The following is a 110842-nucleotide window of genomic DNA, read 5'->3' as shown; positions in this document are numbered from 1 at the left end:
GGTCGGGATCTTCACTTCGACACCACCGCGCAACACGGAAACTTCCTTCGCGCCAAGCTCGAGCAGGGCGCGGAGCGCAGCTCCGGCCTGACGCTTCGAGCGCTTCTCGAAGTAGCGTCCCGCGAGGATGAACATTGTCACACCCGCGCCGACCTCGAGATAGATGTTCGCCGCGCCGTCGGAAGGAGCAATCGTGAATTCAAAGGGGTGCGTCATGCCAGGCATGCCTGCGGTGCCAAAGAATAGAGCGTAGACCGACCACAGCAACGCGACCGAAGTGCCCATCGAGATGAGCGTGTCCATCGTCGCGGTGCCGTGCTTAAGGTTCGTCCAGGCGGCTTTGTGGAACGGCCACGCAGCCCAGATGATGACCGGAGCGGCCAAGGCCAGCGAGGCCCACTGCCAGTAGTTGAATTGCAAAGCAGGGATCATCGCCATCGCAATCACCGGAACGGTCAGCACGATCGATCCAATGAGTCGCTGGCGCAGCGAGATAAGCTCGTGGTCGGGCGCGTCCTCATCGTCAGAGGCCCCCGCAGCAGCCTGGCGCTTCCTGGGTTGCGGCATGGCAGCGGTGTAGCCGGTCTTCTCGACCTCGGCGATCAGCAGGGCTGGATCGTACCCCTCGGGGACGGTGACCTTTGCTTTCTCAGTGGCGTAGTTGACCGTCGCTGAGACGCCATCGAGCTTGTTCAGCTTCTTCTCGATCCGGTTCGCGCAGGAGGCGCAGGTCATCCCGCCGATCTCCAGTTCGATGTCCGGCCCGCCTGTGGGCGGTGCTGATGTGCTCATCCTCTTCCTTCTCTTTCAGCTTCCTCGTTGCGACGGCCAACCCATTAGGGTTAGTGGCCGCCTTCGTCTTCTGACGGTGACCCGTCGCCGTGGCCGGCATCAACCACGAACTCGGCGGTGTGCACCTTCCCCTCGACCTGGAAATCCAGATACAAGAGGTAGCGGCCTGCTGTCGGCGCCTCGGCCATAAACCCGATGTCAGGTCCTGCGGTCTCGCCGGCTTCAGGCTCATCACCCATGGCGTGGACATGCAGGTAGGCGAGATCTCCTTGACGCAGCGCCACCAGGTGGCCGAACGCCCCCAGATACGGTTCCAGTGTTGTCACTGGCTGGCCATCACGCTCGACTGAAATCATGAGTTCCGCTGATTCACCGGCGGTGAGATCACCATCGAGTGTGACAGTGAATCCGTCGACCTCCGCGACTCGCTGCACCTCCGGCGTTGCAGGCGAAAGATCGCCGGCGACGTCAACTGAACGAGTCAGGGTGATGCCTTCCGCACCCTCCGTACCCGGAGTGAAGTCGGCGTATACCCGGTAGGTACCCGCCTCATCCCAAGACCACGGGACTGACCATGTACCGGTTATCGCGTCCAGCGTCGGGTGCACGTGCCGGAACTCAGCACCATCTGAGCGGACAACAATCAGGTGAAGATCTTTCTCGTGGGCTTCGGTGTACTCCGTCACCGGCTCACCAGCGGCCGTGAGGATCTGGAAACTCAGTGCCCCCTGGGTGCCCACTTCGGAGGGAGCTTTCACTGGCGAAAGCACAAAACCATCAGCGTCAAGCGACAGGCCTTTAAGGTCCTGCACGTTGGACTGCGACTGGTTTCCGGGCTGGCTCTCACCATGCTCGTTCATGTCACTTCCTTCTGCCCACGCGGCAACGGTGCTGTCGGGGATGATGGCCCCGGCGACCGCAAATGCCCCGCCGAAGGCCACCACCAACCCTGCCCCGTAGAGCGCGAGCCTTGAACCCGCGTTCATCAGACGCGCACCGCCGAGTACCCGGCCTCCTCGACCGCGGCGAGCACCTTGGCGTCATCAATCTCGCCCTCGGCTGTCACGACGAGCTTGCCCGTCTGCGCGCTGACCTGGATCTCCTCGACGCCGGCGATCTCGCTGACCTCTTCACGGATCGACATCTCGCAGTGCCCGCAGGTCATGCCCGTCACCTGATACTCGTTCGCAGTCATGGAATATCCTCCTCTTAAAGGTACCCCTACCGGGTACGTGTACAAACAGTAACCCTATACCCCACCAAGGTATTCCCGCAATCCCGGTACACCCCTCCCTGCGGGCCTAACATCACCCCCTCCCGCTAGCCAGCACGGGGGCAGTCCGCGAAGCGCGCATGCCATGACCCGTCGCCCCAGCCACGCCAACGAGGCCCCAGGTACCAGCACCGGCGACCCCACATGGGCTGAACCCGCCCCGTACGCAGAGATACAGAACGAGTCGCACCCCTAACCCCAAGAGCGCACGCCCTCGCAGAAGCAGCCACGAGCCCTCCTCGGGGCGATACCCAATCCGGAACATTAGCCAAGCCGGAATGAAAGTACGATCAACTCCGTCCACCCTGCAACTACCTTCGATTTTGGCGAAGACACGCAAGTTCCTCGCCGCCCTAAAGATCTGTCCGTAGCGCCAGAGCCGCGATGAACCCAAAACGTCCTTCGCAAAAATATTGATCCCATCGATTTCTTGCGATACCATCGTCAAATGTCGATGAATGGTAGGGCTTCGAGAGGCCTAGATGGCGTCGCGGGTGAGCTGTACGCGCATCTTTTCCAGGCGTTGTCGGAGCCCGCGCGGCTGGCGATTCTGCAGCATCTTGCGTCCGGGGAGCATCGAGTGCGGGACTTGGTGGATCACATGGGCGTTGCCCAGTCCACCGTCAGCAAGCACTTGAGGTTCCTCGCCGAATGCAAGCTCGTGCGAGCCCGCCCGGACGGTCGGGCATCCTGGTACTCGCTTGCTCAGCCCGAGCAGCTGAGCACCGTCATTGTCGCCACCGAAGAACTTCTGGGAGCGACAGGCACTCATATGTCGCTGTGCGCGCATCTCAGAGACCCCCAGATCACCACAAACGGAACGAAGGAGAAATAGTAGACATGGGACTTGGACACAATCACGACCACGGGGGCAGTCACGGCGGGGTGCAGACCGCGACTGCAGGACACCGCCGCCGACTGATGATCGTACTCGGCATCTATGTGACCATCATCGTCGCGGAGTTTATTGGAGCATGGCTCACCGGTAGCCTCGCACTGATGGCTGAAGCCATGCATATGGCCATCGATGGCAGCGGCATCCTCATCGCGCTTATCGCGACGTTCCTGGCCACGCGCCGCGCGTCCAAGAAACGCACATATGGAATGATGCGCGCGGAGATCGTCGCCGTGCTGATCAACTGCCTGCTGCTATTCACCCTTGGTGGATTCATTTTGTTCGAAGCGGTGGAACGTTGGTTCAACCCGGCTGATGTCGCCGGCGGCGGCGTGATCATCTTTGCGATCGTTGGCCTGATCGGTGCATCTATCTCCCTGGTGATCCTCAGCCGCGGTGCCAAAGAAAGCCTGAACGTCAAGGCAGCTTTCCTCGAAGTCATGAGCGACGGAATTGGTGCGGCCGCGATTATTGTCTCTGGCATCCTGAACGTCACCATCGGCTGGAAGCAGGGGGACGCGATTGCCGCCGCAGCTATCGGCGTCATCATCCTGCCCCGCGCGTTCATGCTCCTCAAGCAGGCGATCAACATCATCCTGCAGGGAGTGCCTGACGGCATCGACATTGAGCAAGTTCGCAGCGAGATCGAGGCCACAAACGGAGTCGGCACAGTCCACAGCTTGCACGTATGGGCACTCACCAGTGGCGTCCCCGTCATGAGCGCACACATAGTCCTCGATGAGGACGTGGCAGCCAGCGGATCGGGCAACCGAGTCCTGGACGAACTCACGGAGCTCGTGCGTGAACACTTCAACATCGAGCATGCCACTTTCCAGATCGAAGAGGCAGGCCATATCGATCACGAAGGCGCAATGCACCGTGACCTTGCCGGCCTCACCACGACCCCATCAGTCAGTGGAGGCCAGCACGCAGGACACAGCCATTAGCATTCCACCCTCCCGCAGGATCGAAGGGGTGGAGCTCATCGAGCAACTCCACCCCTTCGACCTCGTCATGCTGCACATAGGTTTTCGCCTTGAGCCAAGGACCTCAATCCCGGGGAGACCTCTTGGCCTGCTGATACTGATGTCAGTAGTGCCCCGTAGTGTGGTGTAACCACCCGGTGGCCTACCTCGTCATGGACGTAGGCGCGGTCACCGTGTGACCCTTCGAGAAGTCTCTTACCTCCACTCGAAAGGCATCATCACGATGACCGCTCCTCATATTGTCGACCCTGTCGGCCTCCTCACCCAAGCCCTCACTGACGCGTCGCCGGATCTGATGCGTTCGCTGTTGCAGACCATGATCAACGCGCTCCTATCCGCAGACGCGGATGCCGTCTGCGGCGCGGAATGGGGCAAACCCTCCCCGGACCGCGTTACCCAGCGCGACGGCTACGGACACCGCGACCTCGATACCCGCATCGGCACCATCGACGTTCAGATCCCGAAGCTCCGTCAGGGCACATACTTCCCGGAATGGCTGCTCGAGCGTCGCAAACGCGCGGAGACCGCGCTGATCACCGTGGTCGCGGACTGCTACCTCGCCGGCGTCTCGACCCGCCGGATGGACAAGCTCGTCAAACAGCTCGGCATCCACTCGCTCTCGAAATCGCAGGTGTCCAGGATGGCCGCAGACCTCGACGAACACGTCGACCAGTTCCGTCACCGCCCCCTCGACGAAGCAGGCCCGTTCACATTCGTCGCCTGCGACGCACTCACGATGAAAGTCCGCGAAGGCGGCCGCGTCATCAATGCCGTGGTGTTGATCGCGACCGGCGTGAACGCCGACGGACGCCGTGAAGTCCTCGGCCTACGCGTCGCGACCAGCGAGACAGGGGCTGCCTGGAACAGTTTCTTCGCAGACCTCGTCGCCCGCGGTCTGGGAGGGGTGCGCCTCGTCACCTCCGACGCGCACGCGGGCCTGGTCGAGGCGATCGCCGCGAACCTGCCCGGCGCGGTCTGGCAGCGCTGCCGCACCCATTACGCCGCGAACCTCATGTCCGTGACCCCGAAGAGCATGTGGCCGGCGGTGAAAGCGATGCTGCACTCCGTCTACGACCAGCCCGACGCTGCCGCTGTTCACGCGCAGTTCGACCGGCTCCTCGACTACGTCGACGGCAAGCTCCCCGACGCGCACGAACACCTCGACACAGCACGCGCAGACATTCTCGCGTTCACCGGGTTCCCCGAAGGGCTCTGGCAACAGATCTGGTCAAACAACCCCAACGAGCGCCTCAATCGTGAGATCCGCCGCCGCACCGACTCCGTCGGGATCTTCCCCAACCGGGACGCGATCACCCGCCTCGTCGGCGCCGTGCTGGCCGAACAGACCGATGAATGGGCAGAAGGCCGCCGCTACCTCGGCCTCGAGATCCTAGCCAAGAGCAGGCTCACCCTCGTCACCGATACCAACGCCGAGGAGGTGACCGACACCGTCCTCGAACTCAGCGCCTAACCATCACAACATCGAAGGACACCGCGCTACACCACCACCCGGGACTTGACCCTGATGTCTCATGAGAACACGTAGGAAATTCGCCTTGGAGTACCGGAGCGAGGCCGCAAATCTCCTAATCCAGACCTACAGCTACCCCGCCGATCAGGATCTATGGACAGAATGACGGGGTTGGCACGAAGGTTTCTGACAAGTCCGACGGTGCGATCGCGCTCAGGTAGTCGATCTTCTCCGGCGTTACCCCTCCTTACCGTTTCAAGAGGAACAAGACCCGAAACCGGGACGAGTCACACAGTTTCTTCGCCCCGCCACCCCGCAGGGAAGGGCTGTGACTCGTGCAGACTGACACAGCGCCAAACAGGCTGCATTAAAAGCTAGGGGCGAGGAGGCAGAGCTGCTGCTTCTCGGTCACTACGCCAGTGCCATGCAGGGGGCAGAGCATAACGGCGTCAGCTGTCAGCGCGAGCAACTTTTCCGCCGCGGAAAGCAACACTACAAGACACTCTGGGTGAGCAATACACTGATGCCCAACCCTCCGGTCGCGAGCTGACGAGCCCAGTCTCTTTCAGATATGCCAGAGGCCTGGAAACTGTGCTCGGAGATAGTCCCATGCTCGATCAGGTCCACCACGCGGTACTCGCCGCGCAGCAGGTGCTGCAGGATCACCAAACGTGAGGGGTCACTGACACTATGAAAAAGCCGGGTAGCTGACGTCATTGCAACCGCTTCTTCCACCTGGGAGTTCGCGCTCGAAGCATTCGCCTTCATCGAGATAATTCGATGATACCCACCCGTTCAATAGGTCAGCATCGAGTCCACTGTCATCACACACGGACAACCACCCCGAGTATAGACAGATACGTCCGCCTGACCACTAGTCCTGCTCCCAGCCTTCGACCCTCCTGGGATTCCGTAGTAGTGGAGCTCAAGCGTGGACTCACTCGTATGAAACATGTCGTTCCCTGTCAGGTCCACTTAGAGACGGCATCATCTTCGCCGAACCGGACGGGCAGCAGGCAGGGCACCGTCAGAGGATAAGGTGCCTGTCCGCGAAGGCCCACGAACCTCATAACCCTTTTCATAGTGCTTCCCCCGAGCCTCCGGTCCGAACCGCAGCGCTCGTGTTCCAAGTCAGGATTGCCCAGACCGCTCCCCCTACCCCAATGGCAACCAGTATCAGTGCGGTGAACGGCAAACCGATCCAGGCTCCGAGCAACCCAGCAAGCGGATACGTGATCATAAAGGAGGCATGCGACAGGGAGAACTGCGCCGCGAATACCGCCGGTCGATTGGTCTCGTCGGAATTTCTCCGGAGGAGCCGTGCAGAAGGCGTGAGTATCAGGGAGTTCGCTGCCCCCATCATGAACCACGCCAGCATCAGCGCGCCCCAAGTCCAAGGAGCCTCCGGCGTAAACAGAACGATTGCTGCGCAGAGCAAGACGGTCGGTATCAAGGCCGCACCCCACAGCATGACTCTCCGATCCGGAAGCTTGTCCAAAAGCCGGGGCAATGCCAACGCAACAACCATCGACCCCGCCCCGTACTTCGCAAGCAGCAACGCCACGTCTGCCTGAGTGCGCTCAAGCTCCCCCTGCACCAAAACCACCGTATTCACGATCACCATCGCGGTCGAAGTGGCCACAACCAGATTCAATGCCAGCAAAGACCGCAGTTCTCGCCGAGCCCAAAAGACCCGCACGCCCAGAGTGAGACGGGTGAAGAACTTGGTCGCAGGACCGGGAATGGCGTTCGGGAAGGCCGTGAGCGCAACAAGCATCGTGGAGCACAAGAACCCCACCACTGTGCCAACGAATAGATTGTTGTAGCTGATCACCGTCAGCAGGATCGCGGCAATCATAGGACTCACCAGGGACTCAAGGTCATAGGCGAGACGAGACAGCGATAGCGCGCGCGTGTACTCACGCTCATCGGGCAGCACTTCGGGGATAACCGCTTGAAACGCTGGCGTGAACGTTGCTGAAGCCGATTGGAGCAGGAAGATCAGCACGTAGATCTGCCAGGCCTCAGTCACGAATGGCAGCGCCACGGCGACGCCCGCCCGCACGAGATCAGCGGAAATAAGCACCGGCTTCCGAGGAAGCCGTGCGGTGAGTGCCGCGGTAATCGGCGAGACGGCCACATAGGCGACCATCTTGATCGTCAGCGCAGTGCCCATCACCACGCCCGCGTTTCCACCCGCAATGTCGAAGGCGAGCAGGCCCAGCGCCACAGTCAAGAGCCCCGTCCCCAGCAAAGCTACAATCTGTGCCGAGAACAGCTTGGTAAATGTTGTGTTCTTGAGCACACTAAGCATCGGACGACTCTCCAAAGACATTGGCCAGGGACGGTTTGACCATGTGGTGCGCCGGTGACTCTTCGTTTGCGTGCTGGGCCTGGTAAATCGCGTCGGCAACCAATCGGGTGGAGTGCTCGTTCGCCAACCGGTAGAACACGCGCTGGCCGTCTTTCCGGGTCACGACGACACGCGCAGCACGCAGTTTCGCTAGATGTTGCGACACTGCAGCCGGTGAGCGATCCACAATGTCCGCCAAATGATTCACCGAAAGCTCGCCCTCCTGCAGGGCGATCACGATGCGCACGCGAGTCACGTCCGCCAGCAAGGCGAATACTTCAACAGCGAACTCTAGATAAGGTTCAGACTCGATGAAATTTATCCGCGTACCTGCATTCATGCTTATATATGCTAGTGATTCGATCCCTCCTCAGCAAGGAGGGCAACAGACCTAGGGCAGCCGGCGGCAGCGAACGTGTCATTCCAAAAGGCCGAGCTTCGCAACTACGACTTTGAGGACAACCCCGGCCCGGTACGCGATCGCGGGCTTGACGTATCGGCTCGCGAGCGCCCACCCCCACTTCGGCCAGGAGCGCCTACACTTAGCCCCGTTCCGGCCATGCCGTTGTCTCCGTCAAGCTTCGGCGGGCACCCGCCTTAAGGTCCACGCCTTCTCCGATTGGCTTACTGATCGCGCGACTCAGGCATCAACAGCCTCAATACCCCGGATTTTAGTTCGGAGTGCAACACCCAGTGAGTTACCCCGAGCATAACTCCTGGAATACCTCTGCCGGGGTCGCCCAACCCAGCACTTTCCTGGGCCGGTCATTGATCTCACCGATGTACTCGTCGAGTTCTTCCTGGGTGAGGTCCTCGAAGGTTGTGCCCTTGGGGAGATACTTCCGTAGCCGACCATTGAAGTGCTCGTTACTGCCCCGCTGATATGCGCTGTACGGGTCACAGAAATAGGTGGGCACCCCGATCGTGTCGGCAAGCATGTAATGGTGTGCGAACTCGCTTCCATTGTCGGCTGTGACAGATTTGACGGCGTGTGCAGGCAGCACCCGATACACGCCAAGCTGCGCCTCCAGAGTCGGGGCAGCAGCGACTCGGGAGAGCTTCACTCCCAGGTAGTAACGGCTTGTGCGTTCGACCATGGTGTGAATACCGCCGGTGCCGTGTGCGCCCAGCACACTGTCTGATTCCCAATGCCCAAACTCTTCCCGCGTCAATACCTCGGCGGGTCGTTCATGTATCGAGACCCGATATTTGATGCGTTCCGTGTGTACCTTTCGGCCCTTGATGCGGCGTCGTTTCTTCTGCCCCCGAGCAAGGTATTGGTGCAGCTGCCGATGCTGTTGGCCGGGTGAGTAAATCCAGGCATACAACGTTTCTGGGCTGACCCGCATACGGTGATCGGTGGGGTGCTCGATAGGGAGGCGTCCGCTGATCTCTTCCGGGGTCCACCCCCGCCCCAAATGTGTGATCACCCAATCAACGAGCGGGTCATGCGTCATTCGGTAGGGCTGGTGCGAGCGTGCTCGGCGTGTGTTGGCGTGGAGTTGTGCTTGACCAGCGAGATACACCCGGTCTCGCCGGTGACGGGTGTCGAGTTTGTTCCGTAGGTAGGGGCGAAGATTCGCGTGGTCGTGTTCAGGTTGCCAGGAACGCTTCTTGATCTCGCGGCCGATGGTTGAACGGTGCACGCCGATTCTTCGAGCGATCTCGGCGTGGGTGTGGCCGTGGTCGTGGAGTTTCTCGATCTCGATCCGGTCGTTCAGGGTGAGGTGGCGGTAAAGTGTGGACAAGGAAGCGCAGCCCTTCGGTGGTGGTCTAGACAACTCACACTTTAGGTGTTGCGCTTCCGTCTAGAACCCGGGTACCGCGCTAGCGCGGACAGGTGCGGACTATGCTCGATGAATAGGCCCTGTTGCCCAACACCGCATTGGGCGGGGTGCAACAGCTACCACACATCCGCTCTGTCAGCGGGATGTTTATAGGCAAATCGCTGTTCTGCCCGCAAGCCATTAGAGCCCCGAACCGAAGGCCACGCCCATCGACCAGATGACGCACCTTCATGAGTAGGCCTTCGAGAGCGCCCGACCCTACGTTCAGATGGCTCGATAAGGAATTCTTTGAAATTCTAAGAAACCCTTGTGTCTGGGACAGGTTCATCGGTGCTGCTGCACACACCCGAACGTGGAATCCGTCGTGGATATTCCAGTCGATCAATCAGGCACGTTCGGCGTCCCCGTGGAGGCGGGCCTGCACCCGATTCCAGGTATGCTCAGCGGCTATTCCCTATACACCGGGGTCTGATGCAGGAACTGGTGACAACTGATCTTTAGGGCCGGGAGGCTCTGAGGGAGGATGTCTTCATGCCCAGACCATTTCCGCGTGAGTTTCGCGATGACGTTGTCGCGGTCGCTCGCCGCCGTGAGCCGGGGGTGACGTTGAGACAGGTTGCCGAGGATTTCGGGATCTCGGAGGCGTCGCTGACGAACTGGCTGAAGCGGGCCGATATCGAGGAAGGCAGCCGCCCTGGTCAGACTCGAGACGAGGTTGCTGAGGTGCGTGATCTGCGTCGCCGGAACCGGTTGCTCGAGCAGGAGAACGAGGTCCTCAGGAAGGCGGCGGCGTATCTGTCGCAGGCGAACCTGAAGCTTGGCGGCTCCCCAAAATGATCTACCCGCTCGTGAGCGAGCTCGCCGATGACGGGGTGCCCGTCACGGTGTCGTGCCGGGTTCTCAAGCTCGCCCGTCAGCCCTACTACCGGTGGAAGCGCGACCCTGTCGCTGACGCTGAATGGTTGCGCGCTCGCCGCATGAACGTGCTGTTCGACGGCCATGTCGATGATGCGACGCTCGGCTATCGGCAGCTGGCGAACTTCGCCCGCCGGCGAGGGTTGCGGATGAGTCGCAGGACCGCGTGGTCGTTGGCGTCTCAGGTTGGCGCGGTCTCGACTTCGCAGCGCAGCCGACGCGGCAAGGGCAAGAAGGCGGGCCCGCCGGTGTTCGATGACCTCGTGAAGCGACTGTTCACCGCTGATGCGCCGAACCGGCTCTGGCTCACGGATTTGACGGAGCATTGGACGGCCGAAGGCAAGCTCTACTGCTGCATGATCAAAGACGCCTGGTCGAACCGGATCGTCGGCTACTCGATCAAATCGACGATGCATGCCGACATCGTCGTCGACGCGATCGAGCACGCCGTCGCCCGTCGCGGTGACGTCGCCGGCTGCATCCTGCATGCCCACCGCGGCAGCCAGTTTCGTTCGCAAGCGGTCGCGAGGGCGCTGCGCCGGCACGACATGGTCGGCTCGATGGGACGAGTGGCGTCAGCGGCAGACAACGCCGCGATGGAATCGTTCTGGTCGCTGCTGCAGAAGAACGTCCTCAACCAGCAACGACGATGGGAGACCCGTCAAGACCTGCGGCTGGCGATCGTGACCTGGGTCGAGCGCCGCTACCACCGGCAACGAGAACAAGACGGACTCGGCGGGTTGACCCCGATCGAGTTCGAGACCACCATGGAACCCGCCGCGATCCTCGCGGCCTAAACCGAAACTGTCACCAGTTCCTGCATCAGACCCCCGCTGCCACACTGTCTGAAACGGCCACAATATCTGAGCAGATCCGGCCACCCGTTCCCCACCGAGACCGGCACATGATCGCCTCGATGATCAGGAGAGAATCAGCGACCGGGGCGGCCCCAATTTCCTAGCGGACCGAGCATCACATCAGCGATTAACGCCCACAGATCATCGGAGAAGACTGGAGACAAGACACCACTCCGAGATCCCAACTCCTTCACGAGTCAATCAGCAGACATTCCCTAGTCGGGACACTTCTTCGGAGGAGCCAAGATACACGAGGTCGATTTTTTACCGGACCCCTCACGGGAAATAGAGCACGAGGCATAGCTAGGCAGAACTATCCAATCGCAAGGAGTACCTGGCTGCACGCAGAGAACATGCCACGGCTGGACAGGAGCACCCCGCGCTCGCACGTTTAGCCCTCGAAGATGTCGCCGAGGAACTCGAAGGGGCTCTTCTTCTTACGGTAGCGGGGGTCGCGACGGCGGTCGTCATAGTGATCGTCCCGCCGCCGATCATCGTGGTGGCCGCCCCGCCCCAGGTCGTCATAGCGCCGGTCGTCGCGGTCGTCGTACCGGGGCTGCTCACGGCGGGGCTCGGAGTACTGCGGGGCCGGTTCTGCGACGGTGTCGGCCTGCATGCGCTCGAGGATCTTGTCGAGCTCGCCCCGGTCAAGCCAGATACCTCGGCACTGCGGACAGTAGTCGACTTCGACGCCCTGTCGTTCGCTCATCAGCAGGGTGGTTCCGTCGCTCGGGCAGTTCATAATGTCAGCGTAGAGCAGACGGGTCGCTCCCTGGCTGTGAAGTTGACTGCCGCAGACTGTGAGTTCGACGCGCCCGGCCGGGTCACAGTCGGAACTCCAAGAGCCAGTCGACGGCGAGCTGCGCGACGGCGGCGACGATGACGAAGTGGAGGAGGATCGCGACCCAGGCCCAGGATGCGAACCCGGTGAGCCTGCGGATAGCCGACTCGTTTACGACGAGATCGCCGTCGGCGCCGCCTTTCGCGAGGGTGACCCACCAGAGCGGGATCATCGCCGTCCAGACGACCATGCACCAGGGGCACAGGGTGCCGAGCGAGTAGAAGCTCTGGTACTGCAGCCAGGTGATGAAGACGATGCCTCCGAGGAGGCCGAGGCAGTAGAGCCGCCAGAACCAGCGGGCGAAGTGGGCTCCGGCGAGGATCGCGGCCCCGATGAGGATCGGGATGGTGAAAGCGGTGACACCGATGATGGTGTTGGAGAACCCGAAGAGGGAGCCCTGCCAGGAGTCCATGTTCGGCCCGCAGGTGACGAGCTTCGAGATGTTGCAGTTGGGTGCGTGAGTGGGTTCCTGCAGCGTCTTGATGTACTCGGTGAGCAGCTCGAAGGAGGCGAACCAGCCGACGATACCGGCCACGATCGAGAACCACGCGAAGCCGATGCGTCGTCGGCGTAACGGTGTCTCAGCGCTCGTGGTCATGGTTCGAATCTACACAGGGCAGGCTGAGCGGATGACGGCTGCCCGAGGCCGGATGGTGGCCAGGCGCGCGCTGCGTGTGCGGGATCCTGAGCATGGGTCAGTCGGCCGTCACGTTTACGACGCCTTTCATTTCGGCGTGGATCGAGCAGTCGTATTCGTAGCTGCCGGCTTCGTCGAAGACGTGGGTGAAGCTGCCCTGCCGCATGAGCTCGCTCACGAAGCTCGCGTCCCCCGCGACGACGTCGTGCTCGTTCTGCCCTTCGAACACCCAGCGCACGGCCTCGCCCTCGGTGACGTCGACCTCTGGCATGTCGTAGGCGTTGTCGTAGGCGCGCACGGTGACGGCGGGGTCAGCGTCATCGGCGGAGGGGGTGACCTCGGGTTTCGAGGCGGCGCAGGCGGCGAGGCCCCCGAGCAGCCCGACCGTCACTACGGCTCCGAGGGCGTGCACGAGGATGCGGCGGATGTCAGTGTCCATGGTTTCTCTCTTCTCTTGATTTCTCGGGGCTAGTTCGGGTGCGCGTCCGCCAGGGTACTGGCTGGCACCAGCGCGCGTGGCACGGCCCGGTAGCCGTAGGCGTAGGCCATGCCGACCCCCGCGGCGACGACGAACAGCCCGAGCGGGATGTGCATCGCGAGCGGCATGCCCAGATAGCCGATGAAGAACTGGGCGAGTTCGAGCACCCAGACCGCGATCGAACCAGTGAAGGCGCCCTGGGGCCATCGGGCAAGTCCCCAGGCGAGGAACGTAACGACGATCTGCACGAATCCGATGGTGGGCAGGACCATGCCAATTTTCAGGTGCCAGGCTTGCGCATCAGCGCTGCGGCCATCGAGCATCGTGCCGGCGATGAAGGGCTGAGCGACGAGCAGCGCGGCGTGCACGATGAGTGTCCACCGCGCGATCGCTCCGAGCAGCCGCCGGGTTCCGCGCGGGCGGGCGGCGGGTTCGTCAGTGGCTGCCATTCATGCCTCCTGCGGGCGTGTTCGCGCGCACGGCGGGGGTGCTGATCGCGGTGGGCGGTTCCTGGGTCTCGTCGATCACGACGAACTGCCCCATCATGCCCATGTCGTGATGCATGAGCCAGTGGCAGTGGAACATGTAGGGCCAGTCGGGGTCGCTACTGCGCCCGAACTCGACGTCGATGATCACGGGTCGTCCGGGTGGCGCGTAGACGGTGTCTTTCCAGCCGCGCTCGAAGTCGCGCGGGGGTTCGCCGCCGACGCTGACGACCAGGAAGCGCGCGTTGTGGATGTGGAGGTTGTGGGGCAGGTGGTGCTGGTTATCGACGATCCAGCGTTCGCGGGCACCGACGGTGACGACCTGGTCGACGCGGCTCATGTCCATCGTGGCGCCGTTGATCCGGTTGTTGGTGAGCACCATCGACCGAATGACGTCTGGTGCCTCGAGCGGGGCGGCAGGGCGGCGGCGAGCATGTCGAGCTCCGCGATCGCGAGCTCGGGGCCGTCGAAGGCGGCCGCGGCGCGCAGTTCAAGCACGTCGAAGCGGTCGTCGGCGCCGGCCGCGCGGGAGGTGCTCTGCAGGAGCCCGAGCGAGTGCGGCACCGATTGCAGCATGGCAGTCTGGCCGGGTTCGAGTTCGACGAGCACCTCAGCCCGCTCGCCCGGGGTGAGGGTGACGCTGTTGATCGGAATAGGGTCGGGGAGCAGTCCGGTCTCGGTACCGACGAGCATCATCGGCACCCCCTGGACCACGAAGTGATAGGTGCGCGCCGAGGAACCGTTCAGCAGGCGCAGCCGAGTGAGCGCACGGGCGACCTCGAACGTCGGGGAGAGGGCGCCGTTCACGATGACCGAATCCCCGAGCAGACCGAAGGCGGTGCGCTCGCGTGCAGCGAAGGAGCCGTCGGCATTGAAGCTGCGGTCGGTGACGATGACGGGCACGTCGTCGATGCCGTAGTCGATCGGGAGGCCGCTCCACGCGCTGAGCTCGTCGTCGAGGAGGAACAGGCCCATGAGCCCCCGGCCCACCTGCGCTTCGGTGGTGCCGTGGGTGTGCGGGTGGTACCAGCAGCTTGCGGCCGGCTGCTCGATCTCCCATTCGGCCATCCATTCCTCACCAGGGGCGATAGGCTGGTGCGCGCCGCCGTCGTATTGCGCCGGGAGCTTCATGCCGTGCCAGTGCACGGTAGTCGTCTCGGGGAGCTCGTTGCGCACGACGATGCGTACCCGATCGCCCTCGGCAGCGCGCAGCGTGGGGCCTGCGAAGGCGCCGTTGTAGCCCCAGCTCGGGGTCGGCCCGCCCGGATGGATGCGGCTCTCCCCGGCCTGCGCGGTGAGGGAGAAGACGCGGGTGCCGTCGTGGGCGATCTCCGGTTCGGCGAGCGGCGGGATCGGCAGCGGGGTGCGATTCCCGGCTCCGCTGGGCGCGAGGATGAGTTTGGGCTGCGGCGTCCATCCGCTCAGCGTGACCACGGTGCCGGCGATCAGGCCGCCGGCGGCCACGGCGATCACCCCGCGACGGGTGATGCCCGGGCGCGCGGCTCCGTGCGGCGCCTCGGGGGTCGGCTCGTTCGCGTTCACCGGGTGCCCCTCTCCTGCGAAGAGGCGGGCATCTGCACGAGGTCGATGCGCTGCCTGCCGTGCCCGCCTCGGGTGAAGACGCGCAGTGTGAGCCACGCGAAGAGGGCGAGGCCGGCGATCTGGCCGATCAGCCCGGCCGGGCTGCCGTCGCCTGCGGTTTGCGCGGTCTCCCCGGTGAGGCCCGAGGCCATGATGCCGAAGGCGACGTAGTTGTTGACGATGTGGATCGCGATCGCCGCCTCGAGGCCGCCGGTGCGCCAGGTGAGCCAGGCGGAGACGGCGCCGAGGAGCCCGACGGCGAGGAGCCCCCAGATGTCGTAGATGTGGAGGGACGCGAAGCCGATCGAGGGGATGAGGATCGCGAACCAGGGGTTTCTGAGCCACGCCCCGAGCACCTGCATGAAGAGCCCGCGGAAGACGACCTCTTCGGCGGTGGATTGCAGCGGCACCAGGATGAGCACGAGCAGCATCGACAGCACGGCGGCGCGCGCGTCGAAGCCCGTCTCGCTGGGAGCAGCTGCGGCACCGGCGGCGGGATCGAGGAGCACGCCAACGCCGATGCCGACGAGGTTCATGACGGCGATCGCGAGCACGGAGACGCCGAGCAGCCTGCCGAGGAGTCCCCAGCGCATGCGGCCGGCGACCGACCAGATCCGGCCGATGGGTCGCATGCCCATGACGAGCATCGCGAGCAGCACGGCCGGGAGCATGATGATGATCGACACCATGCTCACGAGCACCGACACGGGCCGCTGGGTGTCGAGTGCGGCGGCGGTGCCTGCGGCGACCTGGGCGGGGTAGTCGGGATCCGTGAGCATCAGCACCGGGATGACGGTCACCGTGACCACCACGGTGAGGATGCCGAAGAACACGCCCGAGAGCAGGAGCAGGGCGAGCGGCTTCCACCACCGGTAGGCGGGGGCGCCGCGCAGCAGGCGATGGTAGTCGAGCGGTTCGGTCTCCACGGTGCGCAGCTGCTGCGACCCCCGTGCCCAGCCCCAGGACGGCGGCACCGCAGACGGCGGGCGCGGCTCGGGTGCGGGACTGGACATGCTGGGGTCTGCAGCTGCGGGTCAGGCGGGGGCGTTCGCCGGGTCTTGGGCGGCGCGGTAGCGGCGGGCGCGCACGAAGGAGGCGATGCCGGCACCGAGGAACACGAGGAGGACGACGAAGGTGACGGTGCTCGCGATCACCGCGTTCGGGCGTTCGGCGGTGCCGGCGAAGAGCTCCCCGAGCTTCATCACGTTCATGGCGGTTCCGGCGATGCCGAGGAGGGCGATCGCGAGGGCGGCGTGGAGCGCGTGCCGGCGGGCCTTCGGCGCGCGTGAGATGAAGGCGGCGATGAGGATGAGCACGCCGAGCGCTGCGGGGATGAGTGCGGTCAGGCTGCTCGCGTCGGAGGCGACGTAGGCGATCACGCCGGTGGCGGTGAGGATGCCGCCGACGGCGAAGGTGAGTCCGGTCATGGTCAGTGTTCCTTTCGCAGACGCCGCAGAGGGTCTGGGCCACGCCGGCGCCCGGGATGTGTCCTCCCCTGCCCCTGGTTAGGGGAACCATGGGGTGCGGGCCTCGCCCCGTACTCTACATGATGTAGTTGTAAGCTAATGGGTATGCTGACTGCCCCGTGGAATCTGATCCTCACCGTCGTCTTCGCGTTCACCGGGGTGTACTGCCTCGTGCGCCTCATCGCGCATCGGCCGCCGGCCGGGGCACCGCGCGGCCCGGTGCTCGAGTCGACGGCGATCCACCTCATGCATCTGGTGATGAGCGTCGGAATGATCGCGATGTGCTGGTTCATGATGATCCCGGCAGCACTGAACTGGGCGCAAATCGTGGTCTTCACCGTGCTCGCGCTCGCACTGACGCCGGGACTCTGGAGGGCGCCGTCGCTGGCCCGTCGCGTGGATCTCGCCGGGCACATCTGGCTCGCGGCCGCGATGGTGTGGATGATCGCGGCGATGCCGTTGCTCATGGCGAACATGGGCGGCGGGGGGCACGGTGAGGCTGCTGGCGGGTCAATGATGATGGAGATGTCGACGCCGCCCTGGGTCGACGTGCTGAACGGGGTCTTTGCAGCAGGCAGCGCGGCGATCGCACTGTGGTGGGTGCACCGTGCGGCGACGATCCGTGGCGAGCGGCTGCATGGGCTCTGCCATTGTCTAATGGCGGCGGGTATGGCGGCGATGCTGCTGCTCATGAACGGGTAGCGGCTACGGCGCGACTTACGAAGATTGCGGGCCGAGCGCCAGAAGGGACACCGTGATCAAATAGGTGCCCACGTCGCTCCCGCTCCTCACATGCAAGCAATATTGACACTTTACGCCAAAACTGATGTCATGGGAACATGCCCGCCATTTCACACGCCTTACGTAACCACGCCCGGTCACCCGGTCGCCCAACGACAGTGGACCGTGTCGAGGTCGGCGCGATCGCCCTGCAACTGTGGAGCGAGAAGGGCTTCAACCGGGTGACGTGGGCAGATATCGCGTCCGCATCTGGCATCAGCCAACGGACTATTCTGCGTCACTTCTCATCTAAGGAGGAGCTTGCCTGGGTTGCGGTGCCCCGCGCGACTGAAGTTCTCAAAGAGAGCTTTGACGCCGCCGACTCAGATGCGGCCGTGTCTGCAGTGATCTCTGCAGCGGTCGTACGGTCCCTCGCGGTCCTGCACGAGCATCGCTCGAGCGGTCCTCTCTGGTTGCGGCTCATCTCCGAAGAGCCCGCGCTACGGGCGAGCGCCGCGGCCGCGTATCAGCCGTGGGTGGACGCGATCACCGAGTACATCTCCACACGCTTCACGGGAATGCCTGCGGCGTCATGCCGTGGGATTGCGATCGCCTACCAGTCGACTGCGTTCGAGGCACTCCTGAACTGGGCAGAAACCGACCCGGCGTCCGAGCCCGCAGACGTCGTGTCGCAGGCACTGTCCTGGCTGAACTTCACCACCCCATCCGTGCAACCCGCTCATTGACCTACAGGAGACTCCCATGACCCGTTCAGTGCCTGATCCGCTCGCCCCTGCCCGACTGGGGCCGGTCGAGCTTCGCAACCGGGTGATCAAGTCGGCCACATTCGAGGGCATGACGCCAGGGGCTCTGGTCAGTGACGATCTCATCGGCTTCCACCGCAAGGTAGCCGAAGGCGGGATCGGCATGACGACCGTCGCCTACCTCGCCGTCGCCCCAGAGGGCCGCACCGAACGTGACCAGATCTATTGGCGGGAGGAAGCACTGCCCGGCCTGCAGCGACTCACGGATGCGATCCACGAGACAGGGTCGAAGATCTCCGCCCAGATCGGACACGCAGGCCCCGTCGCGAACTCACGCTCGAACAAGCTCCCTTCCCTTGCCCCGTCTGCGCGCCCGAACCCGCTGTCGATGAGCCTGGACCGTGCGGCCACAAAAGACGACATCCGCCGGGTCATCCGACAGCACGGCGAGGCCGCCAGAATGGCCGGGCAGGTCGGGTTCGACGCGATCGAGGTGCATGTCGGCCACAACTATCTTGCAAGCTCTTTCCTCAGCCCGAACATCAACCGGAGGAAAGACGAATGGGGTGGGTCGTTCGAGAAACGTGCAGCATTCCCCAGGGCGATCCTGCAGGAAGTGCGCGAGCACGCAGGTGACGGTGTTGCGGTGCTTGCGAAGATCAACATGGCCGACGGCGTAAAGGGTGGCTTGTGGCTTGACGAATCGATCCCGTTCGCGCAGCTCATTGAGCAGGACGGCACCGTGGATGCTCTCGAACTCACCGGGGGATCATCGCTTCTGAACCCCATGTTCCTCTTCCGTGGTGACGTGCCCATGAAACAGATGGCCGCCACTCAGATGTGGCTCCTGAAACTCGGCATGAACATGTTCGGAAAGTTCGTCTTCCAGAATTACCCGTATGAGCCGCTCTACTTCCTCGACTACGCGAGGCAGTTCCGCCGGGAAGTGTCCCTGCCGCTCGTCCTCCTCGGCGGTGTTACGAACCATGACCACATGACGACCGCGATGGAAGAGGGCTTCGATTTCGTCGCGATGGCGCGAGCCGTGCTACGCGAACCGAACCTCATCAACCGCATCGCACAGGATCAGGCCACGAAGTCCGCGTGCCTCCACTGCAACCTCTGCGCAGCAAGCATCTTCACCGGCACCCGCTGCCCCCTCGCAACCACCGCGGGCGTCCCGCAACCCGTACTCGCCTAAGCGCACAACAAATCAGGATAGGGAGCATCACCATGGATTACATCACCCTGCTCACGATTGTGCTCGCTCTCGCACTCCTCGCGCTCCTCGGCATCCTCCTTTCCGGGCGGAAGCAGTGGGGCCGCAAGGTCACGCAAGCCGTACGGGATGTTTCAGGGATCATCGCGGGTGCTGCCGCAGGGGCCCTGCTGCTCGGGTCGATCCCCGCGGTCATGGTTATCACCGTCGCGGGAGAAGTCGACGACCGATACACCATGTGGCTCCTCGCGATAATCGGCGCGACCGGCGGAGCGGTACTCGCGGGCCTTGGGAGCTGGCTCATCCACTACCGGGCCGGGAAAGCACAACGACGCTTAGTCGTTTCTTAGCTTTTGGAAGGAGTGCACATGTCTACACCGCTATACCAGAGCGCCTGGCTGGCGGGAGAGCGAGACATGCATGTCAGTTCCCCGCGCCGACGGCTGGTGGTGCATTGGTAGGCAGGCGGGGCGCCACTCGTTCTCGTATCCTGGATGCTGCGTGCGCCCTGATCGCTGAACGGGGAATCAGCGCACCCATCGAGGATATTTGCGCTCGTGCCGGATACTCTCGGGGAGCGTTCTACTCCAGCTTCTCCTCGAAAGAAGCCCTCTGGGAGGCGTTGTGGCAGCAGCACACTCAGAAGCAGATCTCAGCGCTCTCCCAAGTGGCGACGGAGTACGACAATGTCTCGAAACGGTCACTCGATCTGGCGGCGATCACTCAACGCATCCATCGCGCGCTCGGCGAGGACACTCAAACGATCCTGCTGCATCACGAGTTCCTGCTCCTCGCGCTCCGCTCTTCCACGTTCGCCGCACCATACCGGCAGCAATCGCAGCAAGTGCTCGACGCGGTGTCCGCGACCATTCGCAAAGCTTCCAGCACCGCTGAAAGCGAATCGAGCACAATCCCGCCGCAGCTGGCGTCCGAGGCCCTCGCAAGCTGGGAGAAAGCCGGAACCGACCGAGCCCTGAGGCGACCGCGCGGATCTGCGAGCAGCTGAACTCTGTATCGATGGATTTCGGAGCTTACGAGCAGGAAGAGCCTCGCTTTCTCTGTCCCGTGGTGGGTATCTGTTGTGGTGGCAACCGATGCCCCCCGCTCATTTCTGCGAGCAGTGCGAGCTGCGACGGGTACCGATCAGGAAGCTAGCTGCGACTGCAGATCCGCGAACTTCGATTGGATGGCTTCCTCGTTCCACGTCCAGATGTCGTCGCCGCGCAGCACGGCGTCGGCGCCGCCGTCGCAGTAGATCGTCTGGCCGCAGCAGTGGGTGTTCTCTTCAGAGGTGAGCCAGATGAGCAGATTCGCGATGGATTCCGGGCTCTGGTGGTAGTTCAGTGGCATCGGCACCATCGTGTCGACCAGGGCAGTGCCCTCCGAGGTCGCGAGCAGGTCCTGTGTCATCGGTGTCACAACGGTGCCCGGTCCGACGGCGTTGACTGGGATGCCGGCGCCGGCCCACTGCGCTTTCGGCGCTTCCCGGCGTACCCACCGGGAGATCGCGCGCTTCGAGGAAGAGTAGATCAGCCCGCCAAGCTGCGGATCCTGCTCCAGCTGTTCCGCGATCGCCAGCGCAGCGTCCTCATCGTCGGTCAGCAGCGCGTCGACCAGGGGCTCGGCGACGGGCTGCAGAGACGCCATTGAGGAGATCAGTGCTACGCGGGGAGCATTCGAGGTCGTCAGTGCCGGCTGGATCGCTTCGAGGAATTCTGTCATGCCGAAGTAGTTGACCTTCGCCGTCAGCGCCTTCGGGAGCGCGAGCCCGGCGCAGGCGATCACGGCATCCACGGTGCCGCCTGCGAGACGGCTCGCTTCTTCCGCCGCGGCCTGTCGCCCTGATCGGGTGGAGAGGTCGCCGGTCACTTCGGTGCCTTTCAGGTCGACGCCGATCACCCGGTCGCCTCGCGAGGCGAGGATCTCCGCAGTGGTCTTCCCGATCCCGGATCCGGCCCCGGTGATCACATAGGTGCGTGCCATCATTCTTCCTTTCCTGAGGGCGGCATCTCCGCCCGATTCGGTGAGACCGCGTCGGCCCCAGGCAGTGCGACTGCCGGTTCATCGACGAGCCGTTCAACAAACCCGTCGAGCAGTGCGGCGAATCGGCGACGGTCCTCCTTCGGCCATCCGGCCGTGGCCGTCCGAACCATCTGGATCCCCGCGTCGACGAGCAGAGCGAACGCGTCGCACCCCGGTCCGGTGAGGCTCACGTTCCTCACCCGCGCATCCCGTGCGCCGGGAGAGCGTCGGATCAGGCAGGCGCGTTCGAGCCGAGAGACGAGCTTCGACGCGGTCGGGCGTGTGAGGTGCAGTTCATCGGCGATCACGCTCACCTGAGCTTCGCCGAGCAGCCCGATCACATAGATGGCGCGAACAGCAGTGTCGTCGAGATCAAGTCCCACAGCCGCGACAACCCGCCGTTGGAACTCGGCCGATGACCATCGCAAATTGAGTTTCGTCAACGCCGCCAGCAGCTCCGCATCTGCATCGAGCTCTCGACCGGTCATGATTGCAGCCTACGCTCGATAGTTTCCAAAGGCAACTATCCCTTCGTGAGCAAAGTGATTTCGACCGTGTCCGTCACTCTTCCGGGCTGGCGCCGAGGTGAATCAGCGCACGATAGTGAGAGCTGTGGTTTCTGCGGCTTGTTCGAGTGAGCCGAGGTTCGTGAGGCTGGTGAACCCAGCCTGTTCCATGAGGGTGATGGCTTGGCCGGCACGGTTCCCGGATCGACAGTAGATGAGGTAGTCGGCGTCGGGGTCGAGGTTCGGGATGGCTTCAGTGACTTCACCGGCGTTGAAGTCGAGCAGTTTCGCTCCGTCGAGGTGCTCTGCCGCGTATTCCTCGGGCGTGCGGACGTCGAGAATGATGGCGCCTGTTGGAATATCGGCGTCTTCCGTGGGGGCGGGCGCGCTGGTACAGGCGGCGAGGCCGAGCGCGAGCGCTCCGGCGGCCAGGGGAAGGGCGATTTTCGTGAGTGTGTGGCGCATGAGCGGTCCTTTCATCGTGCAGGTGAGGTGGGGTGAGGGAGCGTGGTGAGTGTTGATGCGGGTGCGGTGTCGTCCGAGATTTCGCAGGTGCCGCCTGCGCAGTGCTGCGGTGGGGTTTTGGCGAGGAGGGATTGGAGTTTGCAGCCGACGCAGATGCCGAATGCGGTTTCGAGGAAGAGGAGGGTGAGGCAGATACCGCAGAGGACGAGCGTCACCCAGAGCGGGGCCTGAAGGAGGCCGGTCGCGAGACAGGCTGCGAGTCCCATGCCGTAGCCGAGCCACCAGGCGAACAGCTTCTGGGGTGCCCCGACCCATTCGGGCTGTTGTCGGGCGACGATGATGCGTGCGAGCGCGAGGGAGGGCGCGTATCGATCGCCGGCAAGGACGCGGATCAGCATGTCGAGCACGAACACGGCACCGAAGGGCTTGAGCGGTTCGGCGGTGCCTGCGTGGATGGCGGTGAAGTAGAGCACGATTCCGAGGAGGAAGAGGAGGCCTGCGGCGGCTCGGGCTTCCCGTTCGTTGATCACCGGGACCGCGTAGCCGGGGACGATCCGGCCGACGCGCGGCCACGCAGGTGCGGATGTGTGTCGGGTGGTGCGGGTCATGCGAGGCCTGCCATCAGGTTCGGAGCTTCCTGGGTGAGGACGAGTACGCCCATGGCGAGTACGAAAACGCCGAAACCGCGACGGAGGGCCTGCTCGGGGATCCGCCCGGTGAGCCGGGCGCCGAGGAGGGACCCGGCGACCGCGACGCCGGTGAAGGTGAGCACGATCGGCCAGTTGAGCGGCACGGACATGAGTGCCCCGGTGAGTCCGGAGGTGGTGTTCATGACGATCACGAGCAGGGAGGTCGCGACCGCAGCCGCCATCGGCAGCCCTCCGAGGAGGTTCAGTGCGGGCACGATCAGGAACCCGCCGCCGGCCCCCACCAGGCCGGTCGCGAGGCCCACGAGGAATCCGACGAGCAGGATCCGGGCGAGCGGGAACCTGGCCCCGTCGTTCTGCGCCTGCGCATCGTTCGCGGGTGCTCTGCGTCCGCGGATCATCGCAGTGGCGGTCGCGATCATCATGACTGCGAACAGGATCATCAGCAGCGGTCCGGGGATCCAGTCGCCCAGCCACCCGCCCGAGAACGCGCCGACCATGCCCGCGATCCCGAAGAGCAGCCCGGTCTTCCAGCGCACCCGCCCCGCTCGAGCATGCGTGATCAGCCCCACGGCACTCGTCACGCCGACGACGAACAGGGATGAGGCGATCGCAGCGCGCGGCTCCATCCCCAGCACATAGGTAAGGATCGGGACCGTGAGGATGGAACCGCCCCCGCCGAGGAGCCCGAGCGAGAGACCAACGAGCACCGTGAGCAGCAGCGCGATAACGAGCGTCAGTTCCATGCACGGACTCCTAGTGCGGAAAGGCTGCAGCCGATGAGACGGGTCAGACTGAGACCGGCGTGCTGGTCGCGGGGGTGTTGCCTGCTGCGGTCCAGGCGGCGTAGCTGCCGTCGAGCTCGGCGACGTCGTAGCCTGCCCGGCGCAGCGCGCTGGCGGCAACACTATTGCGGACTCCGCTCTGGCAGTACGACACGATCGTGCCGGCTCCGGGGTCGGGAAGCAGATCGAGATTCCAGAGCACCCGCCCGCCCGAGAGCTGATGCGCACCGGGCAGGTGCCCTTCGGCGTATTCGGTCTTGTTGCGCACATCGAGCAGCATCGCCCGCTCGACACTGTCGAGCTCTTCCGGCTGCACGAGCTTTGGAATCACCAGGTCGAGACCGTCGAGCGAAGTGACGTACCCGCCCACCGTATCGATTCCGACACGGATCAAGTGGTCCCGCATCGCCTCTGCCTCTTCGAAGTCGGCGGCAAGCAGCACGAGAGGGCGCTGCTCGACCAACGGGTCGACCACCCAGGCGCCGTAGCTTGCAGCCTTGTCGACCCCTGGGATGTTGAGCGAACGCTCCACGGTGCCCAGGTGCACTTCGCTGTTGTGGCGGGTATCGACGAGGATGACCGTATCGGCCGCAAGTTCCGCCGACAGTTGCTCAGCCGTGTACTCGACGAGCGTGGGCGTCTCTCCGATCACGGCGGGCCCGACCTTGTTCTCCATCTTCATGCGCCCGAAATAGGCGTGCGCATCGGGCTGGCCGCTGAGGAGTTCGTCGACGAAGCCCTGTTCGTCGTCGTTCTTCAGGTACTGGCTCCACCAGGAGAAGTTGCGTTCGTAGCCGACGGTCGAGGAGGGGATCGCGCCGAGCGCCTTGCCGCAGGCGCTGCCGGAGCCGTGGGCGGGGAGCACCTGCACGTAGTCGGGGAGAGTGAGGAAGCGGTGCTTGAGGCTCGCGAAGAGATCCTTCGCTCCTTGGAAGCGGGTATCGACGAAGCCTGCGGCTTCGTCGAGCAGGTCGGGGCGGCCGAGATCGCCGACGAACACGAAGTCTCCGGTGAGCATGAATCCGGGCTTGTCCGACTGCGCACCGTCGGTGACGAGGAACGACAGGTGCTCGGGGGTGTGGCCGGGGGTGTGCACGGCTTCGACGATGATGTTGCCGAGCATGATCCGGTGGCCGTGCTTCATCCGTACGGCGTCGTGGAAGTCGGTGCCGTATGTCCAGTCCGGGCCGCCTTCGTCGGAGACGTACATCTGCGCGCCGGTCCTTGCGGCGAGTTCGCGGGTGCCCGAAAGGTAGTCGGCGTGGATGTGGGTCTCGGTGACGGCGACAATCCGCATGGCGTGCTTCGCGGCAAGCTCGAGGTACGCGTTGAGGTCGCGGCGGGGGTCGACGACGATCGCCTCGCCCTTCGCCTGGCAACCGATGAAGTAGCTCGCCTGCGCGAGATCCTCGTCGTAGATGCGTTCCAGCAGCATGATCAGATCCTTCTCTGTCGTGAACGGGTGAAGAGCGTCAGCGGCAGGTGCAGCGCTCGGCTTCGGGAACCCCGGCGAGGGCTTCCTCGATGTGCTGGCCGCAACCGGTCCAGGTGGGTTTTCCGCAGGTCGAGCAGGTGATTCGAGCGCACATGTTGGGGTCCTCTCTCACGATGTGCCGGTGGGGTGGGTGGTCAGGATGCGGGCTGCGCGTCGCGTTCGGCGAGCTGTCTACGCACGTCTTCCATGTCGAGATCGCGGGCGCCTTGGATCAGCTGATCGAGCTGCGGTGCGCGAAGCGCGCCCGGCTGCGCGTAGACCATGATCCCGTCGCGGAACACCATCAGTGTCGGAATCGACGTGATGCGGAACTCGGCGGCGAGCTGCTGCTCGGCTTCGGTGTCGACTTTGCCGAACACGATGTCCGGGTGCTGCACAGCAGCCTGCTCGAACACGGGCGCGAACGCCCGGCAGGGCCCGCACCACGCCGCCCAGAAATCCACGAACACGATCCCTTCGCCGACCGTCTCAGTGAAGTCCGCGTGAGTCAGGTTCTTCGTCGCCATAATCCTGCTCCTCTTTCTCAGCGGTTCAGCGTCCGAAGAGGCGAGAGAAGAACCCGCCCCGTTCGGTCTTCGCTGCGTCGATTTGGGCCTGCGAGTGCTTACCGTTGCACCAATCGGAAGCCGGCACGCTCATCTTCACCATCGCTACGTGCTGGCCACAGCCCGCCCAGGTCGTCTTCCCACAGGTGCGGCACTTCGTCGCTCGACACATGCTGTGCTCCTCATCTCTCGAACCAGACTGAGATACCCATGGGGGTATTCTTCAATAGTCAGAACTATACCCCCTGGGGTATCCTTGTTGTCAAGTCCTACCCGGTTTGACTCTTGAAAGCAGGCAGCGATGTCAGACGCGACCGCACCCGACCTCAGCACGGCTTCGCGCGATGAGGAGGCCAAACGCAAGGTGGTGAACCGTCTCCGCCGTGCGCACGGACAGCTCGCTGCCGTGATCAGCGCAGTCGAAGACGACGCCCACTGCCGTGATGTGGTCCACCAGCTCGCGGCCGTCACGAAAGCACTCGATCGCGCGGGCTTTCTCATTATTTCCAGCGCGCTCAAGGAGTGCCTCACCGCCCCGGACGGGGAGCCGGCTGACCAGGATGAGTTGGAGAGGCTCTTCCTCAGCCTCGCCTGAGGCACGACCGGCTCAGATCTCGATGCCGTTCAATACTCAAGGCCGGAGCAGATAATCGCTTAGGTTGCGCGGCGGAAGTTTTGCAGTCGGAGGCTGTTGAACACGACGAGCACCGAGGAGAGCGCCATCGCACCGGCGGCGATCAGGGGGTTCAGGAATCCAGCGGCGGCGATCGGGATCGCGGCGAGGTTGTAGCCGAACGCCCAGCCCAGGTTCACGCGGATGGTGCGCAGGGTGCGCCGCGACAGCTCGATCGCCTCGGGGATCACGGCGAGGTCTTCCCGCACGAGGATGATGTCGGCCGACTTGAGGGCGATGTCGGTGCCGGAGACGACGGCGAGGCCGAGGTCGGCGGCGGCGAGGGCGACGGCGTCGTTGATGCCGTCCCCGACCATGGCGACCCGCTCCCCCGCGGCCTGCAGCTCGCGGATCGCATCGGCTTTCTCGGCGGGCAGCACTTCGGCACAGACGCGGTCGATGCCGAGGGCGCCGGCGATCTCCTCGGCGACGGCGCGGGAGTCGCCGGTGAGCAGTACCGTGGTGAGGCCCTGCTGCCGGAGCGCCTGGATCGCAGCTCGGGCGTTCGGTTTGATGGTGTCTGCGAGGCCGAAGCGCCCGATGAGGCGTCCCGCCTGGGCGACGAACACGGTCGATTCCGTGGGGTCGGCTTCGCTGAGGTAGACGCGGGCGGCACCGGTGGACAGGCCCTGCTCGTCCAGGTAGGCGAGGCTGCCGATCAGGACGGTGTCGCCGGCGACGGTGCCGGAGGCCCCGCGGCCGGGTACGGCGATGAAGTCTCTGACGGGGTCGAGGTCGGTGATCTGCTTCTTCGCGGCCGCGACGATGGCGCGGGCGATGAGGTGCTCAGACCCTTGCTCGACCGAGGCGGCGATGTGCAGCAGCTCGTGTTCGGCGACGCCGGGGACGGTGGCGATGCTGCGCACGCTCATCTCGCCGGTGGTGAGGGTGCCGGTCTTGTCGAGCACCACGGTGCTGATCGTGCCGCTCGCCTCGAGCGCGTCCTGCCCCTTGACGAGGATCCCGAGGCTGGCGCCCCGGCCTATGCCGACCATGAGCGCGGTCGGGGTGGCGAGCCCCAAGGCGCAGGGGCAGGCGATGATGAGGGTGGAGATGCCGATCCCGAAGGCTTCCTCGAAGGAGCGGCCGGCGAGCATCCACCCGCCGGTGACGAGGATGGCGAGGACGATCACGCCGGGCACGAAGTAGCGGGTGACACGGTCGACGAGGGTCTGCACGCGGGCTTTGCGGGCCTGGGCTTGCTCGGCGAGGGCGGCCATCTGCGCGAGCTGGGTGTGCGCACCCACGGAGCTCGTGCGTACCTCGAGGCGGCCGTTGGTGCTGATTGTGCCGCCGATCACGGTGTCGCCGCTGCCGGCTGCGACGGGGAGCGGTTCGCCGGTGAGCATGCTGGCGTCGATGTCGGCGCTGCCGGCGATCACGGTGCCGTCGGCGGGGAGGGTTTCGCCCGGCAGCACGACGAACACGTCGTCGACGCGGAGCGCTGAGGCGGGCACGATTTCCTCGGTGCCGTCGCGTTGGATGCGGACGTGCGTGGCGGCGAGCTCGCTGAGTGCGCCGAGCACGTCGCCGGCCTTGCGGCGGGAGCGGGTTTCGAAGTAGCGGCCCGCGAGCTGGAAGGTGGTCATGCCTGCGGCGACGTCGAGGTAGATGGCGTTCGCCCCCTCGGGGGTGGCGCCGATGCCGAGCCAGTACCCGGCCCCGCTCCCCTCGATGCCGAATAGCAGCGTCACGACCGACCAGCCGAATGAGGCGGTGATGCCGAGGGAGACGAGGGTGTCCATGCTGACGTCGCCGTGGCGGAGGTTTCTGAGGGTGGCCTTGTGGAACGGCCAGGCCGCCCAGGTGACGATCGGGACGGCGAGGGCGACGCAGAGCCACTCCCAGCCGGGGAAGCGCCACTCGGGGACGAGGGCGAGCACGATCGTGAGATCCATGAGCGGCACGGTGAGCACGGCGGCGAGGATGAGCCGTCTGCGCAGCGAGGTGATGCGCACCTCGGTGGCGCGCTTCGACCAGGCGTCGTCGGCGTCGTCGTGGATGCGGGCGCCGTAGCCGGCTTTCTCGACGCGCTCGAGGGCCTCGCTCGCGCGCGCGGTGCCGAGGCCGGAGACGATGGCGCGCTCGGTCGCGTAGTTCACGCTCGCGGTGACGCCGTCGATCTTATTGAGAGCGCGCTCGACGCGGCCCGCACAGGCGGCGCAGGTCATTCCTGAGACATCGAGCTGCAGCGGCTCGGCGATGTCCGTGCCCGTGCTCATTGCGGGGCCTCCTTGTCACTTTGAGGTGCGGGGCGACCGGGGCCTGGGGCCTGGCGCCTGTTGGCAAGGGTTTCGAGCATCTTGTTGTAATCGTCGAACTCCTCGTCACGGCCGGAGTCCATGTGCCGATCCTTCCGGCGGGCCTCTTTCGCGTCCTGCCTCGACCATTGGATGCCGAGCGCGATGATGACGAGCAGCAGCGGCAGTTCGCCGCCGGCCCAGGCGACGCCGCCGCCGAGGTACTGGGAGGCTTGGAGGTCTGTCCAGGGCAACCCGAAGTAGAGGTAGAAGTTCTCCGCGATCCACTCGCCGTCAGCCATCATCAGGATCACACCGAAGAAGGCGTGGAACGGCATCGCGGCGAGCACGAAGCCGAGCTTGCCGATGTGCGGGAGGGGGCGCGGCGGACGGTCGACTCCGATTACGAGCCCGTAGAACAGGTACCCAGCGATGAGGAAATGCACGTTCATGAGTTGATGGGCCCAGTGGAACCGCATCGCCTCACCAAAAATGCCGGTGAAATAGAGACCGTAGTAGGAGCCTACAAAGAGCACGAACACGATCAGTGGATTGTAAACGAAGCGGAGCACTTTCCAATGGAGCACCCAGGTGATCCATTGGCGCAGCCCTGCTGGTCGAGTGGGATCGGATTGTGACGCGCGCAATAGCAGCGTGATGATGCCCCCCATTACTAGGAGGATCGGGGCGAGCATGTTCAGGCTCATATGCACAATCATGTGGGTCCCGAAATCGGGGGCGGAGTATTTCCCGAAGCCAGAACTCGTGGCGAAGACGACTACGCACCATCCGCATATCCATGAGATGGTGCGGCCGATCGGCCATTTGTCGCCCCGCCTCCGGAGCACGCGCACGGCCAAGAGGTAGGCGGAGACGGCGACGATCGCAAGCACAATGAAGAGGAGGTTGGGCCGCCAGTGCGTGAACCAAACAAGCATCGACGGCGGCTCGTCGACGTTGAAGCCGAGGAACACCTGCGAGATCGTCGTGGGCTGGAAGTAGTGAGGCGGCGGGATCCTCGTCATCGCCGCGGTGATCCCGATCCAGCCGGTGATCGCGAGAGTGGCAATGGCGGGCGGCAAGATCGCGGCCTGTGTCGGATTCGCTCGCTGCGCCGCGCGCCAGCCGAGCAGAGCGACGATGAGAAGTACGAGGCATATCCAGCGGGCGAAGATCTGCCACCCAGTCTCGGAGTCGAGGAGACCAGATCCGGCGAGCTTGAACCAGGTCAGGAGCACGTCGGTGACGACGATCAGCGGGATGCCGACGAGAACAAACCTGGTGAGGCGGGTGACGATGACCGGGTCGAGGCTGCGGCCCTGCGCGGCGCGGATGGCGGCGATGACGCTGACGCCGAAGACCGCACCTGTGGCGAGGGTCTGGTAGGTACCAGCATCGCTGCCGATATCGTGGTCGGGACCGACGAGGATCTGCCCGACGACGACGGGGGCGAGAATGCCGAAGCAGGTCGCCCAGAGAGGAATAAGGAGTCCTGTCCAGCGGGTGACGAACTGGCAGGAAAACGAGGTGACGACGGCCGCAATCAGGGACACCGTCCAAGCACGCGGGAAGACACTCGTGGAGTATAGAAAAGCGAACGCGCCTGGCTCCGAAAGACGGGAAAGGGGCATGCCCACGCTGTCGAGAGACTCGAGAACCACCATGCCCGCCGACACGATTACCCATGAGACGGATGCGACGCGCAGCACGGTGAGTTCAGGGCTCCGCTCAATCCGCATGGCTCGCGCGCCGCGAGCGTCGCGGAAGAACAAGAGGTACAGGAGGGCGCCGAGGGTGAGCGCAGCGGCGAGATCGCCGAGCCCCTGGCCGATCGAAGTCGGTACGGCGACCTCGAACCCGGGAAAGGTGAGGTAGATCTGCTCGTAGGCTGCCGGCCCAATACCGAGCGTTGCGACGATCGGAGGGATGAGGATTGCGATGGCGCCGAGAGCTACAACTCCGAGAGCGACGGCAGTGCGACGTGATGAGCGCTCTTCCGATGTCCCGGCGGGCGTGACTGTGATCCCGCTGGTGTTCATCGTGCTCGCTCGTGGACGGCGGTGAACTCGAATCCTGCCTCGCTGACCGCTGCTGCAAGCTCGCCAGCGCTGAGAGGGTGCGCGGAGTACAGGGTTACCCGCCCGGGGGCTACGTCGACGTCAACGTTGTCGATTCCGCCGAGCGTGCTGAGCACCGTGGCCAGCGACTGGGCGCAATGGCCGCAGGTCATCCCGTTGACGGGGAGCTCCTGCTCGCTGGTAACGTCCATCCCTCGTTGTCCTCTCCTCGGAATCCTTGCACAAGACTACAAGATGTAGATGTAGGCATATGGCAGGTTCGCTCGAACGGCCCGTGCGCCGAGGTTAGCGCAGCTGAGGAGCGGCACGCAAGCCCTGCGGGAGCCTGCGACGCTGAGCTGCAGGCCAGCGCTTCTGGGTGAGGCGCTGGGCGCGGAGGGTCATGCCAACGTCCTGTGTTGCGGTCGCAAGGACAGTGAGTGCATTCGCGAGGTGCACGGCACCGACCTGCCGGGCGGCAGCATCGTCGGCGGCGAGCTCGATCTGCAAGCGCGTGGCGCGCTCGAGTGCTCGGCCGATGCGCGTACCGGGGAGAAAGAGCGCGTTGAGTTGAGCGATGCGCATCGCCAATCCGTGTCGATGGCGAAGATGCGCGAACTCGTGGGCGAGCACCGCTTGCAGCTGCGGGGCCGTTAGGAGCTGCCCCATCGCTGAGGAGACGAAGATTTCGGGGCGCCGACCGGGGACGGCATAGGCCTCTGGCATGTCCGAATGGAAGCGGACGAGAGTGAAGCCGATGTGTTCGTCTCGGGCGTACGCGATCGCCTGAGAGTGCAAGTCTGGGTGAAGCGACTGCAGCGACCCTGCACATAGGAAGACGAAAGCGGCAGCGAGTCCAGAGATTCCTGCAGCAACCCAGATCGCCTCCGTGACCGCCACTCCGGGGGTGTGCGGGTTGGCATGCCGCACCGACTCTATGGCAACGACGCCGAGTGCGAAGCCGAAGAGGGCGGCTGTGGCGCCGAGGCCGAATGATCCGAACCAGATCGTCAGTGCCGCCCGCGGGTGGAAGAGCTGCCATCGTCCCTTGGTCAGCAGATGGGGGCAGAGCAGGGCCAGGGCTACTGCAGTGCCGAGCAGCGTGAGAGCGAGTGGCAGCATGGTCGCGCTATCCTCGTGGCGTTGAGCTACCGAAGGCGTCCATGAGCACGGTGACATCGTCGTCGGCGAGGTTACCGGCGAACGCAAGGAGCGCGGCTCGGCGGTCGGCGGCATGCTCGAGTGCTGAAGTCATCGTCTCGCTGGCTTCCTCCTCACTGGATCGCAGGGCGCTGAAGCTGATCTTGCGGGGCGACTCCTCAATGCGCTGAATCCTGCCTTTGCCTTCGAGCCTGGTGAGGGTCGTCATCAGGGTCGTGTATGCCGGCACGGGTTCACTGAATCCTTGCTGCAGCTCGCGTGCGCTGATGGGCTGCTCCTGCTCATGGAGTCGCCGCATGACTTCCTCCTCGAGCCCGCCCCATTCGCGCTTGCGCACACCCGCCATGACCGTCCTCCCTCGTATGTCCCACCCTACAAGAACAGATTTCGGCAAGCGCGTTCTACGCAGTGCTGGTCGATCGCACCAACTGAGCAACTTGGAAACTTAGGCATAGCGAACTTATGATTACGGCATGACGAATAGTGTCAGCATCAAGCAGCCCGAAGCCTCGCCACGTCGCCTTGCCTGGTTGATTGGCCCCGCGCTGGTCGCGGGGGTCGCGTACCTCGATCCCGGCAATGTCGCCAGCAATATGACTGCGGGAGCCAGGTACGGGTACCTACTCGTGTGGGTGGTCGTGCTCGGCAACATCATTGCGTGGTTGATCCAATACCTCTCGGCCAAGCTGGGAGTTGTCACCGGCCAGAGCCTTCCCGAAGCGCTGGGGAGCCGCATCCGCAGGCCCTGGGCGCGGCGCGCGTACTGGCTGCAAGCCGAACTCGTCGCGATGGCCACGGACATCGCGGAGGTCATCGGCGGTGCGGTCGCACTCTATTTGCTCTTTGGGGTGCCGCTGCTGTGGGGTGGACTTATCACCGGCGCCGTTTCGATTACGCTGCTGTCGGTACAGTCTCGGGGCGGCGCGAAACCGTTCGAGTTCGTCGTGATCGGTCTCATCGTGATCATCGCGATCGGGTTCGCCTATGGCGTCTTCATTGCGCCGCCTGACGTGGCCGGGGTCGGTGAAGGGCTCATGCCCCGCTTCGAGGGCACTGACTCCGTGTTGTTAGCGGCGTCGATTCTCGGCGCGACGATCATGCCCCACGCCATCTACGCCCACAGCGCATTGGCCCGGGATCGTTTCACTCCGGCGACGGAGCAGTCGCACATCGACTCTTTGGGGAGAACGTCTCGCGGGGTGGTGCTCGAGGGTCTCCGCGGAATCTCGACGCTGCGCCTCCTACGGGCGACTCGCTGGGATGTGACCATCGCGATGCTCATCGCCGGCACGGTGAATCTGTGTATCCTGCTCCTTGCTGCTGCGAACCTCGCCGGCGTTTCCGGGACTGACACTCTCGAGGGCGCATATGCGGCGCTGCGGGAGGGGATCGGCCCGACCGTCGCCACGCTGTTCGCGGTTGGGCTGCTCGGGAGCGGCCTCGCCAGCACCTCAGTGGGTGCCTATGCTGGCGCCGAGATCATGCGCGGTCTGCTCCATATCCGGGTGCCGCTGCTGGCCCGGCGACTGGTGACCCTCGTGCCCGCGCTCGCGCTGCTCGCCTTCGGCGTCGACCCGACGCTCGCACTGGTGCTGAGCCAGGTCGTGCTGTCGTTCGGGATCCCGTTCGCCCTGATCCCGCTCGTCGCGCTGACGGCGAAGGCGGAGGTGCTTGGGCCGTTCCGTAACCGTGTGCTCACCACTGCAGCTGGTGTCGTGGCGGCCGTCTTCCTCGCGGCATTGAACGTGCTGCTGGTATGGCTCATTGTCACCGGAGCCGGATGAGCTGCGCTGAGCGAACCGACGGGCAGGGCGGTTAGGCCTCACCTACAACGGCATTGCTCGCGCCGTGATGGTGCGGGCACAGGCGCACCACGTCTCCGGTGAGTGCGAGCATTTTCTCGGCCGCTGCGAGGATCGCGACGAAGGCGTCGGGATGCGCGAGGGAGTACATCGAGGCCCGTCCCTCCGCTCGCGATACGACCATGCCGGTGTCCTTCAAGCAGGCGAGGTGCTTGGAGACGGTGCTCTGAGAAAGTCCGAGGTGCTTCACCAGGTCGACTACGCGGTGCTCGCCGAGCTGCAGGTGCTGCAGGATCACCAGGCGGGATGGGTCTCCGAGGCTGTGGAAGAGGGCCGCAGCGGAGGTGAGCGCCTCAGCTTCGGCGATCGTCGGGAGCTCCTGGGATCGTTCGGCTTGCATCGTCATATCACGATGTTATCTCCGAATCGGCAATCACCGCAGATCGGAAGGGACTGCTGCCGCTCCTCCTATATGGATAACATCGCTATATAGCAATGTTATCCATATAATGAAGTGCATTGGGTGGTATTGAACGAGAACGGAGATCCCGAATGGGTGCAGGACATGATCACGGGCCGAGCGCGGCCGAGGCGGGGCAACCCGGCGACTACCGCCGCAAGCTCTGGATCGCCTTCGGCATCACCGCGACGATTGTCGTGGCGCAGGCTGTCGGCTCAGTCATAACCGGTAGCCTCGCCCTGCTCACCGACACCGCGCATGCCATCACCGACGCCTCGGGGCTGCTGGTCGCGCTGATCGCTGCGACGCTGATGCTGCGGCCGGCGACATCGACGCGCACCTGGGGGTTCCGACGCATCGAGGTGATCGCCGCGCTCGGGTAGGCGACGCTGCTGCTCGTGGTCGGCTTCTACACGGCCATCGAGGGCATCCGGCGCCTGTTCGAGCCACCGGAGGTGCCCGCGACCGAGTTGCTGATCTTCGGTATCGTCGGCCTCGTCGCGAACATCACCGCCATCCTCATCCTCTCCTCGAGCCGCGGCGCGAACTTCAACATGCGTGCCGCGTTCCTCGAGGTGGTCAACGACGCGCTCGGCTCCCTGGGTGTGATCGTCGCTGCGATCGTGATCGCGGCGACCGGTTTCCAGCGCGCCGATGCGCTCGCAGGCCTCTTTATCGCGGCGCTCATCGTGCCCCGCGCCTTCAAACTGATGCGTGAGACGACGAGTGTGCTTATGGAGTTCACCCCCAAGGGCCTTGATCTCGACGCAGTGCGGGCACACATCCTCGAGCTCGAGCACGTCAAGGATGTGCACGATCTGCACGCATCGACGGTCGCGACCGGCCTGCCGACGATCACCGCCCATGTCGTCGTCGAGGACGAGTGCTTCACCGACGGGCACGCAGCCGAAATGCTTCAGGCGGTAAAGACGTGCGTGGCCGAGCACTTCGAGGTCTCGGTCAACCATTCGACCTTCCAGATCGAGACGGCGCACATCAGCGAAGACGAACCGGCGGGACTGAAGCACCCTTGAAACTCGCCTGTACCCGATGGCATGAGGCGGTGTCACGTCAAATCTGTCACTACGTCGCGGAGAAGCTTCGCTTCGGCTCGGCACTATTCATATGGGAGACTCGGCGCCTCAGAAAGGTGCCGAGGGCGAGATCGACGGCGAGGAACAGGATGAGCGAACCCCCGAGTGCGGGCGCGAAGAGGCCAGCCCCGACGCCCAGGAGGGCGATCACGAAGGTTGCGACGCGAGTGGGCGTCCGTCCAGCGCCGGGTGGACGCAGGTAACCTGACCGGGCGGCGCGTGTGGTCGGGCGTCGCAGCCACCACATCCTGTATCCCCAGAGGATCATGAAGATGATCCCGAACGCGATCGCCGCTAGCACGATCTGGTTGGCAGCGCCGAAGAGTAAGCCCATGTGCGCGTCGACTCCCCAGCGGGCGAGCTTTGCCGCGAGCGGCCAGTCGGCGAAGTCGACTCGGGACAACACTTCCCCGGTGGCCGGATTCACCGCAATGGAGTCCTGTTTCTCGGGCCAGCTGCGTTGCGTCTGGGATACCGTCCACGCCTCACCGCTCTCGGCTGGCACGATCTTGATGATCCCGTCGAGTCCTTCGTCGCGGGCGCTTTCCGCGGCGCGTTCGAGAGCCGCAGGAAGCTCCTGCTCCAAAATCTCGGGAACCTCGGTGTTCTCGGGGAGCGCTGCGGCGGCGGACGGGGTGGTCCAGTCGAGTGCTTCTCGAAGGTTCCCGACGTTCGTTCCGGCATACTGAGACCAGGTCAGGCCGGTGGCCGAGAGGAAGAGCATGCCGAGTGCGAGCCACACGCCGAGCGCACCGTGCCATCCCATCAACCGCCCGCGTCCCGTTACCCCGCGCGTGGGGATAACCAGAGTCCGCCGCCTGCCTTTGCGGACTCTTCGGAACACCCAGATACTGAGGCCGGATGCGGCGAGTACCCACAGCCAGCTCGCCGCGAGCTCGCTATAGAGCCTCCCGACATCACCGAGGAACAGCGTCCGATGCAGGTCATCGAACCAGGAGCGCACGGGCAGCCACTCACCGAAGGTTGGCAGCGTGTTCGTTACCTCACCACTGTATGGGTTGATGAACACGGTAAGGTCTCGGTCAGCGGGATCGGATTCGGTCGAGAAGATAACGCGGGTGACGTCATTTGGGTTCGTGGCGGGGCGCACCTCGATGAGGGTGCCGTCGACCTGGGCTTCTTGGGCCGCGCTCACCTGTTGCGCAAGCGGAAGAGGTAATCCGGAAGGTGCGACGGTGAGCGTGTCCCGATACACGATCTGCTCGATTGCGGGGGTCGCAGCGTACATGAGCCCGGTGACTGCGGCAATCAGGATAAACGGGCCCACGAATACGCCGATAAAGAAGTGCAGACGCGCAAGCAGCGGCCGGAAGCCGTCTCGCCACCATCGCGCCCGCGGGAGCGCCCGTCCCGAATCGTCCGTCGATCGTTCGTCGGCACGGCCTATCTGAGATGTGGTCATACGCACCCTCCTGGGAAATAAGAGCAGATTCAGCTGATCATGAGTGCCAACATGACCCCCATGCCGAGGGCCATGCCGATATGACACATCACATGAGCGCGGTGCGTCCGTTCACGGGAGAGACGGTATGCCCACCAGCCCATCGCAATGGCACAAAACACGACCAGAACCCAGGTCACCAGCGACACCCATGTCGGTGTTTCCGCGCTCACGGCAGCTGCATCCGGAACGGATAACGCGCCGTGCCCGTCATGCCCGCCACCGCCAGAACCCGGCCCCGTGATTCCACTCATCATGAGAGGCATAGCCGCAAGCAACCACACCATCGCGCCTGCTAGCAGCACATGGATGCCGAGATCAAAACGCACACCTGCTGGGACTGCTTTCGCGCTCGCATATGCTGCGATCACGATACTCACTACCCCGAACGCCACAATCTGCACCCAGGTACCGACCGAGCCTGTCGGGAACCAGATCATTGCGATCATCGACACGCTCATGACCGCATGCAGCACGTCGACCGCACGATCAGCCCTCATGGTGAAGCGATCCCACGAAGCGGAAAGGTGCCAAAGGCAGTAGACACCCGTCAACGCAAACAGAACAGTCAGGATCCAATCCCAGGGAGAAGCCAGCACGGAGTAAATCTACATCTTGTAGTAGCCGTCGGCAACTCCGTACCCCGTCGCAACTCGGCCACCCGTCAACGGCGTGGGGGACGTTTCCTCCGTGTTCCGCACCGCTGCCATCGGTTCTTCAGCCTGGCGGCGAAGCCGCGCACCCGGTAGCCGAGATCATCGAGCTCCTCGCGCACGGTCGGGGGTTCACTGCCATCGCGCGGAGGTGCGCCGGCACCGGCAATGACGGCGATCAGCACGGACATGATGAGAAGCTGCGTAATCCAGGAAGCGATCTCCATTCCTGCTCCTTTCCATGACCCGGGGGACGTTCGCATGCCTGTCACTGCTCGCGAATGCTAGTTGTCGAGGAGGGCGTCTTCCTCTTCGGCGTCGGTCGTCCCGCGCCGGGCTTTGCGCACAGCAGCTCGTCGATCCTGCCTCAGGACGGCTTCGCTGCCCGCGTTCAGTCCGCGATGTTCTTGCCGGGCGGCGTAGACGATGCCAAAGGCAGCGATGAGGATGAACACGTACCACTGCAGCGCGTAGGAAAGGTGAGGGCCTTCGTCGCGCTCCGGGGGCTCGGGGAGCACTCCGGTTGCGGCGTCGGGGGTTTCTCGGATGAGCATGCCGTACGCCCCGGTGTAGGCCTCGTCGAATCCTCCCACTCGAGCGAGTTCGGGCAGGTTGATACTGGCGACCGTGCTGCCATGGGAGAGGCGACCTACGACCTGCGGTTCGCTCGCACGGAGTCGTACGTCGACCTCAACCAATCCGGCAGGAGGTGGCGGGACGCGATCGAGCCAGGCATCACCCGCATTCGCTTCGTTGCCGTTGACCGGCACCCAACCGCGATCGACGATGAACACGGGCCCCTGCTCGGTGCGCAGAGCTTGGAGAAGTTGGGAACCGACCCCCTCTGGGCCGGGACGGTTGCGTGCGAGGAAGGGTTCGCCGAAGTACTCACCCCGAACGGTGGCGGTCTGCCATTTCAGTGCGTTCTCGTCGAAGCTCGTGGGGTCGGGCACGGCCTCCTCGAGCGGGATTGCCGGGGCGTCGTAGTTCTGGTCGATGCGGGCGATCTCCGCTCGAGCGTCTGCTCGCCGGTCGAACTGCCAGTCGGCGAGCCAGACGCAGACGATGCAGAAGAGAATGAGGAGGACGTAGTAGCCGAGCCACCGGCGCGAGCGCAGGAACGACCAACCCGGTTGCGTTTGGGGCGACTCATAAGGATAGTCCTCTCCGGCGAGGGAGGGGCCTTGCTCGGAAGTGACGGTCTGTGTTGTCATACTGCGCAAAACGTGGTCAGCGCACCGTGGTCGATGCGGAGCGTGAGGGCGGTAAACATCATGCCGGTCATCCTTTCCCTGAACCGCCCGAAGCTGGGCGGCAGCTGCTATGGCTGCGAGGTGAAGCCTTCGAGTGCGAGTTTCCCGACCGCCGTACCGCTCTCGATGAGACGATGGGCTTGAGCGAGGGTGGCGGCGTTGATCGCGCCGATCGTGCTGGTCAGTGTGCTGCGGATCTTCCCGGCGTCGGCGAGCTCGCCAACCTGCCGGAGGATCTCGCTCTGCTCAGCAAAATCGAGAGTCTGCAGTCGGGAGCGCATGAACACATCTTCGGGGTGCAATGAGATGCACTTCACTTGGAACGCCGGAACGTCGAGTTCGGGTCGGTCGGTGTATCCGAATCGGCCCTGCGGGGCGAGCAGCTCGACGATGTCCTTCTGCCGCTCCTCCGACCCTGCGGTGGAGAGCACGAAACCCGGATCTCCGAGGCCGAGCTCGGCCACCTGTGGGGCGAGCGGTCGGCGATGGTCGAGAACGTGGTGGGCGCCGAGGTTCGCGCACCACGCCTTCGTGACGGCGCGCGAGGCGGTGGCGATGACGGTGAGGTTGGTGAGGGCGCGCAGCAGTTGGATCGCCATCGAGCCGACCCCGCCTCCCCCGCCGATGATGACGACGGCGGATGCCGCGCCCGGGACGGGGCGCGGCACCTCGAGTCGGTCGAAGAGCAGCTCCCACGCGGTGAGTGCCGCCAGCGGCAGCACCGCCGTTTCCACATCGCTCAGCGAGGCGGGTGCGTGGGCGGCGAGGTGCGCGTCGATGAGCTGGTACTCGGCGTTGCTCCCCGGTCGGTCGATCGCTCCTGCGTAAAAGACGCGATCGTCGATCGCGAAGTGCTCGAGCAGCGGTTCGTCCTCCACGGAATCGCCGAGTCCAACGATCGTGCCGACGGCGTCGTAGCCGAGGATCCGAGGTGGGCCGCTGCGGGGCTGCTCAGTTGCACGGATGGTGCAGTCCACCGGGTTCACGGAGACGGCATGCACCTTGACGAGCAGATCATGCTCTCCGGGTGCCGGCTGGGGCAGCTCGACGTCGACGAGAGCGCCATCATCGTCGATGGCGCCAGCGCGGGTGTATCCGACGGCTTTCAAGTCCTTTCCTTTCTGTTTCAGGTAGCTGAGGGGTGTGAGGTCATCTGCGCGCTCAGCGGCGCACGGCGTCTGGTCGTGGTTGCTTGATGAGCGCGCCCGCGATCAGGAACACGCTGCCGGCGATCGGCTGTGCGAGGATCCAGAAGATGCCACTGAACCCGAAGGGGTAGACGGGGTTCCAGAGCACGGCGATCGCGAGCAAGACGGGCACCCACCACCAGTGGCGGGCCTGCACCGCGAACCAGGTGACGATGAGCGCGAGAATCGCGATGATGCAGCGGAAGACGGTGAACCAGTCGGTGCCGACGAAGGCGACGCCGACGATGAGCACGGCGAGTGCGATGAATCCTGGGAGCAGCGCGTTGCGCTGGTAGGACGGGGTCTGCTGCTTCTGGTTCATGGCTGCGTCTTCTCTGCGGGGGCTGTGACGGGATCGGGGGTCGGCGGTTCGGCGTCGTCGCCTATGGCTGGCTCGACGGCGGCTGGTGTGCGGGAGGCGGCGTGGAGCCGCCAAGCACCGAGGGCATAGAGCACGACGCCGGCCCCGATCGCGACGTCGGCGATGTTGCCGATGAACAGCTGCCCGTAGGCGAGGAAATCGGTGACCGCACCGCTGCCGAATCCCGGCGGGGCGAAGATGCGGTCGGCGAGGTTGCCGAGGGCACCGCCAAGGATCAGACCGATCGACGCGGCATAGATGCGGTACTTCGTGCGGAGGGCGGCCCGGATAAGGAGCACGGAGGCGACGATGCCGAGCAGCGTGATGAAGGGGGTGAGCTGGGCACCGATCGAGAACGCGGCCCCGGTGTTGAAGGCGAGCTGCAGCCCGAAGAGGTCGCCGAGCACGGGGATGCGGTTCTCCGTGTCGAGGAAGTGCAAGGCGAGTTGTTTGCTGATCACGTCGGCAGCGAGGGTGAGGGCGGCGATGGCGCAGCTGTAGATGAACAGCAGCCGGCGGGAGGGACGGCGGCCCCAGGGCTGCGTTCGAGGCCGGGTGTGTTCATCGGCTGGTGGGTCGTGCGGAAGTTCGTGGGTCATGATGCTTTCGTTGGGGGTTCGGCTGCTGCGCCGCCCTTTGCGGAGGCAGGCGCGGGCGGGAGGGAGGTCGTGCGGCTCCGTCGCTCGAGCAGGCCCAGTGTGAGGAGCCCGCCGAGCGCGGCGATGGGGATGAGCAGGGTGAGGGTCGGGCCGACGATGACGGCCGGGGTGAGCCCGGTGCGCAGCGGCACGGTGGTGACGGCGGCCGCGGGTGTGTCGGCGGGGGCTCCGTCGATGATGGTGCCGTCAGGGGCGATGACTTGGCTGGTGCCCACGGTCGACACGTTCACGACGGCACGACCGGTTTCGATGGCGCGCATGCGGGCGAACTCGAGCTGCTGCAGATTCTCGTCCGTGCCTCGGAAGTCCGCGTTGTTGGTTTGGAAGGCGTAGAACTGTGCTCCTCCGCGCGCCCCGTCCCAGATCACCGAGTCGTAGATGACGTCGAAGCAGATGGCGAGCCCGACCTGGATGCCGTCGACGGAGACGAGCGGCGGGTTCGTGCCCGGCGTGTATTCGCGCTGGATGAGGCCGACGAGGTCGGGCACGATGCGTTCGTAGAACCACCGGTCGGGCACATACTCGCCGAACGGCACCGGGTTGGCCTTGTCGTGCAGTTGTTCGGCGCCCCCGCCCTCCCAGAGCAGCGAGGTGTTGTAGATGTGCTCGCCCCGAGCGGTCGCCGCGTTCATGAGGAGCGGGGCATCGGTGTCAGCGACGACAGCGTCGAGGGTGCGGGCGGTGGCCGGGGTGTTCAGCGGATCGGAGTCGACGCCGCCCTCGGGCCAGACGAGTAGATCCATCGCTTCGTCGAGGATGGGGTCGCTCGCTGCGCGTTGGGCGGCGAGCACATCGCCGGGGCTGCGCGGGTCGAAGTAGCCGGCGGGCCCGTCGCCCTGCACCCAGCCGACGCGGAGGCTGCCCGCCTCGCTCGTGGGGAAGGCCGGCATGAGCAGGAGGGCGAAGATCACCGCTGCGGGGAGCAGCCCGGTGCGCGTCCGGGGCCGGATGGCCCAGTCGACGACGGTGGCGCAGAGCCAGACGATGAGGAAGGTGAGGCCGGTGACGCCGACCCAGGAGGCGGCTTCGGCGAAGGGGCCGCCCGCCTGGGACATGCCGATTCTGCCCCAGGGGAATCCGCTGTAGGGCCAGGTGCCGAGGAGGAGTTCGCGTGCGGCCCAGAGCGCCGCGATGAGCACCGGGAAGAGCAGCGTGCGGGTGGCGCGATGCCGGAGGGCCGCGCCCCAGCGGTAGGCGAGGGCGATCGGGATCGCGCCGAGGGCGAAGAGCAGCGATTCGAGCCCGGCGAGCGCGACCCACGGGATCGGGCCGAGGAACTGCACGACCCACATGAGATGCGTGAAGTAGAACGCGGCACCGTAGGCGAAGCCAACGAGGAACGCACCCCCGACGCTGCGGCCCACGAGCGCCCAAATGCCGCCGGCGATGCTCAGGAAGGCGAGCGGCCACCAGCCGACGCTCGGGAAGGCGACGTCGAGCAGTAGGCCCGAGAGGGCTGCGACCGGGATCGCCGCGCCCCATGGCAGGCCGCACGCGGCCGGAGTGCTGCGCGACGACGGCGCCGCGTGCGGTGCCGCTGCGTGGGGCGCGGCGGGGTCGTCGCGTGCCGGTCGTGTCTCCGTGGTCGTCACCGCATCCTCCTTCCTGGTGCTCGCATCTTGGGCGTGGCCTTGGGGCGGCTCAGCTGACGCCGGAGTAGGCGTGCAGGCCCTGGAAGTAGAGGTTGACGATGGTGAAGTTGAAGATCACCGTGGCGAAGCCGATGAGCGACAGCCAGGCCGACTTCGTCCCCCGCCAGCCGCGGGTGGCGCGGGCGTGGATGTAGCCCGCGTAGATCACCCAGATCACGAACGTCCAGACCTCTTTCACATCGAAGCCCCAGTAGCGACCCCAGGACTCGTTCGCCCAGATCGCCCCGGCGATGAGGGTGAACGTCCAGAAGATGAAGCCGAGGATCGCGAAGCGGTAGGCGAGCGTCTCGAGCACATCGGCCTTCGGGAGCGTGCGCAGGTAGCCACGGTCGGGGGCCACCTCGTCGCCGCCGGCGGCCTTGATCCGTTCGCGGCGTGCCTGCAACAGCTGCATCACCGAGAGGCCTGCCGCGATCGCGAGCAGCGCGGTGGCGAGTGAGGCGACGAAGACATGGATGATGAGCCAGATGCTCTTGAGCGGATCCATTAGCGGGGTCACTTCGACGTAGAAGGAGATCGTCGAGCCGCCGAGGAAGAACACCACCATGCCGACGATGAAGACGCCGAGGAATCGGAGGTCGTACCAGCGCAGGGCGATGAGGTAGACGGCGACGATCAGCAGGGTGCCGATGAGGGCGAACTCGTACATGTTCGCCCACGGCACCCGTTCGGCCGCGATCCCGCGCGTGACGGTGGCGGCCAGATGGAGGGCGAAGCCGAGCGCGGTGAACGCGATGCCCAGCCGTGCGAAGTAGCGCCGTGACCGCTCGGCGCCGGGCACGCGAAGGCTCCCCTCCCCTGCCCCATTCTCCGCTGCGGGCGTGGGGCCGCCGGCGGCTCCGACGAGCACGGCCTCTCGTTGCTTGACCGGTGCAGCCGAGGCACGCTGCGAGAGGTCGTAGGCGAAGGCGAGGAACGCGAGGACGTAGATCGTGATCGCCGACCAGACGGCGAGCACGGAGAACTCGTCGAGCGCGGCCTGCAGTTGCAGATCCATGGTTACTCCTTGCTCTCCGCGATCGCCGCGTCGAGGGCGTCGGTGATGTCGGTGACGGTCTGGGGTTGCAGCAGCTCACCGTTCAGGAAGAACGTCGGGGTGCCGCGCACGCCGAGCGACATGCCGGCGTTGTGGTCTTCTTCGACCCTCGCCTGGGTCGCAGGATCGGCGACGGCCGCATCGAAGGCGGCCATGTCAAGCCCGAGCTCCTCGGCGTAGCTGCGGATCTTGTCGGCCTGGGAGGTCTGCTGCTCCGCCCATTCGGACTGCGATTCGAAGAGCTTCTGGTACATCTCCTCGAACTTGCCCTGCTGTGACGCGGCCTCCACCGCGATGGCGGCGTTCATGGAGTTCGTGTGGTTGGTGATGAAGTAGCGGGCGACATAGGTGATCTGCCCGTCGTACTGTTTGCGGATCTCCTCGATCACCGGGTAGACGGCGCCGCAGGCTTCGCATTCGAAGTCGAGGAACTCGACGAGCACGGGTGCGCCCTCGCCGGCGTCGTCGAGGACGTGCGAGTTCTCCTGCACGAGCGGCACTTCGCTCTGCGTGGGGGTTCCGCCGCCCGTTCCGCCGCTGTTCGACGCCTCGCCGGGCGCCTGGACTTCGGGCCGGTTGAGCACCGAGATGAGGATCAGGATGAGCGCGATGAGCAGCACGGCGGGAATGGCGATGAGCGCCGCCTTCTGCGAGGTGCTCAGTTTCTTGGTCGGTTTCTGCACGGTGTGCGGGGGCCAGTTCATGGGGTTCCCTTCTTGAAAAGCGGTGACGGTAGTTGCTCGGCGATGGCCGAGAGGTGGCTGGTGCGGAACTGTTCGACGGCGCGCTCGAGGCCTGGATCCTCACCGCGGGCGAGGCCGGCGTACTCGATCTTGACCTTGCGGCCGCCGACGACTGGTCGGGTGAGGGTGGCTTTCACCCAGAGCCGGCGGCGCGGTATGAGCAGGCCGGTGATGAGGCCGACCGTGGCGAGGATGGAGAAGATGAGCACCCAGGTGGCGCCGGTGTCGCGCTGGATCTGCAGGGAGACGAAGCGCTTGATCGGCTCCTCAGCGCCTTCGGTGACGGTGAGATCCTCGAAGGTGATGGTGCCCATCCCGTTCGGGAGGTCAGCGGTGTCGCCTGGGGTGAGCTCGATCGAGTCGATACCGGTGTCGCCGCCGGTGATCTGGGTCATCGACTCGGTGTCGAGCTGGTACACCGAGCGCGGGGTGCCGTCGTCGATGCCGAGGTCTCCTGTGAACACGTTGAACGTCATCATCGGGTTGTAGAGGTCGGGGAACACCGAGTAGTAGGCGCCGGTGTCCAGCGTGCTCTGCGTCGGGTATAGGAAGCCGATGAGCCCCACCTGCTCGGGGAGCCCGTCGGGGACTTTGATGACGCCGAGCGAGGTCATTGCGGAGTCCTGCGGGAGGAACGGCTGGGGCTCCTGGTAGACGACGTCGCCGGCGGCGTTGCGGATCGTGATCATCGGCGCGTAGCCGTTGCCGAGGAGGTAGATGCGGTCGCCGTTCACCTCGATCGGTGAGTTCACCCGCACCGTCTCGGCCCGGCTGTCGTCGTCGCCGGGCTCGCGGATGGAGAGGTGTGCGGCGAAGTTGCCCGCCTGCCCTGCGCCGGGCAGCCCCGGATCGACGTACTCGACGTCGAATCCGTCGAGGCTCAGCGCGTAGGGGGTGAGCGAGCTCCGGTCGAAGTTCCGGCCTGGCGAGAATGAGGAGTAGGCGCTCTCGCTGTTCACGAAGGTGGTGCCTTGCACGATGACTCGGTCGCCGGTGTAGTTGAGGCCGGTGCTCAGGAGCACGGTGACGAGGATCCCGACGAGTGCGGAGTGGAAGACGAGGTTGCCGGTTTCGCGCAGGTAGCCGCGTTCAGCGGAGACCGACCAGGAGCTCGGGGGGTCGTAGCGTGCGGTGCGGTATCCGCGACGGCGCAGCTCGCTCTCGGCGATCGCGACGGCTTGGGCGACGTCGGCCTCGGAGGTGCGGCCTGCGACGATCTGCAGTTCACTCGAGGAATAGCCGACCATGCGCTGCAGCCGCGCCGGGGTCTTCGGCGCCGGCGCACGGAGCGCTTTCGCATGATGCTTGATCCTCGGGATGATGCAGCCGATGAGGGAGACGAACAGCAGCAGGTAGATGGCCGAGAACCAGGCCGAGCTGTAGACGTCGAACAACTGCAGCGTGTCGATGGTGGGGGCGAGCTCGGGGTTGTCATCGAAGTACTTGACGACGCCGTTGGGGTCGGCCTGGCGCTGTGGGAAGAGCGAACCGGGGATCGCAGCGATCGCCATGAGCAGGAGCAGGATGAGGGCAGTGCGCATGCTCGTTAGCTGCCGCCATGCCCAGCGCAGCCAGCCCCGCCAGCCGAGCCCGACCTCGCCTCCGCCGCGTTCGGTGGAGTCGACGTGATCGCTCGGGCGTGCAGGGAGGGTGTCGTTGTCAGAGCGGGAGTTGGACATTCGCCATCACCCCCTGCAGGGAGGACATGAGGCGTGTCCAGAGCCCGCTCACCATGAGCAGGCCGAGCAGTACGAGTACGACGCCGCCGGCGATGTTGATGGTGCGGATGTGGCGGCGCAGGAACGACATCGAGCGGGTCGCCCAGCCGAGCCCGAGGGCGAGCAGCAGGAACGGGATGCCGAGGCCGAGCGAGTAGGCGACGCCGAGCAGCCCCGCACGGATGGGATCGCCGAGGTTCCACGAGACGGAGATGATCGCGGCGAGGGTCGGCCCGATGCACGGCGTCCAGCCGATGCCAAGGGCGAGGCCGAGTAGCGGGGCTCCGGCGAGTCCCAGGCGTGCTCGGAAGTGGGGGCGGACGGTGCGCTGCATCTTGCGGAAGACGCCGACGAAGGCGAGGCCCATGACGATCACCACGACGCCGAGGATGCGGGTGGCGATGTCGGCGTAGGAGATGAAGACCTGGCCGAAGACGCCGCCGAGCACGGTGACAGTGACGAACACGACGGAGAACCCGGCGATGAACAGGAGCACACCGAGGAGCAGGCGGCGCCGCTGTGCCGTGGTGCTGCCTGCGGGTGCGGTGCTCTGTTCGACGGGGGCGACGGCGGAGCTGAGGTAGCCGAAGTAGCCGGGTACGAGTGGGAGCACGCACGGGGAGGCAAAGGAGACGAAGCCGGCGAGAGCGGCGATGAGCACCCCGGCCCAGAGTGCGCCGTCGAAGACGAGATCGCTCGGGCTCATGAGGTCTCCGCGAGTGCGTCGGCGACGAGCGTGTCGAGGATGGAGGCCGATTCGAGTTGCCCGATGATGCGGGCCGTGACCCGCCCCTCACGGTCGAGCACGAGCGTGGTGGGGGTGGCTTGGATCGGGGTGACGCCGGCGAAGGCCTGCTTGACGCGGCCGTCGTTCACGTCGATCACGCTGGGGTAGGTGATGCCGTTCTCTTCGGCGAAGGCGACGGCGGTTGCGGGCTGGTCGTAGATGTTGATGCCGAGGAATCCGACGCCCTCGTCCTGGTAGTTCTGCCAGACCTCTTCGAGCATGGGGGCTTCGATGATGCAGGGGCCGCAGGCGGCGTACCAGAAGTTGACGACGTACACCTGCCCGGCGTAGTCGTCGCTTGACACGGGGTCACCGTATTCGGTGGTGCCGCTGAAGCTCACGGCGGCGCCGCGCTCGTCGACGGGGATCTCGACGATGCGGCCGTCGGAGGTGCCGCTTCGTTCGCTGCCCTGCTGGTACTGTTCCGACATCGGCTCGGCGGCGGTGCAGCCGATCAGCCCGGTGCTGATCGCGGCGGTCGCCACGAGTGCGGTCATCAGCAGGTACGTCGGTCTGGACGTCCTCAAGTTCTCGGTTCTCCTCAATCCTCAACGCGCGGTCGCGGGCACGGCGGACGTGCCGACCCGTTCCTGCCCCAGGGGCAGCGTGAGGAGCGCTTAGATGCGCAGGAGACTGAGGTGGTGCAGGCCGAAGCGATGCCGGCCGCGATGGTCGAAGACGGCAGCTGCGGCGATCGGGGCGAGCTGGGGTCGCTGGCGCTGGAAGCGCAGCTGTCGGCAGCGGAGCAGGAACACGATCAGCGTCGCCAAGGCGAAGCCGCAGAGGATCCCGAGCAGGCAGGTGACGACGCCGATCACGATGCCGTCGCTGGCGGCGGCCTCCCCCGCTGTGTCGACGAGGTGCCCGACGGCGACGTCGACGGAGGCGGCAGCGACCGTGCTCGAGGCGGCCGCTGGCGTGGACAGGCCGACGTCATCGGCATGTGAGACACCCCACAGGCCCACGACGGTGACGATTGCGGCGAGGAGCAGCGTTGCGGCTCTCATCGTGAATCGTCGCCGCGTTGTGCGGGCGCTGCGGGAAACTGGGAACACACCCCGATTGTAACGAGCGGGTGCTCGCTGATCATGGGAGTGGACTGACTCGCACGCCATGCTGCGGCCTATTGGAGGGCGATGAGCAGGCTGAGCACACCCATCGCGAACGTGTAGGGGGCGAGCGTCATTTTCTCGTACTTGCTCTTGGAGAGCAGGCTGAGGATCACGCTGAACCCGAGGTGCGCGACGATGAGCCACATCACCCAGAAGCTGAACTCCTCGGGGAGCACGGCGATGGTGCCGCTGCGATCGAGGGCGATGAAGACGATGAAGGCGTAGCGGAGCACGGCGGAGATCGCTCCGAAGCGGAGGTTGAGCGGGAGGGTGGTGTGTTCTCTGCCCCAGGCGAACTTGCCGAGCGGCGCGCCGGCGGCCAGAGCGATCTGGAAGATGGCGAGCAGGCCGAGCATCCCGGTGAGCGCGAAGGCGAGGACGGTCGCCATCACTGCTCCTTTCCGAACTTCGAGGCGAGGTAGGCGTTGTAGGCGTCCAGCTCGGCATCCTCCTGCGCTTCGCGGCGTTTCGCTTGCCGCAGATCGCTGGTGCGCCACTTGGATATGGTGACGATGAGCACGATGATCAGCGGCAGCTCTCCGTACGACCAGATCAGGCCGCCGGCGATGGCCTGATCGAGGGCGCGGCTGATCCCCCAGGCGTCGGGGCCGGCGGCGTACCAGCGGAACATGGGCTCGGTGCTGCGCAGTAGCACGAGTCCGAAGATCGCGTGGATCTGGATTTCGAGGAGCACGTCGACGATGCGCACGACGAACGAGGGGGCGCGCGGCAGGGGGTCGAGTGACCACAGCGGGGCGGCACCGATCGTGCCGAAGACGAGGAACAGGGTGAGCAGGATGAGATGCCCGGACGGGAGCTCGAGGAACCAGCTCACGGTGTCGGTGAAGTAGAGGGTGGGGAAGGCGAGCACGGCGATGATGATCACGGTGGCCGGATGCAGGAGCACCTGGGCGGTGCGCGAGCGGTAAGCGCCGAGGGCCAGGCGCAGCACGGGGCGCCCGACCCCGCTGCGCGGGGTAGCGCGCAGCAGCAGCCGGCCCGGGGATCCCATGAGCAGGAACGGGGGCACGACGACCATGAGCGTGATCTGTTGGAAGAGCAGCACGGCGACGAGCTCCTCGGCGTAGGCGTTCGCGGGCAGGCCGGTTGCCGCGAACCAGACGACGCAGCCGAGCGTGAACAGGAGCGTCGAACCGATACCCCAGCGTTTGCCGCGCACCCACAGTGAGATCGCTCCCGCGAGGTAGAGGGCGAGACAGACGATGGCGAGCCAGGCGAGCGGCGACACGCTGAGCAGATCGAACTGGAAGAGGTCGCCGAGCTCGAGGCTGGCCTTCGCGGGGTACACGGGCAGGGGATGTCCTTACTGACGCCGACGATCGCTCGCCGGGGAGGGGCTACTTCGAGTTCGCAGCGATGAAGGGCAGCGGGTCGACGGGTTCGTCTTCGACGCGCATCACCAGGTGCAGGTGATTGCCGAAGGACATACCAGTGGTGCCTACGAGCCCGGCTTGCTCGCCGCCCTTGACGGTTTGCCCGACCTGCCAGGAGTGGGAGTTCTCCTGCATGTGGCAGTACCGGCTGAACACGTTCTGCCCGCCGACCTGGTGCTGGACTTGCAGTGAGAAGCCGCAGCCGTCGGAGGCCCACCCCGCCTCGGTGATCACGCCGTCGCCGACGATGCGGATCGGGGTGCCGCCGGCGGCGGCCATGTCCTGCGCGTCGTGGAAGCCTGCGACCGGTGCGGAGCGGTACCCGAAACCATCGGTGAGTGGCACTTCCTGGGCGAAGGGGTATTGCAGTTTCGTGTCAGCGAGGCCGCTGACGGTGACGGCCCCGCCGCTGAGTCCGATCTCGGGGGCGATGGTGACCGGGGAGATCTGGATCTCGTCAATGAGCGAGGGGGTATCGGTGGCATCCCCGGTGACGAAGGCTTGCTGTCGGTTCACGAGGGCGGGGCTGTCGGCGAGTGCGGCGGTGGTTGCCGGGAAGACGGCGCCGGCGACGAGCACGGTGACGCTGGCGAGCGCCGAGCTGCCGACGATGAAGCTGCGCAGTCGCGGACGGCGTCGCGCCGGGCTCTCCTCGGCAGTTGCCCCGCCACCTGGGGCAGTCGCGGCGCCGGTGGAGGGATCAGCGGGGGGTGGTGCCGAAGCCTGGGGTCGCGGCGCCGCTGGCGCGGCAGCGGCTGCATGCTTGGATCGGCGGGGCTGCGCCGGGGATTCGGCCGGGCTCTCGTCGAAGTCGGTGGGCTCGACCCAGGTGCTCCGCCTGGGCCCTGCCGACTGCTCGGCGTGCCGGCGCCGCCTCAAAAGACGACTCCGAGGACGAAGAACGAGGCGATGGCGGCGACGATGCTCGCGAGCACGGTGCCGAAGATGAAGAGGAAGTGCTTGGCTTTGACCGGTGAATCTGTGGAGTTCAAACTGCTATCTCCTGATCGGGGGCGCTCGTGCGCCCGTGTGAGGTTCGAGAAGGCGCGGTGCCGAACGGCTTTGTGCCGATGGCAGCGCTCACACGGGGGCCGGGGAAGCTCTCAGAGAGACTGCGGCGCCTTGTCGAGGCGCGCGTAGCTTCGCGGGCTATCCGTGTGCGGGGTTCCCGGTACCGATCAGGTGCGAGAGATCGAGTGGAGCAGCAGCAGTGGCTGCTGGCGCGCGGGGGCGCGGGGCAGGGTGACCGCCCAGTCGCGGAGCCTGCCGAGCCGCTGCTGCAGCCAGGGTCGCCGGGTGAAGAGGACGAACAGCATGAGGGTGGCGAGCATGCTCAGCATGCAGATCGCGAGAAGATCGAGGTGCCAGCTCTGCACGCTGCCGTGGGCGGCGTGCTCGCCCCCTTCGACGATCGTGTCGCCCGGGGCTGCCGAGGCGGTGGTGCTGCTCGCCGAGCTCTCCGCAATCGCGGGGACGCTGGCGAGTTCGGCGCTGTGCGCCCGCAGCCCGACCAGGCCGAGGATGACGAAGGCGCCGACCCAGACGAGGGTGAGGAGCGCACGCCGAGACAGCGGTCGTCGCGCCGTCGAGCGTGCACCCATCACTTCGTCACCTCCATAGTTATGTAACAATTTAGCATCGAAACCCTGGGGGGAGCCAGGGTCTGCTACTTCGCGAGCGTGCTTTCGGGCGTGTCGACCGGCGTCGGCGTCGCGGTCGGCGACAGGGCCTGGGGTCTCGCACTTGCTGGTCGGCGCGCGGCCCGGATGCCGTTGAGAATCACGAGCACCTCGGCCAGCTCGTGCACGAGGACGACCCCGGCGAGGCCGAGCACGCCGAAGAGCGCCAGGGGGAAGAGCACGACGATGATCGCCAGGGCGAGGCCGATGTTCCACGTCATGATGCGGCGGCCGCGGCGTGCATGCGCGAGGGCTTGCGGGATGAAGCGCAGATCGTGGCCGGTGAAGGCGACGTCGGCGGATTCGATGGCGGCGGCCGAGCCCTTCACGCCCATCGCGATGCCGACGGTTGCCGTCGCGAGCGCGGGGGCGTCGTTGATGCCGTCGCCGACCATCGCCGTCGGCGACGCAGCTACGAGTGCGCCGATGGCGCTCGCCTTGTCTGCGGGGAGCTGCTCGGCGCGAACGTCTTGGATGCCGGCCTCGGCCGCCAGTGCGCGGGCGGTGCGCTCGTTGTCACCGGTGAGCATGATGGTGGTGATGCCCAGGTCTCGCATCATGCGGATCGTCTCGGCCGACTCCGCGCGCAACTCGTCGCGGATCCCGATGAGGCCCGCGAGGTGCCCGTCGGCCTCGACCACCACGACCGTCATGCCGCGTTCGGCCAGCTGTTCGGCGGTCGCCCGGTGCTCGCCGGGGTCGAGCCAGCGAGTGTTGCCGACGCGGATGCGGCGGCCGTCGACGACGCCGGTGATGCCGTGGCCGGCTTCCTCCCCGACGTCTTGCCCGGGTTTCGCGTTCGGGGCTGCGGCGACGATGGCGGCTGCGAGCGGGTGGGTGCTCGAGGCTTCGAGCGCGGCGGCGAAGTCGAGCACCTCGTGTTCGGTGTAGCCGTAGCTGGCGACCTCGACGACCTGGGGCTCGTTGCGGGTGAGGGTGCCGGTCTTGTCGAGGGCGACGGTGCGGATCGTGCCGAGCTGTTCGAAGGCCTGCCCGGACTTGATGACGACGCCGTACTTCGACGCGGAGCCGATCGCACTGATCACCGTCACCGGGACGGCGATCGCGAGCGCGCACGGGGAGGCGGCGACGAGGACGACGAGGGCGCGCTCGATCCAGGTGGTCGGATCTCCCACGATGAAGCCGAAGACGACCACGAGCGCGGCGATGATGAGCACGGTCGGTACGAGCGGCCGGGCGATCCGATCGGCGAGCCTGGCGCGCTCCCCCTTGCGGGCGTGCGCCTGTTCGACGAGGGCGACGATCTGGGTGAGCGAGTTGTCGCGGCCGTCGGCGGTGGCTTCGATCCGCAGGGTGCCGGAGCCGTTGATCGCTCCGGCCGGGACGGTGTCGCCCGGGCGCACCGCCACGGGGATGGACTCGCCGGTGACGGCGGAGGTGTCGATGCTCGAGGCACCGTCGACGACGATGCCGTCGGTGGCGACCCGCTCCCCCGCCCCGATGATGAAGATGTCGAGCTCGCGCAGTTCCGAGACGAGGATCGTCTCCTCGCCGCGCAGACGGGAGATGCGCGCGGTGTCGGGGATGAGCGAGAGCAGGGCGCGCAGGCCTTCCTTGGCGCGATCCATGGCCCGGTCTTCGAGCGCCTCAGCGAGGGAGAAGAGGAAGGCGAGTGCGGCCGCTTCACCGACGTGCCCGAGGGCGACGGCACCGACTGCGGCGATCGTCATGAGCAGGCCCACACCGACGCGCCCGCGGATCAGGCGTCGCACGGTGCCGGGGACGAAGGTGTAGGCGCCGGCGAGCAGGGCGATCCACTGCAGCACGAGTGCGGGGATCTCCCCGCCGCCCCACTCGAATAGGTAGCCGATCGCGAGAGCGATGCCGGAGAGGGCGGAGGGCAGCAGCGCGGGGTCGCGCCACCATGGAGGCCGCACCGCATGCTCGGCTTCGCCTTGTTGCGCCTTCGTGAACACTGGGGGAAGTTCGGGACCGCAGCACGCATCGCCGTCGAGCACGGGGTTGACGGGCTGCGCGGCGGGCTTGGGCGTAATCGTCTTCGGCTCGTCGGGGCCGCAGCACTCCTCGCTCATCGGCTCGCCCCCTCGATGATCGGCTTGGCTTCGGCCTTCGCGTCGCAGCCGGGCGTGGTGCACTCGGGGTCGAGGCAAACTTCGTCTTCGTCGACGGCGAGGGTGACGTCGACGAGGGCGGTGAGGGCGACCGCAAGGTGGGGGTCGGCGATCTCGTAGCGGGTCTGGCGGCCTTCGGGTTCGGCGACGACGATGCCACATCCGCGCAGGCAGGCGAGGTGATTGGAGACGTTGGTGCGGGTGAGTTCGAGTTCGCGCGAGAGCACGGCTGGGTAGCTCGGGGCGTCGAGGAGGGCGAGCAGGATGCGCGATCGGGTCGGGTCGGCCATGGCTCGGCCGAGGCGGTTCATCGCGTCGATTCGGGAAACAACAGTCAGCATACAGTGACTATACATTCAATCCTGACCAATTGTGTTCAGATGAGCAGCCGCCATGCGAGCTGGGCTCCAACGAATGGAGCAGTACCTGACGCCGCTCCACTTCGCCTTGATCGCCTTTCGCGCGCTCGCGGAACCTCTCCCCTGGCTGAGATTGCGGAGAAGAGAGATTCAACGAGCTCGCAGATGAAGCGAGGTAGCGCTGTCCGGGGATCATGCGGCTCGGGCGCGGCTCATGTGAAAGGCTAGTGCCGTTCTTCAAATTCGATGCCGGGATCCACAGGGTGGTCTGCACGACAAACACGATCGAGTCGATCAAGGCTCCCTATCGGAGATCCGTCAGCGCCAGGGGCCACTTGCCGAGCGAAACCACCACGATCAGGTGCCTGTACATTTCATAACGCGCCCACTTGACCCGACAAGTGCCCTCAGAGCACGCAGCGCGATGAGGTGGAAGCCGCGCTGAACGCGTTCCCGGTCACCTTCGCCGGAAGGTTCGAAAGAACTCCTGGACAACGGAGACCGCCGGACCCCGCGCACCCCTTCTCAGACAGGCCACCTGTAAGATCAGCGACCAATTCGAGGCACTCAGGATTCGCGAGGTTGCGTTGCATGGCGGCGAGGAAGGCAACTCTTGCATAGAAGCCCTCTTGCGCAACGCCCCGCACAAGGTCCTTGAGTCGGCGCTCGTATTGCGGAGCAAGCGTATCGATGAGCTGTTGCCCCGCTGTGGTGATGCACAAGAAGAGCGATCGGCGATCGCTCAGGTCGGTACCGTAGAAGAGGAAGCCTACGGTGACGAGTCCGTCAGTCAGGATGGTGGTGGTCGCTCAGGTGGCACCGATACGGTCTGCGATGCGAGCGGGTGTCGATCCGAGTGTCTCAGCCACGACAAGGAGGATCACCAAGGACCCTTCTGAGCGTCCGCGCTCGTTCAAGATGACGGCACAAGTGGTGTCGATCATGCGGGCGGTTGCAAGCCGTCCGAGAACGAGATCAACGACCCCTCCTCCCCCGGTTTGTTCGCGGAGTAGTTGGCGCTTCTCCTCCAGCGCCCAACTCATAAGAAGCCATACGATCAGGAGCCCTTCCACCACGGATGCAAGAGGTGTGGGCGAGCTGGTGGGCCTCGTGAGAGGACATGCGGGAGCGACTCGGGGCTGCGCTGCGGGCTGGCTGTGCGGGGCTCTGGGTGTGGGCGCTGCGAGAGGTCATGCGTGGGGCGGTCGGTGGGTGCTGGATTCGGGTGGCGGGCTGCGTCAGAGGGCTGCCGATGCGCTGAGCGCGGCGAGAGGGGTCTCCCGGGGTCCGGCCGCCGCGCGGGGCGGCTCTGCTCCGGCGCGCGCCCACCGTCTCCCGGTTCCCCGTGATGGGGTCGGCTCAGAATCCGAGGGTGCGGTCCTCGGGGCTGCCGTGGTCGTGGGGGCGGCGGGTCGGGGTGGGGTGAGCTCCCCCGCCGGGATGCTGCGGGGCTTGCATCGGTGGCGCGTGCGTGGCGGGAGTGCCGGGCGGCGGCATCTCGCGCATGCGCTGCCGAAGATGCTCTGCGGGGTCGGTGTCGTGCAACGGGTGGACGATGTTGCGGAGGATGCGTTGCAGGGCGTCGGGCTCGAGACGGAACGCGGCGATGGTTGCATCGATGAGGACGGGTGCAGGGACTTGCGTCCAGTCGATCTGGTATCCGGCGCGCGCCGCAATGTGTTGCAGGTAGAGGCGGCTCGTGCGTCCGTTGCCCTCGAGGTGGGGGTGGATCATGAGCAACCCAGTGAAGGTCTGAGTGAGGGCATCCAAGAATTCGCCGCGCGGCACACGCTGGAAGCGTGTAGGGTCGCCGAGGTTGTCGTGCACGAGAGCGAGGAGCCGATCGATGTCTTCCGGATCCGCGAAGCGGCTGTCACCTTTGAGGGTCGTGACGATTCTCGGGCCGCCAGCCCATTCGTAGACGTCTTGGAACAGCCAGCGGTGCAGTGCGTGATAGTGGCCGGGGGTGAAGGTCTGGTCGACGTGGGCGGGGTCGTGGATGAGTTGGGCGGCGCGGATGGTGGTGAGGCGGCGTTCGATGCGTTCGAGTTCGTCGGGGTCGTGGATCTCTCGCCCGCCGGTGGTCGTGTCGTGGAGGATGTTGCGCAGGCACTCTTCGTACTGGCCGGGCCACCAGTAGTCGCCCCAGTTCTCGAACAGGGTCACCGCGTGCCGCCCGGTTCAGCGGTGCGCGGGGGCGTCCTGCTCGTGCATGAGCGTGTACGCGGTGCGAGGGTCGAGTTCTCCGGTGGCGACGCGTTCGAGGACGTCCATCTCCGTTGCGGTGACGTGCTGTCCTTCGACGGCCCAGGACGCGCGGATGTTCGCCAGCTCTGCCCGCTGCGTGGCGGTGAGCGCGATGCGCGTGGTGGTGGCCATGATCAACTCCTCGGTATCTATTCTACTGTTCGGCACTGACACTGGGAAGGTGCGCCGGGGTTCTCCGCCGATGTACGGTCAGTCCGTGGTGCGGATTGGGGTGCCCGGTTCGATGGCGTCGAGCGCGCCTGCGGTTGTTTCGAGGAGTGCGTCGACGTCGCCCGGTGACTCCCAGCGGGGGCAGTCGTCTGGGTCGGGCGTGATGCAGACGGGAAGGGTGTCGGTAGCGAGGATGCGGCCGTCTCGGGTCCAGGCGATATCGATGGGGAAGCTCATGCCTGCCATCCGCACTCGCTGCGGGCCCGCAGGGTCGAAAGGGAAGAGCATCCCGGTTCCGGGTTCGAGGCTCGCGTGCCCGGCAAGGCCGGTGCGCTGCTGCTCTGTCGTCTCCGCGAGCTCAACGGTGAGCTCGAGATCACCGTCGATCTCAAGGCGAGCCTGGTTCAAGGATGAGGCCGTACAGCCGGTGGTGACCATCACGACCCCGCAGATGACGGTGGCGGCGAGGAGCGCGGCCGGGAGGGTTTGCGGGCGAAGGCGGGCTGGGCGGGGCGAGAGGTGCATGTGCGGATCTCCTTGGGGTTGTGTGGGGAGGTGTCCTCGTCCCGCCACCGTCGCTTATTCGGTGATGTCGTGCTCGACCCATTCCTTGGTGCCGGAGCGGATGTGGCGTCCGGCGCGGTAGGTGTGGGTTTCGGCCCATAAGTCGTCGTGGAGGCCTTCTTCCTCGATGCGGACTTCATCTGGGATCAGGCGGGAGAGGATGCGGGCGAAGGTCGCGAGCCCCTCGATCTGGTAGGAGTGGTGGTAGCAGCCCAGGCGGATATCTCCCAGGGTGCCGCTGTCGTCGACCCAGACGCTGATATCGGGGTCGGGCAGGTCGAACGCTTCTGCGAGCCGGCGCAGTTGCGCGGTGATGCGTTCGGCCTCGGTGTTGCTTTCGGGCAGTCGGTCGACGGTGATGATGGTGCCCATGCTCACGGGTGTGTTCCTTTCGCGGGCGCGTGGTGGGGTGGTGGGGTTATCGTGCGGCGGGGCAGTCGTGCAGGCGGGCTTGTTCGGTGATCCAGGCGGCAACGATGGCGGGGTCGGTGTCGATGGTGAGGCCGGAGCAGATCGTCTCGCAGCCGCCGTCGATGTCGAGCCACCAGTCGAGGGGGCCGTTGTCGGGGTCGGGGTCGACGCCTGCGGTATCGGCCGGGTCGCCGGGGTCGGTGCCGCGGGTGCCGAGTTCGATGTGGAGGGCGAAGGTTCCGCCCATGTCCGCTTCGAGTTCTACGGGGAACGGGAGGAGGGCGGCGACGGCGATGGTGTGCGCGTCGACGCGGGCGATGTTGTCTTCGTGGTCGGTGGTCGTGGTCATGATTCCTCCTGGGGTTCGGTGGTGAGGGCGGTGTGGGAGAGGTCGAAGCCTTGCCAGGGGCTGCGGCCGGGAACGTGGCGGGTGCCGTACGGTTGGCGTTCGGTGATGACCGGGGCGCCGGGCAGCTGCCACTCGGCGGGATAGTGCTCGTCGATCCATGCCCGGTACTTCTTCGTCGGCCGGTTCTGGTCGTCGGTCTTCGCGATGCTGGCGGGGATGACGGGGAGGGTCCGCCAACCGGGCCAGGCGTGGTCGTGCCAGGCCTCGACGATGGTGGCTTCGTTGCCGTCGAGGTGCCAGCGGCACGGCGCACAAATCCCGCGCGTGAGGAGTCCGCCCACGCAGGAGCAGTCCTCGCGGTAGTGGGTGCAGCGCAGGTCGACGTCGAAGATACGCAGTTCGTGCCCGACGGTGGCGGTGTTAGCCTCAGCGGTCGTGTAGCCGGGATGCCACATGTGGGAGCGTTGCAGGCATCCGAAGTTCCCGTGCTCGAACACCCATCGCTCGAACGCGGCGGTGAGGTCATCGGGTGCGTAGTAGTCGGTAGTGAAGTGCAGGGGCGCGCCTTCCCAGGCGGGAGCCTGCTGCACGTCGGCCTCATGGATCATCGCGTCGAGGTCAAAGACGAGTTGCCCGCCGGGAGCTGTCCGGGCGTTCATGTTGCCGCCCCGGTCTGGGTGAGCGCGTGCCGGGCGGCGGCTTCCAGCATCGACAGCAGTTCCGAGGTGCCGGTCAGGTCTCGGATCGTCTCGACGTCATAGCGGAGCATCGTGTCTCTCGCGATCTGCGCGGCTCGCTCTTCCCGCACGGCGGCATCGGCGAGGTGGGTGAGGTAGGCGCGGATGCCGTCTTCGATGAACGCGGCGAGCTGCTCGTAGTCTTCGATGATCGGTTCGTACGCGCCGGTGTCGGGGCTGGGGTGGTCGGCGAGGTCTGCGGTCTCGGCGACCTGCCGGGCTATGGCGGTGATGCTGGTCATGGCTGCTCCTGGAACAGGTGGTCGAACAGGGTGGTCGGGGCGTTGTGGAAGTGGTCGGCGAGGTAGGTCTTCACATCGCCCCAGAGGTCGTGCCGGTCGCTGTCGTATTCGCGTTCGCACGCCCAGGTGAGGTCGGTGAGGAACTCCTGCTGGCGTGCGGGGGTGGAGAACTTCTCGTCGTAGAAGCCGTGCCGGTTGTAGTGGGCGATGAATCCGAAGTAGCCGTGGTTGTGGAGGCCTTCGTAGAGCGCCTGGGTGAACTGGTGTTCGGGGTATCCGGCGTCGATGAAGCGGATCAGGGCGTTCACGAAGCTGGCCTTCTTCTCGGGTGTGCCGGTGGGCCAGCCGGAGTCGGTGAACTGTTCCGGCTGGTAGCGGGCGGTCATCGTGCCGCCTCCGCACGACTCGCGGGGAGGATAGTGAAGTCGAACGGCATCGTGGTGGTGCTGTAGATGTCGTAGCCTTCGCTGCCTTCGGCGGACTCCCAGTGGTCGATGCTCAGTTCCCCGTCGAGGTAGAGGACAGTGACAAACAGGCCGAGTTCGCTGTAGCTCCAGGTGCGGCGCACATCGTCGCTCCCGTCCGGGGAGGGGTCAGTGGGTGCGTCGCACCAGGCCTCGATCAGCCTCTGGGCGTCGTCGTGGGCGAGGAGCCAGCCGTCAGCGAAGATGTGGTCGTCGACGTCGGCGTCGAGGGTGACAGGTTTGGGGAGCGGGTATCCGCTGATGGTGATCTGCATGGTCAGTTGTCCTCCTGTTCGGCTTCGTCGGCGGCGATGAGATCGGGTACAGAGACGGTGAGCGGGTTGACGGGCTCCCACTGCTCGGTGGCGGGGGTGAACTGGCCGAGTTCGATGCGCGGCGCGCCGTCGATGGTGTAGAAGAACAGCTGCCCGTACTCGACGCCGTCGATGCGGAGGTAGAGGTTGCCGCCGTACGAGCCGAGGTCGCCGTCGTCGAAGAATCCGACGCCGGTCTGCTCGGAAGTGTCGCCCAGGTCGAGGTCGGTGGGGCGTCCGCCGTGGTCGATGGTGAGTCGCATGAGAGGGTTCCCTTCGGAGGGGGTTAGAGGGCGGTCCACGCGCCGGTGGCGGGGTCGCGGTACTGGATGGTGACGGCTCCGGCGTTTGGGGTGCCGTAGCAGTCGAGGGGCTGGAACTCGGCCTCGCCGACGTAGGCTTCGGCGTCGCTGTCGTCGAGGAAGCGGCCGTGGTAGTAGACGTAGCCGTCGTCGTCGAGTATCCGGAACGGCTCCCCCTCCCCCGCGGTCAAGCGGGTAAGGATGCTGGGGCGTGCGGTGCGGGGGCCTTGGACGCCTGCGCCGTAGCCGTCTTCGTGCTTGCCGGTGATGAAGTCGCGGGTGATGAGGAACGCCATTGGGGGTCTCCTGTTCAGCGGGTGGTGGACTTGAGGGCGAGGATGCGGTCGGGGCGCAGGCCTGCCCAGTGGTCGATGAGCTTTCCGGTGTCGTCGGTGACGGTGACGATGGGGGCGCTCTGGTAGCCGTGCTCGGTGATGAGGTCACGGATCGGGCCGGTCTCGGGCAGTGGGGTGCTGTCGTGGGGGATGCCGGAGTGGGTGAGGAACTGCTCGGTTCGCTCGCAGTTCACACAGTCCGGGAGGGTGTGGATCGTGACGGTGAGGTTCATGGTGGGCTCCTGTGTTCCTTTCACTGCTTCTCGGATTCGAGGGGGCGGGGGTGACTTGTCAAGGCCGAAGAACGAAAAGTCTCCGAACCACGGCCACGCCCGCTCGTGATCTGCTCAGCGGAGAGTTTTCGTGTGCCTTGACAAGGTGCGCCCGGCCCCGCACACTCCCCTCCGTTGGGTGCCGGCGGAGCCGGTGCCCTGATTCGTCCGTGGCCGCGAAGCGGCCTCCGCTTGATCCGCCACGCTTCCCGGATGCGGCTCCTCGCCCGCGCGAACCCTGGGGTGGTCGCCGTGCTGCGCAGCGACCACCCTGCGGCTCAGGTGTCTGCGCTGTGGCGGGTGAGCAGCGTCTGGGTGGTGTCGCTGCGGACGGTGTCGAAGAGGGAGTAGAAGGTGTCCTGGACGGTGCGCGCCGCCTGGGTGAGGGCGTCCTGGGTTTCCTCGTCGCTGAGCGCGTGCAGGGTGCGCCGCTGCGCGGGGGTGAGGTGCGGGTCGTCTTCCCAGTCCGCTTTGAGCGCGGTCAGGCTGTTCAGCGCCGGGTAGTCGCTGCGCTCCGAGGTCACAGTGTTCGTGTGCTCGAGGGCGATCACGTCGGCGGGGCCGGTGACGAGGGTCGCGCCGTGGTCGCGGATCAGCATGTGGCATCCGGTGGAGGCGGCGCTGGTGACTGGGCCGGGAACGACGCCGAGGGGAGTGCCGAGTTCGGCGGCGTACTCGGCGAGGCGCAGGGTTCCGGAGCGGGCACCGGCTTCGACGATCACGATGTGGTGCGTGAGGACGGCGAGCAGGCGCGAGCGGCGCTGGAACCGCCACCGGGTCGGTGCGAGGGTCGGCGGGGCTTCGGAGAGAAGGAGGCCTCCGGCTCGCACGATCCGGTCGAACAGGTCGTGATGCCCGGACGGGTAGGGGCGGTCGAGGCCTCCGGCGAGTACCGCGATCGTCTTTCCGCCTGCGGTGAGGGCGGCACGGTGGGCGTCGGCGGCGATGCCGTAGCTGCCGGAGGCGACGATCACATCCCCGTGAGCTACAAGACCTTCCGTGAGTTCCGTGGCGACGTACGCCCCGTAGCCGGTGGCGGCACGGGCACCGCAGATGCCGGTGAGCCCGGGCTCGGTGAGGAGCTCGCGGTCGCCGCGCGCGAACAGGACGATCGGGGCGGCGTCTCCGAGATCATTCACCTGGTGCGGCCAGCAGTGGTCTGAGGGGGTGATGACGGTGAGGTCGGCGTCGCGTATCGCCTGGAGGATGCCGGTGGTGTGCTCGGTCGTGAGCAGGGGCACGGCGCGGTCTCTGAGGCGGGTGAGGGCGGCGAAGTCCGTGTGCGGGAGGCTTGCGGCGTCGGTGAAGAGGAGGCGCAGCAGGGTGATGGCACCGTGGGTGCGGATGAGCCTGCCCAGGTCGATGTTGCCGGGTTCGATAGCGGCCGCGAGCAGTATGCGGGCGGTTCGCTCGGGGTCGACGCTGAACGGGATGCTGGCCGGGTCGGGTGCGGGTGTGGTGGTCATGACGGTTCCTGTCTGTCGGAGTGCTGGTGGGGTGGGCCGGGGCGGTGTCGCCCCGGCCCGGAATGGTGCGGGGTTAGTCGCGGGCGGCGGCGCAGTCAGCGGCCCACGACGTCCACTCGGCGGCGGCTGCGGTGACCTCCTCGACCACGCGGGTGTGGAGGTCGGCGAGGACGTTCCGGTTGAAGCGTGCGGTGGGTGCCGGGGCACCGTCGATGGCGGGGAGGGTGCGGGTGTCGCTGTCGGCTCCGAAGCTGAGCGACATGCGGCGGGTGTAGCCGTCGGCGTGCTGCCGGGTCGCGGTGGCTCGGTAGCCTCGGCCCTTCCAGTGGCTGGTGGAGATTTCCAGCTCGACCCGGGAGCCGTCCTCCCGCTCCACGGCAGTCGTGGTGCTGTGAAGGGTGCGGCCGTCTGCGGAGGGGGCCGGGCGGGTGAACGCGATCGTGGTCATGGTGGTTCCTTCGATTCCGGAGTGGGGCCGGGCGGCTGGTTCCGCCTCGTGGTGCCCCTTCCTGCTTTTCCGGGCTCGTGGGCGGGGGTGCTGTGTCAAGGCCGAAGAACGAAAAGTCCTCGTTCAACGGCCACGCCTGTGTGGTGAGACTCGGGGAGGAGTTTTCGTGTGCCTTGACACGGTGCCCACGGCCGCGAATCATCCCGTCCCGCCCCTACGGCACTCGATAAGATGGGCGGATGACGCTGCCGTTCCTCTATGACGGGCCGACTGGGCCGCTGCCGCGTCGCGCCTCCGACGCCGCCCGCGGCCACCTACGGCTGTCTGGTCAACGTCCTCGGTCACGGTGCCCCTCCGCTTCCTGACGGAGCAGCATGTCTCAGCGCATAGCCGCAGACTGGGTCGGGTCGTCACTGTGGTTCTGGTGGAACGCGGCGCCGGAGTGTTGACGAACCAGCACGGACGGCACCAGGTGCGCAGTGGAGACATGGTGGTGTTCGAGCCCGAGGCGGAGTTCCACTACACCCCGGCCCGCCCGCTACGGATCAGCATGATGACGATCGACCCGGAACTGCTGCTAGACGCGATCGGCTGGCTACACGCCCGCAGCTCACTCGCGGGCCGCGCCCGGGTGCGGGCAATCGCGGTAGCGCTGAGCCGCCCGGTAATGGTGCTACATCCCGCGCCTGGTGAGGCGGCGCGGATACGGCGAATTCTGCATGCAGCGATGCGGCTGCAAGGCGAGGACGGACGGAGCCTGGATCGCAATCCGTTCCCGCGCATGATGACGCTCGCGTCGCAGCTGATGGAGGTCTTGGATCCGCTGGTGGTGCGGGATCATCCGCACCGTCTTTTCGCGGAGCAGCTGCGGGCGGCAGCGACCCTGGAGCTGCCGGTGGTGCAGCATCCCGGGGTGCGGCGCGCGTTGGAGTTCGTTGCGGCGAGGCCACCGGGGGCATGGACGCTGCAGAGTCTCGCGGAGGCGGCGCTGCTGTCGCCGGGTCACTTCGCCCGCGTCTTCGCAGCGGAGGTCGGTTCGTCTCCCAGACAGTTCCTATCGGAGCGTCGCCTGACCGAGTTCATCGTCCTCATCCATACCTCGACTCTCACCGTGAGTCAGGCCGCGCGGAGGGTGGGGTGGGCGTCGGTGAGTCACGCGATCAACGCGTACCGGAAGCACACCGGAACGACCCCGGCGAAGGCTCGCGTCGGACAGGCTGCGAGTATCGCTGATGCGGTGATTGTGCCCGGTGAGCGGATGATTCCACCGCCCAGCATTGAGTTGATTCAGCGCTGACTGGTAGGGCTGGGATTCTCTACCCTCTGGGGCGTTGCAAGCGTTCGCCGCTGTTCCGTAGCGGGTGGAGGCGCCGGCGCACCTGACGAGACAGGGAGGACACGGAAGATCGTGCTCCGGCCTACCGGAAGGACGATGCTATGAACCTCACACTGGAACCGCCGCCGATCGCACGGTCCACTGTCGTGTGTGGAGAGGGCAAGGAGCGGGTCGAGCATCGCCTTCATCCTGGCACGGGCCCCACTGTTCGGAGCAGCCGTGAGTGAGCAGGCGCGGGGACCGGATCTCTTGGGCGCGGCTCTCGACTACGCGCGTGCCGGGGTTCCCGTGTTCCCGTGCGTGCCGTTGGGGAAAGCGCCGTTGACCCATCAAGGGTTCAAGGATGCCAGCACGAATCCGGCGCAGATCCACCGTTGGTGGCAGTGGCAGCCTGAGGCGAACATCGCCCTGGTCACCGGGGCGGCACGCTCCCGTATCGACATCCTCGACATCGACGTGCATCCCGGCGGTGACGGCTTCGCGGCGCTCGAGCAGGTGGAGCAGGCGGGGCTGATCGACTCGTGGCAGCGGATCGTGCGCTCCCCGTCTGGCGGCCTGCACGTCGTTTTCCCCTCGAACCCGTCGCCTGAGCAGCGCAGTTGGGCGGTGCCGACCGCGCACGTCGATTTCCTCGCCAACGGCAGCTACGTCCTCGCTCCGCCGTCCCGGGTGCGCACCCGCGACGGGTCGGTGCGCTCCTATGAGGTGGTCGCCACCGGAGCGCGTCCGGCCCCGGTGGAGGGGTGGCGGCTGGAATCGGTGCTCCGGCCCGCCCGCACGGTGCAGCTCGAGGCGACAGCTGGGCCGCAACGCTCAGGTCCGGGCCCGCGCTGGGATGCGGAACGGCTGGCAGACTGGATGGCAGGGCGGCCGGAAGGGAATCGGAACCGCTCGCTGTTCTGGGCCGCGTGCCGCCTCGCAGAGACGGGGACGGTGTCGACACAGCAGTGGGAGACCCTCGCTCAGGGTGCCGTGCGGGCGGGGCTGCAGGAGCTTGAGGCGGTGCGCACGATCCAGTCTGCGCAGCGCTCCGCCCGACTCGTAGCCCCCGCCGCCGGTGGCGGGGTGGGTGCCGGAGAGCAACGGATCGCGTTATGACCGCGGTGGTGCAGCGGCAGCAACCATCTGGGAGGTGGGCGGTCGGTGTCGCCCGGGCTGGCACCGCGCTGATCGACGTGTGTGCGTTCTGGCTGTCGGCGACCACGCTCACCGATCTCGCCCGGCGCGCGGGCATCGACCCGGTGCAGGCATGGATGTGGCCGGTGATCGTCGACGGCATGATCGTCGTCGCCACGGTCGCAATCGTCGCCCTGGCACGGCACGGCCCCCGCGCGACCGTGTACCCGTGGGCGCTGTTGATCTCCGGAGCTGCGGTGTCGGTGACCGCGAACTGCATGCACGCACTGGTCGCCACCGATTCCGATCTTCCGCCGATACTGGCCGCATCGGTCGCCGCGGTGCCACCGCTGGTACTGCTGGCGGCCACGCACCTCACGGTGCAGCTCGGCCGCCGCCTCACAACCGCACCGTCTCCCATCACACACGACCACCCGGTACCGCCGACAGGTGCGGGTGCCCTGTCTATCGAGAGCACGAGCAAGGTGGAACCTCCCGTGAACGCCTCGGTAGCAGTGAGCGCTGACGCCCGCGGAGCGAGGACCGATCACCCGGTGTCTGCGGCTGCAGCAATGACTCCGTCCGCATCCGACCCAGGCGCTGACCCGCCCGTGGCGACCGCGCCTGCTACCGACCACGAGAGCCCCGAGACGACAACATCGGCGCGGGTAGCGCCTGCCGACGCGACGCGCCCCGGCGGCGGGTCGGGCTCGGATGCAAGAGACCAGGCGGTGGAACAGGCGATCCGATGGTCTCGGGAGGGGATCTCCAACCGGACGATCGCCTCCCGGCTCGGTGTGCATCCCTCCACCGTCGGCCGATGGTTCGCCACCGCCCCCGATCCGGCCGAGGAACAACACCCCGACCCCGATCCGCCCGACCCGACCCAGGAGGAACCATGACCGACCCCGACATCACCGACCCCCACGCGACCCCGCCCGCGGAGACAGCAACCGCTCCCCCTGCCGCAGGCGAGAAGCCGGAGCAGGATGCGGAGAGCTCGTGGCTGCTGCGACGCCACCTCGATCCATCGCTGAACCCGGACGATCCGCTCGACGAGACGGTCTCCGCGCATGCGGGAGAGGATCCGCGCGCCCGCATCGAGTGGGTGCGCCCCACCGACCTGTGCGCACGAGTCTCCGCCAGGGCGAGCGAGCGCGGGGTGGAGTGGAACAAGCGCGCGCACGAGTGGGCGCGGGAGAACGCCCGCGCCGCCATCGCCGACTCTCGCGCAGCCGGTGCGCGGCTTGGCCATTCGATCACCGCGCGTCTGACCCGCACCGGGGCAGAACCTGCAGCACCGGAAACGGTTCGCCTGTGAACGGCACCTGACCCCGCCCCTCCCTGACCCGGCACTGCCGCCGGGCCGGGTCAGGGAGCACCGGGGCACCTCCCCGCAAGGGAGGAGCGAAACGATGACCACGACACAGCACCCACTGCACCTGGAGCCGCACCCGCCGGAGTTCACCACCTCGGAGGGGCTCCGACGCCTGCTGCTGCGGCTCCACGAGGCCGGCCCCCACGCGTGGCAGCAGGATCGTGAGGCGGCGGCACTGCTGGAGTATGTGATCGAGAAGTACGGGCGGCTGGCACGCAAATGGCACCGTGACCCCGCCGATGCCGGGTACGCGGCATTCGTGGCGATGCGCTCTCGCGGCGTGACCACCGCGACCGACCCGTGGGGTGTCATCACCCGGGCGGTGCAGCGCAGCATCGTGTCCGAGACTATGGGCGACCGGCTGCTGATCTCGGCCGCACGCGCCCGCAAGGGCGGCACCTTCGTCGACGCGCCCACCCGTGCCGGTGACCGCGACTGGCTCTACGACCGCACCCCGATCCTTGACGAGGAAGACCTCGAGAAGTCCTGCGACGAGGAGGTGCTGCGGCTCCGGGAGGTGATCGCCGACATCGTCGACCTCCTGATCGGTCTGGGCTGGCCGGGCGAAGCAACCGACATCGCCGTCGACTACATCCTGTCCCGCACCGGAGACGCAGGCAGCCTCAAAAACGCCCGCGAGATCCTCCGCAAAGAAACCGACATGCCCGCCCGATTCGGGCTCCCCGCTACATGCTGGCCAGGACTCCTCCGCGTCCTCCTAGGAGGAAAGACGCAGCCCGGACGACCCACCCGCAAAGGAGTCCTCATCCGGCTCCTCAACTACGACACCATCGACACCCTCCTCGAAGACGATGACCTCATCGTCGAGATCGCCCTCGCCGCCCCCGGAGCAGAGGGCCGAGATGGGTGAGAACTACTTCCAGACCGCCCGCGACATCAATGATCTCGTGCTGGGGCACCGTATCCGCAGTGACTACGGCGACCTGCATGCGCTGACCGAGTCGATCCGGCTGATCGGGTTCGTGCAGCCCATCACGATCACCCCCACCGGCGCGGTCGTCTCCGGAGGTCGCCGCCTGCAAGCCGCTCGCGCCCTGGGTCTCCGCACCGTGGATGTGTGGGTGCGCACCGACATCACCAGCGAGCTCGAGCTGCTGCTGGCCGAACAGCAGGAGAACGAGAACCGCAAGCCCTACACCCGCATCGAGCAGGCCCGGTTCTTCGACCAGTTACGGCGGATCTTCGCCGAGGACGCGGCACTACGGCAGCGGGCGACCCGCTTCGGCGCACCACCTGGTGCACCAGAATCTGGTGCACCAGCACCATCCGCTTCCGGGCGACGCACGCACGCGTCCGAGCGGGCGGCGATGGTGGTCACGGGCCGCCGCTCCGACTACACCCTCGGGCATATCGTGGAGCTGCTGCAGCTGCAGGCCGACCCGCACCAGTCGGAGCGCGTGCGGCGAGCCGTCGAGGAGGCGATCTCCCGCATCGACCCGCAGGGACCGGTGGAACCGAACTATCTGCGGGTGAAGACCGTGCAGGACACCGAGCAGCTGCAGCTCATCGCGGGTGACGACTCGCTCCCCGCAGCGACACGGGATCTCGCGCATCGAGAGCTGCAAGCTCTGCCCATCACCGGGAAGCCGTCACAAGTGCGAGAAGCAGCCCGACAAGCCCTCCGCCGGGTCACCGCCACTGAGCAGTCGCCACCTAGCGGATCAACGAAGGTAATCGATGGGCGCCGCCAGGCGACGATCCGTATCTACTCGCCTCGCGCGCTGACGGGGATGGTCGCCGAGCTGGACTCTTGGTGGCTGCACTACGACCCGTCCGAGGTGGCGCAGACCCTCACTGACGAGCAATGGGAGCAGTTCACCGACTGGGTGCAGCACACCGTCCGCTTCCTCGAGGAAGCCACACGGCTGCGCAGCGCCGCCGCCTGACGCGTCCGCCGCTCGCCGGGTGGGAGTGGCCGGGCACCTGCGGGTATGGAACCCTCAGCTCGACGCCGCTTCATGATCGTCGTCATCGCCGCAGCCACGATCGGCGTCCTGCTGATCGGCGTCGGCATCTACGGGCTCATCCGCGGCCCCAGCACCTCCGCTGACCCTGCCGACCCTTCCGCGACGTCCGCACATGGAAGCACCGACCCGACCAGGGGCTCAGATGCGCTCCCCACGGTGAGAGGGTCTGCGGATCCGGTCGACTACGCACGGGAGATCGCTCAGGCCTTGTTCACCTGGGATACCACCTCCGGCCTCGACCGCTCCGACTACCTCCAAGTGCTCGCCGACGAAGCCGCACCAGCCGGAGAAGAGGGCAATGGGCTGGTCGCTGACCTGGGCAACTACTACCCCACCCAGGAGCAGTGGCGGCAGCTGCTCGGCTACGAGACCCGGCAGCAGCTCACCATCGACAGCGCCGAAGTACCGGGATCGTGGGCGCAGATCCTCGAGGACGCCTCCGGCCAGCTGGCCGAGGGGACGGTCGCGGTGACCATCCGTGGCGAACGGCACCGCTTCGGGCTGTGGAACGGGGAAGACGCTTCCACGAGTCACGAGGTGGCGTTCACCGTGTTCCTGCTCTGCCCGCCCGATGCCGACCGCTGCCACCTGCTGCGCCTGTCCGGCCTGGGCACACCGTTGGAGTGAGGCGATGAAGAAGCTCGCGCTCCTGCTCGCTGGTGTCCTGTTCGCGGGCCCGGTGACGGTGCTGGTCGCTCCCGCGCTGATCGCGAACCCTGCCGTGCTGCAGGCCGCGGCCTGCAGCGTGTCGTCGCTGACCGTGGTGGCGGAGGTGCCCGACGAGCTGGTGGCGACGACCCGTGACGGTGTCCAGGTCGTGCTGAACAAGACGCAGCTCACCCACGCGCGTACCGTGATCCAGATCGGCGCGAGCATCGACGAGGTGGGACGAGAGGGCGTGATCATCGCGCTGATGGCGGGGCTGACGGAGTCGCGGATGCGGATGCTCGCCAATACCGTCTACCCGGAATCGGCCGACTACCCGAACGACGGGGTGGGGGCGGATCATGACAGCCTTGGGATCTTCCAGATGCGTCCGCAGGCCGGGTGGGGCACTGTCGCGGAGCTGATGAGTGTCACCTATCAGGCGCAGGCGTTCTACGGCGGACCGAACGGCCCGAACTATCCCTCACCGCGGGGGCTGCTCGACATCCCGAACTGGCAGCAGCTCACCCGGGGCGAGGTCGCGCAAGCGGTGGAGGTGAGTGCGTTCCCGGATCGGTACGCGAACTGGGAGCCGGTCGCCGAAGCGATCCTCACAGCCCTCACGGTTCCCTCTTCCGGCGGTGGCGGGGATGCTCCAGCGTCCGGGGATATCGCACCCACGACACGGATCGTGGTGCCGATGCCCGAGGGCAGCTACGTCAAGACCAGCCCGTTCGGGATGCGCGAGGATCCGCTGCAGCCGGGCCTGTTCCGTATGCATTACGGCACCGACTTCGCGGCCCCCGACGGCACGCCGATCTTGTCGATGGCCGACGGTGTGGTGCTGTGGGCTGGGAACCGGCCCGGGTGGAACAACATCCTCGTCATCGAGCACAACATCTCAGGCGCAAAGGTCGTCACCCTGTACGCGCACATGTGGGATCACGGCTACCACGTCCGCACCGGAGACCGAGTCAGCGCAGGACAGCACGTCGCCGACGTCGGCACCGAAGGCTACTCGACCGGCCCGCACCTGCACTTCGAAGTGCATCCGGGCGGGTGGGAGTCCCCCGCAGTCGACCCCGACGTGTGGCTTTCCGAGCACGGGGCCGAGGGCGTCACCGACCCGTCAACGAGTGTGCGGAGCTGCACCCGATGAACCCCGACCACAGAGACGGAGGACGCTGATGGACGTGTACCCGGACTTCGGTGCGGCCAGCGGTGCCGGTCTCCAGACCGTGCTCGGAGCCCTACTGACGATCGTGCTAGTTGTGGCGGTGCTGATGATCCTCGTCAGTGCGATCGCCTGGGCCGTCGCTTCCTCACACGGCAGCCACACCGGCGTCGCGAAAGCGAAAGCCGGCCTGTTCGTGGGGATCGCCGCAGCCGCCCTCGCAGGGGCGGGTGTCGCCTGGCTGAACTTCCTCATCCGCGTCGGCAGCAACTTTTAGCCCGCACCCTCCAGGTTCCCTTCTGCGGGCAGCGACGCCCAGCCCGAGCACTCGGCCGGGTGGAAAAGGGAGGGCACCTCTTGGCATGCGGCCCCGGCCAGGGGCGCTCCCGCTCGATCCTACTGCCCGGAGGCACCCATGACTCTCACCCCCGGATTTTAGTTCGGAGTGCAACACCCAGTGAGTTACCCCGAGCATAACTCCTGGAATACCTCTGCCGGGGTCGCCCAACCCAGCACTTTCCTGGGCCGGTCATTGATCTCACCGATGTACTCGTCGAGTTCTTCCTGGGTGAGGTCCTCGAAGGTTGTGCCCTTGGGGAGATACTTCCGTAGCCGACCATTGAAGTGCTCGTTACTGCCCCGCTGATATGCGCTGTACGGGTCACAGAAATAGGTGGGCACCCCGATCGTGTCGGCAAGCATGTAATGGTGTGCGAACTCGCTTCCATTGTCGGCTGTGACAGATTTGACGGCGTGTGCAGGCAGCACCCGATACACGCCAAGCTGCGCCTCCAGAGTCGGGGCAGCAGCGACTCGGGAGAGCTTCACTCCCAGGTAGTAACGGCTTGTGCGTTCGACCATGGTGTGAATACCGCCGGTGCCGTGTGCGCCCAGCACACTGTCTGATTCCCAATGCCCAAACTCTTCCCGCGTCAATACCTCGGCGGGTCGTTCATGTATCGAGACCCGATATTTGATGCGTTCCGTGTGTACCTTTCGGCCCTTGATGCGGCGTCGTTTCTTCTGCCCCCGAGCAAGGTATTGGTGCAGCTGCCGATGCTGTTGGCCGGGTGAGTAAATCCAGGCATACAACGTTTCTGGGCTGACCCGCATACGGTGATCGGTGGGGTGCTCGATAGGGAGGCGTCCGCTGATCTCTTCCGGGGTCCACCCCCGCCCCAAATGTGTGATCACCCAATCAACGAGCGGGTCATGCGTCATTCGGTAGGGCTGGTGCGAGCGTGCTCGGCGTGTGTTGGCGTGGAGTTGTGCTTGACCAGCGAGATACACCCGGTCTCGCCGGTGACGGGTGTCGAGTTTGTTCCGTAGGTAGGGGCGAAGATTCGCGTGGTCGTGTTCAGGTTGCCAGGAACGCTTCTTGATCTCGCGGCCGATGGTTGAACGGTGCACGCCGATTCTTCGAGCGATCTCGGCGTGGGTGTGGCCGTGGTCGTGGAGTTTCTCGATCTCGATCCGGTCGTTCAGGGTGAGGTGGCGGTAAAGTGTGGACAAGGAAGCGCAGCCCTTCGGTGGTGGTCTAGACAACTCACACTTTAGGTGTTGCGCTTCCGTCTAGAACCCGGGCACCGAATCCGCTCTGTTCCTCGCTTCTCTGCCCGCGCAGGTCGACATCACCCCGAACGACTCGGGCCTGCCGGGGATCGCGCAGCTGCGCACCATTGTCGGCGCGGTGATGACCATCGGCCTCGTGCTGGCCGTGCTCGCCCTCATCATCTCCGCGATCGTGTGGGCCGTCGGCGCGAACTCTTCCAACCCCCATCTGGCCGGCCGTGGCAAGACCGGTGTGCTTATCGCCTGCGCGGCCGCGGTGATCTGCGGCGGCGCAGTCACCTTCGTGAACTTCTTCTGGGGTGTGGGGCAGTCCGTATAGAAGTCGCCGAATCAATCAGCCCGGATAGGAAGGAGGAAGAGATATGAGCCTGTGTGATGTGCCGGTGCTGTCGACGGTGTGCGACGTCGTCGGCGACACGGCGAGTTCGCTGGTGACCGCACCGTTCGAGTGGCTGGCGCAGGCCATCGGCTCCACCGCGGCTCTCATGTTCGAGGGCGTGTGGGCGGTGTTCGACCAGACCACCCTCGTCGACGTCAGCTCACCTGGGTATGTCGGCGTGTACAACATCCTTTTCGGAGTCGCGGTGTTCTTCATGCTCGGCTTCTTCCTCATCCAGCTCGTCACCGGACTCGTCCGGCGTGACCCCGGCGCGCTCAGCCGCGCAGCGCTCGGACTCGCGAAATCTGTGCTCGGCAGTTTCCTCGTGATCGGCCTCACCGGGCTACTGCTGGAGATCGTGGATCAGTTGTGCATCGGCATCATCCACGCCACGGGCAACACCCTCGAGGACATGGGCCTCAAGATCGGGGTTCTCGTCGCCGGGCTCACCGGCCTCACCATCGCCTCCCCCGGGGTGGGCGCGATCGTGATGATCTTCTTTGGGGCGCTCGCGATCGTTGCTGCAGCGATTGTGTGGTTTTCCCTCCTGATTCGCAAAGCCCTTCTGCTGGTCGCAATCGTCCTCGCCCCCATCGCTCTATCCGGTGCGGCATGGGATGTGACGCGCGGCTGGTTCGGGAAATGGATCGGGTTCGTGATTGCTCTGATCGCTTCCAAGCTCGTCATCACCGTCGTGTTCCTCGTCGCGATCACCCAGGTCAACGCCCCCATCGACTTCGACCTGGCCGCTCTATCGGACCCGATCACGGGGATCGTGCTCATGGCGATCGCCGGATTCGCGCCGTACATGACGTACAAGTTCGTGTCGTTCCTCGGCTTCGACCTGTACCAGTCGATGAGCGCCGAGCAGGAAGCGAAACAGGCTCTCAACCGCCCGGTGCCCCTTCCCACCACTCCGAAGAACGCTTCGCCCGACTCTGTCCTGAAAGACAGCGCCGGCGGTACGAACCCACCAGGTGGAAGCCCGCCGCCAAGCGGGACGGCGCAGGGCAGCGCCGCAGGTTCCGGGACAGGGGCGGCGAGCGGTCAGGCGGCATCGGGTACGGCAGCAGGCGGTAGCGGGGCTGCAGGCGGAAGTGCCGCAGCTGGTGGAGGTGCTGCGGCGGGCGGTGCGGCAGCAGCCGGACCTGCTGCCGCGGTGATCGTGGGAGCTCAGGTCGTCAAGGCCACAGCCGAGGCCGGCCCCAAGTTGGGCAACGCGATCGGCGGAGCCGCCACCAACCATGCCGGGGCCGCACAAGAATCCTCGGCCCCTCCACCGCCGTCAACACCCACGGTGCCGGCCGCTCCACCGGCACGACACGGCAGTGACCCGGGCGGGCAGAAGCCCCCGCCACCACCGAAAACGTCTCCGCCGCCGGAGACTCCGCCGCCAGCACCGTCCGTGAAGCCGTGAGAGAGGAATCGTGATGAGTGACGAGTTCGAGCTCCACCCCGTCAAGTTCTCCCGCGTCTCCAGGCGGGGCATGCTTCTGGGGCTGACCGGGCCGCAGCTGGTGACCGCGAGCATCGCGGTGACGATACTCGTGTCAGCCCTCTACTTCGGCGGCGGCGAAGCAGTCACCTGGGCAAGCCCCGCTTGGGCTTCAGTTGTGGCACTCACTTGGGTACCTGTCGCGGGCAGGCCCGCGATCGAGTGGCTCCCTGTCACCGGGCACTGGGCGGCACGCGTCGCCGCAAAGCAGACGGTCTACCGCAAACGCGTCGCCAAACCCCGGCCCGCCGGAACGCTGGCTCTCCCTGGTGACGCAGCGAGCCTGCGCATGCACCTTGACCCTGACAGCGGAGCCGTCATGGTGCACGATCCGCACCGGGCGACCCTCACCGCAGTGCTCGAGGTCAGCCACCCCGCGTTCGTGCTTCTCGACCCCGGCGAGCAGGAGCGCCGTGTGCACGCCTGGGGTCGTGTGCTCGCTACGGCATGCCGGTCAAACCACGTCGCGCGACTGCAGGTTCTCGAGCGGACGCTTCCCGACTCCGGTACCGGGCTCGCGCAGTGGTGGAGCAGTCACGGTCATAATGACGGCTCCTGGGTCGCGGGCGTCTACCAAGACCTCATCGACCGTGCAGGCCCAGCTGGGGAGCGTCACGTCACCACGATCTCCCTCGCGCTCGATATGAAGGCTGCCACGCGCGCAATCCGCTCCGCCGGGCGCGGAATGAAGGGCGCCGCTGCTGTCCTCCGGCAGGAGATGACGACCCTCACCAGCGCCCTGCGCACTGCGGACCTACGCCCCTCCCCCTGGTACGGACCCGGGCAACTCGCAGTGATGCTCCGCACGGCCTACGATCCGCAAGTCGCTGCCGCACTCGATCGTTCCGGCGATCTCGGCCAAGACCTCGCCACCGCAGGTCCGGTCGCCGTCGATGAGCGCTGGAGCAGGCTCCGCACCGACAGCGCGTACCACGCCGTGCTCTGGGTGTCAGATTGGCCCAGGTCCCAGGTCTACCCAGGGTTTCTCGCTCCGTTGATGCTCTCGAGCGGTATCCGCCGCAGCTTCTCCTTGATCTGCGACCCGATCCGCTCAGACCAAGCCGCGCGGAGCATTCGCAAGCTCCGCACTGAGTATGTTTCCGATGCTGCGCAGCGCGCGAAGGTCGGGCAGATCGAAGACGCGCAGCAGACCGCCGAGTACCAAGATGTGCTGCGACAGGAGTCAGACATGATCGCCGGTCACGGCGTGCTGAGGTACACCGGTCTCCTCACCGTCTCCGCTGACTCTGAAGCGGAACTCGAACGCGCGACCGCCGCGATCCAGCAGTCTGCAATTCAGGCTTCCCTCGAGACCCGCCTCCTCGTGGGTCAGCAGGCCGGGGCCTTTACTGCCGCGGCCCTACCGCTCTGCCGCGGAATCTAGCCTTTGAACAGTTCAGTGTCTCAGGGCCTCCTATCCGTTCAGCAGACCCCCAAGCAATGGCGAGGCCTCACCACCCGCTACAACAAGCACGCGGTCGCCTACCGCACCACCGTCCCCACCCGCACCACAATTGTCTGGACCCAAGGATTGTCAGACCCGTCATAGGAGTACCCCGTGAGCGGTCGGCGTGCCGTCACCGTCCGTTCGCCACGTGCCGTCAGACTGCGAGCATGAACGAACCCGATCGGACGAAGACGTATCGGCGCCCCACTGCCACTGCATACGCCAGCGCGATCGGCGTCATCGGATTGGATCTGCGCGGCGAGACCCCGGCATCGAAGAAGCAGGTCTACTCCTGGGCTCTCTGGGACTGGGCGACGCAGCCCTTCAACACTGTCATCCTCACCTTCATCTTCACCGCGCTGTACCTGACGACCGACGCGTTCCTGCCCGCCGACATCGCCGCGCTCGATGCCGACGACAAAGTGCTGAAAATGGCGGAGGCGGATCTCGCCACCGGTCTGGGCCTCGGCTCGACGATCGCCGCGCTCGCGATCCTGCTGATCGCCCCGGTGCTCGGCCAACGCGCCGACGCGGCGGGACGGCATAAGCTGTGGCTCGGCATCGGCACCGGTGCGCTCATCCTCTGCATGCTCGGCCTGTGGTTCGTCGAGCCGACACCGAACCTGTTCTGGCTGGGCGTCGCTCTAATCTCTGCCGGCACGGTGTTCGGCGAGATCGCCGCCGTGAACTCCAACGCCATGCTCATCGGCATCGCGAACCCCAAGACGGTGGGACGGATCTCGGGCCTCGGCTGGGGCTTCGGCTACATCGGCGGCATCGTCGCCCTGGTCATCGTCGTCGTCTTCTACTCCATGGACTGGTTCGGTCTCTCCGCCGACAACGGCCTCCCGTTCCGGATCATCGCCGTCGGCTGCGCCCTATGGGCCATCGTCTTCAGCATCCCGATCTTCCTCAACGTTCCCGAGCCCTCCGCCGGCCGGGCCGAGCGCAAGGTGGGATTCTTCGCCTCCTATGCCCTGCTCGTGAAGGACGTCATCGGTCTCTACCGGAACCCCGAGACCCGGACGACCTTCTGGTTCCTGCTCTCCAGCGCGGTCTTCCGCGACGGCCTCGCCGCCGTCTTCGCGTTCGGCGCCGTGATCGCCGGCCAGGTGTTCCACTTCGGGTTCCTGGACCTGGTGATCTTCGGCATCGCGGCCAACCTCATCGCGGGCGTATCGACGATCATCGCTGGACGATTCGATGACCGGTTCGGTCCCAAGAGGATCATCCTCACCGCTATCGGATCGATGTCACTCGCCGGCCTTGCGGTGTTCTTCCTCGTGGACGCCGGGACGATCGTGTTCTGGATCGGCGGCCTGATCTTCTGTGCCTTCGTCGGCCCCGCGCAAGCGGCGGGCCGCTCCTTCCTCGCACGGCTCACCCCGGCGGGCCGCGAGGGCGAGATCTTCGGCCTCTACGCGACGACCGGGCGGGCGGCGAGCTGGATGGCGTCCGCCGCATGGACCGTCCTCATCGCCGTGACGAACCAGACCGTCTTCGGCATCCTCGGCATCGTGATCGTGCTGGTCATCGGTTTCCTGCTCCTACTCCCGGTGCAGGCGCCCCGCTCGGCACACTAACTGCACTTTCCCGTCAGGTTGAGGCACACCACGCTCACGGCCTTGAAGACGGGAGCCATGTGGGAGACCGCAGAAGTTCGACGCGGTGAAGTATCGGGACCGGAACGTTGTCAAGCATGGGTATCGCCGGTGAAGCAATGGCGCGGGCTCGCGACCCGGTATGACAGACTCGCGCTCGTGTACCGGGCCGCGGTTGTTATGAATGGCGTGATCGCGTGGCTCGACCTATTACGAGACGCACCCTAGTGGCTTCCACCAGCCATGCTATGCGATCACCTGCTGCTGCCGCCGCGGTGCAGTCTAAGACCTCCCAGACTCGAGGTCGATATCGCGGACGGATCGGATGAAGTCACGCCACAGGGTGGGGTAGGTGGCGTCCTGCTTCAGGCCAACTAATCCTGATCTCATTTCTAGGTCGCTGAGCCTGGCGGCTTCGCCGCCAGGCCGTTTGATCGCGCACATAGGGCGGCCGGGGAATCTGTCCCCGAACAGCGCATACTCCGTCCGGATTCCCTCCATGCCTCCGATGAAGACTGCACCGTCTGGGTCTGCTTCCTCCAGCATCTGAGCACGCATGATCTCCAGACTGGATTCCCATTTGCCCGGTTCGGGATGGTCTCCCTCGTGAGCTTCCGTCCACACTAAAGTACCGACGCCTGCGGCCTCGAACCGTCTTGTCGCGGTAGGAAGCACGTTATCGAACAGAAGCGACTGGTAGATCTGGACCAGCGGTTCTGCAGAGGGAGGGAACTCAGCAGCAACATAGAGCAATAGTGGTGCAAGTGTCGGGTGAGCCGCGGTCACGATTCTGAAGTTCTCAGTGAGACACGCCCGCGCAAAGGTCACGACCGCGTCTGTGATCTCGAGCGGATCGAATTCTCCCTCCCACCGGGTAGGGTCGGGGATACTGCCGGACAGGAAGATCGTCCCGATGGGGCCAGTATCGGTTCGCATCGGAGGCAAGTCAATTGCCATGACTCCACCAACCTCCTATTGCATTCTCAGGGATAACTGTCATCTGTCGACCGTCGGAAACCCACTCTAGATGCTCTTGAAGGCCAGACGGGAGGGTGCGGGCACTGTGTACGAGAACGCCGGGCAAGTTTGCGCCCGTTCGTGCGGAAGTCTGATCGAGGGTCTGGAGATCGACTGCTGTGGGGAGACGAGGTGTGGTGCCCACGATGCCCGTCCCCTCGTGAGTTCTTACGAGAAGTTGCCAGCCGCGAAGCGAGGTACAGTCTGCGACGCCGGCAGCCGCTGCGGCCTCGCTAATGCTCTTGACCAAGATGCTACGCCGTCTCACAATGCCGTGAGCATGCGCTCGTTCCACTCCTTCGATGACTCTCTCAAGCGCAGCTTCGGTAAGGACTGAGTAGCCGTGATCGTCTTCGACGAGATCTTCTTCGCTGAGGAAAAGCCTGGGGAGGCCGGAACTCCCCGGGACTTCTTGCACTTCGCCGGGCCAGCGCAGGATGAGGATTCCCATTGTGTGGCTTAGGGCGTAGTCGACCTCATCGAACACCCATTCAGAGCTGTGTGCCTCGGGGGTCTCCAACAGTAAGAGGAATGCGTGATCCTCGAGCGCATGCCCGATTTCTTGTTGAAAGTTCGTCCCCTCTCTAATAGCGAAGCGGTCGATGAAAGGGCGGAACTTGAAATGACTTAGCTTGTCGTGCAGTTGCTCAGCGGCGCCGAGTCCGTCGGTACGGCGATGGCTAATAAAGACTCGCCGATGCTTCTCTTCGATACCGAGTTCCTCGAGCAGCGTGTGAACCAAATGCTGCAGAGTCACCTCATCACTCCAGACGGTCCCATTTGCGTGAGTGAGCTCCTGCGGTGCGAACTCGCTGAAGCGACCTAAGTCTTCGAGAACGGGAAATATCGTGGTGCCGCTTGCCAGCTCTTCATTGAGCGCAGCTTGGATAACATCGCTCTTCTTGGAGCGCTCGTCACAGAGGCAGACGCAGATACGTGGCGTTCCGGGGGATATCTCGCTGGCCGTGACCGTGATAGCGACGGATCGGTGCAGGCCGATCAATTCCAGTTGGCGAGCAACAGCCTGGCTCAGCACCCTGACCTCCGCTTCCCGCCCGTCATGTACGACACGGATACCGTAAGTGGTCGTCATCCAAACTTCTCCGGTCCTTCTCAGCTAGCGTTTCGCTGACGAAGGGCTCGCGAGTTGTCCACGAGCGCGCCCTTGGAGCTACGCGCCTGGAACGCGGTCTCAATGTTGCTGCGGAGCCTGGTCTTGGAATGGGGGTAGGACACGTAGCTTGCGTAGGAGCTCTCCGGATCCCCGGAGACGAAATTGTCCTTAACGCGAGCTGGTAGCGTCGCGGAGTTATTCATGGAGGGCAGGGGGATTACCAGCAGTCCGTTGCGTCCGTTCACCGGGTCGTTGCGGAGCGAGGAGGAGATTTCCCAATCGACGAACTTGCGACCCCACGTTCCTTCCCCCAAGAGGAGGATCGTTACCGTGGAGTCCGAGAGGTACTTTTCGCGGATACGTCGCTTGATGTATTCAGTATTGGTACTGTCCACAAAATCATCTTCTTCGGTGACTCCAACGGAACGGGGAATGAACTCGGATCCGAAATCGGTCACAAAGGTTTGCACTTCTTCCAGATCGGCAACGTGATACGAGATGAAGCACTTATGCCGGGTGCTATCGGAGCTCTTCGCGGACGCGCGTTCTGCGCTGAGCTGCAGCATGAGGGATTGAAAATTGCTCGTCATCGCGCCTCGATTCATGGAAGTCACGGTTCGAGCGGCCTTGTCCGAACCTGTGAAGACGTTGTGTTCACCACCTTAGTGTGGGCCACCGATTTTCAGGGGGACACCCCGGGTAACGCGGTGGAGTTTTCGAGTGGGAGACGGAGTACACCTCGTGTGAGCACTTGTTGTTCTCACGGAAGGCCCTTGTATGCCACTCCCCGATTCCGGTTCGCTGCACGCGGCACCCTTGATCTCTCCCCCAAAGGAGCGGCGCCGTGCCCGTGCAGCTCGTCGACGAGCTGCAGCTCAACTAAGTCTGCAGGCTGACGCTTCGCGTCGAGTCGCGGCGCGCGCGCAGGTCGAAGCCGAACGCAAGGAAGCTCGCTCCACTCATTATCTTCCACGTGCCGGGGAGCCAGGCCCGGCGGCCTTACGATCATGGAGCCGTTTCCGTGTGCCAACGCATCAAGACACGTCCGCGGCGCTCGCGGGCGCGTACCCGTTCCTCGCGGAGGGTGGCCTGGGCAGTGAGGGGGTGTTCGTTGGTCAGGATTTGTACTCGGCGGCGTCGTTCGTGTTCGATCCATGGCGGCTGTACCAGCAGGGTCTGATCACCGCCCCGAACGCGGTACTGGCGGGGATCGTCGGGTCGGGGAAGTCGGCGCTGGCGAAGAGTCTCTACACGCGGTCGATCGCGTTCGGGCGGCGCGTGTATGTGGTTGCGGATCCGAAAGGTGAGCACACGAGCGTCGCGGAGGCGGTCGGGGGCCGGGCGATCCGACTCGGGCATGGACTCCCGGCACGGTTGAACCCGCTGGATGCGGGGTACCGGGCGGCAGGCCTCTCGGATGCCGAGTGGGCGACCCAGGTTTCGGCGCGCCGTCGGGATCTCGTCGGCGCACTCGCGGAGACAGTGCTGGATCGTCCGTTGTCGCCGGTGGAGCATACGGCGATCGACGTCGCGCTGCGTGCGGCGGTGGCGTCGTCGGAGGTGCCGATCCTGCCGATGGTCGTCGAGCGGATGCTCGCCCCCGACACAAGAGAGGACGCGCGTCTTGAGGAGGACGGGCGGATGGTCGCCCACGCGCTCCGGCGTCTCGTGTACGGGGATCTGAAGGGCATGTTCGATGCGCCGTCGACGGTGGTGTTCGATCCGTCTCTGCCGATGCTGTCGTTGGATCTGTCACGGGTGTCGGAGTCGAACACGTTGATGTCGGTGCTGATGACGTGCTGCTCGGCGTGGATGGAGTCCGCGTTGCAGGATCCCGCGGGCGGGCAGCGGTGGGTGGTGTACGACGAGGCGTGGCGACTGATCGGGCACGCCGCGCTGCTGCGGCGGATGGATGCGCAGTGGCGGCTGGCACGGCATTTCGGGATCGCGAACCTGCTGATCGTGCACAAGGTCACCGATCTAGAGACCGGCGGGGATCAGGGGTCGATGCTACGGGCGCTCGCGTCGAGCCTGCTGGCGAATTCCGAGACCAGGATCGTGTACCGGCAGGAGTCGGACCAGATCGAGGCGACCGGGCGGCTGCTCGGGATGACCGGAACCGAGCGTTCACTGCTGCCCGGGCTCGGCACCGGGCAGGGCCTTTGGAAGATCAAGGAGCGATCTTTCGTCGTCCAGCATCAACTGCATCCAGCGGAACTTGAGATGTTCGATACCCGCGCCAGGATGGGCTGACCGCGATGCCGAGGAAGCGGAAAAATCCGCAGAAATCCGGGCCTCTGCCAGTACCTGTGACTCTACCCCTCGTGGTCGCTGCTGTCCAGGAAGACGGGAGCATCACGGTAACTGTCGATGGGGTGATGCTCATGCAGGGCCCGATCGCGCGGGATGCGCTCGGGCGGGTGCTGTCGGCGATCGCGGAAGACAAACGGTCTCCGATCCGCGCGGAGGTGCACGAGGCAGACGGTCGCGTGTTCGCGGACATCATCACACCGCTGCCGCTCAGGTCTCGGTTCGCGCCACCGCCCGCCACGTCTGCGGTTCCGCCGCCGGTGCCTGCTGTGCAGTACCCGCCGCTGGTGGAGGTGTCCGGGCAGGGGTTCGTGCCTGGTGAGGATGTTGCGGTGCTGGTGATCGTCGCGCATACCTCTGCCGCCGGCAACGGGCTCGCACGGGCGATCCTGGAACAGGAGCGACTCCCAGACGACGTGCGGGATGTGCTGCTGTTCGGGGAGGTGTCGGGAACGATCGTCCGGCAGGGAGTGCGGCCATGAACCGGGCTCAGGCGAGACCGGCCAACGATCATCTCCTGAACATCGGGATCGGACTGATGGTGGCCGGGTTCGTGTTCGCGCTGATCCTCCGCGCAGCGGGCACCGTCGCGGCTTGGCTTTCGGGCCTGCCACTCCCCGAGGTGGGTTTGGCTTCGGGCATGGGCGTCTTCACCGACCCCCTGCATCCGGGGCTGGTGTTCGGGGTGGATGAGCTGCATCCGGTGGTGTTCTGGCTGGTCGCTGCGGTCATGCTGACCGCGGTGATCTGGCCGGCAGTATGGGGGTGGCTACGGTGGCGGGCGAGAGCTGAGCACACCGACCCGCGACGCCTCAAGGGAACCGCGACCGGGGCCGAGGTCGCGCAGGCGGCGTCGGCGAAGTCGCTAGTGAAGCGGGCATCCACATTCCGGCCGTCGCTGAAAGAGGCGACCGCGGCGGATGTCGGCTATCTGCTGGGCACGTCGCGGGGGCGGCAGGTGTGGGCGACGGTGGAGGACTCGATGCTCGTGATCGGGCCTCCGAGATCCGGGAAAGGCATGCATCTGGTCCTGAATGCCATCCTCGATGCGCCCGGCGCAGTGATCACGACGAGCACCCGCCCAGACAACCTCACCGCGACGCTCACAGCCCGGAAAGAGAAGGGCCCAGTGGCGGTGTTCGACCCGCAGCGGCTCGCGCCCGGCATCCCCTCGGGGCTGCGGTGGTCGCCCGTGCGAGGCTGCCAAGACCCGTTGACGGCGATGATCCGGGCGACCGGACTGGCATCAGCGATCGGGTTCGGCGGGGTCGACAACGGCGGGTTCTGGGAAGGGAAGGCGCGCATGGCGATCCAGGCGCTCCTGCACGCCGCCGCCCTCGACGGACGGGACGCGCGCACGGTCGCCCAGTGGGCGCAATCTCCGACCACGGCCGGGGATGCGGTGCGGATCCTGCAATCTCATTCGGAGGCGGCGGATGGGTGGGCGGACTCACTGGATTCAATGATCCAGTCCGACCCGCGCACCCGAGACTCGATCTGGCAGGGCGTCTCCCTCGCGTTCGGTGCCCTCGCCGACCCGCGCGTGCTCGAAGCAGTCACCCCGGGAGAGGACGAGCAATTCGATCCGGAGAAGTTCCTCCTCGCCAAAGGCACCCTCTACCTCCTCGCCACCGGCGCCGGAGCAGGCGCGTCGGCCGCATTGGTCGCCGCGTTCATCGAGGACTTGGTGGAGACGGCGCGGCGTATCGCCGCCCGCTCCCCCGGTGCGCGCCTAGATCCGCCGATGCTGATGGCGCTGGACGAGATCGGGAACCTCTCCCCTTTGCCGTCGCTCCCCACACTGATGGCGGAGGGTGGTGGTACGGGGATCACGCCGATGCCGGTGCTGCAGTCGCTCGCGCAGGCGCGGGAGAAGTGGTCGGAGAACGCGGCGAACGCGATCTGGGATGCGTCGATCGTGAAGATCGTCCTCGGGGGCGCGTCGAACAGCCGCGACCTGCACGACTTGTCACAGCTGGTCGGGGAACGTGACGAGGAGACCGACTCGGTCACGCAGGATGCCTATGGCGGGCATTCCTCGCAGCGGTCGATCCGGCGGGTACCGATTCTGCCCCCGGACGTGCTGCGTACCCTCCCGTTCGGGACCGGGGTGATCCTGCTGCGCGCGACCCGCCCCATCGTCGCAGACCTCCGCCCCTGGACATCACGACCGGATGCGGGAGAGCTGAAGGCGGATCGCGCGCGCCTCGAAGAGCAACTGCAGCAGGGTGCCTGAGCTGTCTCCTGCCTCCGCTGTTCGGGGTGGGAGGGGCGGGGCACCTATGGGTGACGGCAGGTGGTGCCGTTTGATCTTGTGAGGAGTCCCCCTGATGTCTGATCTTCATACCCAGCAGTCCTTGTCCGGGTTCATCGCGTCCGACCCGAAGCTGAGCTACACCAGCAAGGGAGATGCCCGTTTCTACGCGAAGATCGGGCAGGAGCACTTCCGTCCTGAGGCGGACGGGTCGTTCACAAAGCTGGAGACCACGTTCCACGACATGGTTCAGTACCGCAAGGCCGCTGAGGAGGCGTTCGCCCGGTTCCGTAAGCGCGACTGGTTCATCGCCGAGGGCTATGTGAAGACCTACCCGGACAAGATGGGTGAGCAGCGGGAGGAGTTCGTGGCGAAGAAGCTCGGCCACGACACCGCCCGCACCGAGTACGAGGTCGTCCGCAAGGAGCCCACCAGCGCGGAGAAGGCGACCACGATCGCCGCCGCGTTGCAGGCCGCGCAGGAATCCACGGACGAGGTTGTCGGCCACACCGACTCCGGGCCGGCGGTAGCGCCCACGGCGACGCCGGCGACCATGACGGGGCCACGGGAGCCTGCCTCTGTGTCCGCGGTCGGCCTCTGACCGCCCGCGGCCACAGCCTCTTCGACTGCTGGTGGCGGTGCTGCTCCTCCCCGCACCCCGGGCCGCACCGTCACCAGCTGCTTTCCTGCCGGTTCTGTGATCCGCGAGGTGATCATGCGCGCTCTTACTGCTTTTCCCCTGACGGGTGCCCCTTTCTGCGTGTCGGGGTGTCCGCGTACACTGGAAGTGTCTAGTCCGCTCCCGCATACCGGGAGCAGCTGCTGATGGCGCGTCGCAAGCGTCTCGACCCGGCCCTGTACGGTCAGGTCGAACTCGATCTTTGGGGGCTGGACGACACCACTGCGCAGGAGACCGTCACGGTCGGCGCAGCCACCCCCGACCCTGTTCCGTCCGTATCGGATACGGCGGAGATGCCGGGGCAGATTGAGGAAGGAGCAGACGATGACGCACTATCAAACGCTCGCACGCACCCATTGGACCCGGTACGCGCCGACGAGAGTCGAAGCGATCCCGAACCCGGACGAGTTCTTCCAGATGCTGGGCCAGCAGGTTCACGAGCAGGTGACCGAGCTGACCGTCCAGTTGGCGGGGCAGGACCGGGCCGGGGAGAGCTACCTGGAGAAGGTCGGACGGTTGGGCGCGGCGCGGCTGCGGGCGGAGGAGATCGTCTTGACGGATCTGGTGTGGATCAGCTCCCCGGAGACGAGCCCGGCCGAGGCGCGGGAAGCGTGGGAGCTGGATCGGACCTCGGACTCCTGGCTGGCCTCCTGGGCGGAGCGGATTCAGGAATCCCCGGAGGATCAGATGCCCGCGACCGAGGAACTGGTCGACCTGGCAGCGGAGTGGATGCTGCCGGTGACGTTCCTGCAGGCGCTCCTGGAGGCGGAGTTCCCGGCCCAGTTCCTCCGCGAGCACCAGGAGACCCTCGCCCAGGCGGCGGAGCGCCGCTACCACCACCCCTAAGCGACACGATCGGCCCCACCGCGCCCGGCACACCTGCCGGGGCGGCGGGGTCCGCGGTGGTGTTTCGGCCAGGTACGCAGGAGGATCTGGCACCGTCGGGTGCGAAAGCCCGGTTCGAGGCCAACATCGGCGCGATCGGGGTGGTCCGCGCCCTCACCGCTGAGGAGCGTCCAGCGACCGTGGACGAGCAGCAGCGGCTGGCGCGCTGGTCGAGCTGGGGTGCGATTCCGCAGGTGTTCGATGAGGAGAACACGGACTGGGTGACCGAGCGTGCCCTGCTGCGTGGGCTGTTGGACGAGCAGGAGTGGCGGGCTGCGGCTCGCACCACCATCAATGCCCACTACACCGATCCCGCGTATGTCCGGGAAATCTGGGATGCGCTCGCTCGGCTCGGGTTCCAGGGCGGCACGGTGCTCGAGCCCGGGTCGGGGGCGGGCACGTTCATCGGGCTCGCCCCGGCCTCTTCCCGAATGGTCGGGGTCGAACTCGACCCGCTCACGGCCGCGATCTCACGGGGGCTCTACCCTGGCGCGGATATCCGTGCCGAATCGTTCGCGGACACCAAAGCTCCGGCCGCATCGTTTGATGCTGCGGTGGGGAACGTGCCGTTCGCGGACGTCACTTTGCACGACCCAGTACATAATGCGTCGGGGCACTCGATGCACAACCACTTCATCGTCAAAGCCCTGCACCTGACGCGGCCTGGCGGTGTGGTCGCGGTGCTCACCTCGCATTGGACGATGGATGCGCAGAACCCTGCAGCGAGGCGGGAGATGAACGAGCTCGCCGATCTGCTCGGTGCGGTGCGGCTCCCCACCGGTGCGCACCGGCGCGCGGCCGGCACTGAGGCACTCACTGATCTGCTGCTCTTCCGTCGACGCGACCCCGGGCAGGAGCCTGCGAGCGACGTGTGGGAGATGGTGACGCCCGTGACGATCGATGGGGAGCGGGTGAAGATCAACACCTATTTCGCGGACTATCGGCCCGATCATGTGCTCGGCGAGCTCCGGGTCGGGCAGGGCATGTACGGGAACCAGACGCTCCGCGTCACCGCCGACCTGACCGGTGTGCCGCGGCTGCTGCGCGACACGCTCACCGAGATCACCGCCTCTGCGACCGAGCGCGGCCTGACTTTCACCCCACCCACTGCGGCGCAGGAGCAGGAGCGCGCGGCGAGGGTCGCCGCCGACCCTGCCCTGTTTGACGGCTCCATTCTGGCCACCCCCGAGGGCACTTTCCGGGTGGTGGCCGGTGGGGAGTTGCTGCCGCTGAAAGTGCCCAAGTCCGCTGCCGTCGAGTTGCGGGCGCTGTTGACGTTGCGGGATGGCGCGATCGGGCTGCTCGAGATGGAGGCGGCCACTCGGGATGACACCGACGAGATCGAGTCCGCCCGCGCGCGGTTGCGTGACCAGTACGAGAGGTATGTGGCCCGGTATGGGCCGCTGAACCGCTACACGCTGCGCCGCACCGGCCGCACCGACCCCGACACCGGGGAGGACACGCACGCGCGGATCGTGCCAACGCCGCTGCGGATTCTGCGCGGCGACCCGTTCGGGCCGCTCGTCGTCGCGCTCGAGGTGTTCGATAAGCAGGAGCAAACCGCGGCCGGCGCATCGATCCTCTCCGGCCGGGTCGTCGCCCCGATCCCGCCTGTGCGCGGTGTCGAGAGCCCGGCGGATGCGATCTCGGTAAGCCTCGACCGCACCGGCGGAGTTGATCTGGAGCTCATTGCCGAACTCCTCGGCACCGACGGGTCCGATGCGCGGGCCGCTCTTGCCGGGCATGTGTTCGAAGACCCCGCCACCGGGGACCTCATTCACGCTCCGGAGTACCTGTCGGGGAATGTGCGCATCAAGTTCGACGCCGCAGAGTCAGCGGTCAAGGAGCGTCCGGAGTTGCAGGGCAACGTCGATGCACTGAAAGCGGTGCTGCCTGAGCCGTTGGGGGTGGATGAGATCGCGGCGCGGCTCGGCGCGGTATGGATCAGCGCCGCCACGCATGAGGAGTTCCTGCGGGAGATCCTGAAAGCCCCGGACGTGAAAGTGGAGAACCCGCTGCCGGGCATGTGGGAGGTGCGCGGCGGCAGGCAGGGCATCCTCGCGACCAGCGAATGGGGCACCCAGCGGCGCCCCGCACCGGATCTGGTGCAGTCGGTGATGGAGCAGAAACGCATCCAGGTGTACGACGAGCACCGCGACCCGGACGGTACGACGGTGCGGATCTTCAACCCCGTCGAGACAACCGCGGCGCAGGAGAAGGCCGACCAGTTGCAGGAGCGGTTCTCGGAATGGGTGTGGGAAAACCCCGAACGCGCCCGGATTCTTGCCGACGAGTACAACCGCCGTTTCAACTCGATCGTGCTGCGCGACTACAGCAGCGCCGGCGAGTACCTCACCTTCCCCGGCATGGCCCGCAGCTTCACCCCGCGCCCGCATCAGCGTGCTGCGGTCGCCCGCATGATCGCCGAGCCCGCCTGCGGCCTGTTCCACGAAGTCGGGGCCGGGAAGACCGCAGAAATGGTCGCAGGTGTCATGGAGATGCGCCGTATGGGCCTCATCCAGAAGCCGATGCTGGTCGTCCCGAATCACATGCTCGAACAGTTCTCCCGCGAATGGTTGCAGATCTACCCGCGGGCCAGGGTGCTCGCCGCGTCCAGTCAGGATCTCACCGCCGAGCGGCGCCGCTTGTTCGTCGCGAGGGCGGCCGCGAGCGACTGGGACGGTATCATCCTCACCCAGGGCGCGTTCGCGCGCATCCGCGTCGACCCCGCCACCGAGCGGGACTACATCGAGCAACAGGTCATCGCCCTGAAGGCCGCCTACGACTCCGCGAAGGGTGAGGATCGGATGAGCGTGAAGCGCATCCAGAAGCGGCTCTTGCAGGCCGAGAACAAGCTCAAGGGGCTCGTAGATCGGGCCCGGGATCCAGGGATCACGTTCGAGGCGACCGGGGTGGACTATGTTGTCGTCGACGAGATGCACATGTACAAGAACCTCGCCACCGAGTCGAACATCCGTGACGCCGCCATCGACGGTTCCGAGCGTGCCAGCGACCTGCACTTGAAGCTCGAATCGCTCCGGGGGCGCGGCCGCGACCGGGTCGTGACCGGGGCGACGGCGACCCCGATCGCGAACAGTGTGACCGAAGCGTATGTGATGCAGCGCTACCTGCGCCCGGACCTGCTGGAGGAAGCGGGCCTCGGGCACTTCGATGCGTGGGCGGCGACGTTCGGGGAGACCGTCACCGAAATGGAGATGTCTCCCACAGGCTCCTCGTTCCGTCTCAAGACCCGGTTCGCCCGGTTCCAGAACGTCCCCGAGATGCTCAGGTTGTGGTCGGTGTTCGCAGACGTGAAGACCGCCGAAGACCTCCAACTGCCCGTGCCGGACATTCAGGAGCGCGCCGACGGGAAGCGCGCCGCCGACACGGTGGTGCTCGCCCCCACCCGGGAGCTGCAGGCGTACATCGACGACATCGCCGAACGCGCCGAACGCATCCAGCACAAGCAGGTTCGCCCGGATGAGGACAACATGCTCAAGGTCTCCACCGACGGCCGCAAAGCCGCCCTCGATGTGCGCCTGGTCATCCCCGATACCCCGTCCGGGCCGTCCAAGGTCGATGTCGCCGCCGACATGGTCTACCGCGTCTGGGAGCAGCACCGCGGCCGGGAGTTCCTCGACCCCGCCTCCGGTGAGACCTCCCCGGTCCAAGGCGGGCTGCAGCTGGTGTTCTGCGACCTCGGCACACCGAACAAGGACCGCTGGAACGTGTACGACGAACTCCGCGCCCAGCTCGGCGCACGGGGCCTGCCCGATGGGGCCGTCCGGTTCATGCACGAAGCGAAGACCGATACCGACAAGGCGCGCCTGTTCGCCGCCGCACGCTCCGGGCACATCGCCGTCCTCGTCGGCTCAACCGAGAAGATGGGCGTCGGCACGAATGTGCAGTCGAGGGCGGTCGCTCTGCACCATCTCGACTGCCCGTGGCGGCCGAGCGATATCGCACAACGCGAGGGGCGAGTGATCCGGCAGGGCAACCAGAACGCTGAGGTGCTCATCACCCGGATCGTCACCGAGGGCTCCTTCGACTCGTACATGTGGCAGGGCATCGAACGCAAAGCACGATTCATCGGACAGATCATGCGCGGCAGTCTCGACGTGCGAGAGATCGAGGAGATCGACTCCGCAGCCCTCTCTGCAGCCGAGGCGAAAGCGATCGCGTCAGGGAACCCGCTCATGCTCGAGAAGTCCATCGCGCAGAACGACTACACGAAGCTGCAACGCCTCGAACGCGCCCACTCCCGGAACCAGTCGATGCTGCTCCACACCCGCGCTCGCAGTATGGAGCTCATCATCAACGCGGAGAGCGACGCTTCGGAACTCGAACGTGCGCTCCCCGGCGTCCAGGACACCAGCGGCGACCGATTCCGCATGACCGTGAAAGACCGCACCCACACATCACGCGTCGACGCGGCAGAAGCGATCGCGTACTGGGCGCGCGAACACAACCTGCAGTACCTGTCGAACTACGCCGAACGGAACCTCGGTTCTCTCGGCAGCATCTCCGGGTTCGCGATCAATGCCCGCGCGATCTCATCGCTCGGGCATGTCCAAGTGCAGTTCACGCTCGAACAGCTCCCCCGCGCCAGCTTCTCCCTCCCCCGAGACCAAGTTCTCTCCGCCACCGTCGGGCTCGTGCAACGACTCGAGAACCGAGTCTCGCAACTTCCCAGCATCATCGAAGGCCTCTATGAGGAGATCCGTCAGGAGCGGGAAGTGCTCGACGAAGCCGAGCAGCGCATCGGCCAGCCGTTCAAGCACACGGCCGCGCTCGAGGCCGCGAAAGCGCGACTCGACCGGGTCGAAGCCGAACTCGCTGAGCTGAGCACCGAAGCACAGAGCGAGGCCCCCGAAGCGGACGCGACCCCGGACTCCCTCCAGACCGATCCTCCTCAGGCTGCGCAGAGCGGAAGCGAGTCACCTCGTGTGCTCACCAAGCAGGCCGTCCGGGACTTCCAGCCATCCTTCGGCCCTCCCGCCACACCTCACTCACCGCCCGCTTCGGCGAGCGTCACGGTGACATCACTGCTGCGGGAGGCATCGCGCGCACCGAACACCGAACCTCCCACACCGTCACTGTGATCGGACTCCGGCACGCACCCGCGGGATGGCTGCTGCGTGGCGCAAGATCCGACGCTCGTTCAGCCGCCCGGTAGGGAAGTGCGACTCAGTACGCGACCCGCGCTGTAAGCGATGGCGGTTGGGAACAAAGGGGCACCTTCCTGCACATCTGCTTGTGTGCAAGGAGGAGCAACATGGCCGAAGACGCGTTCGACCCCGACGATATCCCGGAGCTTGACCAACCCGAGCCCGAACCGTTCAAGCGAGCCGAGACGCCGATACCGGAACCGACATTTCAACCGCCGGCTCCTCCGCCATCGCCCGTGAACTGGAATCTCATCACCGCACACCAGGCCGAAGAAGAATGGATGCTCCTGAACGGTTGGGTGAACTGGCTCCGAGCCACCTACGGGCTCCCCGCGGCGACGATCCCGCCAATGTGGCACCGACACTGGGAACTCATATGGGAGCTCTCCGCCCTCCACACGCATTGGCTCACCTGCTACCACCCGACCCGAGATGGTTCGGCACCGCTACTGTGGCACGCCGACTTCGCCGCAGCGTGCGCCCGACTCCGGAACTGGGTCACGATCAACGGAAGCAAGCTCGACCGAGACCGCCCGACACGGCAGACCACGTGGCCGGGAGAGGACCCCGCCGACGACGGCCAGGAAGAGATGATCGTGGATCGTGACGAAGACTTTGTCGACTTCGTCGTCGCCGACGTGCAACAGCGTGCAGCCGCTGAAGCAGCGCGAGAGGCCCGCGGGCAAGCATTGTAGAAAGGCCCGCAAGTTCACACCAGAGATGCCAGTGCGGCGATTACCGGACAGAGAGATCGGGACGGGCCTACCTGAGGCCCGTCCCGATCGTTCCCTCGTTCACCTGCGTGACGGGATCTCGACTAGCAGACGCTCGTCGAGCTCGTGCAGATCGACGCGGATGAGACGCCCCACCCGGTATCCGCGGATCGTGCCGTCCGCGATTCGGCGGCGCAGTGTCTTCACCGACACTCCGAAGCGTTCCGCTGCAACCGCGAGCGGCACGATCGTCGACTCGGGGAGTGTCGAATGGTGGTGTGTGGTCATGAAGCGCCTCCCTATTGATGTGTCTTGCACATCACAGGTGTCCTTCGCGGTCCTCCTCTGCTTCATTCTCGGAGTCAAGTCTGCCTGCTTTGAGTCGCGCCGCAACTCGCTCGCTCATGCGGTCCGAGAGTTCCCGGTCACGCTCCATGGTGGCGTGCTGGTAGCGGAGGACGATGTGGATATCAGAGTGTCCACCGCGTCGCATCAACTCTGCGAGGGTCGCGCCCTCTTGGGCGAAGATCGTCAGCCCGGTGTGCCGCAGGTCGTGGAATCTGAATCGCGGTGGGAGACTCTTGACGGAGTCTCTCGTTTCGCTCCAGATGTGCCCCCAACGAGTGTTCGAAAGCGGTACGCTGCCTCGAGGGCTTGTCGGGATCACGGGGGCTTTCGCCTCGTGCCCGACATGGTCTCGGAGGTGTTGCCGGAGTCGGCGTCGGATCAGCTTTGGGATGCTGAGCGAGCGCTTGCCTGCGTCGCTCTTCAGGTCCGTGTAGTCGCCGGTGTTGGCGTTCAGCTGCCGTCGCACATGAAGGGTCGCGCTGCCGTCGTCGTGCCACTCGATGTCTCGGCGTTGCAGGCCCAGACACTCGCCGCGCCTGAGCTGACACCAGGCCGCCAGAAGCCCTGCGATAGCCCACTCATCGGGCAGTGCCTCATAGATATCTTCGACCTGTTCAGGGCTGGCGACGTCCTCGCCGGGGTCGTGCTCAGCGTCGTGCCGCACGGACTCCTGGCGGGGGATCGAGATGTTAGGCGCTGCCGGGATCAGGCTCTCCCTGGCGGCCTGTCGGAGGATCATCATGAGGACGATCAACACCGGCCGGGTGACGCCGTTGAACTTCGACTTCGGGTTCAAGGGAGAGGGGATCTGGTCGAGGCGGGTCGTCATTTCTCGAATACGCGCCACATCGATCTGCCGGATCGGAGTGTCCTCGAACTCCGGAATCAGGTATCCGGTGATCTTGCTCCGGTAGGCGCGAACGGTGCCGACGGCTCGCTTCTTCCCGCTCCGGCCTGGCTCCATCCGCACCATCTCGATCCATCGCTCGGCATACTCGGTGAAACCGATCGATCTCGCCTTCTCTGCGGTAGCCTCCGCCCGAAGCCGGGCGGCGACGAGTGCCGGCGGTTCCCATTCTCCGAGGGCGATCTTGGCGTGCGTGGCAGCGAGCCAGACTCTGGCGTCTGTCTTTGTGAAGAACGTCAGCGATTTGTCGTCCTCCGTGCGGGCGGTGTACATCTCACCGTCTGGTCCAGGGTATCGGGCTTGCCAACGACCAGAGGGAAGCTTTCGCAGGCTTCCCCACCCCTCGCGTCTAGCTGCACCGGTGACCTTCTTCGTGGCATTCATCGCATCCTCCTGTGGCCGCAAATGGACTCACGCGGACCGTCGTGCCACTTCGTGCCATTTGCTACCCAGAACGAGAAGATATCCCGCGTGAACAGGCTTTTTCTCCTCCTGCTGGATCTCCAATGGCACGCTCTGGCACGACATCAGCGGCGTGCCACCCGCAAATTCCGGACATCACGCCTATCCGCGCTCGCCTGGGAGGTGCACTCGTGCCACCTCCATGCCATACCGTTTGGGTGATTATGTTCATTTCCGTCCTCCTCTGTCTTGCTGGAGACGGCACAAAAAGGGGCCCGGACCTGCAGAAACCTGCGGGTTCGAGCCCCTCATCAGCCCTTACGGGCCTTCGGCGAGAACTAGTTCTTCAAAAGTCCCAGTCGTCGTCGCTGGTGTCTTCGGCTTTCCCGATGATGTACGAGGAACCCGAGCCGGAGAAGAAGTCGTGGTTCTCTGCTGAGCCGGGTGAAAGCGCAGCAAGTATCTCGGGGTTGACCTCGGTCTCTTCAGGGGTGAACCGGGCCGGGTAGCCGAGGTTCATGAGCGCCTTGTTCGCGTTGTAGCGCACGAACACCGCCACGTCGTCCATGAGTCCGAGCGGTTCATAAAGGTCACCCGAGTATTCGAGTTCCAGTTCGTAGAGTTCTTCCAACAGTGTGTAGGTGAACTCGCGCATGTGTTCCTGTTCGGCTGCCGAGTGGGTCTCGAGGCCGCGTTGGTACTTGTATCCGGAGTAGTAGCCGTGCACGGCTTTGTCGCGGAGGATCAGCCGGATCATATCTGCGGTGTTGGTGAGGGTCGCGTGGACAGAGAAGTGCAACGGCAGGTAGAACCCGGCGTAAAGCAGCAGGGACGACAGCAGGGTGGAGGCTACTTTTCGTTTGAGCGGATCATCACCGTAGTAGTGCACCAGTACTCGTTTTGATCGTTCCTGGAGCAGGTCGTTGCCGACCGCCCACCGGTAGGCGTCGTCAATTTCTGGGGTGCTGGTGAGGGTGGAGAACACGCTGGAGTAAGAGCGGGCGTGCACGGCCTGCATGAATGCGATGTTCGTGTAGACGGCTTCTTCGTGCTCGGTGCGGGCGTCTTGGATCTGGCAGATCTCACCGACGGTGGCCTGCACGGTGTCGAGCATGGTGAGTCCGGTGAACACGCGCATTGTGAGGGTGCGCTCTTCGGGGGTCAGGGTCTGCCACGCGGGCAAATCGTTCGAGAGCGGCACTTTCTCGGGGAGCCAGAAGTTCGCAGTGAGCCGGTTCCACACTTCCAGGTCTTTGTCGTCCCCGATGCGGTTCCAGTTGATGGGTCGCAGGCGCGCGGCGGGGTCGTGCCGGAACCCGGGCGGGGTGACGGAGATCTCGGTAATCGGACGGGTGAGGTCGAGGAGAGTCATAGGGAATCCTTGATACAAATCGGGGTGGGTAAGGTGACTAGAGGGCGCAGGAGACACAGTTCTCGATCTCAGTGCCTTCGAGAGCTGGCTGGCGGAGCCGGATGTAATAGAGCGTCTTGATCCCGGCCCGCCAGGCATAGATCTGAGCCTTATTGATGTCGCGGGTGGTGGCGGTATCGCGGAAGAACAACGTCAAGCTCAACCCTTGGTCAACGTGGCGGGTCGCGGCGGCGTAAGTGTCGATGATCTTTTCGTAGCCGATCTCGTAGGCGTCTTCGAAGAACTCGAGGTTCTCGTTGGTCATGTGTGGGGCCGGGTAGTAGACGCGCCCGAGTTTCCCTTCTTTGCGAATCTCGACTTTCGCTGCGATCGGATGGATCGAGGCGGTCGAGTTGTTCACATAGGAGATTGAGCCGGTTGGAGGGACGGCTTGCAGATAGGCGTTGTAGATACCGTGTTGCTGGACTGATTCCCGAAGTGCGGCCCAGTCCGCTTGCGTTGGGATCGCGACACCGGCCTCGGTGAAGAGGTCACGGACACGCTGAGTATCGGGCTGCCAATCACGGTCCGTGTACTTGTCGAAGTAGGAGCCGTCGGCATACGACGAGGTGTCGAAGCCTGTGAAGGTTTTGCCGCGCTCGATCGCGATCTGGTTGGAGGCGCGCAGGGCGTGATAAGTCACGGTGAGGAAGTAGAGGTCGGTGAAGTCGATGCCCTCCTCGCTTCCGTACCGGATGCGCTGGGAGGCAAGAAAGCCGTGGAGATTCATCTGCCCAAGCCCGATCGCGTGCGATGCGTCGTTTCCGGCAGCCACCGAGGGCACCGCGTCGACATCGGTCTGTTCCGACACGCTCGTGAGTGCCCGCACCGCCGTCTCCACGGTCTGTCCGAAATCAGGCGAGGCGAACGCCTGCGCGATGTTGAGCGAGCCAAGGTTGCAAGAAATATCCCGGCCCACACGTTCGTAGCCGATGGCGGCGTCGTAATGGGATGGGGTGTTCACCTGGAGGATCTCGCTGCACAGGTTCGACATGTTGACCCAGCCTTCGAGCGGGTTCGCAGCGTTGACGGTGTCTTCGAACAGCACATATGGATATCCAGATTCGAATTGCAGCTCGGCGAGGGTTTTGAAGAACTCGCGCGCACTAATCGTGGTCTTTCGGATGCGCGGGTTGCCGACCAAGTCGTCATAATGTTCACTCACCGAGAGGTCGGAGAGGGGTTTGCCGTATTCGCGTTCCACGTCATAGGGGCTGAACAGGTGCATGTCCCGGTTTTCCTTCGCGAGCTGGAAGGTCACATCGGGAATGACCACACCAAGGGACAGGGTCTTGATGCGGATCTTCTCGTCCGCGTTTTCCCGTTTGGTGTCGAGGAACCCCATGATGTCGGGGTGGTGCGCGTGGAGGTATACCGCTCCCGCGCCCTGGCGGGCACCGAGTTGGTTGGCGTAGCTGAAGCTGTCTTCGAGGATCTTCATCACCGGGACGACGCCGGAGGCTTGATTCTCGATCTTCTTGATCGGTGCGCCGGTCTCACGCAGATTCGTCAGCAGGAGGGCGACCCCGCCACCGCGTTTGGACAATTGCAGGGCGGAGTTCACGCTGCGGCCGATGGATTCCAGGTTGTCTTCCAGGCGCAGCAGGAAGCAGGAGACGAGTTCACCGCGCTGTGCTTTGCCTGCGTTTAAAAACGTTGGCGTCGCTGGTTGGAAGCGGCCCAAGAGCATCTCATCGACGAGGCTGGTCGCGAGTTTCGTGTCTCCTTGCCCGAGGTAGAGTGCGGTGGCGACGACGCGATCCTCGAAGCCTTCCAGGTAGGTGGTGCCGTCGAAAGTTTTCAGCGCATAGGACGTGAAGAACTTGAACGCCCCCAAGAATGTGTGGAATCGGTGGCCTACGCCATACGCGTGCTCGTACAGCCCACTGATGAACTCTGGCGTGTATGCGGCCAGAAACTCCGGCTCGTAATACTCGTGTTCGACCAGCCAATCCAAGCGGTCATGCACAGATGAGAAAGTTTTCGTGTTCGGTGTGACGTGCTGTCGCAAATACTCGTCCGCAGCTTCCTGGTCTTTGTCGAACTGAATCGACCCATCCGGGGCGAACAGGTTCAGCTGTGCGTTGAGGGCGTGGTAGTCCTTGCGGACGCCGATCCCGGTACGTGGCGGAGTTTCTTGAGTCAAGGTGGTCATGCGGGATTCCTCTCGTTGGAGGCCTGCGCCCAAAAACGGGTCAGGCCGTGGGTGACGTGGTCAATATCGCGCTGGGTACCCAGCAGTTCGAAGCGGTACAGCTCGGGGACGTGGCACTTGGCGGAGATGATGGGTCCTGCGAGGCAGTAGTCCTCACCGAAATTTGTGTTTCCCGCCGTGATCACGCCCCGGATGAGGGACCGGTTGACCCGGTCGTTCAGAAACGCGATCACCTGCTTCGGCACCGCTCCAGCGTGCGCGCCGCCGCCATACGTAGGAACGACCAACACGAACGGGCGAGCTACCCGAATCATCCCTTCGCTGCGGGGGCGCAAGGGGATGCGCGCTGCGGGAAGGTCGAGCCGTTCCACGAAGCGTCTGGTGTTCTCGGACACGCTGGAGAAGAACACCAGATCCGAAGACTCTGTGAATGTCAGCTCCCGCGTCAGGGGTGCGGCTTGCCCTGAGCGAAGTGCGGTCGACATCGGGGTTCTCCTCTCCTGTTCGGCTGCCGATCGTCACGTCGGCAACCACTACATGTTGCGCTCGACCCCCACCGGAGGGGGCGTATTTAGTAATAACATCACTTTAGATCCTTTTTCTACGACACGTCCATACTTGCAACTACGGCGTGTCGAACATAGAATGTTAGGTGCGCAGACGCGCTGTGGATAAAGGGCCAGGAGGGCGGTGGAGAACTCACGAGCGTGCTACCGCGTCATCGGGTCTCCGGTGGCGCATGAGCAGGTGAGTTCGATGCCGCACGCGATGTCGCCGCCACCGAACAGAATCTTCAGAGTTACTTTGCTGCGGCCTGGATCAGATCCCATCGACTACACACCCTCGTTCAGGGAACGGGGACAGGAGGACCCATCGCATGAGAACCAATATCGAGCAAACCCTAGATGCGGCAGCCGTGACCACTCAGGCGATCCGCGAGTTCGTGCAGGAATGGGCAGCGATCACCACTCCTACGCGAGTGGAAGTCGTCAGCGCCGCCGATGATGCTCGACTCATCCAAGAGGCGCTGGATGCCGGTGAGCTGCTCCGGGCTGGTGAGGGGCGCTACTATGCCAGGTCGCATGTGAACGACACGGCCCGGTCGGAAGCACGCACTGTCGTCGCGACCAGCAACCCGTCGGATCGTGGCGTCTACAACAACTGGCATCCGGCCGACGAGGTAACCGCGACATTACGAGGGCGAATGCGTGCAGCCTCCGCAGGTAAGACCATGTATGTGGTGCCCTACCTCATGGCCGTACCCGGGACGCCCCTCGCCCCGTTTGCTGCAGGCGTGCAACTTACCGACGACCGCACCGTCGTGCTGCACATGATCCGTATGGCTCGCGTCGGCCTCCACCTATTCGACGACCTCGACGATCCTGACTTCTTCGTTCGTGGCGTGCATGTCACCGGTGACCTCGACGCCTTAAACCAGGGCACCCCCGAGGATCAGCGCCTCTTCGCCACAATCGCAGACCAGCGCACCATCCTGCACTACGGCTCCGCATACGGTGGCAACGCGCTCCTCGGGAAAATCGCCCATGCTCTGCGTCTTGCTTCCTACGACGGTTGGGTCTCCGGACGATTCCTTGCCGAGCAATTCCTGCTGCTTGGCATCGTCGACACCCACACGGGGCGTACCTATCACGTGTGCGGCGGGTTCCCCAGCGCCTCAGGCAAGACGAACCTCGCGATGACCCTGCCGCCTGATGCTCTCGGAGACCGGTACCGGGTGGAGTTCTACGGCGACGATATCGCCTGGCTCTGGACGGGAGACGACGGTCGGCTGTACGGCATGAACCCCGAAAACGGGATCTTTGGTGTCGCGAAAGACACCAACGAAACCACGAACCCTGCAGCTGTCGATGCAATGGGCCCCGGAAGCGGTGCGATCTTCACGAACGTCGCTCGCCACGACCTCACCGGGGAAGTGTGGTGGGAAGGCAACACCCGAGAGACGCCGACGCAGATCGAAGGATGGCGCGACTGGACCGGTCAACTCATCACCGACCGCGACGAGCACACGAGAAATGATCCCTGGGCACACCCGAACAGTAGATTCGCGACCGCACTCACCAACATCCCCACGCTCGCTCCTGCCGCCGACCATCCCGCCGGAGTACCAATTGACGCGATCATCTTCGGTGGGCGCACGAGTGACCGTGAACCCCTGATCCGCGCGATCACCGACCTCGCGGAGGGTGTCTACGACGGCCTTACCTTGGGTGCTGAGGCCACCTTCGCAGCCGAGGGCCTCGACGGGCAACTGCGCTATGACCCGATGTCCATGCGCCCCTTCCTCTCCTACCCGGAAGGGGACTACGCCCAGCACTGGCTCACCATCCTCGGCAAACTGGCTCACCCACCGATCTTCGCTCACGTCAATTGGTTTCAGCGGGATCCAGACGATGGCCGCTACCTCTGGCCGGGGTACCGAGAGAACCTCCGTGCCCTCCTTTGGCTTATCGACCACCACCACGGACGTGCGAACGGGCAGCACACTCCCGTCGGTATCGTCCCCACACCTGACGAACTCGACCTCGACGGTCTCAATCTCCGAGCGGGAGATCTCGACCGGCTGCTCCATATCGACCATGCGCGATGGGGTGCTGAGATGCACCACCGCAGCGAGCATCTCGCCCAATTCCCGAACCTCCCCGAACCCATTCGTGATGTGCACAAGCGCATCACCACGCAATTTGAATGGCGGTGAGTTCAGTCACTTCAAAAATAAAGTTCGGCTGACTTGAACATTCAATTCGGTTGCTATGCTTCATAACTACGGTACTCCAAACAAATAACTTGCCTAAATCAAGAGAAAGATGTTCAATGCGTACTCGATCACGACTGATGACCGGCCTGGGAGTCGTGGCGGCAGCCGCGGTTCTGATCACAGGTTGCTCCACCATCCCGCAAGAGAGCAGGGGTGACGAGCCGCTCACGGTGTATGCGACGACCGGGTATCTCGCCGATGCGGTCGTGAATATCGCCCCCGACGCTGTGGTCACCACGATGGTCGGGCCCGGAGGAGACCCGCACACCTACCAGCCGTCGACTCGGGACATCGAGACGATCCAGAGCGTCGATGTTGTGCTCTGGAACGGGCTGTACCTGGAAGCGCAGATGATCGACCTGTTGGAAAGCCGCGGCGACCGACAGCTCGCAGTGGGCGATCAGCTCCCAGAGGAGCTGCTGCTGGCGTGGCCGGAGACCGACGATGCGGGCAACCCGCTGCACGACCCGCATGTGTGGAACAGCCCCGAAGCGTGGTCACTCGTCGTTGGCTATGTGGCTGACAAACTCGGCGAGATCGACCCCGACAACTCCGCGGAATACCAGGCGAACGCGACGGCGTATCAGGGGCAGATCGCTGAGGCTGCCACTGAAGTCGAAGCACTTCTCGCGAGCGTGCCGGAGCCTCGGATCTTGATCACCGGCCACGACGCGTTCAACTACTTCGGCGACACCTACAACCTCACCGTACATGCCACCGACTTCGTGTCCACCGAGGCAGCTTTGAGTGCGGGAGAACTATCAGAGCTGGCGAAGATGATCGCCGACAACAAGGTGCCGGTGATCTTCCAAGACAACCAAGCCAACCCGCAAGCCATCACGAGCCTGCAAGAAGCAATTCGAGCACTCGGCTGGGAGGTCGAGATCTCCGATGAAGAACTCTACGCAGACTCCCTCGGCGCAGACCCCGGAGTCGACACCTACCTCGGCGTCTTCCTCCACAACGCACACGCCGTCTCAGACGCACTCGGACAGGAAGCACAGTGACCGACACCATGACAACACCCACCACAGCCCCCAGGCAAGACATCTCGCAAGACATCCAACTTGCGTGCTCGACGGAGAACCTGTCGGTCGCGTACCGGGATGACCCGGTGCTGCGCGGCGTCGACTTTCGCGTCCCGCAAGGGGTCGTAATGGGGATCGTGGGGCCGAACGGGGCCGGGAAATCGACCCTGATCAAAGCGATGCTCGGGCTCGTGAAACCCCTCACCGGGTCGAGCGAGTTCTTCGGAAACCCGCTCGCACGGGTGCGGCAGCGCGTCGGATACATGCCCCAGTCCACAAGCGTCGACTGGGACTTCCCAACCACCGTGCTCGACGTGGTCACGATGGGCACCTACGGCACCCTCGGCTGGCTCCGCCGCCCCGGAAAAACCGAACGTGCCCGCGCTGTCGAAGCGCTGGAGCAGACAGGGATCCACGATCTCGCATCTCGTCAGATCGGCGAGCTTTCCGGTGGGCAACGCCAGCGTGTCTTTCTCGCACGGACACTCGTGCAGGCACCAGACCTGTACTTCATGGACGAACCGTTCCAAGGCATCGATGCGAAAAGCCAGCAGGCCATCGTCACCGTGCTCCACTCACTGCGCGAACAGGGCAAGACCGTGGTCATTGTGCACCACGACCTCGCCACAGTGCGCGACTACTGCGACCACGTGACCCTGCTGAACCGCCGCATCGTCGCCACCGGACCCGCAGAAGAGTCGTTCACGAAAGACAATATTCGCACCGCCTACGACGTCACCGCCGAAGACGACGCTTTCCTCGAGTTCACCTCATGAGCCCGATCGAGTTTTTCGACAACCACACCTACCGCATGGTGCTGTTCGGCACCATGACGATCGGTCTGGTCGCAGGGGCGCTCGGCAGTTTCGCGTACCTGCGCAAGCAGTCCCTCATCAGCGATGTCATCTCCCATGCCGCGCTCCCCGGCACGCTGCTCGCGTTCCTGACCGCCGTCGTGGTGCTCGGCACCGATGGCCGCAACATGATCACGTTGATCATCGGCGCAGTCATCATCGGCACCATCGCCGTGCTGTTCGCCAATGGCACCACACGCACCTCAAAGATCCGCATCGACACCGCAATGGCGATATCCCTCACGATCTTCTTCGGCGCGGGCATGCTGCTCATGCGGATCATCGCCAACGGAGCCTTTCCCGGCAAAGGCGGCATCCAGGATTACCTCTTCGGCAACGCATCGGTGATCACGATCGCGGACCTCACCACCAGTATCGCAGTCGGTGCCCTCGCGCTCGTCTTGATGGTGGTGTTCTGGAAAGAGTTCGCGCTCCGCACCTTCGACCCGGATCATGCCACCGTGCTCGGCTTCCCAGCCCGCACGATCGATACGCTCATGTTCACCACGATCGTCATCGCCACCGTGATCGGAGTGAAAGCCGTCGGGCTCGTGCTCATGGTCGCATTCGTCGTCACCCCAACCGCCGCCGCACGGCAATGGACACGCACCCTGCCCAGCATGGTGGCACTCTCCGCCATCTTCGGGGCGGCAGGCAGCGGGATCGGCGCGTACCTGTCGATCGCATTCGGCAACATCCCCACCGGGCCACTGATCGTGCTCACTCTCTTCGCAATCTTCGTGGTCTCTCTGCTGTTTTCCCCGCGCCGCAGCATCATCACCCGCGTCCTCTCGCGCAGACGCGCCCGCGCCACGCTGAAGCAGGAACTTCTCCTGGAAAGGACCGCGCTATGAGTTTCGCGATTGGCACTATGCTGCTTGCCGTCGTCACCGCCGTCGCCTGCGCACTCCCCGGCACCTTCGTAGTGCTGCGTCGCGGGTCGATGCTCGTCGACGCGATCGCCCACTCCGTGCTCCCCGGCATCGTTGTCGGCTACTTCATCACCCGCAACTTCGACTCACCCATCCTCATCATCGGATCCGCCCTCGCAGGGCTGCTGGTGGTCCTCGGCGCAGAATGGCTCTCCCGCACCGGCCTCCTCACCGGGGACGCCCCACAGGGACTCATCTTCCCAGCCCTATTCAGCGGCGGGGTGATCTTGGTGAGCCTGAACTTCGCGAACATCCACCTCGACACCCACATGGTGCTCGCAGGCGACCTCAACATCGCCGCGTTCCGGCACCTCATCATCGGCGGTGTCTCCGTAGGCCCGTCCTACATGTACGTGATGCTCGCGGTCCTGCTCGTCAACGTCATCTTCCTCACCGTGTTCTACTCGAAGCTCAAGGTCACTACGTTCGACTCCGAGTTCGCGGGCAGCCTCGGCATTCGCACCGGGCTCATCAACACCGCGTTCATGTTCCTCGTCTCGGTAACCGTCACCGCGGCGTTCAACGCATCGGGCGCGATCCTCGTGATCGCACTCGTCGTCGTGCCACCCGCCACCGCCTACCTACTCAGCACGCGCCTTCCCGTGATGATCACGCTCACCGTGATCATCGCCATTGTCGGTGCGGTAGCCGGATTCTGGGTCGCGTACGTTCTCGATGCCGCCACCAGCGCAGGGATGGCCGTGTTCTACGGGATCATGTTCGCTGCCGTGCTGGCAGGCACACGGCTTGCACAACGCCGAAGACAACTCGCACACCACGAGATCTCAGCACTGGCCTCCGCGTAAACGGGGACTCCCGACGTGACATCAGACCATGCAGGAGAGCACCGCGATTCAATACCTGAAAGCAATTTGGCATCTGCAGGAGCACCACCATGCCTCCGTCAGCGTGACCGCCCTCACCCACCATCTCGCCAGAGCCCCGGCCACCGTCTCGCAGGCCATCAAACGACTGGGCGAGGCGAGCCTCATTTACCACGAACGATACGGCCCCATCGATCTGACCGGCGAGGGCCGCACGGTCGCGCTCATCGCGATCCGACACGAACGGATAGCGCGCGCATTTCTCTGCAACGTGCTCGGCATACCCTGGCCAAATATTGCAGAGGAAGCCTCAGGAATCAGTCTTGCCCTCACGAACACGCTCGCAGAGCGTATGTTCCAGAAGGCCGGATCACCGACTGTCGACCCGTACGGGCACCCCATCCCAGATATCACCGGCCACCTCAGTAAGGTTTCCGATGCCGCACTCAAGAGCCACTCCGTAGCAGTAGATCTGCGTATCACACGGGTGGTGGAAGGTGATCGCGAACTCCTCGAACGTTTCCAGATGCTTGGTCTTACCCCCGACTCGCCCGTGCAGGTCATACACATCGATCACGCAACCGGTGTCATTGAGCTGGACACCTCGACTGGGAAAGCAAGCCTGGGGCTCTCCGTCGCTGGTCAGATACACGCCGTCACAGCCTAGGTGGCAACAGACCGGCTCACCCCGACACACACCACTATTCGAGCATCGCCACCCAGACCGCATCCGTCGCAGAACGTCCAAGCGGCAGCACTGCCTTCTGTTCCACGACAGCCACCTCTAGCGTGTCCGTGTAGGGAGCCGCGGCTCTCGTCTCCAGAACGGTCCCGTACACGATGCCATGATCCGCGAAAAACTGCAGTAACTTCGGGTCATCGTCAGAAATCCGCTCTACCCGAACCCGTGCCCCCGCGCTGACGCTCGTGAGCAGCACCGCATCGGGCCTCGTCACCGTCCCGTCCGCCGCAGGAATCGGGTCACCGTGTGGGTCGCGCTCCGGATATCCGAGAAGCTCATCGATGCGGTCAATCATGAAATCCGACACGGCATGCTCAAGCATGTCCGCCTCTTCATGCACCTGATCCCACCGATACCGCAACACCTCGACCAGAAACGACTCGATCAGTCGATGCCGACGCACCATCGTCACCGCATGCGACCGGCCCTCCGGCGTCAAGCTCACCGCACTGTAGCGGGCATGCTCCAGCAGGCCCTGCGTACTGAGCTTCCGGATCGCATCAGACGCTGTCGACAACGCGACCCCCGTGCGTGCCGCGACCATTGACGCGGTCACCGGAACATCGGACCACTCCCCAAGACTCCACACCGCCTTGAGATAGTTCTGAGTACTCTCCGACAACGCAGACACCGACATGGTCGCAGTTTATCAAACATCAAACTACGGTAAGACGAAACTTTTCTGACCGATCCAGCGGCGTTGATGCCACTGTCGATCCCATCGGTGAAAATGCCGGCGGCACATAGGAAAGGTTTTTCTCGGAACCAAGTACCGAGCATCCAAGCCTCGCTACAGCCTCGATCATCATTCCCAAATCGGTGAACGCTCATTGTGCGGCGGCATTTAACTTTCTAAAGAGCGTTGATAGTCGCCATGAGGCCACGTCTTCGGACCACCAGGAAGGTACGGTGAACATCTCCGGTTGCTCCTTACCTCTGTGGGCATATTTCGTGGCCGAGAGCGGGCCGCGCACTTTCTCGACGACCATCTGTCGGGGTTACAGCACGTCGACGGCGTCAGACAAGTACCGTCGCAGTCCGTGTAGCAGACCAGCCAAGAGGACAACCTGCTCGCCAAAGGTCGAGACGATCTCGTCTCCGGACCCAATCAAGAGCAGCCACGCGTCTTGCAGAAGAGGCGCGACTCCCGCGAATCAGCCCTGAGCTGACGCGGCAGCCGGAGCGGTCTCTGAGACTTACCTGTCGTTCAGGAGGTAGGAGCGATGACGGTTTCGGTGCGGGTGATGTCCGCCGGTGACGGCTACAAATATCTGCTGCGCACCGTGGCAGCAGGTGATGGAGATCGGTCGCTCTCGACTCCCTTGACCCGCTACTACGCCGAGCAGGGATCACCACCCGGGCGCTGGATCGGGCAAGGCCTCGCCGGGATCGGAGCAGGACAACTCGGCACCGGTGACCAGGTATCCGAAGCGCAACTCCAGCTGCTTGTTGGGATGGGCCGTGACCCGATCACCGGTGACCCCCTCGGCCGTGCATATCAGTCCTTTACGCCCGTTTCGGAGCGCATCGAGCACCGAGTATCAGAGCTGGATGCGTCATTGTCGCCTGCCGCCCGTGCGAAACAAGTCGCACAGATCGAGGCCGAGGAAACTGAGCGGGGTACCCGCCGCGCAGTGGCTGGGTTTGACTACACATTTTCGATACCGAAGTCGGCATCTGTGTGGTGGGCGGTTGCGGATGCGGGAACGCAATCGTTGATTGCGCAAGCGCATCATGCGGCGATTGCGGAGGTGGTTGCATTCATCGAACGTGAAGTTGCGACCACACGGGTAGGGGCAACTGGCCCCGACGGTGCCGCCGCCCAAGTCGATGTCACCGGGGTGATCGCCACCGCGTTCGATCATTACGATTCCCGTGCCGGTGACCCGCACTTGCACACGCACGTCGTGATCTCCAACAAGGTCAAGACCGCGCAAGATGGTAAATGGAGATCCCTCGACGGCCGTCCCATGCACTCCGCCGTCGTCGCATTCTCAGAACTGCACGAAGCGGTGTTTGCCGATCACATGACCCGCACGTTCGGTGTCGAGTGGGAGTCACGCGATATGGGGCGCGACCGTAACCCCGCGTGGGCAATTAGCGCGGTGCCCGAGACTCTGGTGTCGGAATTCTCGACCCGTTCCCGCCATATTGAGGTCGAGAAGAACCGCCTCATCGAAGACTACGTGCAACGTCACGGGAAACAGCCCACGGCGGCGACGATCTTGAAACTTCGTGCGCAAGCAACCCTTGCAACCCGGCCCGAGAAGCAGGTGCGCTCCCTAGCAGAACTCACCACAGACTGGCGTGCTCGCGCAACCCACCTACTCGGTGAAAATGCAACCCGCTGGGCACAAGACGTTGCAGTGAACCCGCCCGCGATGCTGTTACGCGCTGACGATGTACCCCTCGATACCGTTGCCGAGATCGGCCAGAGCGTCGTTGAGGTCGTGGGTGAGAAACGGTCGACGTGGCGGCGCTGGAACCTGCACGCCGAAGCTTCCCGCCAACTCATGGGGTGGCGCTTCGCTTCCATGGTGGATCGTGAAGCGATCACCGGTCTGGTGGTCGATGCCGCCGAGAACGCGTCCCTCAGGTTGACGCCGCCCGAATTGGCATCAAGCCCGGTCGTATTCCAACGAGATGATGGCACGAGCAGGTTCCGCCCGAAGCACTCCACCATGTATTCCTCCGAGACACTGCTTCAAGCAGAAGACCGCCTCCTGCAACGTTCCCGGGCCACAGCGTCACCGACTGTGGCGCTTACGACGGTCGAGCAGATCACCCGTCGTCCTGATGCTGATGGGCGGATACTGAGCGACGATCAAGCGGCAGCACTTGCGTCGATCGCCGTTTCCGGGCGGACCATCGACGTGCTTGTAGGGGCAGCCGGTGCCGGGAATACCACATGTCGAGTTTGACGCCACTCCTGAACTGCAAACGGCTTGTGAGTTGGACTCTTGCCCCATCTGAACAGGCACCCACGTCATCGCACAGAAAACCGTATGAAATCAATCCTCGAGGCAATATCCGCACCCTCGTGCATCGCAATACGCGCCAGAACATACTCGGTGCCCCATCGTTTGCCCCAGGAGTCGAGCAGCAGGCCGGCCGCTCCACCATCTCGGTCACGTCGACGAACGCGGCCGCGCAGCAGATCAACCATGCCGTGTACGAGCGTCAGGGCGACGCCGGTGCGATCGACCCCGCCACTGTCACGCATGGGATGGACGGTGACCCCATCGCCGCAGGCGCGCAGGTAGCGACCCGCGAGAACGACCCCGAGCTCGGCGTCGCCAACCGACAAACGTGGACGGGGCGCAGCGTGAACGCTGACGGCCGCATCACCGTCGCTGACCCGACGACTGGGCATCACCGCACCCTCGACGCCGACTACGTGGCCGAGCATGTGCAGCTCGCCTACGCCGTCACTGGGCACGGCGCGCAAGGCATGACCGTCGACACTGCGCACACGGTGCTCTCCGACGAGATGGACGCTGCCGGTGCCTATGTCGGCATGACCCGCGGCCGCACCGCGAACGTGCTGCACGTCGTTGCCGTCGACGAGCAAGATGCCCGCGAACAGTTCATCGACGCATTCGCACGCGATAGCGCAGACCGCGGCCTCGACGAAGCCCGAAAACAGGTCGAACGCGACATGCACGGCATCATCGCCGGCAACGCGGCGACCGTAGCCGCCGAAGTCGACCAGCTTATCCACGACGCGGCGAAAGCCGACCGGCAGACAGCCGTCTGGGACGATGCCGCCTCCCAGTTCGCCCGGCTGCGCGAGCAGCATGCCGCCGAGCTACACCAGCTCGAACAAGCAGTGGAAACGACGCAGGCCACCGCACAACAGCTACACGCCCAAGTGATCGCCCCGCTTCGCGCCGAAGCTCAGACCGACGGGGCCGAGATCGCAGCGCTGCGCGAGCGCGCGACGCAGGCGCAACAGGAAGCGCGCAGCGCCGGCCGATTCAGTCGCCGGCGGGCCGAGCGCGACACCCAAACCGCCACAAGCGAGTGGGAACAGGCATGCGACCGCGCCACGCAACGCTGGGGCAGCGCCCCATGGGGTGCTGGCGAGGTCGAGAGCTGGGCCGAGCGCGTCAGCCAGCAGCGCGCCGGCCAAGACCCCCAGGTGCGCGACGCGAGCAAAGCCTCTACCGTTGCGAAGATCGAGCTGAACACCGCTCACAAACGACACCCGCTCGAAGCGCAAGGCCTTGCCCGCCGAGTGTTCCGCAACGATCCCGCTGCGCAGTTCCTCACGGCCGAGAGCGGGGAGCGCCGTGCCGCGCAGAACACGGAACGGTGGCGGGGTCGAGCTACCGACTTGCGCGCCGAAGCCGTCGAGCTGCGCCAGCTTCCCACCGACCAGGCGGCCGAGCGGGTGCAGGCGAAGCACCAGGCCGCAGCTGAGCACGCGGCACGCGAAAAGCAGCTCGCACGCGAACGCGCCGAACGACTCCGCAAGCAAGACCCCTATCGCTCACCAACCCAACACCAGCCAGGCCCATCGCGCGGCCCGAGTCTTGGACTGTAAAAACCCTTACTTCCAAGGGCGATGTAACGTTCTCTGCCGCTCAGACATATAGGAGGTGTGAAGCCCCATCCGGGTTCACGCTACCGACGCACTCTGTGCGTCTGAATCGATAAGGATCAAGCTATGAAACGTCGCATCGTTCCATCCCTCATTCTCACTTCAGCGCTGACGCTGGGGGCCCTCGGCGTGCTGGGCGGGTGCGCAACCGGTGAGTCCCCCTCGCAGCATACGTCGACAGTGGCCCCCACCGAGAGGAGCCAGGTGAACCTTCTGACCTATACGCCGGTAGAGGATCAAGGCTCGGCCGAGGCTGCTTTCCAGGGCCGGTTGATTGGAGAATCCAGTGACCAGTACCTGTATGGTGAAGATGCGAACGGAGGACGTGTCGGCATTGTGTTCCCCGAAGGAACCACTCTCTCGCTCAACGATGAAGAGGTAATTCTCCCAGATGGAACACGAATCCCGATCAACACTGAAGTCTCTCTCACCGGCGGATACTCAGAAGATCCAGGAAGCACGGTTCCTGAGCGTCCATTCGAGGAGTACTTCTACATCAACGGATGAGCCCATGAAGTGAGCGTCAGCGCCGAGTATGAAAGATTAAACCGTGATTGGTCTTCTCATATTCGGCGCTGGCCCGATATAGAAAAGAACCGTGCATGGCACTCGAGAGCTTCCAGCGCTTCTACGCGGATCACCACCCTCTGATCCTGACGATCGCACACCAACGACTCGGCGATTTCGCCCTCGCCGAAGACATAACCAGCGAAGTATTCCGCATCACGTGGGAACACCACCTTGAGGGTGGCTCGTTGAAGCTGCCGTGGGTCTACCAGACGCTCCGCAATCTCGTCGCAAACCAGTACCGCCACGCACAACGTACCGTCGACGTTCTGTCGTTCCTGCAACGAGAGAACATGGAGACTGCCATGCCTGATGATTCAATCGAAGACGCCATGCTCGTCCGCAAAGCCATGCTCTCGCTCTCAGAGGCAGACCGCGAGATACTCATGATGATCTACTGGGAGGATCTCACCCGCTCCGAAGCGGCTCAGATTCTTGGGTGCACCCCCGCAGCGGTGCGGGTTCGCTTATTCCGAGCAAAGGAGCGCCTGCGTTCCATCTTAAGAGACCCGGTTCTGCAAGGAGCAACCGAAGGGAAGGATGCGTGATGGATGACCTCGAACGACGGCTCCGTAAAGCACGCCCCTTCAGTGCAAACCGTAACGCAATCCTCTCCAACCGCGCACGATCTGATTTCGCTCAGATCACCGGCCAGGAGTTGCCCGGTGACATTGAGAACACCGCAGCAGAGCCGCGCCGAAACCGCCTCGCGGCCGCTGCAACGGCTACCCTGGCCGTGCTCGCTTGCGCAGCTGCGCTCGTGCTCTTCATCAACCCTCAGCAGTTTCTCTACGTTGCCGAACCCGAAACCGAAAACACGCACCAGCCCCCACCGACGCACGAGAATCAATATCAAGACGTTGAAGCACTCGCAGAGAAAGCCGATCTCGTCGTACAGGCCACCGTCGAGCAATCCGATACAGCCTCTGGAAAGGTGCGCTCTCAGCTCACCGTAGTTGAGACGCTCAGCGGCAACTTACCCGCAGGCTCGAACGTCACCGTAGAGCAGCCTGCCGCAGACGGAGATTACGACCTTCGCTTAGCTGAGGTCGGCGCAGACTCCCTGATCCTCTTTCTCTCTCAAACAAGCACTGACGGCATATACGAACTGGTGAACGCTTCACAATCCGTGCTCGTCGTTGACGGGGAGACGGTCTACCCAATATTCGATGAACTGAATCTAGGCAATGATGAGACCCTCGCGCAGCTTAGGGAGCGACTCCCCAGTTGACAGCATCGGGTCGCGCCGGAAAGGAAATGTCATGCAGGTGATGCCTGACACTCTCACTGACCCGGAGATGAACGCGCTTGTAACGCTTCGAGGCGATCCGCGACCTCGTCGTACAGCTCATCGTCTATGAGCCCACGACGCAGTGCACGGTTCAAATCATCGGCCGAACCCGGCACTTCAAACAAGAGGTCATCGAAGTAATCCGTAGTGCGATCCTGCGGCGCATGCTTCCATCCTTCCAGCACAACCCGAAAAGTTATGCAGTCATGGACTCAACCAAACCGACAGCAGACCCGAGTCAGGCGCGCTTGTAATTGACTCGGTGACCGGACCGCTGGTGGTCGAGATGTACCAGCGGGTGCTGGCCGGTGACTCCCTGTATCGCATTCGGAAGGATTGGAACGAGCGCGGAATTCTCACCACCCACGGATGCGCCTGGTCGGATCGCACGCTCAAGATGGTGCTCTACACCCCCTCCAACAAAGGCGTACGCGAGTACCGGCCCGTCATGCCCGACGGAAGCCGTGCGAAGACCTCGAAAATGCAGGTGAAAGCGGCATGGCCTGCACTGGTGGATGAGGACACCTGGCAGCAGGTCTCCGACGTGCTCGACGCGAGGAAGAAGGCCCGGAACTTCCACCAACCCGGCAGTGGTGCCGCGGTGCGGATGTATCCCTTCTCGGGTCTGATCCGCTGCTCACTGTGCGGCACATCGATGATCCATCGGGGCGGCGTGTACCAGTGCTTACAGCCGACCCCAGGCGGGTGCACCCGTTCGATTCGCTCCGCCGAAATCGAGAGGCTCGTGGAGGAAGCAGTGCTGGCGACGTTCAAGCAGATCACTCTCCACCCCACGAAACACCGAACGTCTGGCAGTGACCTTGCGGCAAGAATTGGACTCGTAGCGACACTCGACCAGGATCGGGAACGTCTGGGGCGGCTTGATGATGACTACTACGACGGGCTGATCGACAAGGCCATGTGGGTGCGGCAACGCGCAAGGATCGCAGAGCGGATCGAGGCGACCCGCCGCCAGCATGCGGCGAGGATGTCCGAGCAGCACGCAGGGCTCAACATCGACATGACCACGGTTGCGGCTGAGTGGGAGGGGCGTACCACGATGTGGCAGTACCAGGCAGCAAGCCTGATCCTGCAAGCGGTACTCGTCCATGCTCACCCCGCAGACATGATGACCGCTGTCCCAAAGCGTCGCAACGAGAGCACCGAGGACTTCCATGTGCGCCGCGACGCGCACCGGGCGGCAGTGCTCGCCCGCCGGGTTGAGTTCATCTGGCGCGCATAGACCGGATCGTGCATGACCGGCCCCGCGTTCCTGACTCGCAAAGCACGTCAGGGCGCGGGGCCTTCGCATTTCTCGGCCACGGGCGCGCGCATGGGGCGCGGAGCGTTGCAGAGGCCACGCAGCCCCGCCAGCACCGCCGGACCGTCCACGGCTGTGGTGAAGCCCTGCTCGCGCCGAGAGGCAGCAGCGAGCCGAGCGCCGAGCGTGGAGTCAGGTGACGGCTTAGGTGCGGTGGAGGTGTCAGTGGGGGTAACGGTACGGGTGCTCATACCGTTAGGTGCGGTGCCCCACCCCCAAATCAAGGCTCGGTGCAAAGACCGGGGTTGGCGGCGCGGATCATCTTCATCAAAACCTCGTCGCAGCGAAGACTTTCCAGCGTTTCGCCGTTCAGTAATCGCAGTAGCACCACCGTAACGCGACCCGTTACTTTATTGAGAGTCCTTCATCGGTGATGATTGGACTGTCGGCCAGCTAGTCCTGGCATGGTGTCTTGCCCCTGTCTAACCAATGATCCGGGGGGTGTTGCCACCAGGGCTAGTCGGCAGT

General features: G+C 65.0%; 118 protein-coding genes and 4 pseudogenes (1 of these 122 cut by a window edge). 47 read left to right on the top strand and 75 right to left on the bottom strand.

The window, feature by feature from the left end:
* The 3 genes in view from F8O05_RS12850 to F8O05_RS12840 are tightly spaced (at most 50 nt apart) and all read right to left on the bottom strand, a layout consistent with a single transcriptional unit that may run on beyond the window.
* Positions 1-792, bottom strand: the 5' end (the start) of a protein-coding gene (locus tag F8O05_RS12850) for a heavy metal translocating P-type ATPase (RefSeq protein ID WP_158053146.1). The gene continues 1479 nt to the left of window position 1, outside the view; the window shows 792 of its 2271 coding nt (coding positions 1-792); the start codon lies at positions 790-792; its stop codon lies off the left edge, out of view.
* Between the two features lie 50 nt (positions 793-842).
* A complete protein-coding gene (locus F8O05_RS12845) occupies positions 843-1778 on the bottom strand; it encodes a hypothetical protein (protein ID WP_158053145.1) in 936 nt (311 codons plus the stop codon).
* On the bottom strand, positions 1778-1987 hold the full coding sequence (locus F8O05_RS12840; RefSeq protein ID WP_158053144.1) for a heavy-metal-associated domain-containing protein: 210 nt from the start codon (positions 1985-1987) through the stop codon (positions 1778-1780). Before F8O05_RS12840 ends, F8O05_RS12845 begins: the two co-directional genes overlap by 1 nt.
* Positions 1988-2513: 526 nt before the next feature.
* On the opposite strand from F8O05_RS12840, the gene F8O05_RS12835 reads away from it, so the two are divergent.
* The 3 genes from F8O05_RS12835 to F8O05_RS12825 all read left to right on the top strand — a co-directional run bounded on the left by F8O05_RS12835 (position 2514) and on the right by F8O05_RS12825 (position 5417).
* Entirely contained in the window at positions 2514-2900 is a 387-nt protein-coding gene (locus tag F8O05_RS12835) for an ArsR/SmtB family transcription factor (protein WP_318655825.1), read from the top strand.
* A 5-nt stretch (positions 2901-2905) separates the two neighbouring features.
* Positions 2906-3907, top strand: coding sequence for a cation diffusion facilitator family transporter (locus F8O05_RS12830; protein ID WP_158053143.1), 1002 nt, complete (start codon positions 2906-2908; stop codon positions 3905-3907).
* A 262-nt stretch (positions 3908-4169) separates the two neighbouring features.
* Positions 4170-5417 (top strand): IS256 family transposase, encoded by a 1248-nt coding sequence (locus F8O05_RS12825; RefSeq protein ID WP_158053142.1) that lies wholly within the window; start codon positions 4170-4172, stop codon positions 5415-5417.
* A gap of 492 nt (positions 5418-5909) precedes the next feature.
* On the opposite strand, the gene F8O05_RS15260 is transcribed toward F8O05_RS12825, so the two are convergent.
* The 4 genes from F8O05_RS15260 to F8O05_RS12805 all read right to left on the bottom strand — a co-directional run bounded on the left by F8O05_RS15260 (position 5910) and on the right by F8O05_RS12805 (position 9518).
* Positions 5910-6185 (bottom strand): hypothetical protein, encoded by a 276-nt coding sequence (locus tag F8O05_RS15260; RefSeq protein WP_318655824.1) that lies wholly within the window; start codon positions 6183-6185, stop codon positions 5910-5912.
* Between the two features lie 310 nt (positions 6186-6495).
* Entirely contained in the window at positions 6496-7731 is a 1236-nt protein-coding gene (locus F8O05_RS12815) for an MFS transporter (protein WP_158053141.1), read from the bottom strand.
* Positions 7724-8110 (bottom strand): ArsR/SmtB family transcription factor, encoded by a 387-nt coding sequence (locus F8O05_RS12810; protein WP_158053140.1) that lies wholly within the window; start codon positions 8108-8110, stop codon positions 7724-7726. The genes F8O05_RS12815 and F8O05_RS12810 overlap by 8 nt, the downstream gene beginning before the upstream one ends.
* Before the next feature lie 358 nt (positions 8111-8468).
* The gene (locus tag F8O05_RS12805) at positions 8469-9518 is read right to left on the bottom strand and encodes an IS30 family transposase (protein WP_192497180.1); all 1050 of its coding nucleotides are present in this window, start codon (positions 9516-9518) and stop codon (positions 8469-8471) included.
* Between the two features lie 570 nt (positions 9519-10088).
* Here F8O05_RS12805 and F8O05_RS12800 point away from each other — a divergent pair.
* A protein-coding gene (locus F8O05_RS12800; protein WP_404811375.1) for an IS3 family transposase occupies positions 10089-11269 on the top strand; the annotation gives its coding sequence in 2 pieces (ribosomal slippage) (positions 10089-10355 and positions 10358-11269; 1179 coding nt in all).
* A 451-nt stretch (positions 11270-11720) separates the two neighbouring features.
* On the opposite strand, the gene F8O05_RS12795 is transcribed toward F8O05_RS12800, so the two are convergent.
* The 8 genes from F8O05_RS12795 to F8O05_RS12760 all read right to left on the bottom strand — a co-directional run bounded on the left by F8O05_RS12795 (position 11721) and on the right by F8O05_RS12760 (position 16778).
* Entirely contained in the window at positions 11721-12071 is a 351-nt protein-coding gene (locus tag F8O05_RS12795; protein ID WP_158053139.1) for a TFIIB-type zinc ribbon-containing protein, read from the bottom strand.
* Between the two features lie 82 nt (positions 12072-12153).
* Positions 12154-12768: a vitamin K epoxide reductase family protein gene (locus F8O05_RS12790; RefSeq protein ID WP_158053138.1), complete on the bottom strand. Its 615-nt coding sequence runs from the start codon at positions 12766-12768 to the stop codon at positions 12154-12156.
* 97 nt (positions 12769-12865) lie between these two features.
* Entirely contained in the window at positions 12866-13246 is a 381-nt protein-coding gene (locus tag F8O05_RS12785; protein ID WP_158053137.1) for a cupredoxin domain-containing protein, read from the bottom strand.
* A gap of 29 nt (positions 13247-13275) precedes the next feature.
* Entirely contained in the window at positions 13276-13734 is a 459-nt protein-coding gene (locus tag F8O05_RS12780; protein WP_158053136.1) for a hypothetical protein, read from the bottom strand.
* Positions 13721-14152, bottom strand: a complete 432-nt coding sequence (locus tag F8O05_RS12775) for a multicopper oxidase domain-containing protein (RefSeq protein WP_158053135.1) — start codon at positions 14150-14152, stop codon at positions 13721-13723. The genes F8O05_RS12780 and F8O05_RS12775 overlap by 14 nt, the downstream gene beginning before the upstream one ends.
* Entirely contained in the window at positions 14107-15408 is a 1302-nt protein-coding gene (locus F8O05_RS12770) for a multicopper oxidase family protein (RefSeq protein ID WP_158053134.1), read from the bottom strand. Before F8O05_RS12770 ends, F8O05_RS12775 begins: the two co-directional genes overlap by 46 nt.
* Positions 15309-16277: a CPBP family intramembrane glutamic endopeptidase gene (locus F8O05_RS12765; protein ID WP_158053133.1), complete on the bottom strand. Its 969-nt coding sequence runs from the start codon at positions 16275-16277 to the stop codon at positions 15309-15311. Before F8O05_RS12765 ends, F8O05_RS12770 begins: the two co-directional genes overlap by 100 nt.
* Positions 16278-16385: 108 nt before the next feature.
* A complete protein-coding gene (locus tag F8O05_RS12760; RefSeq protein ID WP_158053132.1) occupies positions 16386-16778 on the bottom strand; it encodes a hypothetical protein in 393 nt (130 codons plus the stop codon).
* 138 nt (positions 16779-16916) lie between these two features.
* Here F8O05_RS12760 and F8O05_RS12755 point away from each other — a divergent pair, with 138 nt between their 5' ends.
* From F8O05_RS12755 to F8O05_RS14860, 5 genes are all read left to right on the top strand, one after another.
* Complete coding sequence (locus tag F8O05_RS12755; protein ID WP_225735907.1) at positions 16917-17519, top strand: DUF5134 domain-containing protein; 603 nt, start codon at positions 16917-16919, stop codon at positions 17517-17519.
* 137 nt (positions 17520-17656) lie between these two features.
* Positions 17657-18283: a TetR/AcrR family transcriptional regulator gene (locus tag F8O05_RS12750; protein ID WP_158053131.1), complete on the top strand. Its 627-nt coding sequence runs from the start codon at positions 17657-17659 to the stop codon at positions 18281-18283.
* Positions 18284-18299: 16 nt separating this feature from the next.
* The gene (locus tag F8O05_RS12745; RefSeq protein ID WP_158053130.1) at positions 18300-19502 is read left to right on the top strand and encodes an NADH:flavin oxidoreductase; all 1203 of its coding nucleotides are present in this window, start codon (positions 18300-18302) and stop codon (positions 19500-19502) included.
* A 32-nt stretch (positions 19503-19534) separates the two neighbouring features.
* Positions 19535-19870, top strand: coding sequence for a hypothetical protein (locus F8O05_RS14865; RefSeq protein ID WP_192497189.1), 336 nt, complete (start codon positions 19535-19537; stop codon positions 19868-19870).
* Between the two features lie 104 nt (positions 19871-19974).
* Positions 19975-20526, top strand: coding sequence for a TetR/AcrR family transcriptional regulator (locus F8O05_RS14860; protein ID WP_192497188.1), 552 nt, complete (start codon positions 19975-19977; stop codon positions 20524-20526).
* Between the two features lie 137 nt (positions 20527-20663).
* Here F8O05_RS14860 and F8O05_RS12735 read toward each other — a convergent pair whose 3' ends face one another.
* The 8 genes from F8O05_RS12735 to F8O05_RS15115 form a co-directional block, all read right to left on the bottom strand.
* The gene (locus F8O05_RS12735) at positions 20664-21503 is read right to left on the bottom strand and encodes an SDR family oxidoreductase (RefSeq protein ID WP_158053172.1); all 840 of its coding nucleotides are present in this window, start codon (positions 21501-21503) and stop codon (positions 20664-20666) included.
* The gene (locus F8O05_RS12730; RefSeq protein ID WP_158053128.1) at positions 21503-22030 is read right to left on the bottom strand and encodes a MarR family winged helix-turn-helix transcriptional regulator; all 528 of its coding nucleotides are present in this window, start codon (positions 22028-22030) and stop codon (positions 21503-21505) included. Before F8O05_RS12730 ends, F8O05_RS12735 begins: the two co-directional genes overlap by 1 nt.
* 102 nt (positions 22031-22132) lie before the next feature.
* A complete protein-coding gene (locus tag F8O05_RS12725) occupies positions 22133-22513 on the bottom strand; it encodes a rhodanese-like domain-containing protein (protein ID WP_158053127.1) in 381 nt (126 codons plus the stop codon).
* Positions 22514-22524: 11 nt separating this feature from the next.
* Positions 22525-23121: a DUF4395 domain-containing protein gene (locus F8O05_RS12720; RefSeq protein WP_158053126.1), complete on the bottom strand. Its 597-nt coding sequence runs from the start codon at positions 23119-23121 to the stop codon at positions 22525-22527.
* Positions 23118-23906, bottom strand: a complete 789-nt coding sequence (locus tag F8O05_RS12715; RefSeq protein WP_158053125.1) for a sulfite exporter TauE/SafE family protein — start codon at positions 23904-23906, stop codon at positions 23118-23120. Before F8O05_RS12715 ends, F8O05_RS12720 begins: the two co-directional genes overlap by 4 nt.
* 43 nt (positions 23907-23949) lie before the next feature.
* Entirely contained in the window at positions 23950-25380 is a 1431-nt protein-coding gene (locus F8O05_RS12710) for an MBL fold metallo-hydrolase (protein ID WP_158053124.1), read from the bottom strand.
* Positions 25381-25574: 194 nt separating this feature from the next.
* Complete coding sequence (trxA, locus tag F8O05_RS12705) at positions 25575-25946, bottom strand: thioredoxin (protein WP_158053123.1); 372 nt, start codon at positions 25944-25946, stop codon at positions 25575-25577.
* Between the two features lie 25 nt (positions 25947-25971).
* Positions 25972-26157: a hypothetical protein gene (locus tag F8O05_RS15115; protein WP_158053122.1), complete on the bottom strand. Its 186-nt coding sequence runs from the start codon at positions 26155-26157 to the stop codon at positions 25972-25974.
* A gap of 129 nt (positions 26158-26286) precedes the next feature.
* Here F8O05_RS15115 and F8O05_RS12695 point away from each other — a divergent pair, with 129 nt between their 5' ends.
* On the top strand, positions 26287-26580 hold the full coding sequence (locus F8O05_RS12695) for a metal-sensitive transcriptional regulator (protein WP_158053121.1): 294 nt from the start codon (positions 26287-26289) through the stop codon (positions 26578-26580).
* A gap of 59 nt (positions 26581-26639) precedes the next feature.
* On the opposite strand, the gene F8O05_RS12690 is transcribed toward F8O05_RS12695, so the two are convergent.
* From F8O05_RS12690 to F8O05_RS12670, 5 genes are all read right to left on the bottom strand, one after another.
* A complete protein-coding gene (locus F8O05_RS12690) occupies positions 26640-28880 on the bottom strand; it encodes a heavy metal translocating P-type ATPase (RefSeq protein WP_158053120.1) in 2241 nt (746 codons plus the stop codon).
* On the bottom strand, positions 28877-30937 hold the full coding sequence (locus F8O05_RS12685) for a cytochrome c oxidase assembly protein (RefSeq protein ID WP_158053119.1): 2061 nt from the start codon (positions 30935-30937) through the stop codon (positions 28877-28879). The genes F8O05_RS12690 and F8O05_RS12685 overlap by 4 nt, the downstream gene beginning before the upstream one ends.
* Entirely contained in the window at positions 30934-31167 is a 234-nt protein-coding gene (locus F8O05_RS12680) for a heavy-metal-associated domain-containing protein (protein ID WP_158053118.1), read from the bottom strand. The genes F8O05_RS12685 and F8O05_RS12680 overlap by 4 nt, the downstream gene beginning before the upstream one ends.
* Before the next feature lie 94 nt (positions 31168-31261).
* Positions 31262-32077, bottom strand: coding sequence for a M56 family metallopeptidase (locus tag F8O05_RS12675; protein WP_158053117.1), 816 nt, complete (start codon positions 32075-32077; stop codon positions 31262-31264).
* A 7-nt stretch (positions 32078-32084) separates the two neighbouring features.
* Complete coding sequence (locus F8O05_RS12670; protein ID WP_158053116.1) at positions 32085-32462, bottom strand: BlaI/MecI/CopY family transcriptional regulator; 378 nt, start codon at positions 32460-32462, stop codon at positions 32085-32087.
* Positions 32463-32589: 127 nt separating this feature from the next.
* On the opposite strand from F8O05_RS12670, the gene F8O05_RS12665 reads away from it, so the two are divergent.
* Entirely contained in the window at positions 32590-33900 is a 1311-nt protein-coding gene (locus F8O05_RS12665; protein ID WP_158053115.1) for an Nramp family divalent metal transporter, read from the top strand.
* Positions 33901-33931: 31 nt separating this feature from the next.
* Here F8O05_RS12665 and F8O05_RS12660 read toward each other — a convergent pair whose 3' ends face one another.
* On the bottom strand, positions 33932-34324 hold the full coding sequence (locus F8O05_RS12660; RefSeq protein ID WP_158053114.1) for an ArsR/SmtB family transcription factor: 393 nt from the start codon (positions 34322-34324) through the stop codon (positions 33932-33934).
* A gap of 146 nt (positions 34325-34470) precedes the next feature.
* On the opposite strand from F8O05_RS12660, the pseudogene F8O05_RS12655 reads away from it, so the two are divergent.
* Positions 34471-35412: pseudogene (locus F8O05_RS12655) on the top strand (cation diffusion facilitator family transporter).
* Positions 35413-35461: 49 nt separating this feature from the next.
* Here F8O05_RS12655 and F8O05_RS12650 read toward each other — a convergent pair.
* From F8O05_RS12650 to cmtR, 20 genes are all read right to left on the bottom strand, one after another.
* Complete coding sequence (locus F8O05_RS12650) at positions 35462-36895, bottom strand: PepSY-associated TM helix domain-containing protein (protein ID WP_158053113.1); 1434 nt, start codon at positions 36893-36895, stop codon at positions 35462-35464.
* A 29-nt stretch (positions 36896-36924) separates the two neighbouring features.
* Positions 36925-37533: a DUF5134 domain-containing protein gene (locus tag F8O05_RS12645; RefSeq protein ID WP_192497187.1), complete on the bottom strand. Its 609-nt coding sequence runs from the start codon at positions 37531-37533 to the stop codon at positions 36925-36927.
* Positions 37534-37598: 65 nt separating this feature from the next.
* Entirely contained in the window at positions 37599-37814 is a 216-nt protein-coding gene (locus tag F8O05_RS12640; RefSeq protein ID WP_158053111.1) for a hypothetical protein, read from the bottom strand.
* Between the two features lie 57 nt (positions 37815-37871).
* The gene (locus F8O05_RS12635; RefSeq protein WP_158053110.1) at positions 37872-38801 is read right to left on the bottom strand and encodes an SURF1 family cytochrome oxidase biogenesis protein; all 930 of its coding nucleotides are present in this window, start codon (positions 38799-38801) and stop codon (positions 37872-37874) included.
* A gap of 107 nt (positions 38802-38908) precedes the next feature.
* Positions 38909-39949 (bottom strand): zinc-binding alcohol dehydrogenase family protein, encoded by a 1041-nt coding sequence (locus tag F8O05_RS12630; RefSeq protein ID WP_158053109.1) that lies wholly within the window; start codon positions 39947-39949, stop codon positions 38909-38911.
* Between the two features lie 52 nt (positions 39950-40001).
* Positions 40002-40349, bottom strand: coding sequence for a DUF6804 family protein (locus F8O05_RS12625; RefSeq protein WP_158053108.1), 348 nt, complete (start codon positions 40347-40349; stop codon positions 40002-40004).
* Positions 40346-40987 (bottom strand): signal peptidase II, encoded by a 642-nt coding sequence (locus F8O05_RS12620; protein ID WP_158053107.1) that lies wholly within the window; start codon positions 40985-40987, stop codon positions 40346-40348. The genes F8O05_RS12625 and F8O05_RS12620 overlap by 4 nt, the downstream gene beginning before the upstream one ends.
* Positions 40984-42639 (bottom strand): apolipoprotein N-acyltransferase, encoded by a 1656-nt coding sequence (lnt, locus tag F8O05_RS12615; protein ID WP_192497186.1) that lies wholly within the window; start codon positions 42637-42639, stop codon positions 40984-40986. The genes F8O05_RS12620 and lnt overlap by 4 nt, the downstream gene beginning before the upstream one ends.
* 49 nt (positions 42640-42688) lie before the next feature.
* Positions 42689-43696 carry a c-type cytochrome biogenesis protein CcsB gene (ccsB, locus tag F8O05_RS12610; RefSeq protein WP_158053106.1) on the bottom strand — a complete coding sequence of 336 codons (1008 nt, stop codon included), beginning with the start codon at positions 43694-43696 and terminating at the stop codon, positions 42689-42691.
* Positions 43697-43698: 2 nt separating this feature from the next.
* Positions 43699-44439 (bottom strand): DsbA family protein, encoded by a 741-nt coding sequence (locus F8O05_RS12605; protein WP_192497185.1) that lies wholly within the window; start codon positions 44437-44439, stop codon positions 43699-43701.
* Positions 44436-46157, bottom strand: a complete 1722-nt coding sequence (gene resB / locus F8O05_RS12600; RefSeq protein WP_158053105.1) for a cytochrome c biogenesis protein ResB — start codon at positions 46155-46157, stop codon at positions 44436-44438. The genes F8O05_RS12605 and resB overlap by 4 nt, the downstream gene beginning before the upstream one ends.
* On the bottom strand, positions 46138-46902 hold the full coding sequence (locus F8O05_RS12595; protein WP_158053104.1) for a cytochrome c biogenesis CcdA family protein: 765 nt from the start codon (positions 46900-46902) through the stop codon (positions 46138-46140). Before F8O05_RS12595 ends, resB begins: the two co-directional genes overlap by 20 nt.
* Complete coding sequence (locus tag F8O05_RS12590) at positions 46899-47480, bottom strand: TlpA family protein disulfide reductase (RefSeq protein WP_158053169.1); 582 nt, start codon at positions 47478-47480, stop codon at positions 46899-46901. Before F8O05_RS12590 ends, F8O05_RS12595 begins: the two co-directional genes overlap by 4 nt.
* Before the next feature lie 120 nt (positions 47481-47600).
* Positions 47601-48038 (bottom strand): hypothetical protein, encoded by a 438-nt coding sequence (locus F8O05_RS12585; protein ID WP_225735906.1) that lies wholly within the window; start codon positions 48036-48038, stop codon positions 47601-47603.
* A 68-nt stretch (positions 48039-48106) separates the two neighbouring features.
* Complete coding sequence (locus F8O05_RS12580) at positions 48107-48484, bottom strand: hypothetical protein (RefSeq protein WP_158053103.1); 378 nt, start codon at positions 48482-48484, stop codon at positions 48107-48109.
* The gene (locus tag F8O05_RS12575; RefSeq protein ID WP_158053102.1) at positions 48484-49404 is read right to left on the bottom strand and encodes a cytochrome c oxidase assembly protein; all 921 of its coding nucleotides are present in this window, start codon (positions 49402-49404) and stop codon (positions 48484-48486) included. The genes F8O05_RS12580 and F8O05_RS12575 overlap by 1 nt, the downstream gene beginning before the upstream one ends.
* 49 nt (positions 49405-49453) lie before the next feature.
* Positions 49454-50368: a M23 family metallopeptidase gene (locus tag F8O05_RS12570; protein WP_225735905.1), complete on the bottom strand. Its 915-nt coding sequence runs from the start codon at positions 50366-50368 to the stop codon at positions 49454-49456.
* Between the two features lie 299 nt (positions 50369-50667).
* The gene (locus F8O05_RS12565; RefSeq protein WP_158053101.1) at positions 50668-51090 is read right to left on the bottom strand and encodes a hypothetical protein; all 423 of its coding nucleotides are present in this window, start codon (positions 51088-51090) and stop codon (positions 50668-50670) included.
* A gap of 65 nt (positions 51091-51155) precedes the next feature.
* The gene (locus F8O05_RS12560; RefSeq protein WP_404811376.1) at positions 51156-53222 is read right to left on the bottom strand and encodes a heavy metal translocating P-type ATPase; all 2067 of its coding nucleotides are present in this window, start codon (positions 53220-53222) and stop codon (positions 51156-51158) included.
* Positions 53219-53602 (bottom strand): Cd(II)/Pb(II)-sensing metalloregulatory transcriptional regulator CmtR, encoded by a 384-nt coding sequence (cmtR, locus tag F8O05_RS12555; RefSeq protein ID WP_158053100.1) that lies wholly within the window; start codon positions 53600-53602, stop codon positions 53219-53221. Before cmtR ends, F8O05_RS12560 begins: the two co-directional genes overlap by 4 nt.
* 197 nt (positions 53603-53799) lie before the next feature.
* Here cmtR and F8O05_RS15385 point away from each other — a divergent pair.
* Positions 53800-54106: pseudogene (locus F8O05_RS15385) on the top strand (transposase); the annotation flags it as partial.
* An 873-nt stretch (positions 54107-54979) separates the two neighbouring features.
* Here the strand turns inward: F8O05_RS15385 and F8O05_RS12545 are convergent.
* From F8O05_RS12545 to F8O05_RS12480, 14 genes are all read right to left on the bottom strand, one after another.
* Positions 54980-55786 (bottom strand): Fic/DOC family protein, encoded by an 807-nt coding sequence (locus tag F8O05_RS12545; RefSeq protein WP_158053098.1) that lies wholly within the window; start codon positions 55784-55786, stop codon positions 54980-54982.
* Positions 55787-55801: 15 nt separating this feature from the next.
* Positions 55802-55999: a hypothetical protein gene (locus tag F8O05_RS12540; protein WP_158053097.1), complete on the bottom strand. Its 198-nt coding sequence runs from the start codon at positions 55997-55999 to the stop codon at positions 55802-55804.
* Positions 56000-56077: 78 nt separating this feature from the next.
* Complete coding sequence (locus tag F8O05_RS12535) at positions 56078-56563, bottom strand: DUF192 domain-containing protein (RefSeq protein WP_158053096.1); 486 nt, start codon at positions 56561-56563, stop codon at positions 56078-56080.
* 54 nt (positions 56564-56617) lie between these two features.
* On the bottom strand, positions 56618-56974 hold the full coding sequence (locus tag F8O05_RS12530) for a hypothetical protein (RefSeq protein ID WP_158053095.1): 357 nt from the start codon (positions 56972-56974) through the stop codon (positions 56618-56620).
* A 46-nt stretch (positions 56975-57020) separates the two neighbouring features.
* The gene (locus tag F8O05_RS12525) at positions 57021-57362 is read right to left on the bottom strand and encodes a hypothetical protein (protein ID WP_158053094.1); all 342 of its coding nucleotides are present in this window, start codon (positions 57360-57362) and stop codon (positions 57021-57023) included.
* Positions 57359-58021: a DUF6349 family protein gene (locus tag F8O05_RS12520; protein WP_158053093.1), complete on the bottom strand. Its 663-nt coding sequence runs from the start codon at positions 58019-58021 to the stop codon at positions 57359-57361. The genes F8O05_RS12525 and F8O05_RS12520 overlap by 4 nt, the downstream gene beginning before the upstream one ends.
* The gene (locus F8O05_RS12515) at positions 58018-58341 is read right to left on the bottom strand and encodes a hypothetical protein (RefSeq protein ID WP_158053092.1); all 324 of its coding nucleotides are present in this window, start codon (positions 58339-58341) and stop codon (positions 58018-58020) included. The genes F8O05_RS12520 and F8O05_RS12515 overlap by 4 nt, the downstream gene beginning before the upstream one ends.
* Entirely contained in the window at positions 58338-58727 is a 390-nt protein-coding gene (locus F8O05_RS12510) for a hypothetical protein (protein WP_158053091.1), read from the bottom strand. Before F8O05_RS12510 ends, F8O05_RS12515 begins: the two co-directional genes overlap by 4 nt.
* Positions 58724-59080: a hypothetical protein gene (locus tag F8O05_RS12505; protein ID WP_158053090.1), complete on the bottom strand. Its 357-nt coding sequence runs from the start codon at positions 59078-59080 to the stop codon at positions 58724-58726. Before F8O05_RS12505 ends, F8O05_RS12510 begins: the two co-directional genes overlap by 4 nt.
* Before the next feature lie 2 nt (positions 59081-59082).
* Positions 59083-59382 (bottom strand): hypothetical protein, encoded by a 300-nt coding sequence (locus F8O05_RS12500; RefSeq protein ID WP_158053089.1) that lies wholly within the window; start codon positions 59380-59382, stop codon positions 59083-59085.
* 23 nt (positions 59383-59405) lie between these two features.
* Positions 59406-59717: a hypothetical protein gene (locus F8O05_RS12495; RefSeq protein WP_158053088.1), complete on the bottom strand. Its 312-nt coding sequence runs from the start codon at positions 59715-59717 to the stop codon at positions 59406-59408.
* A 14-nt stretch (positions 59718-59731) separates the two neighbouring features.
* The gene (locus F8O05_RS12490; protein WP_026935715.1) at positions 59732-59989 is read right to left on the bottom strand and encodes a thioredoxin domain-containing protein; all 258 of its coding nucleotides are present in this window, start codon (positions 59987-59989) and stop codon (positions 59732-59734) included.
* 317 nt (positions 59990-60306) lie between these two features.
* Complete coding sequence (locus tag F8O05_RS12485) at positions 60307-61494, bottom strand: DNA-processing protein DprA (RefSeq protein WP_158053087.1); 1188 nt, start codon at positions 61492-61494, stop codon at positions 60307-60309.
* A 73-nt stretch (positions 61495-61567) separates the two neighbouring features.
* Positions 61568-62041 (bottom strand): hypothetical protein, encoded by a 474-nt coding sequence (locus tag F8O05_RS12480; protein WP_158053086.1) that lies wholly within the window; start codon positions 62039-62041, stop codon positions 61568-61570.
* A 325-nt stretch (positions 62042-62366) separates the two neighbouring features.
* Here F8O05_RS12480 and F8O05_RS12475 point away from each other — a divergent pair, with 325 nt between their 5' ends.
* The 9 genes from F8O05_RS12475 (at position 62367) to F8O05_RS12435 (ending at position 69856) form a co-directional block, all read left to right on the top strand.
* A complete protein-coding gene (locus tag F8O05_RS12475; protein WP_192497183.1) occupies positions 62367-63239 on the top strand; it encodes a helix-turn-helix transcriptional regulator in 873 nt (290 codons plus the stop codon).
* A 258-nt stretch (positions 63240-63497) separates the two neighbouring features.
* Positions 63498-64376: a bifunctional DNA primase/polymerase gene (locus F8O05_RS12470; protein ID WP_192497182.1), complete on the top strand. Its 879-nt coding sequence runs from the start codon at positions 63498-63500 to the stop codon at positions 64374-64376.
* Positions 64373-65296: a DUF2637 domain-containing protein gene (locus F8O05_RS12465; RefSeq protein ID WP_158053083.1), complete on the top strand. Its 924-nt coding sequence runs from the start codon at positions 64373-64375 to the stop codon at positions 65294-65296. Before F8O05_RS12470 ends, F8O05_RS12465 begins: the two co-directional genes overlap by 4 nt.
* Complete coding sequence (locus tag F8O05_RS12460; protein ID WP_158053082.1) at positions 65293-65715, top strand: hypothetical protein; 423 nt, start codon at positions 65293-65295, stop codon at positions 65713-65715. The genes F8O05_RS12465 and F8O05_RS12460 overlap by 4 nt, the downstream gene beginning before the upstream one ends.
* 94 nt (positions 65716-65809) lie before the next feature.
* Positions 65810-66643 carry a hypothetical protein gene (locus F8O05_RS12455; RefSeq protein ID WP_158053081.1) on the top strand — a complete coding sequence of 278 codons (834 nt, stop codon included), beginning with the start codon at positions 65810-65812 and terminating at the stop codon, positions 66641-66643.
* Positions 66636-67679, top strand: coding sequence for a ParB N-terminal domain-containing protein (locus F8O05_RS12450; protein WP_192497181.1), 1044 nt, complete (start codon positions 66636-66638; stop codon positions 67677-67679). Before F8O05_RS12455 ends, F8O05_RS12450 begins: the two co-directional genes overlap by 8 nt.
* Before the next feature lie 45 nt (positions 67680-67724).
* Positions 67725-68387 (top strand): hypothetical protein, encoded by a 663-nt coding sequence (locus F8O05_RS12445; RefSeq protein ID WP_158053079.1) that lies wholly within the window; start codon positions 67725-67727, stop codon positions 68385-68387.
* Positions 68388-68391: 4 nt separating this feature from the next.
* Complete coding sequence (locus F8O05_RS12440; protein WP_158053078.1) at positions 68392-69564, top strand: M23 family metallopeptidase; 1173 nt, start codon at positions 68392-68394, stop codon at positions 69562-69564.
* Positions 69565-69592: 28 nt separating this feature from the next.
* Positions 69593-69856 carry a DUF6112 family protein gene (locus tag F8O05_RS12435; protein WP_158053077.1) on the top strand — a complete coding sequence of 88 codons (264 nt, stop codon included), beginning with the start codon at positions 69593-69595 and terminating at the stop codon, positions 69854-69856.
* Between the two features lie 185 nt (positions 69857-70041).
* On the opposite strand, the gene F8O05_RS12430 is transcribed toward F8O05_RS12435, so the two are convergent.
* On the bottom strand, positions 70042-71091 hold the full coding sequence (locus F8O05_RS12430) for an IS30 family transposase (protein WP_192497180.1): 1050 nt from the start codon (positions 71089-71091) through the stop codon (positions 70042-70044).
* 85 nt (positions 71092-71176) lie between these two features.
* Here F8O05_RS12430 and F8O05_RS12425 point away from each other — a divergent pair, with 85 nt between their 5' ends.
* The 6 genes and pseudogenes from F8O05_RS12425 to F8O05_RS14850 form a co-directional block, all read left to right on the top strand.
* A complete protein-coding gene (locus F8O05_RS12425) occupies positions 71177-71470 on the top strand; it encodes a DUF6112 family protein (protein ID WP_158053075.1) in 294 nt (97 codons plus the stop codon).
* A 43-nt stretch (positions 71471-71513) separates the two neighbouring features.
* Positions 71514-72947, top strand: coding sequence for a type IV secretion system protein (locus F8O05_RS12420; RefSeq protein ID WP_158053074.1), 1434 nt, complete (start codon positions 71514-71516; stop codon positions 72945-72947).
* 13 nt (positions 72948-72960) lie between these two features.
* A complete protein-coding gene (locus F8O05_RS12415) occupies positions 72961-74409 on the top strand; it encodes an SCO6880 family protein (protein WP_158053073.1) in 1449 nt (482 codons plus the stop codon).
* 15 nt (positions 74410-74424) lie between these two features.
* Positions 74425-74574 carry a hypothetical protein gene (locus F8O05_RS14855; protein ID WP_192497179.1) on the top strand — a complete coding sequence of 50 codons (150 nt, stop codon included), beginning with the start codon at positions 74425-74427 and terminating at the stop codon, positions 74572-74574.
* 65 nt (positions 74575-74639) lie between these two features.
* On the top strand, positions 74640-76055 hold the full coding sequence (locus tag F8O05_RS12410; protein ID WP_158053072.1) for an MFS transporter: 1416 nt from the start codon (positions 74640-74642) through the stop codon (positions 76053-76055).
* Between the two features lie 61 nt (positions 76056-76116).
* Positions 76117-76301: pseudogene (locus tag F8O05_RS14850) on the top strand (IS5/IS1182 family transposase); the annotation flags it as partial.
* A 54-nt stretch (positions 76302-76355) separates the two neighbouring features.
* Here the strand turns inward: F8O05_RS14850 and F8O05_RS12400 are convergent.
* The 3 genes from F8O05_RS12400 to F8O05_RS12390 are packed head-to-tail and all read right to left on the bottom strand — an operon-like array spanning position 76356 to position 78794.
* The gene (locus F8O05_RS12400; RefSeq protein ID WP_158053070.1) at positions 76356-77030 is read right to left on the bottom strand and encodes an SLOG domain-containing protein; all 675 of its coding nucleotides are present in this window, start codon (positions 77028-77030) and stop codon (positions 76356-76358) included.
* A complete protein-coding gene (locus F8O05_RS12395) occupies positions 77020-78183 on the bottom strand; it encodes a toll/interleukin-1 receptor domain-containing protein (RefSeq protein WP_158053069.1) in 1164 nt (387 codons plus the stop codon). The genes F8O05_RS12400 and F8O05_RS12395 overlap by 11 nt, the downstream gene beginning before the upstream one ends.
* 20 nt (positions 78184-78203) lie before the next feature.
* Positions 78204-78794 carry a TIR domain-containing protein gene (locus F8O05_RS12390; protein ID WP_225735904.1) on the bottom strand — a complete coding sequence of 197 codons (591 nt, stop codon included), beginning with the start codon at positions 78792-78794 and terminating at the stop codon, positions 78204-78206.
* 187 nt (positions 78795-78981) lie between these two features.
* Between F8O05_RS12390 and F8O05_RS12385 the strand changes: the two genes are divergently transcribed.
* The 7 genes from F8O05_RS12385 to F8O05_RS12355 all read left to right on the top strand — a co-directional run bounded on the left by F8O05_RS12385 (position 78982) and on the right by F8O05_RS12355 (position 90195).
* The gene (locus tag F8O05_RS12385; RefSeq protein ID WP_158053068.1) at positions 78982-80457 is read left to right on the top strand and encodes an ATP-binding protein; all 1476 of its coding nucleotides are present in this window, start codon (positions 78982-78984) and stop codon (positions 80455-80457) included.
* A gap of 56 nt (positions 80458-80513) precedes the next feature.
* A complete protein-coding gene (locus F8O05_RS12380; RefSeq protein ID WP_225735903.1) occupies positions 80514-80996 on the top strand; it encodes a hypothetical protein in 483 nt (160 codons plus the stop codon).
* Entirely contained in the window at positions 80993-82750 is a 1758-nt protein-coding gene (locus tag F8O05_RS12375; RefSeq protein WP_158053066.1) for a type IV secretory system conjugative DNA transfer family protein, read from the top strand. The genes F8O05_RS12380 and F8O05_RS12375 overlap by 4 nt, the downstream gene beginning before the upstream one ends.
* Positions 82751-82844: 94 nt before the next feature.
* A complete protein-coding gene (locus F8O05_RS12370; RefSeq protein ID WP_158053065.1) occupies positions 82845-83369 on the top strand; it encodes a single-stranded DNA-binding protein in 525 nt (174 codons plus the stop codon).
* Positions 83370-83771: 402 nt separating this feature from the next.
* Positions 83772-84293, top strand: coding sequence for a hypothetical protein (locus F8O05_RS14845; RefSeq protein WP_192497177.1), 522 nt, complete (start codon positions 83772-83774; stop codon positions 84291-84293).
* Between the two features lie 59 nt (positions 84294-84352).
* A complete protein-coding gene (locus F8O05_RS12360) occupies positions 84353-89434 on the top strand; it encodes a helicase (RefSeq protein WP_158053064.1) in 5082 nt (1693 codons plus the stop codon).
* Positions 89435-89607: 173 nt separating this feature from the next.
* A complete protein-coding gene (locus F8O05_RS12355) occupies positions 89608-90195 on the top strand; it encodes a hypothetical protein (RefSeq protein WP_158053063.1) in 588 nt (195 codons plus the stop codon).
* Between the two features lie 99 nt (positions 90196-90294).
* On the opposite strand, the gene F8O05_RS12350 is transcribed toward F8O05_RS12355, so the two are convergent.
* The 5 genes from F8O05_RS12350 to nrdI all read right to left on the bottom strand — a co-directional run bounded on the left by F8O05_RS12350 (position 90295) and on the right by nrdI (position 95921).
* Positions 90295-90501, bottom strand: coding sequence for a helix-turn-helix domain-containing protein (locus F8O05_RS12350; protein ID WP_158053062.1), 207 nt, complete (start codon positions 90499-90501; stop codon positions 90295-90297).
* Between the two features lie 31 nt (positions 90502-90532).
* Entirely contained in the window at positions 90533-91852 is a 1320-nt protein-coding gene (locus tag F8O05_RS12345) for a tyrosine-type recombinase/integrase (RefSeq protein WP_158053061.1), read from the bottom strand.
* Positions 91853-92216: 364 nt separating this feature from the next.
* Positions 92217-93242, bottom strand: a complete 1026-nt coding sequence (gene nrdF / locus F8O05_RS12340; protein WP_158053060.1) for a class 1b ribonucleoside-diphosphate reductase subunit beta — start codon at positions 93240-93242, stop codon at positions 92217-92219.
* 37 nt (positions 93243-93279) lie between these two features.
* Positions 93280-95436: a class 1b ribonucleoside-diphosphate reductase subunit alpha gene (gene nrdE, locus F8O05_RS12335; protein ID WP_158053059.1), complete on the bottom strand. Its 2157-nt coding sequence runs from the start codon at positions 95434-95436 to the stop codon at positions 93280-93282.
* Positions 95433-95921 (bottom strand): class Ib ribonucleoside-diphosphate reductase assembly flavoprotein NrdI, encoded by a 489-nt coding sequence (gene nrdI, locus F8O05_RS12330; RefSeq protein WP_158053058.1) that lies wholly within the window; start codon positions 95919-95921, stop codon positions 95433-95435. Before nrdI ends, nrdE begins: the two co-directional genes overlap by 4 nt.
* Positions 95922-96313: 392 nt before the next feature.
* Here nrdI and F8O05_RS12325 point away from each other — a divergent pair, with 392 nt between their 5' ends.
* From F8O05_RS12325 to F8O05_RS12300, 6 genes are all read left to right on the top strand, one after another.
* Positions 96314-98152 (top strand): phosphoenolpyruvate carboxykinase (GTP), encoded by a 1839-nt coding sequence (locus F8O05_RS12325; protein WP_158053057.1) that lies wholly within the window; start codon positions 96314-96316, stop codon positions 98150-98152.
* A gap of 116 nt (positions 98153-98268) precedes the next feature.
* The gene (locus tag F8O05_RS12320; RefSeq protein ID WP_158053056.1) at positions 98269-99219 is read left to right on the top strand and encodes a metal ABC transporter substrate-binding protein; all 951 of its coding nucleotides are present in this window, start codon (positions 98269-98271) and stop codon (positions 99217-99219) included.
* Positions 99216-100016: a metal ABC transporter ATP-binding protein gene (locus F8O05_RS12315; RefSeq protein ID WP_225735902.1), complete on the top strand. Its 801-nt coding sequence runs from the start codon at positions 99216-99218 to the stop codon at positions 100014-100016. The genes F8O05_RS12320 and F8O05_RS12315 overlap by 4 nt, the downstream gene beginning before the upstream one ends.
* Complete coding sequence (locus F8O05_RS12310) at positions 100013-100948, top strand: metal ABC transporter permease (RefSeq protein ID WP_158053055.1); 936 nt, start codon at positions 100013-100015, stop codon at positions 100946-100948. The genes F8O05_RS12315 and F8O05_RS12310 overlap by 4 nt, the downstream gene beginning before the upstream one ends.
* Entirely contained in the window at positions 100945-101832 is an 888-nt protein-coding gene (locus tag F8O05_RS12305) for a metal ABC transporter permease (RefSeq protein ID WP_158053054.1), read from the top strand. The genes F8O05_RS12310 and F8O05_RS12305 overlap by 4 nt, the downstream gene beginning before the upstream one ends.
* A 28-nt stretch (positions 101833-101860) precedes the next feature.
* Complete coding sequence (locus F8O05_RS12300) at positions 101861-102517, top strand: metal-dependent transcriptional regulator (protein ID WP_158053053.1); 657 nt, start codon at positions 101861-101863, stop codon at positions 102515-102517.
* A gap of 34 nt (positions 102518-102551) precedes the next feature.
* Here the strand turns inward: F8O05_RS12300 and F8O05_RS12295 are convergent, their stop codons facing one another.
* Positions 102552-103229: a metal-dependent transcriptional regulator gene (locus tag F8O05_RS12295; RefSeq protein ID WP_158053052.1), complete on the bottom strand. Its 678-nt coding sequence runs from the start codon at positions 103227-103229 to the stop codon at positions 102552-102554.
* Between the two features lie 586 nt (positions 103230-103815).
* Here F8O05_RS12295 and mobF point away from each other — a divergent pair.
* The 5 genes and pseudogenes from mobF to F8O05_RS12270 form a co-directional block, all read left to right on the top strand.
* A pseudogene (mobF, locus tag F8O05_RS12290) lies at positions 103816-105501 on the top strand (MobF family relaxase); the annotation flags it as partial.
* Positions 105502-105632: 131 nt separating this feature from the next.
* Positions 105633-107138, top strand: coding sequence for a hypothetical protein (locus F8O05_RS12285; RefSeq protein ID WP_158053051.1), 1506 nt, complete (start codon positions 105633-105635; stop codon positions 107136-107138).
* Between the two features lie 123 nt (positions 107139-107261).
* Positions 107262-107702, top strand: a complete 441-nt coding sequence (locus F8O05_RS12280; RefSeq protein ID WP_158053050.1) for a hypothetical protein — start codon at positions 107262-107264, stop codon at positions 107700-107702.
* Positions 107703-107797: 95 nt separating this feature from the next.
* Positions 107798-108310 (top strand): RNA polymerase sigma factor, encoded by a 513-nt coding sequence (locus F8O05_RS12275; protein ID WP_158053049.1) that lies wholly within the window; start codon positions 107798-107800, stop codon positions 108308-108310.
* A complete protein-coding gene (locus tag F8O05_RS12270) occupies positions 108310-108993 on the top strand; it encodes a hypothetical protein (RefSeq protein ID WP_158053048.1) in 684 nt (227 codons plus the stop codon). The genes F8O05_RS12275 and F8O05_RS12270 overlap by 1 nt, the downstream gene beginning before the upstream one ends.
* A 53-nt stretch (positions 108994-109046) precedes the next feature.
* Here F8O05_RS12270 and F8O05_RS12265 read toward each other — a convergent pair whose 3' ends face one another.
* Positions 109047-109238, bottom strand: a complete 192-nt coding sequence (locus F8O05_RS12265; RefSeq protein ID WP_158053047.1) for a hypothetical protein — start codon at positions 109236-109238, stop codon at positions 109047-109049.
* Between the two features lie 77 nt (positions 109239-109315).
* On the opposite strand from F8O05_RS12265, the gene F8O05_RS12260 reads away from it, so the two are divergent.
* Positions 109316-110296 (top strand): recombinase family protein, encoded by a 981-nt coding sequence (locus tag F8O05_RS12260; protein ID WP_225735901.1) that lies wholly within the window; start codon positions 109316-109318, stop codon positions 110294-110296.
* Between the two features lie 47 nt (positions 110297-110343).
* Here F8O05_RS12260 and F8O05_RS12255 read toward each other — a convergent pair whose 3' ends face one another.
* On the bottom strand, positions 110344-110565 hold the full coding sequence (locus F8O05_RS12255; protein WP_158053046.1) for a hypothetical protein: 222 nt from the start codon (positions 110563-110565) through the stop codon (positions 110344-110346).
* Between the last annotated feature and the right edge of the window lie 277 nt (positions 110566-110842).

The sequence above is a fragment of the Gulosibacter chungangensis genome, from assembly GCF_008831155.1.
In the GTDB taxonomy this organism is placed as follows: domain Bacteria; phylum Actinomycetota; class Actinomycetes; order Actinomycetales; family Microbacteriaceae; genus Gulosibacter; species Gulosibacter chungangensis.
This window is presented reverse-complemented; position numbering and strand designations above follow the sequence as displayed.

Bases quoted from the DNA above. Each gene is read 5' to 3' on its own strand.
- F8O05_RS12650 (WP_158053113.1), bottom strand. From the start codon at position 36,895: ATGACCACATCTCAGATAGGCCGTGCCGACGAACGATCGACGGACGAT.
- F8O05_RS12815 (WP_158053141.1), bottom strand. From the start codon at position 7,731: ATGCTTAGTGTGCTCAAGAACACAACATTTACCAAGCTGTTCTCGGCA.
- F8O05_RS12565 (WP_158053101.1), bottom strand. From the start codon at position 51,090: ATGGGTGCACGCTCGACGGCGCGACGACCGCTGTCTCGGCGTGCGCTC.
- F8O05_RS12665 (WP_158053115.1), top strand. From the start codon at position 32,590: ATGACGAATAGTGTCAGCATCAAGCAGCCCGAAGCCTCGCCACGTCGC.
- F8O05_RS14865 (WP_192497189.1), top strand. From the start codon at position 19,535: ATGGATTACATCACCCTGCTCACGATTGTGCTCGCTCTCGCACTCCTC.
- F8O05_RS12465 (WP_158053083.1), top strand. From the start codon at position 64,373: ATGACCGCGGTGGTGCAGCGGCAGCAACCATCTGGGAGGTGGGCGGTC.
- F8O05_RS12280 (WP_158053050.1), top strand. From the start codon at position 107,262: ATGAAACGTCGCATCGTTCCATCCCTCATTCTCACTTCAGCGCTGACG.
- F8O05_RS12310 (WP_158053055.1), top strand. From the start codon at position 100,013: ATGAGCCCGATCGAGTTTTTCGACAACCACACCTACCGCATGGTGCTG.
- ccsB (WP_158053106.1), bottom strand. From the start codon at position 43,696: ATGGATCTGCAACTGCAGGCCGCGCTCGACGAGTTCTCCGTGCTCGCC.
- F8O05_RS12495 (WP_158053088.1), bottom strand. From the start codon at position 59,717: ATGGCGTTCCTCATCACCCGCGACTTCATCACCGGCAAGCACGAAGAC.
- F8O05_RS12345 (WP_158053061.1), bottom strand. From the start codon at position 91,852: ATGAATGCCACGAAGAAGGTCACCGGTGCAGCTAGACGCGAGGGGTGG.
- F8O05_RS12375 (WP_158053066.1), top strand. From the start codon at position 80,993: ATGAACCGGGCTCAGGCGAGACCGGCCAACGATCATCTCCTGAACATC.
- nrdI (WP_158053058.1), bottom strand. From the start codon at position 95,921: ATGTCGACCGCACTTCGCTCAGGGCAAGCCGCACCCCTGACGCGGGAG.
- F8O05_RS12295 (WP_158053052.1), bottom strand. From the start codon at position 103,229: ATGTCGGTGTCTGCGTTGTCGGAGAGTACTCAGAACTATCTCAAGGCG.
- F8O05_RS12670 (WP_158053116.1), bottom strand. From the start codon at position 32,462: ATGGCGGGTGTGCGCAAGCGCGAATGGGGCGGGCTCGAGGAGGAAGTC.
- F8O05_RS12450 (WP_192497181.1), top strand. From the start codon at position 66,636: ATGGGTGAGAACTACTTCCAGACCGCCCGCGACATCAATGATCTCGTG.
- F8O05_RS12825 (WP_158053142.1), top strand. From the start codon at position 4,170: ATGACCGCTCCTCATATTGTCGACCCTGTCGGCCTCCTCACCCAAGCC.
- F8O05_RS15115 (WP_158053122.1), bottom strand. From the start codon at position 26,157: ATGTGTCGAGCGACGAAGTGCCGCACCTGTGGGAAGACGACCTGGGCG.
- F8O05_RS12725 (WP_158053127.1), bottom strand. From the start codon at position 22,513: ATGCGCCACACACTCACGAAAATCGCCCTTCCCCTGGCCGCCGGAGCG.
- F8O05_RS14845 (WP_192497177.1), top strand. From the start codon at position 83,772: ATGACGCACTATCAAACGCTCGCACGCACCCATTGGACCCGGTACGCG.
- F8O05_RS12255 (WP_158053046.1), bottom strand. From the start codon at position 110,565: ATGAGCACCCGTACCGTTACCCCCACTGACACCTCCACCGCACCTAAG.
- F8O05_RS12790 (WP_158053138.1), bottom strand. From the start codon at position 12,768: ATGACCACGAGCGCTGAGACACCGTTACGCCGACGACGCATCGGCTTC.
- F8O05_RS12835 (WP_318655825.1), top strand. From the start codon at position 2,514: ATGTCGATGAATGGTAGGGCTTCGAGAGGCCTAGATGGCGTCGCGGGT.
- F8O05_RS12750 (WP_158053131.1), top strand. From the start codon at position 17,657: ATGCCCGCCATTTCACACGCCTTACGTAACCACGCCCGGTCACCCGGT.
- F8O05_RS12595 (WP_158053104.1), bottom strand. From the start codon at position 46,902: ATGAGCCCGAGCGATCTCGTCTTCGACGGCGCACTCTGGGCCGGGGTG.
- F8O05_RS12510 (WP_158053091.1), bottom strand. From the start codon at position 58,727: ATGACCGCCCGCTACCAGCCGGAACAGTTCACCGACTCCGGCTGGCCC.
- F8O05_RS12420 (WP_158053074.1), top strand. From the start codon at position 71,514: ATGAGCCTGTGTGATGTGCCGGTGCTGTCGACGGTGTGCGACGTCGTC.
- F8O05_RS12560 (WP_404811376.1), bottom strand. From the start codon at position 53,222: ATGAGCGAGGAGTGCTGCGGCCCCGACGAGCCGAAGACGATTACGCCC.
- F8O05_RS12755 (WP_225735907.1), top strand. From the start codon at position 16,917: ATGGGTATGCTGACTGCCCCGTGGAATCTGATCCTCACCGTCGTCTTC.
- F8O05_RS12305 (WP_158053054.1), top strand. From the start codon at position 100,945: ATGAGTTTCGCGATTGGCACTATGCTGCTTGCCGTCGTCACCGCCGTC.
- F8O05_RS12775 (WP_158053135.1), bottom strand. From the start codon at position 14,152: ATGGTGCTCACCAACAACCGGATCAACGGCGCCACGATGGACATGAGC.
- F8O05_RS12320 (WP_158053056.1), top strand. From the start codon at position 98,269: ATGCGTACTCGATCACGACTGATGACCGGCCTGGGAGTCGTGGCGGCA.
- F8O05_RS12745 (WP_158053130.1), top strand. From the start codon at position 18,300: ATGACCCGTTCAGTGCCTGATCCGCTCGCCCCTGCCCGACTGGGGCCG.
- F8O05_RS12490 (WP_026935715.1), bottom strand. From the start codon at position 59,989: ATGAACCTCACCGTCACGATCCACACCCTCCCGGACTGTGTGAACTGC.
- nrdE (WP_158053059.1), bottom strand. From the start codon at position 95,436: ATGACCACCTTGACTCAAGAAACTCCGCCACGTACCGGGATCGGCGTC.
- cmtR (WP_158053100.1), bottom strand. From the start codon at position 53,602: ATGCTGACTGTTGTTTCCCGAATCGACGCGATGAACCGCCTCGGCCGA.
- F8O05_RS12685 (WP_158053119.1), bottom strand. From the start codon at position 30,937: ATGAACACCAGCGGGATCACAGTCACGCCCGCCGGGACATCGGAAGAG.
- F8O05_RS12410 (WP_158053072.1), top strand. From the start codon at position 74,640: ATGAACGAACCCGATCGGACGAAGACGTATCGGCGCCCCACTGCCACT.
- F8O05_RS12640 (WP_158053111.1), bottom strand. From the start codon at position 37,814: ATGGAGATCGCTTCCTGGATTACGCAGCTTCTCATCATGTCCGTGCTG.
- F8O05_RS12730 (WP_158053128.1), bottom strand. From the start codon at position 22,030: ATGACCGGTCGAGAGCTCGATGCAGATGCGGAGCTGCTGGCGGCGTTG.
- F8O05_RS12845 (WP_158053145.1), bottom strand. From the start codon at position 1,778: ATGAACGCGGGTTCAAGGCTCGCGCTCTACGGGGCAGGGTTGGTGGTG.
- F8O05_RS12520 (WP_158053093.1), bottom strand. From the start codon at position 58,021: ATGAACGCCCGGACAGCTCCCGGCGGGCAACTCGTCTTTGACCTCGAC.
- F8O05_RS12540 (WP_158053097.1), bottom strand. From the start codon at position 55,999: ATGGCCACCACCACGCGCATCGCGCTCACCGCCACGCAGCGGGCAGAG.
- nrdF (WP_158053060.1), bottom strand. From the start codon at position 93,242: ATGACTCTCCTCGACCTCACCCGTCCGATTACCGAGATCTCCGTCACC.
- F8O05_RS12530 (WP_158053095.1), bottom strand. From the start codon at position 56,974: ATGGGCACCATCATCACCGTCGACCGACTGCCCGAAAGCAACACCGAG.
- F8O05_RS12270 (WP_158053048.1), top strand. From the start codon at position 108,310: ATGGATGACCTCGAACGACGGCTCCGTAAAGCACGCCCCTTCAGTGCA.
- F8O05_RS12620 (WP_158053107.1), bottom strand. From the start codon at position 40,987: ATGACCCACGAACTTCCGCACGACCCACCAGCCGATGAACACACCCGG.
- F8O05_RS12385 (WP_158053068.1), top strand. From the start codon at position 78,982: ATGCCACTCCCCGATTCCGGTTCGCTGCACGCGGCACCCTTGATCTCT.
- F8O05_RS12485 (WP_158053087.1), bottom strand. From the start codon at position 61,494: ATGACCACCACACCCGCACCCGACCCGGCCAGCATCCCGTTCAGCGTC.
- F8O05_RS12690 (WP_158053120.1), bottom strand. From the start codon at position 28,880: ATGAGCACGGGCACGGACATCGCCGAGCCGCTGCAGCTCGATGTCTCA.
- F8O05_RS15260 (WP_318655824.1), bottom strand. From the start codon at position 6,185: ATGAAGGCGAATGCTTCGAGCGCGAACTCCCAGGTGGAAGAAGCGGTT.
- F8O05_RS12680 (WP_158053118.1), bottom strand. From the start codon at position 31,167: ATGGACGTTACCAGCGAGCAGGAGCTCCCCGTCAACGGGATGACCTGC.
- F8O05_RS12350 (WP_158053062.1), bottom strand. From the start codon at position 90,501: ATGACCACACACCACCATTCGACACTCCCCGAGTCGACGATCGTGCCG.
- F8O05_RS12355 (WP_158053063.1), top strand. From the start codon at position 89,608: ATGGCCGAAGACGCGTTCGACCCCGACGATATCCCGGAGCTTGACCAA.
- F8O05_RS12830 (WP_158053143.1), top strand. From the start codon at position 2,906: ATGGGACTTGGACACAATCACGACCACGGGGGCAGTCACGGCGGGGTG.
- F8O05_RS12535 (WP_158053096.1), bottom strand. From the start codon at position 56,563: ATGCACCTCTCGCCCCGCCCAGCCCGCCTTCGCCCGCAAACCCTCCCG.
- F8O05_RS12500 (WP_158053089.1), bottom strand. From the start codon at position 59,382: ATGCGACTCACCATCGACCACGGCGGACGCCCCACCGACCTCGACCTG.
- F8O05_RS12780 (WP_158053136.1), bottom strand. From the start codon at position 13,734: ATGGCAGCCACTGACGAACCCGCCGCCCGCCCGCGCGGAACCCGGCGG.
- F8O05_RS12720 (WP_158053126.1), bottom strand. From the start codon at position 23,121: ATGACCCGCACCACCCGACACACATCCGCACCTGCGTGGCCGCGCGTC.
- F8O05_RS12525 (WP_158053094.1), bottom strand. From the start codon at position 57,362: ATGACCACGACCACCGACCACGAAGACAACATCGCCCGCGTCGACGCG.
- F8O05_RS12445 (WP_158053079.1), top strand. From the start codon at position 67,725: ATGGAACCCTCAGCTCGACGCCGCTTCATGATCGTCGTCATCGCCGCA.
- trxA (WP_158053123.1), bottom strand. From the start codon at position 25,946: ATGGCGACGAAGAACCTGACTCACGCGGACTTCACTGAGACGGTCGGC.
- F8O05_RS12810 (WP_158053140.1), bottom strand. From the start codon at position 8,110: ATGAATGCAGGTACGCGGATAAATTTCATCGAGTCTGAACCTTATCTA.
- F8O05_RS12580 (WP_158053103.1), bottom strand. From the start codon at position 48,484: ATGGCGACCGTCCTCGCCTTCGCGCTCACCGGGATGCTCGGCCTGCTC.
- F8O05_RS12370 (WP_158053065.1), top strand. From the start codon at position 82,845: ATGTCTGATCTTCATACCCAGCAGTCCTTGTCCGGGTTCATCGCGTCC.
- F8O05_RS12300 (WP_158053053.1), top strand. From the start codon at position 101,861: ATGCAGGAGAGCACCGCGATTCAATACCTGAAAGCAATTTGGCATCTG.
- F8O05_RS12460 (WP_158053082.1), top strand. From the start codon at position 65,293: ATGACCGACCCCGACATCACCGACCCCCACGCGACCCCGCCCGCGGAG.
- F8O05_RS12325 (WP_158053057.1), top strand. From the start codon at position 96,314: ATGAGAACCAATATCGAGCAAACCCTAGATGCGGCAGCCGTGACCACT.
- F8O05_RS12440 (WP_158053078.1), top strand. From the start codon at position 68,392: ATGAAGAAGCTCGCGCTCCTGCTCGCTGGTGTCCTGTTCGCGGGCCCG.
- F8O05_RS12715 (WP_158053125.1), bottom strand. From the start codon at position 23,906: ATGGAACTGACGCTCGTTATCGCGCTGCTGCTCACGGTGCTCGTTGGT.
- F8O05_RS12455 (WP_158053081.1), top strand. From the start codon at position 65,810: ATGACCACGACACAGCACCCACTGCACCTGGAGCCGCACCCGCCGGAG.
- F8O05_RS12395 (WP_158053069.1), bottom strand. From the start codon at position 78,183: ATGACGACCACTTACGGTATCCGTGTCGTACATGACGGGCGGGAAGCG.
- F8O05_RS12400 (WP_158053070.1), bottom strand. From the start codon at position 77,030: ATGGCAATTGACTTGCCTCCGATGCGAACCGATACTGGCCCCATCGGG.
- F8O05_RS12840 (WP_158053144.1), bottom strand. From the start codon at position 1,987: ATGACTGCGAACGAGTATCAGGTGACGGGCATGACCTGCGGGCACTGC.
- F8O05_RS12695 (WP_158053121.1), top strand. From the start codon at position 26,287: ATGTCAGACGCGACCGCACCCGACCTCAGCACGGCTTCGCGCGATGAG.
- F8O05_RS12435 (WP_158053077.1), top strand. From the start codon at position 69,593: ATGGACGTGTACCCGGACTTCGGTGCGGCCAGCGGTGCCGGTCTCCAG.
- F8O05_RS12660 (WP_158053114.1), bottom strand. From the start codon at position 34,324: ATGACGATGCAAGCCGAACGATCCCAGGAGCTCCCGACGATCGCCGAA.
- F8O05_RS12795 (WP_158053139.1), bottom strand. From the start codon at position 12,071: ATGAACTGCCCGAGCGACGGAACCACCCTGCTGATGAGCGAACGACAG.
- F8O05_RS12275 (WP_158053049.1), top strand. From the start codon at position 107,798: ATGGCACTCGAGAGCTTCCAGCGCTTCTACGCGGATCACCACCCTCTG.
- F8O05_RS12760 (WP_158053132.1), bottom strand. From the start codon at position 16,778: ATGACCGGACTCACCTTCGCCGTCGGCGGCATCCTCACCGCCACCGGC.
- F8O05_RS12415 (WP_158053073.1), top strand. From the start codon at position 72,961: ATGAGTGACGAGTTCGAGCTCCACCCCGTCAAGTTCTCCCGCGTCTCC.
- F8O05_RS12515 (WP_158053092.1), bottom strand. From the start codon at position 58,341: ATGACCAGCATCACCGCCATAGCCCGGCAGGTCGCCGAGACCGCAGAC.
- F8O05_RS12785 (WP_158053137.1), bottom strand. From the start codon at position 13,246: ATGGACACTGACATCCGCCGCATCCTCGTGCACGCCCTCGGAGCCGTA.
- F8O05_RS12505 (WP_158053090.1), bottom strand. From the start codon at position 59,080: ATGCAGATCACCATCAGCGGATACCCGCTCCCCAAACCTGTCACCCTC.
- F8O05_RS12735 (WP_158053172.1), bottom strand. From the start codon at position 21,503: ATGGCACGCACCTATGTGATCACCGGGGCCGGATCCGGGATCGGGAAG.
- F8O05_RS12590 (WP_158053169.1), bottom strand. From the start codon at position 47,480: ATGACCGCACTCGTGGCGACCGCCGCGATCAGCACCGGGCTGATCGGC.
- F8O05_RS12625 (WP_158053108.1), bottom strand. From the start codon at position 40,349: ATGAACCAGAAGCAGCAGACCCCGTCCTACCAGCGCAACGCGCTGCTC.
- F8O05_RS12605 (WP_192497185.1), bottom strand. From the start codon at position 44,439: ATGAACTGGCCCCCGCACACCGTGCAGAAACCGACCAAGAAACTGAGC.
- resB (WP_158053105.1), bottom strand. From the start codon at position 46,157: ATGTCCAACTCCCGCTCTGACAACGACACCCTCCCTGCACGCCCGAGC.
- F8O05_RS12710 (WP_158053124.1), bottom strand. From the start codon at position 25,380: ATGCTGCTGGAACGCATCTACGACGAGGATCTCGCGCAGGCGAGCTAC.
- F8O05_RS12635 (WP_158053110.1), bottom strand. From the start codon at position 38,801: ATGACAACACAGACCGTCACTTCCGAGCAAGGCCCCTCCCTCGCCGGA.
- F8O05_RS12675 (WP_158053117.1), bottom strand. From the start codon at position 32,077: ATGCTGCCACTCGCTCTCACGCTGCTCGGCACTGCAGTAGCCCTGGCC.
- F8O05_RS12390 (WP_225735904.1), bottom strand. From the start codon at position 78,794: ATGACGAGCAATTTTCAATCCCTCATGCTGCAGCTCAGCGCAGAACGC.